The sequence below is a fragment of the Quadrisphaera sp. KR29 genome, from assembly GCF_052644995.1.
Window position 1 is genome coordinate 113376 of sequence record NZ_JBQXXG010000004.1, and the last position, 115343, is coordinate 228718.

Sequence of the window (115343 nt, forward strand, 5' to 3'; positions counted from 1 at the left end):
GCAGATCCCCGTGACGGCGGCCGCGAACGGGGACATCTCCGTCTTCGTCTTCATGACCGACGCGACGGGCCGCCTCATCGGCGAGGAGGTCGAGCAGCGCGTCCGCGTGCGCGCCGAGTGGCAGGGACGCGGCATCGCGATCGCCGCGGGCGTGGCGGGCCTGGTCTTCGTCGGCGGCATCGTCAGGACCGTCCTGCGCGTGCGCCGCCGTCCTGCTCCCCCCGTGGTGCGCTCCGCCGAGGAGGCGGACGCCGACGCTCCCCCCGCCCGACGTCCCGAGGAGTCCACCCGTGGCTGAAGCCCCCTCCGACCGCCGGTCCCTCGGTGGAGCGGCGCTGGGACGGGCCAGCGCGGTGATGGCGGCCGGGACGGCGGTCTCCCGGGTCCTCGGCTTCGTGCGCACCGCGGTGCTGATGGCCGTGCTCGGCGGGGTGGTCACCGCGGGCGCCGACGCGTTCCAGGTGGCCAACACGGTGCCCAACAACCTGTACCTGCTCATCGCGGGAGGGGTGCTCAACGCCGTCCTGGTCCCCCAGGTCGTGCGCGCCCTCGCGCGGCCGGACGGCGGAGCGGAGTACCTGGACCGGCTGGTGACCGCCGCCGTGCTGCTCATGGCCGCGGTGACCGCGGTGCTCGCCGTGGCGGCACCGGTGGTGATCCGGGTCTACGCCAACGACTACTCCGGCGCGCAGCGCGACCTCGCCACCGCCTTCGCGTACTGGTGCCTGCCCCAGGTCTTCTTCTACTCCCTGTACACGCTGCTCGGACAGGTGCTCAACGCCAAGGGCCGCTTCGGCGCGTACATGTGGGCGCCCGTGGTGAACAACGTCGTGGCCCTCGCCGGCCTGGCGGCCTTCGTGGCCGCCTTCGGGCGGGTGGCCCGGGACACCGGCCCCCAGGAGTGGACCGGTGCGCAGATCGCCGTGCTGGCCGGCACGTCGACCCTCGGCGTGGTGGCCCAGGCCCTCGTGCTCGCGGTGCCCCTGCGCCGGGCGGGGGTCCGCCTGCGCCCCCGGTGGGGGCTGCGCGGCATGGGGCTCCGCAGCGCCGGGACGGTGGCGGGGTGGACCCTCGGCGCCCTGCTGCTCAGCCAGGGGACCGCGCTGGTCATCTCCAACGTGGGCGCCTCGGCGACGGAGGAGGGCGGCCCGGGCAACGCTGCCTGGGGCCAGGCCTTCCTGCTCTTCATGCTCCCCCACTCCCTGGTCACCGTCTCGCTCGTCACGGCCCTGTTCACGCGCATGAGCACGGCCGCGGCGCGGGGAGACCTCGGCTCCCTGCGCGCTGACGTCTCCGCCGGCCTGCGCACCACGGGCGTGGCCATGGTCCTCGCGACGGCGGGGCTCGTGGTGACCGCCGGCGCCGCCGGTGTCCTGCTCGGCGGTGGCACGGCCGAGCAGGGCGCCGCGCTGGCCAGGGTGGTCGTGGTGGCCGCCCTCGGCCTGGTGCCCTTCAGCGCCACCTACCTCGTCCAGCGCGGGTTCTACGCGCTGGAGGACGCCAGGACGCCCTTCTTCGTCCAGTGCCTCGTGACCGGCCTGTGGACCACCGGCTCCGTGGCGTCCCTGCTGCTGCCGGCGGACGACCGGCTCCTGGGCGTCGCGGGGTCGCTGGCGGTGTCCCAGTGGGCCGGAGCCGTCGCCGGGCTGGTGGCGCTGGGCCGGCGCCTGGGCGGGGTGGACGCGGCGCGCGTGGTGCGCACCTACGCGCGCCTGGTGCTCGTCGGGGCGGTCTCGGCGGGGGCCGGCCTGCTGGTCGTCTCCCCCCTGTCCGGGCTCTTGCGGGAGGGGTTCCCCGGTGCGGCCGTGCTGGCCGCGGTGGGCGGCGCCGTCGTCGTCCTCGTCTACGCCGCCGGGCTGCGCGTGGCCCGCGTGGAGGAGGTGCGGCCGCTGCTGCGCCGCCTGCCCGGGCCGCTGGGCCGCCGCTGACCGCTCCCGCCCCACGGCCCCGGGGGCCCGGCCGCGCCCGCGGTCGGGCCCCCGGCGCGTCCGGCGCGCCGACGGGCAGAACGGACGAAGCGTGCCGAACCCGTGCGACACGCCCTGGCGACGCTCCGAGCAGCGACGACGCGCCCGCGGGAGGTGCGCCGGTACGGGCGGGGGGCACCGCCGCCGCGTACGATCCACGGGTCGAACGACTGCGCCCCGGGCACCACCGGCGCGCCCGCGAGCGCCGACGGGAGGAGCCGACGTGGCCGACGAGACCGCACCGCGCCCCACCCACCCGTCCGGGGCCGGGCAGCTGCTCTCCACCGCGACCGGTGAGCACCCGTCGGCGCCGCGGCCGGCCCCGCGGGGCCGGGGAGCGGGGTCGGTGGGGGTGCTCCTCGACGGCAGGTACCGCCTGCTGCAGCGGCGCACGAAGGACGGCGCCTGGGCCACCTGGGACGGCGAGGACGACCAGCTGCTGCGCCCCGTGGTGGTCGCGGTGGTGTCCGGCCCGACCGCGGCCGAGGCCGTCGACGCGGCCCGGCGCACCGCCGCGCTGGAGGACGAGCGGCTCCCCCACCTGCTCGACGTCGGACTCGAGCGCGCCGTCGACGGCACCGCCCTGGGCTGGGTGGTCACCGAGCGCTCCCCGGGGCGCACCCTGGCCGACCTCCTCCGCGAGGCGCCCCTGCCTCCGGCGAGGGCCCGAGCGCTCGTGGGTGAGGCGGCCGCAGTCCTGGCCCGCGCCAGCCGCTCCGGCCTGCACCACCGCCGCCTCGAGCCCAGCGCCGTGGCGCTCACGGCCGACGGCGCGGTGAGCGTGCTGGGCCTGGAGGTCGCCGGCGCTGCCGCGGGCCTGCCGACACGGTCACCCGCCGAGGCGGAGCGCGAGGACGCCGAGGGGCTGGTGCGCGTCCTGTACGCGGCGCTGACGGGCCTGTGGCCCGCGGGCCGCTGCGGCGCGCTGGGCGCCGCACCCACGGGTCGAGGCGGCAGCCCCGTGACGCCCGGTGAGCTGGCAGCCGGGGTGCCCCACGACCTCGACGCCCTGTGCGCGGCGGTCCTGGGTCCCTACCGCGAGGGACCCGCCACCCCGGCCGACGTGGCCGCCGCCCTGGCCCCTTGGGGCAGCTCCACGGGCCCGGTGACGCGCACAGGGCTGGGGATGCCCGCGACGCCACCCCCGGCCGCACCCGGCGCGACGGCGGCGGCTGGTACCGCCGCTGCGTCCGCCGCCGGGTGGGCGTCCTCGCCCGCGCGCTCGCGGCTGGGGGGCGGCCCCGGCCTGCACCACGCCGGCGTCCCCTCCAGCACCGGGGCCGCGGACGGCGCCGAGCCGGTGGCCCACCCCACGCGGGCCGCCCGCCGAGCCGCGCAGCGCCGCGCTGAGCGCGAGGCCGAGCGGGCGGCCGGGGGTGACGCCTTCGAGGCCCTGCTGGGCCCCGTGACCGGCCCGCGCCCTCAGCTGGCGCAGGACCCTCAGCACGGCTGGGGAGCCGCTCCGGGCCGCGAGCCGGAGCACGGACCGTCAGCCCCGGCCCCCGCCCCTGCCGTGACGGCTCCCCTGACCGAGGACGCCGAGGACGCCGTGGGCGCTGACGCGGCGGCCAGCTGGCGCCCCACCCCCACCGACGACGGCCTCCAGCACCGTCCCCACGCCGCCGGCAGCGCCCCCGCCGCCCGTGCCGCCCGCAGCGCGCCGCCGGCACCCACCGCGGCCGTGCGACGTCCGCGCGCCCCCGTCGCGACGGCGCCCTTCTCCGACACCGACACCACCGACTGGGTCAGCCAGGGGTGGGGCCACGCCCCCGCGGGCGCCGCCCCCGCGGCCGGCGCGCGCCGCGCCGGCCGCGACAGCGACGACGGCGCCCAGGCGCGCCGGGGCCGCCGCGGACCCGTGGTGGCCGTGCTGGTGGTGCTCGTGCTGGCGCTGGTCGTCGCGGTGCTGCTGCTCTGGCCGCGCGTGCCGCAGCTCGCCGGGGCGCTGGGCATCGCCCCCTCCGACACCGCCGCTCCCGGGCCCTCGGGGCCCGGTGCCGCCGGGCTCGCCAGCCCCGCCGCCCAGGAGCCCGCCGCGCCCGCCGACGCCGAGGTCCCCGCCGACGCCGCGGGCGGCGCCGCCGAGGTCACCGCCGCCCGTGCGGAGGACCCCTTCGGCGACAGCACGGAGAACGACGCCGCCGCCTCGCGCGCCGTCGACGGCGACCCGACGACGGCCTGGCGCTCGAGCACCTACAGCAACGCCGCCCTCGGCAACCTCAAGCGCGGCGTCGGCCTGTCCCTGCAGCTGGGTGACGGCCGTGGCGACGCCGCCGTCACGGCGCTGGTGCTGCGCACCGAGGGCAGCGGAGGGCGGCTGGAGGTGCGCACGAGCCCCGACGGCGGCTACGAGGGCAGCACGGTGGTGGCCACCACCGCCGCCGGCACGGACGGGCGCACCGTCGAGGTGCCGCTGGAGCCCGGGACCAGCGCCAGCCACCTGCTGCTGTGGTTCACCGAGCTCCCGCAGACCCCCACCGGCTACACCGCCGCCGTGGCGGAGGCCTCCGCGCGCTGAGCCGCCGTGGGCACGTCCCGAGGCACGTCCGCGGCACGTCCGGGAACACCGCGCACCTACGATCGGTTGAACGACTCGCGCCCCGTGACCAGCAGCGGGACCAGGCGCAACCGCCTTCGAGGGGAGACCCACGTGCCCGACGACGTCCGCGACCTGGTGATCGTGGGATCGGGACCCGCGGGCTGGACGGCAGCCATCTACGCCGCCCGCGCCGACCTGCACCCGGTGGTGGTGGCGGGGTCCGTCACGGTCGGCGGTGCGCTGATGAACACCACCGAGGTGGAGAACTTCCCGGGCTTCCCCGACGGCCTCATGGGCCCGGAGCTCATGGAGCGCATGCAGGCGCAGGCCGAGCGCTTCGGCGCCGAGGTCGTCTACGACGACGCCGTCGAGCTCGACCTCACCGGTGACGTCAAGGTCGTGCGCACCGGCCTGGGCGAGACCTACCGCTCGCGCGTGGTCGTCCTGGCCACCGGCTCGGCCTACCGCGAGCTGGGCCTGCCCAACGAGAAGCGCCTCTCCGGCCACGGCGTCTCCTGGTGCGCCACCTGCGACGGCTTCTTCTTCAAGGGCAAGGACGTCGCAGTGGTCGGCGGTGGCGACTCCGCGCTGGAGGAGGCGACGTTCCTCACGCGCTTCGCCGACTCCGTGACGCTGGTGCACCGCCGTGACGAGCTGCGCGCCTCCAAGATCATGCAGCGCCGGGCCCAGAACGACCCGAAGATCCGCTACGCCTGGAACAGCGCCGTCGAGGACGTCGTGGGGCAGGACAAGGTGGCGGGCCTGCGCCTGCGCGACACCACCACCGGGGAGCTGTCCGAGCTGCCCGTGGCCGGCGTCTTCGTGGCCATCGGCCACGAGCCCCGCGTCGACCTCTTCCGCGGCCAGGTCGACCTGGACGACAAGGGCTACGTCGCCGTGGAGGGGCGCTCCTCGCGCACCAACCTGCCGGGGGTCTTCGCGTGCGGTGACGTGGTCGACCACGAGTACCGCCAAGCCATCACCGCCGCCGCCTCCGGGACGGTGGCCGCCCTGGACGCCGAGCGCTACCTCGCGGCGCTCGCCGACACCGACTCCCCGCGCGTCGCCGCCGTGGAGGCCGAGGAGGTGGCCGAGGCCACCGCCGTCGGCTGACCGCCGGCGACCACACCCCAGACCAGCACCGTCCCAGCACCGAGACCGAGAGGACCAGCCATGACCGCTCGCGCCGTCACCGACTCCACCTTCGACACCGAGGTCCTGCAGAACGACAAGCCCGTGCTCGTCGACTTCTGGGCCCCCTGGTGCGGCCCGTGCCGCCAGGTCTCCCCGATCATCGAGGAGATCGCCAGCGAGCACTCCGAGGCCCTCGACGTGGTCAAGGTGAACACCGACGAGAACCCGCGCACCTCTGCGGCGTACGGCATCACCTCCATCCCCACCTTGAACGTCTACAAGGGCGGTGAGCTGGTGAAGCAGATCATCGGCGCCCGTCCCAAGCCCGTGCTCGAGCGCGAGCTGGCCGAGTTCATCGGCTGACACCGCTGACGACGACGGAGGCCCCCGACCCTGGAAGGTCGGGGGCCTCCGTCGTCGACCGCGCAGGGGCTGTGCGCTCCGCTGGTGGCCGGGCAGCGCGGGGTCAGACCCCGGACAGGACGGGCACGCGGGCGCGGCCCAGGATGCGCTCCAGGGCCGCCTCGACGTCCTCGCGCCACGACAGCGCCGTGCGCAGCTCCAGGCGCAGCCGCGGGTAGCGGTGGTGGGGCCGGACGACGGTGAAGCCGACCGCCTCGTAGAAGGCCGCGGGCACGATGCACTCCGCGGTCAGCCCCGCCCGGCGCTCCTGCAGCTCGGCCCCCGCCGCCCCGAAGGCCTCCACCGCCCTGACGCCGCGCTGGGTGAGGTCCTTGGCGGCGCTCTGCACGAGCATGCGGGCGATGCCGCCGCCCCGGTGCGCCGGCTCGACCCAGCCGCTCATGAGCAGCACCGCGTCACCGCTGACCGGTGAGGTGGGGAAGGCGCGCGAGCGGGGGACGTGCACCGGGGGGGCGTAGGTGACGAACCCCGCCAGGGCGTCGTCGACGTAGGCCAGCCGGCCCGCCGACCCCCACTGCAGCAGCACCTCCGACAGCCACGCCTCCTTCTCGAAGGCGGTGCCTCCCGCGGCGACCGCCCGGCCCGCGGAGACCGGGTCGAGCTCCCAGGCGACGCAGCCGCGGCAGCGGGTCGGAAGGTCGGCCAGGGCCTCCAGGGTCAGCGGTGCGACGCGGCGGGACACGCCACGACCTCCTCAGCGCCGGACGGCCTCAGAGGGCGCCGGAGGGCTCTGCCGGGCCCTCCGCGCCGTCCGCGCCGTCCGCAGCGGGGGCCTGCGAGACGCCGGCCTCCTCGGGCGCCAGCGAGCCCAGGATGCGGTCGAGGTCCTCCAGCGTCGCGAACTCCACGGTGAGGCGGCCCTTCTTGGCGCCCATCGCCACGCTGACGCGGGTGTCGAAGCGGTCCGACAGGCGGGCGGCGAGGTCGTCCAGCACCGGGGCGGCGGCGCGGACCTGCGGCCGGCTGGGCCGCGCCTGGCCCACGCCGCCGAGGGCGACCAGCTCCTCGGTGGTGCGCACCGACAGCCCCTCCGCCACGATCCGGGCGGCGAGCCGCTCCATCGCGTCGGGGGTGGGGAGGCCGAGCAGGGCGCGGGCGTGGCCGGCGGAGAGCACGCCGGCAGCGACGCGGCGGGCCACCGACGGCGGCAGCCGCAGCAGGCGGATGGTGTTGGAGATCTGCGGCCGGGACCGGCCCAGGCGCTGGGCCAGCGAGTCGTGCGTGCACCCGAAGTCGTCCAGCAGCTGCTGGTAGGCGGCCGCCTCCTCCAGGGGGTTGAGGTCGGCGCGGTGCAGGTTCTCCAGCAGCGCGTCGCGCAGGAGGTCCTCGTCGGTCGTGTCGCGCACGATCGCGGGCACCGTGGCCAGGCCGGCGCTCTCGGCGGCGCGCCAGCGCCGCTCGCCCATGACCAGCTCGAAGGACATCTGCTCCCCGGGCGGGGGCGTGCTGCCGTCGACGCGGCGCAGCGGCCTGACGACCACCGGCTGCAGGACGCCGATCTCCTTGACGCTGTGGACGAGCTCGGCGTGCGCGTCCTCGTCGAAGACCTGGCGCGGCTGGCGCGGGTTGGGGCTGACCGACCCGACCGGGACCTCGGCGAACCAGGTCCCGGGGATGGGCAGGAGGTCCTCGTCGCGCTGGGGGGTGCGCGCCCCGGGACGCCGGGGCGCCTGCCAGCTCGGCGGGACGGGCGCGGGGTCGCGCAGGTCGATGACGCGGCCGCCGCCGTCCTCCCGCTCGTGCGGCCCGGGCTCCTCGGTGCCGCGCCCGGCGCGGTCGGGGGCCGGCGCCGGGCGCTCCGGCGCCGCGACGGCGCGCAGCTGGCCGGTGACCTCCGGGGAGACGGCGTCCGGGATCAGGGCGCCCAGGCCCCGCCCGAGCCCGCGCTTGCGCTCGCTCATGCGCGGCGCTCCGCGGCGCGGCGGCGGGAGGCGGTGCTGCGGTCCGGCGTCCACGACCCCCGCAGGTCCAGCGGACCGGTGCGCAGGTCGACGACGGCGGCGGGCGCCTCGGGCTGCACGGGCTCCTCCTCGGGGGCAGCGGCGGGCGGCTCGTCACGGTGCTCCGCGACCCGGCCGGCGGCGGCGTCCGCCACGCCCTGGTCGTCCAACTGGTCATCCACCTGGTCGTCGTCCTGGTCGTCCGCCCGGTCGTCCGCCCGGTCGTCGGCGCTGACGGCGGCCGCAGCGAGCCGGGCGTGGTGGGACTCCACCAGCTCGCGCGCCGCCTGCAGGTAGGAGAGCGCACCGGAGTTGCCCGGGTCGTACGTCATGACCGTCTCGCCGTGGCTGGGGGCCTCGGAGATGCGCACCGAGCGCGGGATGGTCGTGTCGAGCACCCTGCTGGGGAAGGCGCGGCGCACCTCCTCGGCCACCTCGCGCGCCAGGCGGGTGCGCGCGTCGTACATCGTCAGCAAGATCGTGCTGATCTCCAGCTGCGGGTTCAGCGAGCGCTGCACGAGGCCGATGTTGTTGCGCAGCTGCGTCAGCCCCTCCAGCGCGTAGTACTCGCACTGGATGGGGATCAGCACCTCGCGGGCGGCCACGAGGGCGTTCAGGGTGATCAGGCCCAGGCTGGGCGGGCAGTCGAGCAGGACGTAGTCGAGCCGGGGCAGGCCCCGCTGCTCGCGGTCGGCGACGTGGTCGGCCAGGGCGCGGCCCAGCAGGGACACGCGCGCGACCATGTCGGGCTCGGTGGCCAGCTCCATCTCGGCGCCGGCGAGGTCGATGCTGGCGGGGCAGACCTCCAGGCCGCGCACGTCGGGGCACTGGCGCACCGCCTCGGACAGCGGCAGCCCCTCCACGAGGACCTCGTAGGTGCCGGGCGTGCGGTCCTCGTGGGCCACGCCCAGTGCGGTGGAGGCGTTGCCCTGCGGGTCGACGTCGAGGACGAGCACCTGCAGCCCGCACTGGGCGAGCGCCGCCGCGAGGTTGACGGCGCTGGTGGTCTTGCCCACGCCGCCCTTCTGGTTGGCGACCGTCAGGACGCGGGTCCGGGGCGGCTTGGGCAGCGTGCGCCCGCGCAGGCGGATGCGGCGGCGGGCGTCCTCGGCGGCCTGGCGCGCCAGCGGCGTGTCCTCCCCGGCATCGGGGATGGCCTGGGCCAGCAGCGCCCTGCGCGCGACCTCCTCATCCTCCGGCGCGCCGGTGGACGGCTCAGCCACGTGGCTTCCGCGCGCGCTCCCGCGCCGCTCGTGATCGACCACCGACGTCCTCTCCGCCTCGCGCACCCCCGACCGGGTGAGGGGCGGCACCCACAGTAACGCTCACCACGGTCGTGGGGACCGGGACGAGCCCGGTGCCCACCTGCACGACCTCCGGGTCGCGGCCGCCGAGGCGCTCCAGCGCCGCCCTGGCGGCCAGCAGCTCCTCGGCGGCGGTGCGGCCCTTCAGCGCCAGCAGCACCCCGCCGCGCCGCGCCAGGGGCAGGCACCAGCCGGCGAGCCGCTCCAGGGGCGCCACGGCCCGCGCGGTGACGACGTCGGCGGCGGGCAGCGCGCCGGGGCGCCCGGGCGCGACCTCCTCGGCCCGTGCCCGGACCACCCGGACCCTGCGCACCAGGCCGAGGTCCTCGACCACCTCCGACAGCCAGGTGGCGCGCCGCTCCAGGGGCTCGACGAGGACGACGGTGGCGTCCGGGCGCGCCAGCGCCAGGCAGAGGCCGGGCAGGCCCGCACCGCTGCCGACGTCGACCACCAGGGCCGCCGGCGGCAGCAGCTCGCCGACGACCGCGCAGTTCAGCACGTGCCGCTCCCACAGCCGGGGCACCTCCCGGGGACCCACGAGGCCGCGCTCGACGGCCGTGGTCGCCAGGTGGCCCGCGTAGCGCCGGGCGAGGTCGACCCCGCCCTCGCCGTCGTCACCGCCGCCGAAGACGGCGCGCGCGGCAGCGGCGAGCTCGGGCGGCTCGGCGAGCCTGCCTGCCTCCGGCGCGGCAGGAGGGATGACCGGGGTGGCCCGCTCGGCCTCGTCCGGCACGTCAGGCGGCGGGGGAGACCACGACGCGGCGGTGGGGCTCCTCGCCCTCGGAGTCGCTCACCAGGCCCGCGGCCGCGACGGCGTCGTGGACGACCTTGCGCTCGAAGGGGTTCATCGGGTCGAGGGCCACGGGGGCGCCCTCGCGCTGCACCTGCTGGACCGCCTCGGCGGCCAGGCGCTGGAGCTCCTCGCGGCGGCGGGCGCGGTGCCCGGCCACGTCGAGCATGAGGCGGCTGCGCTCCCCGGTGCGGGCCTGGACGGCGAGCCGGGTCAGGTCCTGCAGGGCCTCCAGCACCTCGCCCCGGCTGCCCGCGAGGCGGCGCAGAGCCACGGCGTCGCTGCCCTCGGCGACCACCGAGACGGCGGCGCGCCCGTCCTCGACGTCGATGTCGATGTCGCCGTCGAGGTCGGCGATGTCGAGGAGCTCCTCGAGGTAGTCAGCGGCCACCTCCCCCTCCTCCTCCAGGCGGGCGAGGCGGCTGCGGCGCTCGCCGGCGTCGGCGCCCTGCGCCTCGGCGGGCTCGTGGCCCACCGCGGCGTCGTCGGTGTCGGGGGTGTCGACCTCGTGCGTGGCCTGCTCGGTGCTCACCACGGCCTCCTCGTCGTCTGGTGGGCGGGTCAGTTCTGGGAGCGTCGCGTCGTCTCCGCCGGGCCGCGGTTGCGGTCCTTGCGCTTGGGCTGCACGCGCTGGCCGCTGCGCTGCGGGGCCTCGGAGGCGACCACCTCGCCGGGGACCACGTCGGTGGAGGCGCCCGCGCCGCCGCGGCGCAGGGCACGGCGGGCGCGGCGCTCGCGCAGGGCCTCCTCGGCCTTCGAGCCGGGGGCGGGCATGCGGCGGATGACGTAGGCCTGCTGGCCACCGGTCCACAGGTTGGTGGTGAACCAGTAGATCAGGACGCCGATGGGGAAGTTGACGCCGGAGACGGCGAAGATGATCGGGAACAGGTACATGATCAGCTTCTGCTGCTGGGCGAAGGGGTTGTCCAGCGCCGACGCGGGCATGTTCTTGATCATCAGCTGCCGCTGGGTGGTGAACGTCGTCAGGCTCATCGCCACGATGAGGATCGCGGTGAGGACCTTGACGTTGAGGTCGTCGCTGCCCAGGAAGGTGTCCGTCAGCCGCGCGCCGAAGATCGACGACTCGGCCGCCTGGCGCGCCAGCTCGCTGGTCAGCGGGCCCACGCCCTCCTCGTTGCGGATGCCGTAGTTGAGCACCCGGAAGAGCGCGAAGAAGATCGGCGCCTGCAGGAGGATCGGCAGGCAGGAGGAGAAGGGGTTGGTGCCGCTGGAGCGGTAGAGCTCCATCGTCTCCCGGCTCATGGCCTCGCGGCTGGCCGGGTCGGTCTTGCCCTTGTACTTCTGCTGGATCTTGCGCATCTCCGGCTGGAGCAGCGCCATGCCGCGGCTCGCCTTGATCTGCTTGACGAAGAGAGGGATGAGCACGATGCGGATGATCACCACGAGCGCGACGATGGAGAGCGCCCAGGTCCAGCCGCCGCTGCCGGGCATGCCCAGGGCGGTGAGGCCGGCGTGCGCCTGCACCATGATCCAGGCCACCACCCACTCCAGCGGGTAGATCAGGCTCTCGAAGAAGTTCATCTCGTCCTCGCGGGCAGGGGACGGGAGGCCCCGTGGTCGTGGTGGTCCGGCTCGTCGTGCTGGCGGTAGCGCCGGGAGCGCTGCCGCTGGTGCTCGCCGCGTCCCTGGTCGGGCGTGCGACCCCCACCAGTGTGCGGCCTGCCGGCCCCCGCCCCGTCACCGCCGCCGGGCACGGGGTCCCAGCCCCCGGCGGCCCAGGGGTGGCAGCGCAGCAGGCGGCGCGCGGTGAGCCACGTCCCGCGCACGGCCCCGTGGCGGCGCAGGGCCGTGGCCCCGTAGGAGGAGCAGGAGGGGGCGTAGCGGCAGACCGGCCCCAGGAGGGGGGACAGGAGCAGCTGGTAGGCGCGCACCAGCACCAGGAGCACGACGGCGAGGCCGCGGTCCAGGGCCCGCAGGAGCCTCACCGCTGGCCCCCGGCCGCGCCGGGCGCGCTGGGGAGCAGCCGGCGGACGGCGGAGGCCAGGTCGCGCGCCAGGACCTCGCTGGTGGCCGAGGCGGCGGGCGGGTTGGCCCTCACCACGGCACGGGCCCCGGCCGGCAGCAGCGGCAGCTGCTCGCGCACGAGGTGGCGCAGCCGGCGCTCGACGCGGTTGCGGACCACCGAGCCGCCCACGGCCCGGGAGACCACGAAGCCGACGCGCACCGGCACCGCCTCCTCCTGCGGGCCCGACGGCTCGAGGAGGTGCAGCACCAGGTGGCGCCGGCCGGCGCGCCGACCGCGCCGGACGACCGCCGAGAAGTCGGCGGAGCGGCGGAGGCGGTGCGGCGCGGGGAGCACGAGGCAGCGGGCCCGGGGGCCGCTGGTCTCAGGCGGACAGCTGGGCGCGGCCCTTGGAGCGCCGCGCGGCGAGGATGGCGCGGCCGGCGCGGGTGCGCATGCGCAGCCGGAAGCCGTGCACCTTGGCCCGGCGCCGGTTGTTCGGCTGGAAGGTCCGCTTGCTCACGCCCGTCACTCCATCACGTCGCTGGTCAGCTCGCTGTCGCGGGCGGCTGGCGCTCGGGGAGCGCGGCCGCACCGTGCGGCGGGGACGAGCTCCCGCGGGCTCCTGACCGGTGCTCGGTGAGGGCTCCTCCGGGCGCACGAGCGCCTGCCGCAACCGCTCCACGGTAGGGGCGCGGGGCCGCGGGGGTCAAACCTGGCGCGCTCGCGCAGACCCCTGCCCGCCGTGACCGGGGCCCGCGCCGGGAGGCGGGCGCGCTCTGGCGTGCCGCCTTGTGCCCGGCGAAGGGGTGCCGCTAGCGTCGTGCGCTCCCGCTCCGGGGCCGGCACCGCCGCCTCCCGACCGGTCGACGTCCCCACCTCCGTCCACAGCCTGTGGACAACCCTGTGGACGACGTGCGCGACCCCTCGTGCGGGCGTGGGAGGGTGGGGCGGTGGCCGATCAGCAGGACCTCCCGTCCGCCTGGCCGGCCGTCATCGCCGCGCTGGGTGCGGACGCACGCATCTCCCGCCAGCAGCTGGCGTTCCTGCGCCTGACCCGACCCCTCGGCCTGCTCAACGACATGGTGCTGCTCTCGGTGCCCAACGAGCTCACCAAGGAGATGATCGAGCAGCGCCTGCGCGAGCCGGTGGCGGCCGCGCTGTCGGAGCGCCTGGGCCGCGAGGTCCGCGTGGCGGTGGCGGTCGACAGCTCCCTCACGGACGCACCGCCCCAGGACGCCGGGCACCCCGCTCCCACCCACGACGGCCAGGTGCCGGCACCCCGTGGTGGCGCGGAGGCCGCCCCCGGCGACGTCCCGCAGGACGGCGCGGGGGACCAGGACCGCCGGACCGACGACGACGAGGACGGGGCCGAGCTGCTGGCCACGGGGGAGGACGGCGCCCTGTTCGGGGTGAGCCGGCCGCCGCAGGTCCCGCGCAGCCGCCGCGGCGAGCAGTCGCGCCGGGACGCCGAGCCGGCGCGCCTGAACCCCAAGTACACCTTCGACACCTTCGTCATCGGCTCGTCGAACCGCTTCGCGCACGCCGCGGCCGTGGCGGTGGCCGAGGCGCCCGCGAAGGCGTACAACCCGCTGTTCGTCTACGGGCCCTCGGGGCTGGGCAAGACCCACCTGCTGCACGCCATCGGCCACTACGCCCAGCACCTGTACCAGGGCGTGAAGGTGCGCTACGTGAACTCCGAGGAGTTCACCAACGACTTCATCAACTCGATCCGCGACGACCAGAAGAACTCGTTCCTGCGCCGCTACCGCGACGTCGACTTCCTCCTGGTGGACGACATCCAGTTCCTGTCCAACAAGGTGCAGACGCAGGAGGAGTTCTTCCACACCTTCAACGTGCTGCACAACGCCAACAAGCAGGTGATCATCACCTCCGACCAGCCGCCCAAGAACCTGTTCGGGTTCGAGGAGCGGATGAGGTCCCGCTTCGAGTGGGGCCTGACCACCGACGTGCAGCCGCCGGACCTGGAGACGCGCATCGCGATCCTGTCCAAGAAGGCCATCACGGACCGCATCTCGGTGCCCTACGAGGTGCTGGAGTTCATCGGCTCGCAGATCTCCACCAACATCCGCGAGCTCGAGGGCGCCCTCATCCGCGTCACGGCCTTCGCCAACCTCAACCGCGCCGACGTCGACCTCGCGCTCGCCGAGGTGGTCCTCAAGGACCTGCTGACCGGTGAGACGGCGCAGATCTCCCTGGCCACGGTCATGGCCCAGACGGCGGACTACTACAAGGTGACCATCGAGGACCTGTGCGGGCCAGCGCGGTCGCGCGCGGTGGTGAACGCGCGCCAGGTCGCGATGTACCTGTGCCGCGAGCTCACCGAGCTCAGCCTGCCCAAGATCGGACAGGCGTTCGGGGGCCGCGACCACACCACCGTGATGCACGCCAACCGCAAGGTGCGCGAGCAGCTGGCCGAGCGCCGGCAGACCTACAACGAGGTCACCGAGCTCACCAACCGCATCAAGATGCAGCACCGGGCCTGAGGGCCGCGACGCTCCCACCTGCGACGACGTGAGTTGTCCACAGGCTCTGTCCCCAGGTGAGGACGATCCACAGGCGTCCACAGCCCCTGTGGACAGAACTGTCCACAGCCCCTGTGGAGAACCGCCGTCCTCCTGTGGACGACGTGTGGACAACGGGGGGTCCACCTGTGGACGGAATGTGGACAGTTTCTGGCCGTCCACAGGGACCCGTAGTTTTTCCCCACGTCATCCACAGCGCTGTCCACAGGTGTGCACAACCTCCCACCTGCGAGGACGGGGGTTTTCCACAGTATCCACAGGCCCTATGACTACTACGGAACCAGTCCTCTAGCGGATTCGATCGCGCAGCCTCCATCTGCTCCGGACCGCCCGCGCCTCCCGACGGGGGGCCTGTGGGTGGCCGCGGAGCAGGGGACCCGCTCCCCGCTACCCTCGCGGCTCGGGGCCCTCCCAGGGCGCACAGGCACGCAGCAGCACGCATGGAGGTGGACCCGTGAGGTTCGGGGTCGAGCGCGACGTCCTGGCCGACGCCGTCGGGTGGACGGCGCGGACGCTTCCGGCCCGGCCCCCGGTGCCGGTGCTCTCCGGGGTCCTCCTGGAGGCCGCCGAGCCGGGCGTGCTCAAGCTGTCCAGCTTCGACTACGAGGTCTCCGCCCACGTGGAGGTGCCCGCCGAGGTCCACGAGCCCGGGCGGGTCCTGGTCTCCGGCCGGCTGCTGGCCGACATCGCCAGGTCCCTGCCGGCGCAGCCCGTGCAGGTGTCGCTGCAGGGGCCCCGCGTCGTGGTCACCTGCGGCTCGAGCCGCTTCACCCTGCTCACCATGCCCGTGGAGGACTACCCGGCCCTGCCGGCCATGCCCGACGTCCTCGGCAGCGTGGCGGGCGACGTCTTCGCGGCCGCGGTCTCCCAGGTGGTGGTGGCCGCCAGCCGCGACGAGACGCTGCCGGTGCTCACCGGTGTCCGGGTGGAGATCGAGGGCGACGAGCTGACCCTGCTGGCCACCGACCGCTACCGGCTGGCGGTGCGCACGCTGCCGTGGAGCGCCGGGGAGGGCGGGACGTCGTCGGCGGCCCTCGTGCGCGCGAGGACGCTCTCGGAGGTCGCCCGGGCGATGGGCAGCGGCGAGGTGGTGCTCGCGCTGTCCTCGGAGGCCTCCGGCGACCCCGGCCGCGGCCGCGGCGCCTCGGGCCTGGTCGGCTTCGAGGCCGGCGGGCGGCGCACCACGTCGCTGCTCGTGGACGGCGACTACCCCAAGGTGCGCTCCCTGTTCCCCGCCGAGTCGCCGATCTCGGCCGTCGTGCCGGTGCCCGCGCTGGTGGAGGCGGTCCGGCGCGTGGCGCTGGTGGCCGAGCGCAGCCGCCCCGTCCGGCTGTCCTTCACCCAGGGCCAGGTGGTGCTGGAGGCCGGCGACGGCGAGGACGCCCAGGCCTCCGAGGCCATCCCCGCCCAGCTGCACGGGGACGACGTCTCCATCGCCTTCAACCCGCAGTTCCTCCTGGACGGGCTGGGCGCCCTCAACATGCCGTTCGTGCGGCTGTCCTTCACGCTTCCCACGAAGCCCGCCGTCCTCACCGGCCAGTCCGACGAGGACGGGGAGCCCAGCGACCACTACCGCTACCTGCTCATGCCCGTGCGCATGGCCGGCTGACGCCCGCCCGCGGCGAGCGACCCACACCCACGACGCACCACCGGAGGTCTGCTGTGCACATCGGTCTGGTCGGACTCGGCAAGATGGGCGGCAACATGCGCACGCGGCTCCGCCGCGGCGGCGTGGAGGTCACCGGCTTCGACAACAACCCCGACCTGACCGACGTCGAGAGCCTCGAGGCCCTCGTCGAGGCCCTCCCGGCGCCCCGGGCGGTGTGGGTGATGGTGCCCGCGGGCCCGGTCACCCACAGCGTCATCGACCAGCTCAAGGGGCTGCTGTCCGAGGGCGACGTCGTCATCGACGGCGGGAACTCCAAGTACACCGAGGACGCCGCGCACGCGGCCTCCCTGGCCGAGCGCGGCATCGGCTTCGTCGACTGCGGCGTCTCCGGCGGCATCTGGGGCCTGGACAACGGCTACGGGCTCATGTGCGGCGGCGACGCGGAGCTGGTCGAGCGGCTGCTGCCCGTCTTCGACGCGCTGCGCCCGGAGGGCCCGCGCGAGGAGGGCTTCGTCCACGCCGGGGCCGTGGGCGCCGGCCACTACGCCAAGATGGTGCACAACGGCATCGAGTACGGCCTCATGCAGGCCTACGCCGAGGGCTTCGAGCTGCTCACCGCCAAGGACATCGTCACCGACGTCACCGGGTCCTTCAAGGCCTGGACGCGCGGCACCGTGGTGCGGTCGTGGCTGCTGGACCTGCTGGTGCGCGCCCTGGAGGCGGAGGGCACGAGCCTGGGCAGCATCCGCGGCTACGTCAACGACTCCGGCGAGGGCCGCTGGACGGTCGAGGAGGCCATCAACGAGTCGGTGCCCATGCCGGCCATCACGGCCGCGCTGTTCGCGCGCTTCGCCTCCCGCCAGGACGACTCCCCGGCGATGAAGATGGTCGCCGCGCTGCGCAACCAGTTCGGCGGGCACGCGGTGGAGTCCCTCGGCGGGGACGACGCCAGCGCCGACGAGCGCAGCGGCGGGCAGCCCGAGACCGGCGCCCAGGAGGCCCGCGCCGACGAGGCGGGCCCGAGCTCCGGCTCCGGCTCCACCTCCCGCTGAGCGGCGGGACGGGTGCACGTCACGCACCTGTCCCTGGTCGACTTCCGCAACTACGAGGCCGCGGAGGTCGAGCTCGGCCCGGGCCCGACCGCCCTGGTCGGGCCCAACGGGCAGGGCAAGACCAACCTGGTCGAGGCCGTCGGCTACGTGGCGACCCTGGGCAGCCACCGCGCCGCGACCGACGCCCCGCTGGTGCGCGCCGGCGCCGAGCGGGCCGTGGTCCGCGCCGCCGTGGACAGGGCGGGCCGCTCGACCCTCGTGGAGGTCGAGATCTCCCCGGGGCGCGCCAACCGCGCCCGGCTGAACCGCGCCCCGCTGCAGCGCCCCCGCGAGGTGCTGGGGTCGCTGCGCACGGTCCTGTTCGCCCCCGAGGACCTCGCCCTGGTCAAGGGCGACCCGGAGGGCCGGCGGCGGTTCATGGACGAGGCGCTGGTGGCGCTCGCGCCCCGCCTGGCCGGGGTCCGCTCGGACCTGGACAGGGTGCTCAAGCAGCGGAGCGCCCTGCTGCGCCAGGCCGCCGCCTCCCGCCGCGGCGGTCGCCTGGGCGGGTCCTCCCGGGCGCGCGAGCGGGCCGCGCTGGCCGCGCGCGAGTCCGGCTGGGAGGACGCGGCCGCCGCGGAGGCGGCCACCCTGGACGTCTGGGACACCCACCTGGCGACCGCAGGCGCCGAGCTGCTCGCCGCCCGGCTGCTCCTGGTGCGCCGGCTGCACCCGCACGTCGCCCGCGCCTACGCCTCGGTCAGCGGGACGGGCGGCGACGGGGCGGGACCCGTCCGGCTGTCCTACCGCAGCACGCTGCCGCTGCTGGCCGACCTCGACCTGGCCGGAGACGCGGAGCTGCCGCCGCGCGCCGACCTGGCGCAGGCGCTGCTGGAGCAGATGGCGCAGCTGCGCACCGAGGAGCTCGAGCGGGGGACCTCGCTGGTGGGGCCGCAGCGCGACGACCTGCTGCTGGAGCTGTCGGGCCTGCCGGCGCGCGGGTACGCCAGCCACGGGGAGTCCTGGTCCTACGCGCTGGCGCTGCGGCTCGGCCTGTACGAGCTCCTGTGCGGCGACGGCCCCAGGGACCCCGCCAGCGAGCCGGTGCTCGTCCTGGACGACGTCTTCGCCGAGCTCGACGCGGGCCGGCGCCAGCGGCTGGCCTCCCTGGTGGCCCCGGCCGAGCAGGTGCTCGTGACCGCCGCCGTCGCCGAGGACGTGCCCGGCGAGCTCGCGGGCCGGCGCCTGCAGGTGCGGGCCGGGACCGTGGAGGGCTGACGTGCCGGGCCCGCCCCCCGGCCCGGCCGACGGGCCCCCCGCCGGCCGGCCCGTCGACCCCGACGCCCCGCCCGCCCCCGAGGAGCTGCCCGACGCCGCCGCGACCGCCCTGCACCGGGCGCGCGCCGCGGCGCGCGCCCGCGGTGCGCGCCCCGGCAGGCCGGGCTCGCTGCCGCCCCCCGGCCGCAGCGGGGCGGGGGGTGCCGCCGGTCCTGGCGGCGGCGCGGGCGGGGTCCGGCGCGGGACGGGCGGGGGCAGCGGCGCGCGGCCCGACGCCAGGGACCCGCAGACCGTCAGCGCGAGCATCGGGCGCCTGGTGAGCGAGCGCGGCTGGAGGACGCCGGTGGCCGTGGGCGGGGTGATGGGCCGCTGGTCCGACGTCGTGGGCGCCGAGGTCGCCGCCCACTGCCAGCCGGAGGCCTTCGCCGAGGGGGAGCTGGTGGTGCGGGCCGACTCCACGGCCTGGGCCACGCAGGTGCGCCTGCTCACGGCCACCGTGCTGCGGCGCCTGGGCGAGGAGCTCGGGGAGGGCGTGGTGACCCGGCTCGTGGTGCGCGGGCCCGCCGGTCCCTCGTGGCGCGCGGGCAGCCGCTCCGCGGGCGGCCGCGGCCCGCGCGACACCTACGGCTGAGGCGCCCGCCGCCGCCGCGGCCCGCTCGCCGGCGGGGCGCCCCGGGACCGGAGCGGCGCATCGGCGCGCAGCGGCCCTCGCAGGACCGGGGCGGACCCGGGGGACCACCGGTGGTGCGTTCGGGGCGCAGCGGGGCGTCCACGGGCCTCGCTGGGGGTCCTGCGGTCGGCGGCGAGCGCGTCCCGCGACGCGGTGTCGGACCCTCCCCGTAGGATGGAGCTCCACGCGCGCCCCTGGGCGCGCGACTGCACGAGGAGGACCGTGGCCGACGCCCACAACGACGACGTTCCCGTGCCCGAGGCTCTCCAGCAGCCCCTGGCCGAGCAGCCGGAGGAGCACCACCGCAGCAGCGGCCCGGCACCGTCGTCCCCCACGTACGACGCCAGCAACATCCAGGTCCTCGAGGGCCTGGAGGCGGTCCGCAAGCGGCCCGGCATGTACATCGGCTCCACCGGCGAGCGCGGCCTGCACCACCTCGTGTGGGAGGTTGTCGACAACTCCGTCGACGAGGCCCTCGCGGGGCACGCCACCGCCATCGACGTGACGCTCCTGGCCGACGGCGGCGTCCGCGTCGCCGACGACGGCCGCGGCATCCCCGTCGACGTCATGCCGTCGGAGGGCAAGCCCGCCGTCGAGGTGGTGCTCACCGTGCTGCACGCCGGCGGCAAGTTCGGCGGCGGCGGGTACGCGGTCTCCGGCGGCCTGCACGGGGTGGGCATCTCGGTCGTCAACGCCCTGTCCCGCCGCGTCGAGGTCGAGGTGCGCCAGAAGGGCCACGTCTGGCGGCAGGCCTACCGCCACGGCGTGCCCGAGGCCCCCCTGGCGAAGGGCGAGGAGGCCACCACCACCGGCACCACGGTGACCTTCTGGCCCAGCGAGGAGACCTTCGAGACGGTCGTCTTCGACTACGAGACGCTCCGGGCCCGCCTGCAGCAGTACGCCTTCCTCAACCGGGGCCTGGAGCTGCGGCTCACCGACGAGCGGCCCACCACGACCGAGGAGGGCGAGGACTACGACGAGTCCGTCAAGGCCCGCTCGGTCACGTACCGCTACGACGGCGGGCTCATCGACTACGTCAGGCACCTCAACGCCCAGAAGCGCTCCGAGGCCGTCCACGACTCGGTCATCGCCTTCGACGCCGAGGACGCCGACCGCGGCATGTCGCTCGAGATCGCGATGCAGTGGACGACGGCCTACTCCGAGTCCGTCCACACCTACGCCAACGTCATCAACACCCACGAGGGCGGCACGCACGAGGAGGGCTTCCGCGCCGCGCTGACCGCGCTGGTCAACCGCTACGCGCGCGCCAACGGCCTGCTCAAGGAGAAGGACGACAACCTCACCGGCGACGACGTGCGCGAGGGCCTCACCGCCGTCGTGTCGGTCAAGCTCGGCGAGCCGCAGTTCGAGGGCCAGACCAAGACCAAGCTCGGCAACACCGAGGTCAAGGGCTTCGTCCAGAACCGCATGACCGAGAACCTCTCCGACTGGCTCGAGAGGAACCCCAACGAGGCGCGCGCGGTGGTCCGCAAGGCCATCAGCGCCTCCCAGGCGCGCCTGGCGGCCCGCAAGGCCCGCGAGGCCACGCGCCGCAAGGGCCTCATGGACGGCGTCGGCCTGCCCGGCAAGCTCAAGGACTGCCAGTCCAACGACCCGACCCGCTGCGAGGTCTTCATCGTCGAGGGCGACTCCGCCGGCGGCTCCGCCGTGCGCGGCCGCGACCCCGAGACGCAGGCGATCCTGCCCATCCGCGGCAAGATCCTCAACGTCGAGAAGGCCCGCCTCGACAAGGCGCTGGGCAACCAGGAGGTCCAGGCGCTCATCACGGCCTTCGGCACCGGCATCGGGGAGGAGTTCGACCTCTCCAAGCTGAGGTACCACAAGATCGTGCTCATGGCCGACGCCGACGTCGACGGCCAGCACATCACCACGCTGCTGCTGACGCTGCTGTTCCGCTACATGCGGCCGCTGGTCGAGGCGGGGCACGTGTACCTGGCGCAGCCGCCGCTGTACCGGGTGAAGTGGTCCAACCGCGAGCACGACTTCGTCTTCTCCGACCGCGAGCGCGACGCGGTGGTCGCCGACGGCACGGCGAACGGGGGCCGCCTGCCCAAGGAGGGCGCCGTCCAGCGCTACAAGGGCCTGGGCGAGATGAACTGGGACGAGCTGGCCCTGACCACGATGGACCGCGCCCACCGCACCCTGCGCCAGGTCACCCTCGACGACGCCGCCGCCGCCGACGCCATCTTCGCGGTGCTCATGGGGGAGGACGTCGACTCGCGGCGCTCCTTCATCCAGCGCAACGCCCACGACGTGAGGTTCCTCGATGTCTGAGCCGCCCACCGGCACCGTGCCCGCCGCCGCCTCGTCCGGGGGCGACCGCATCGAGCAGGTCGACCTGCAGCTGGAGATGCAGCGGTCCTACCTCGACTACGCGATGAGCGTCATCGTGAGCCGGGCCCTGCCCGACGTGCGCGACGGCCTCAAGCCCGTGCACCGGCGCGTGCTGTACGCGATGTGGGACGGCGGCTACCGCCCCGACCGCCCGTACTCCAAGTGCGCCCGCGTGGTCGGTGACGTCATGGGGAACTACCACCCCCACGGCGACACGGCCATCTACGACGCCCTGGTGCGCCTGGCGCAGGACTGGTCGCTGCGCTACCCGCTGGTCGCGGGCCAGGGGAACTTCGGCTCCCCGGGCAACGACCCCGCGGCCGCGCCGCGGTACACCGAGTGCCGCATGGCCCCGCTGGCGCTGGAGATGGTGCGGGACATCGACGAGGAGACCGTCGACTTCTCGCCCAACTACGACGGGCGCGAGCTCGAGCCCGACGTCCTGCCCTCGCGCTTCCCCAACCTCCTGGTCAACGGGTCCGCGGGCATCGCCGTGGGCATGGCCACCAACATCCCGCCGCACAACCTGCGCGAGGTGGCCGACGGCGTGCAGTGGGCGCTGGAGCACCCCGACGCCGACGAGGAGGAGCTGCTGGCCGCGCTGATGGCGCGCATCCAGGGGCCGGACTTCCCGACGGCCGCCACCGTGCTGGGCCGCGCGGGCATCGAGGACATGTACCGCACGGGGCGCGGCAGCGTGCCCATGCGCGCGGTGGTGGCGGTGGAGGAGATCCAGAACCGCCAGTGCCTGGTCGTCACCGAGCTGCCCTACCAGGTGAACCCCGACAACCTCGCGACGAAGATCGCGGAGCTGGCCAACACCGGCCGGATCGCCGGCATCGCCGACGTGCGCGACGAGACGTCGGGCAAGACCGGGCAGCGCCTCGTGGTGGTGCTCAAGCGCGACGCCGTGGCGAAGGTGGTGCTGAACAACCTCTACAAGCACACGCCGCTGCAGGAGAACTTCAGCGCGAACATGCTCGCGCTGGTCGACGGGGTGCCCCGCACGCTGCCGCTCCACGCGTTCGTCTCGCACTGGATCACCCACCAGCTCGAGGTCGTCGTCCGGCGCACGCAGTTCCGCCTGCGCCGCGCGCAGCAGCGGGCGCACATCCTCATCGGCCAGCTCAAGGCCCTGGACGCCCTCGACGCGGTCATCGCCCTCATCCGGGCCTCGGCCACCACCGAGGACGCCCGCACCGGCCTCATGGGGCTGCTGGACATCGACGAGGTCCAGGCCAACGCCATCCTCGAGATGCAGCTGCGCCGCCTGGCGGCCCTGGAGCGCCAGCGCATCACCGACGAGCACGACGCCCTCGTCGCGCTGATCACCGACTACGAGGACATCCTCGCCCGCCCGGCCCGCCAGCGGACCATCGTCGGGGAGGAGCTGGGGGAGATCGTCGCCAAGTACGGCGACGACCGCCGCACGCGCATCGTGCCCTTCGAGGGCGACATGAGCGTGGAGGACCTCATCCCCGAGGAGGACGTGGTCGTCACGATCACGGCCGGGGGCTACGCCAAGCGCACCCGCGTGGACGCCTACCGCGCCCAGCGGCGCGGCGGCAAGGGCGTGCGCGGTGCCGCCCTGCGCGCGGACGACCTGGTCAGCACCTTCTTCACCACCACCACGCACCACTGGCTGCTGTTCTTCACCAACTTCGGGCGGGTCTACCGGGCCAAGGCGCACGAGCTGCCCGAGGGCGGGCGCGACGCGCGCGGCCAGCACGTCGCCAACCTGCTCGCCTTCCAGCCGGGGGAGACCATCGCCCAGGTGCTGGACCTGCGCGACTACGCCCAGGCGCCGTTCCTGGTGCTGGCCACGCGCAGCGGCCTGGTCAAGAAGACCCGCCTGGTCGAGTACGACTCGCCCCGCTCCGGCGGCGTGGTGGCGATCAACCTGCGCGACGGCGACGAGCTCGTCTCGGCGCGCCTCGTGGGTGACGAGGACGACCTGCTCCTGGTCTCCCGCCAGGGCCAGTCGGTGCGCTTCACCGCCTCCGACGACGCGCTGCGCCCGATGGGGCGGGCCACCTCGGGCGTGACCGGCATGCGCTTCCGCGACGGCGACGAGCTCCTCGCCATGGACGCGGTGCGCGACGACACCACCGCCGACGTCTTCGTGGTCTTCGCCTCCGGCACGGCCAAGCGGACCGCGGTGGACCAGTACCGCGTGCAGGGCCGCGGCGGCTTCGGGGTCAGGGTGGCCAAGCCCTCCGAGCGCGGCGGGGACCTCGCGGGCGCCCTGCTCGTGCGCGACGACGACGAGGTGCTCGTGGTCATGGCCAGCGGCAAGGTCGTTCGCAGCCGCGCCGCCGAGGTCCGGGCCACCGGGCGGGACACGATGGGTGTGAGCTTCGCCCGGGTCGACGCCGGGGACCAGATCCTCCTGGTGGCGCGCAACGCCGAGCGCGCCGCTGAGGAGGAGGTCGGCGAGGAGCCGGCTCCGGGCGCGGCTCCCGGCGGGGACGGCCCGGATGCCGTACCGTCGGGCGGGCCTGAGCCTGAGCCCGGAGGTGGGGCGTGAGCCCGTCGGAGAAGACTGACGCCCGAGACTCCGCGGGCAGCCCCGGACGGCCCGCGTCCGCGGCGCCGTCCGGCCCAGCGCCGGGCGCGTCCGCGGCGGGGCAGCGCCCCGCGGGCCAGCGCCCGGCCGCCGCCCGGCCCGCCGCGGCCGCGTCAGCGGGGACCGGGGCGGGGGGCACGCTCGGCAACGGCCCGCGCCCCGGTCAGCCCGGCCGCCCGGGGCCATCGCCCTCGGGTGCGGCTGGCCCTGCCACGACCCCGACCAGCGCAGCACCGGCCAGCACGACCCCGACCGGTGCGGCGCCGACCAGGACGCCGTCCCCGTCCAGCGGCCAGAGCGGGACTCCGCGGCCGGGCGCGTCCCGGCCGGGACCCGCTCCCGCAGTCGCCGCGCCGGGGTCGTCCGGCTCCGCGGCGGGGCAGGCCGCGGCGGTGCAGCGGGGCACCGCCAGGCCGTCGTCGGCGGCGACGGCACCGCTGCCGGGGTCCTCCCGCACCCCGGCGGCCGGGTCGACCGGGTCAGCAGGCAGCGCGGCGCCCGCGGCGGCGCGCCCGGCCGGACAGGCGAGCGCGGCTCGGGCGGCCGAGCACCCGGAGGCGGGGCACGCGGCCCCGGCGCCCGCAGCCGACGCCCCGCGCCGGGTCCGGCTGAGCCTGTCCCGCGTCAGCCTCTGGTCCGTCGCCCGCCTGGCCTTCCTGCTGTCCGTGGCGCTGGGCATCATCGCCGTCGTCGCCGTCACCGTGCTGTGGTCGGTCCTCAACGGCATGGGGGTCTTCTCCCAGCTCGACAGCGTCATCAGCGACGTGGTCGGCAGCGAGAGCGAGTTCCGGCTCGCCGACCTGCTGAGCCTCTCGCGCGTGCTGTCGGTGACCGTCTTCCTCGCCGTGGTCGACGTGGTGCTGCTGACCCTCATCAGCACCCTGGGGGCCCTGCTGTACAACCTGGCCAGCGGCCTGGTCGGCGGTGTCCGGCTGACCCTCAGCGACGACTGAGCCGCGGGCGTGCGGTAACCTCGTTCCACCCGGGTGCGCGTGCGCCCCGGTCCGGGCCTATAGCTCAGTTGGTCAGAGCGCTTCCCTGATAAGGAAGAGGTCACAGGTTCAAGTCCTGTTAGGCCCACCCGACGTGCCCCCGGGGGCGTGGCGCAACTGGTAGCGCACCTGCTTTGCATGCAGGGGGTTAGGGGTTCGAGTCCCCTCGCCTCCACTCGGAGACACACACGGCGAGGGCCGGCCACCCAGCGGGTGGCCGGCCCTCGCCGTCCTGCTGCCTCAGGAGCCGGAGCCGCCCGGCTTGGGCCTGCCCTGCGGCTTGGGCGTCGTGGACGACGTCGAGGCCGGGCCCTCGGGGGTGTCGGCGCTCTTCGTCGCGTCGCCGAGGACCGCGTCGGAGGTCCCGGCGGTGGTGGCGCTGGTGGTGAGCGTCGGCGGCTGGGTCTCGGCCTTCGAGGACGCGGAGTCCTTCGAGCCACCGCCGTCGGACCCGCCCGACGCCTTCCCGACGACCTCCTGGGCCTTCCCGGCCGCCTTCTCAGCGGCCTCCCGCACCTTCGAGGCCGCGCCCTGGCCCGAGGAGGCGCCGTCGGCGGGCGGGGTGTCGACGTCGGAGGACGTGCTGGCAGCACCGCCGGCGCCCAGGGAGCTCCCGGCGGACCCGGAGGAGCCGGGGGTCGCCGAGGACAGGCGGCTGTGGTCGGCCGGACCGGTCTGGACCCCCGTGCCCGGTGCCGTGGCGGGCACCCACGGGTCCACCACGGCCTGCTGGCGGGACTTCCACACGGCCCAGCCGGCCGCGCCGGCGGCACTGGCGATGGTGGTGAAGACCAGGAAGCGGCGCGTGCGACGGCGCCGAGCGGCCCGGCGAGCCGCCTTCGCGCTGATGAGGGGGCTCCCGCTGACCCGCTTCAGACCGCTGGTGGTGCTCGTGGCGGCGGCGTCGGTGGCCTCGCCCGCCTTGGCGGCAGCGGCCGCGGCGGCGGCGCTCACGGCGGCGACGGCGCGGGGCAGCCAGTCCTCGACGATGGTGTCGCGGGCGCTGTCGACCCGCGGGACCAGCGACTCCGCGGCGTGCTCGACGCGCGGGGCTGCGGCGCGGATGCTGCGCTCCTTGGCGTCGAGCACCACCGGCACGGCCCGCTGGTAGGCACCCTCCACGCGGGGCTGGGCCCATCCCCGGGCCTGGCCGGCGTACGCGGCGGCGGCCTCGCGGGCCTGCGCGGCGGCCGGCCCGGCCTGCTTCCTCCACTCCTCGGCGCTCTTGGCGATGCGCGAGGCGCTGCCCAGCGCACCCGCCTGCAGCGCAGCGCCCGAGGCCGCCACCGTGTGGCCGGCGCCCTTGGCGGCGCTGCCCGCCGCGGCGAGCTGGCCGGCGACCGCCGCGGCGTGCTTCTCGGCCTTGCCGGCGAGCGTCGCCCCGGCCGCCTCGGTGGCGTGGCTGACCGCCGCGGCGGTCCGCTCCGCTCGGTTCTTGCTCCCGAACACGCGTTCCTCCTCCCGGGCCCGGCTCCCGGACCGTCGGCGCCCATCCTGCCGGGAGGGGCTCCCGCTCGCCCAGCGAGGGGGCGAGATCGCACCGGTGCGAGGATGGGGGCATGGAGGCGACCCTGCACACCAACCACGGCGACGTCCGCGTGGTGCTCTTCCCCGACCACGCGCCCAAGACGGTGGCCAACTTCACCGGCCTGGCCACGGGCGAGAAGGAGTGGACCGACCCGCAGACCGGCGCCACGCGCACCGACAGGTTCTTCGACGGGCTCACCTTCCACCGCGTGATCCCCGGCTTCATGGTCCAGGGCGGTGACCCGGTGGGCAACGGCACCGGCGGCCCCGGGTACACCTTCGACGACGAGATCCACCCCGAGCTGACCTTCACCAAGCCCTACCTGCTGGCCATGGCCAACGCCGGCAAGCGCGGCGGCTCGGGCACCAACGGCTCGCAGTTCTTCATCACCGTGGCGCCGACCACCTGGCTGCAGGGCAAGCACACGATCTTCGGCGAGGTCGCCGACGAGGAGAGCCGCAAGGTGGTCGACGCCATCGCCGCTGTGCGCACCGGCGCCATGGACCGCCCCGTCGAGCCCGTGGTGCTCGAGTCGGTCGAGATCACCGCCTGACCCCGGGGTGACCCGCCCGTGACCGAGCCTGCCTGGGGGCCCCAGGCCCCCGGGCAGGACCCGGTCTGCCCCCGCCACCCCGACCGGGTCTCCTACGTCCGCTGCCAGCGCTGCGAGAGGCCGGCCTGCCCCGAGTGCCAGCGCCCCGCAGCGGTGGGGGTCCAGTGCGTCGACTGCGTCCGCGAGGGCGCCCGCGGCACCCGGCAGGCCAGGACGGCCTTCGGCGCGACGCTGCGCCGCGGCCGGCCGGTGGTGACCCTGACGATCATCGCGGTCTGCGCGGCCGTGTACCTGCTGCAGACCACCGTGGCGCCGGCCACCACCTACCGGTACGGCTTCGCGCCCGCGGCGGCCGCCGCACAGCCCTGGCGCTTCCTGACCGCCGCCTTCCTGCACGGCGGGATCGTCCACATCGGCTTCAACATGTACGCGCTGTGGCTGTTCGGCACCTACCTCGAGCAGCAGTTCGGCAGGGCGCGCTTCGCGGCGCTCTACCTGCTCTCCGCCCTCGGCGGCTCGGTCGGGACCCTGCTGCTCGTCGGCCCCTCCAGCAGCGGGTGGAACACCCTGTCGGTCGGTGCCTCCGGCGCCGTGTTCGGGCTCTTCGGCGCCCTGGTGCTGGTCCAGCGGCGCCTCAACCAGCGCTTCGGCCAGATCGTCGTGCTGATCGCCATCAACGGGGCGATCGGCTTCGTGCTGCCCAACATCGCCTGGCAGGCCCACCTCGGCGGGCTCGTGACGGGGCTGGCGCTGGGGGCGGCCTTCGCCTACGCCCCCCGGCGCGCCCGGACGCCCGTCCAGGTGGCCGGGGCCGCGGCGGTGGCGCTGGTGCTGCTCGTGGCCGCCGTCGCGCGGATGGCGGCCACCGGGCTGCTGTGAGCCCGTCCCGGGCGGGCCGGGCCCGCGCTCAGCGCCAGCGCGTGGTCATGGCGAAGCCCACCAGCACCACCCCGAAGCCGACCCCGAGGTTCCACGGGCCGAGCTGCGGGACGGGGTAGGTGGCCCCGCTGAGGTAGTACACGACGATCCAGACCAGGCCGAGCAGCATCAGGCCGAGCATCACCGGCACCCACCAGCGCGGGCTCGGGCGGGGGCCGGCGCTCTTCTCGCGCGGCGCCGTCCACGCGCGGCGGCGACGTATCCTCGACTCGGGCACCGGTCCTCCTCCAGCAGGGCTGTCAGCGCCCGAGGGTAGTCGCCCGCAGTGGGCGGGGAGGGCGAGCCGTGACGCAGGCACCGCTGGGCGCGACGCCGGACCCGCCTCCTGGCCCGCCCGGGCCCCCGCTGCACGCGGGCCGGACCCCGGCGGACCGGCCGGGCGCCACCCCCGCCGGGCGGCGCTGGCGGCGCCTGGGTGCGGGCAGCACCGCCGTCGTCGTCGTCCTCGTGCTCGCCGGCGCCCTGTTCGCGACCAGCGCCCGCACCGCCGACGGCACCGACCTGCGGGCCAGCACGAGCGACCTGCGCAGCCAGGTCGTGGCCCAGGAGCGCGACGTCGCCCGCGCCGACCGCCGCCTGGCGGTGCTGCAGGATGAGGTGGCCCAGCTGGGGCGCGAGGTCGACGACCCCGTCGCCCAGCGCCTGCAGGCCCAGGCCGGCTCCCTCGCCGGCTCGGCGGGGCTCGAACCCGTCGAGGGGCCGGGCCTGGTCATCACACTGGACGACGCCCCGCGCGCCGCCGACACCGCCGCCGCCGCGGGGGCCAGCGGCGTGGCCGCGGACGTCCTCATCGTCCACCAGCAGGACCTGCAGGCCGTGGTGAACGCCCTGTGGGCGGGCGGGGCCACGGCGGTGGGGCTGCAGGACCAGCGGATCATCTCCACCTCCGCGGTCCGCTGCGTCGGCAACGTCCTGCGGCTGCAGGGGCGCCTGTACGCCCCGCCGTACACCGTGAGGGCCGTCGGGGACCCCCAGGCGCTGCAGGCCGCTGTCGACTCCTCCCCGGCCGTGCGCGCCTACCTGGCCGACGCCGCGCGCGTCGGGCTCGGCTGGCAGCTGCGCCAGGAGGAGGTCAGCGTGCCCGGCTGGGACGGCTCGCTGCAGCTCGCGCACGCTACGGTTCCCCGATGAGCTCCACCGGAGGCCGCGTGCTCGTCGTCGACAACTACGACAGCTTCGTGTGGACCATCGTGGGCTACCTGGAGCAGCTCGGCGCCGACTGCCGCGTCCTGCGCAACGACGACCCCGCGCTGGCGCGCGAGGACGCGCTCGAGGGCGCCGACGGGGTGCTGCTCTCCCCGGGGCCGGGCGCTCCGAAGGAGGCCGGCGCCAGCCCCGACCTCGTGCGCCGCTGCGCGGACACCGGCACGCCGATGCTGGGCGTCTGCCTGGGGCACCAGGCCCTGGGCGAGGTCTACGGCGCCACCGTCACCCACGCCGAGGAGCTGCTGCACGGCAAGACCAGCGAGGTCGTCCACGACGGCCGGGGCGTGCTGCACGGCCTGCCCGAGCCGTTCACGGCCACCCGCTACCACTCCCTGGCGGTGGTCGCCGACACCGTCCCCGACGAGCTCGTGGTGACCGGCCGCACCGCGGGGGGCGTGGTCATGGCGCTGCAGCACCGCGAGCTGCCCCTGCACGGCGTGCAGTTCCACCCCGAGTCGGTGCTCACCCAGGGCGGCCACCGGCTGCTGGCCAACTGGCTGGAGGTCTGCGGGGACGACGGCGCGGTGGAGCGCTCGGCGGGGATGGCCCCGCTCGTGCGCTCCAGCGCGCCCCGCTGACGCCCGTCCGCTACTCGTCGTCCTCGGCGGGCCCCTGCCGGGAGCCCTGCCGCGGACCGGTCGACGGGTCCTGGCCGGGCTCCTGGGGCGCCAGGGTGGTGCCCTGCGTCGGGGTGCCGCTCGGCGAGCCTGTCGGGGTGGGGGTCGGGGTGGGCGAGGGCTCGGCGCCGCCGCCGTCGGCGGGCTCCTCGGTCGGCGCCGCGGTGGGCGGCTCGGTGGGCGAGGGGCTGGCGGTGGGCCCGCCGGAGACGACCAGCTGCACGATGCTGCCGACCGCGACGCTCCCGCTGGCCGGGCTCTGCCGGATGACCTGCCCCGCGGGCGCGTCGGAGGGCTCCACCGTGTAGGACGGGCTCAGGCCCAGCTCGGTCAGGGCCGCCTGGGCGGCCTCCTGGCTCCTGCCGCTCTGGTCGGTCAGGGCCACGCGGCCCGAGGCGATGACCAGGTCGACGGCCGTGCCCGGCTGCACCGGGGTCCCGGCAGGCGGGTCGCTCGACATCACCGTGCCCTGCGGGAGCGGGGAGTCCTGCGGGGAGACCGTGCCCTCCCGGAGGCCCTCGGCCTCCAGGTCCTGCTTGGCCTGGCTCTCGGTGCGCCCCGTGACGTCGGGCACGGAGACCGCGGCGGGCCCGCTGGAGACCACCAGCGCCACCGAGGACTTCGCGTCCACGCGCTCCCCCGCCGGCGGGTCGGAGTCGATGACCGTGCCGGCCGCGGCGGCGTCCTCCCGCTCGGTGACCTCACCGGCGCTCAGGCCGAGCGCCTGCAGGCGCGCCTGCGCGGACTGCTGGGTCTCCCCGACCAGCGTCGGCACGGTGACCATGCTGGACTCCTGGTAGGCGCGCCAGGTCAGCCAGCCGACGAGGCCGAGGACCACCAGCAGCAGCAGCACCAGCGCGGTCATGAGGGCGCGGCTGCCCCGCCGGGGCGGTGGCTGCGCGGCGAACTGGCCGGTGGCCGGGGCGTCCACCGCTGCGGCGCGGCCGGTGGGGTCCGTGCGCGTGCGGCGGCTCACGAAGCCGCCGGCGGCCACGGCCCGGGTCGCCTCGGTGGTGGTGGGCAGGTGCTGGGTCGCCGCGGCGTGGGCCACGGCGACGGTCGGGGCCATCACCGGGTGCCCCGCCTCGGCGGCGAGCAGGTCCTCGCGGAACTCCTCGGCGTCGGCGTAGCGGTCGTCGCGCTGCTTGGCGAGGGCCTTGAGCACCACCCGGTCGAGCTCGTCGTCGACGGCGCGGTTGTGCTGGCTGGGCGGGGTCGGCAGCTCCCCGACGTGCTGGTAGGCCACGGCCACGGGGGAGTCGCCGATGAAGGGCGGGCGGCCGGTCAGCAGCTCGTAGAGCAGGCACCCGGTGGAGTACAGGTCGGTGCGGGCGTCGACCACCTCACCGCGGGCCTGCTCGGGGGAGAGGTACTGCGCGGTGCCGATGACGGCGCTGGTCTGGGTCATGGTCGCCGAGGAGTCGGCCACGGCGCGGGCGATGCCGAAGTCCATCACCTTGATGCCGCCCGAGGGCGTCACCATGACGTTGGCGGGCTTGACGTCGCGGTGGACGATCCCGGCGTCGTGGGCGGCCTGCAGCGCCGTCAGCACCCCCGCGGTGATCTCCACCGCGCGCTGGGTGCCGAGGCCCGCGCCGCCGGCCTCGTCGAGCAGGTCGCGCACGGTGCGGCCCTCGACGTACTCCATGACGATGTACGGGGTGCGGACCTGGGCGCCCCCGGACTCGGTGGAGACGTCCTCGCCGGTGTCGTAGACCGCCACGATCGCGGGGTGGTTGAGCCCCGCCGTCGACTGCGCCTCGCGGCGGAACCGGGCCTGGAAGACCGGGTCGCGGGCCATGTCCGAGCGCAGCAGCTTGATGGCCACGCGGCGGCCCAGCCGCTGGTCGCGCCCGGCGTGGACCTCGGCCATGCCGCCGCGCCCGAGCAGCTCGGAGACCTCGTAGCGGTCTCCGAGCACCCGGGGGGCCGCGCTCACGCCCCGTCCGCCTGCTGCACGGTGCCGCCCGCGGGGGCGCCGCCGGCGGTGCCGGTGGCGCTCGGCGTGGCGGGCGCGCCGGTGGTGGGAGCGGGCTGCGAGGGCGACGGGGCCGGCTCGGAGGTGCTGGGTGCGGCGGGCTCGGAGGCGCTCGGGGCCTCGGACTCCGTCGGCGCCTGCGTGGCCTCGGTGGGCTCGGTCTCCGAGGGGGCCGCGCTGGTCTGGGAGGGACCCTGCGTCTCGGTGACCGTGGTCACCTCCGGGGTCGGGCTGGACGCCGGTGTGGTCGTGCTCAGGGGCAGCGGGGTGTTCTGCGGGTCGGCCTCCGAGCCGCCCTGCTGGGTGAGGTAGACCAGCGCGGCCAGGACGACGACGAGCACGGCGAGCAGCCCCAGCAGCGGCACCGTCATGCGGCCCCGCCCCGAGCGCTGCCCGGTGGGCTCGGGGGCCCCGTGCTGGCCGGTGGTCATCCCGGTGGCGGGCGCGCCACCGGCCGCCGCGCCCGCGGCGGCGGCGGCGCCCGCGGCGTAGGCGGCCTGCGCGGAGCGGCGGGTGGCGGGGGCCGCCGGCTCCGGCCACGGCACCGTCTCGTCACCGCTGGACGGCGGCATCGCCCGCGTGGCGTCGGCCGTCGGGGGCAGCGCCACCGTGGAGGCACCCGTCAGACCGGCCGCACCGGCCGTGCCCAGCCCGGCCCGCAGCACGCGCTGGGCGCGCCCGTCGTCGCCGTCGGCCGCCAGGGAGGCGACCTGGGCGACCACGCTGGCGTCGCGCGGGCGGTCCCGGGGGTCCTTGGCCAGGCAGGCGTCGACCAGCGCGCGGGCACCGGCCGGCACGGAGGCCGGCAGCGGGGGCGGGGCGTCGTTGACCTGCGCCAGGGCGATCGCGACCTGGGAGTCGCCCGTGAACGGGCGCTGCCCCGCGAGCATCTCGTGGGCCACCACCCCCAGGGCGTAGACGTCGACGGCCGGGGTCAGGTCCCGCCGGCCCGTCGCCTGCTCGGGGGAGAGGTAGGCGGCGGTGCCCATCACCTGGCCGGTGGCGGTCAGCGGCGCCTCGGCGGCCGCGCGGGCGATCCCGAAGTCGGTGACCTTGACCCCGCCGGTGGGCGTGACGAGCAGGTTGCCCGGCTTGACGTCGCGGTGGACGATCCCGGCCTCGTGCGCGGCGGCCAGCCCGGAGGCGGCCGAGGCGATGATGCGCATGGCCCGGCGGGGCTCGACCGAGTGCTGGGTGGCCAGCAGGTCGCTCAGCGGCTCCCCGGGCACCAGCTCCATGACCAGCCAGGCGCTGCCGTCGGACTCGCCGTAGTCGTAGGTCGCGGCGATGGCGGGGTGCGCCAGGCGCGCGCTGTTGCGGGCCTCGGTGCGGAAGCGGGCCAGGAAGCCGGGGTCGCTGGCGAGCTCGCTGCGCAGCACCTTGACCGCCACGGTGCGCCCCAGCAGCTCGTCGCGGGCCTCCCAGACCTCGCCCATGCCGCCGGAGGCGATGGGCGTGGTGAGCAGGTAGCGGTTGCCCAGCACGGTGCCCGCGTCGACGCGCATCAGCCGGCGCTCCCCGCGTCCGGGGCCGCCAGCGCGGCCTGGATGACCGACCTGGCGATCGGTGCGGCGACGCTGCCGCCGGAGGCCTCCTGCGCGGCGCTGCCGCCGGACTCCACGAACACCGCCACGGCCACCTGCGGGTCGTCCGCGGGCGCGAAGGCGGTGAACCACGCGTGCGGCGCGGCCCCCGCGCGGTTCTGCGCGGTGCCGGTCTTCCCGGCGACGCTGACGCCGGGGATCTGCGCCCTGCGACCGGTCCCGGACTGCACCACGCCCTCCATCATGGCGGTCAGGGTGCTCGCGGTCTGCTCGGACACGGCGCGCCCGCGCTCGGTGGGGCCCGGCGCGTCCAGGACCTCCAGGTCCCGGCCCCTCACCGTGCGCACCAGGTTCGGCTGCATCACCACTCCACCGTTCGCGATCGCCGCGGCGACCATGGCCATCTGCATCGGGGTGGCCGCCACGTCGAACTGGCCGATGCTCGACTGGGCGAGCTGCGGCGGGTTGAGGTCGGCCGGGAAGCGGCTGGCCGCCACCCGCGTCGGGACGTCCAGGGCGGCGTCGAAGCCGAAGGCCTGCGCCTGCTCGCGCAGCGCGTCCTGGCCCAGGGCCAGGCCCAGGTTGGCGTAGGCGGTGTTGCACGAGACGCGCAGCGCGTCGGCCAGGGTCGTGCGCCCGTCGGTGCCGCACGGCCTGCCGTCGTCGTTGGACAGGGTCGAGGAGGTCTGCGGCAGCTCGAGCTCGGCGGGGCCGTCCAGGAGGCTGTCCGCGCCGTACTGGCCGCTCTCCAGGGCCGCCGCCGTCGTGATGATCTTGAAGGTCGACCCCGGCGGGTAGGTCTGCGCGGTCGCCTTGCTCACCAGCGGGTTCCCGGTGGCGTCGGTCAGCGAGGCGCGCGCCTGCGCGGCGGCCGCGGTGTCGTGGTCGGCGAGCTGGCCGGGGTCCCACCCGGGGGAGGAGTACAGCGCCAGCACCTCGCCGGTGCGCGGGTCGAGGGCCACCACCGCGCCCTGCTGGTCGCCCAGCCCGTCGGCGGCGGCCTGCTGGACCGCGTCGCGCAGGGTGGTCTCCACCACGGCCCCCCCGGGCTCCGCGCCCGTGAGCAGGTCGGAGATGCGGCGGTAGAACAGCTTGTCGGAGGTGCCCGAGAGGTAGTCGTCCTCGGCGCGCTCGAGGCCGCTGGGGCCCGTCGTCACCGAGTAGGTGCCGGTCACCGCCGAGTACAGCGCGCCCTGCGGGTACTCGCGCTGAAAGCGGTACCGGTCGTCCACGGGCACCGACCGGGCGATCACGGTGCCGTCGGCCGTGGTGATCGGCCCGCGCTCGCGGCCCAGCTGGTCGTACAGCGTGCGGGAGTTGCGCGCGTCGGCGCGCAGCTGGCCGGCGTCGACGTACTGCACCCACGTCGCGGCGACCATGAGCGCGGTGAACATGGCCGTGACGACCACGGCCAGGCGGCGCAGCGGGGCGTTCACAGGCGCACCACCTGGGTGGCGGCCGAGCCGGCCTCGTCGGGCACCACGGGGGCGCCCTCGGGCTCGGGGACGGCGGGGGCGGGCCGGCGCGCGGCGTCGGAGACCCGCAGCAGCAGCCCGACGATCATCCAGTTGGCCACCAGGCTGGAGCCGCCGTAGGCCAGGAACGGCATGGTCAGGCCGGTCAGGGGGATGACGCGCAGCACGCCGCCGGCCACCACGAAGCACTGCAGACCGATGGCGAAGGCCAGGCCGCCGGCGAGGAGCTTGCCGAAGCCGTCGCGCACGGTGACGGCGACGCGCAGGCCCCGCTCGACGAGCACGAGGTAGAGCACCAGCACGGCGAGCACGCCGGTCAGGCCCAGCTCCTCGCCCAGGGTGGCCAGGATGAAGTCGCTCTCGGCCTCCGGGACGATCTGGGGGCGCCCCTGGCCGATGCCGGTGCCGACCAGGCCGCCGTGGGCGAAGCCGAACAGTCCCTGCACCAGCTGGTAGCTGCCGCCGAACTCCTTGCCGTAGACGGCGGGGTCGAACGGGTCGAGCCAGGCGCTCACGCGGGCCTGCACGTGGGAGAAGATGCTCCACGCGAAGACGGCGCCGCCGGCGAAGAGCACCAGGCCGATGGCGATCCAGCTGACGCGCTGGGTGGCCACGTAGAGCATCGCCACGAACAGCCCGAAGAAGAGCAGCGACGTCCCGAGGTCCCGCTCGAGCACGAGCACGCCCAGGCTGGCGAGCCAGGCCACCACGAGGGGCCCGAGGTCGCGCAGGCGCGGCAGCTGCAGGCCCAGGACCCGGGGCCCGACCAGCGACAGCGTGTCGCGCGCGGTGACGAGGTAGCCGGCGAAGAAGACCGTGAGCACGATCTTGGCCAGCTCTCCGGGCTGGAAGCCGACCGGGCCGACGCGGACCCAGATCTGGGCGCCGTTGATGTTGCGGCCCAGGCCGGGGACCAGGGGCATGACCAGCAGCACCAGGCCGACCACCATGGCCGTGAAGGTGTACCGGCGCAGCCAGCGGTGGTCCTTGAGCAGCACGACGACGGCGGTGGCCAGCAGCAGCCCGACCCCGGACCACGCGAGCTGGCGCTCGGCGAAGGCGGCGTCCTCGGCCACGTCGAGCCGGTGGATCAGCGCCAGCCCCAGGCCGTTGAGCACCATGGCGACGGGCACCAGCAGCGGGTCGGCGTGCGGAGCGCGCCAGCGCACCGCCAGGTGCAGCACCAGGGCCAGCGCGCCCAGGCCGCCGCCGTAGCCGAGCAGGTCCGCGGGCCACGCGCCGGCGGTGGCCACGCCGACCAGGCCGTAGGCGGCCATCGCCAGGCCGACCGCCACCGCGGTCAGGCCCAGCTCGACCCAGCGCGCCCTCACGGGGCCACCGCCGACGTCGGCGGCGGGCTGGCCGTCGCGGCCGGCTGGTCGCCCGGCAGCGCGCTGGTCAGGTCGGTCGGGGTGGCGCCAGGGGTGGCGCCCTGGGTGGCCGAGGGGCCGGTGCTGGTGGCGCCGCCGGTGCGGGAGACCTCCCGCAGCCGGGAGACGATCTGCTCGGCCGCGGGGAGGCTGTCAGCGCTCATGCCGGAGGTGACCTGGTCCCGGTAGATGGCCGGCAGGTCGGCGACGCGGACGTCGGTGACGTCGACGACCCGCGACAGGTGCACGGGGCCGACGTCCTGGGACAGGCCGCGGTAGACGGCCACGGCGCCGTCCTCGTCGGCGACGAAGTACTGGCGCCCCAGCCACGCCGACCCGGCCAGGGCGCCGCCCCCGAGGACGAGGGCCACGAGGAGGAGCACCCCGACCCGCAGCCCCCAGCGCACCCTCGCCGGGCGCGGTGGCGGCTCGTCGGGACGCTCCGCCACCGCCCCGGGCGGCCCCGAGCCGGAGCCGTCCGGGGCGCCGTGGGCGAGGTCGGCCCGGTCGGCGAGGTCGGTGCCGCTGCCGGCGGCGAGGGCCGTGACCGGCCCCGCGCCGCCGCGGGCGCCGCGACCGAGCACGGCGGCCCGCATCGCCGGGCTGGTGGGGATCCGCACGTCGCGCTCGGCGGGGTCGGGCCGCTCACCGGCGGCGCCCACCACCTGGCGGGCGGTGACCGGCGGCTGGCCCTGGTCGACCTCGACGACGTCGGCGACCACGCAGGTGACGTTGTCCGGCGCGCCGGCGCGCAGCGCCAGCTCCACCAGGGCCTCGGCGCACCGGCCCACGTCCGGCACCCCGGTGAGCGTGCGCCCGATCGTCTCGTCGGAGACCACGCGCGGCAGGCCGTCGGAGCACAGCAGCCAGCGGTCCCCGACGCGGGCCTCCTGCACCGACAGGTCCGGCTCGGGGGAGGACTGCACGTCCCCCAGGACGCGCAGGATGACGTTGCGCTGCGGGTGGTGCTCGGCCTCCTCGGCGGTGATGCGGCCCTCGTCGACCAGGCGCTGCACGAAGGTGTGGTCGCGCGTCACCTGCACCAGCTCACCGCCGCGCAGGAGGTACCCGCGCGAGTCGCCCAGGTGCGCGAGCACCAGGCGCTCCCCGGCGCGCAGCAGGGCGGTGACCGTGGTGCCCATGCCGGCCAGCGCCGGCTCGGCGGCCACCCTGCGCAGCAGCGCGGCCTGGGCGCGGGCCACGCCGTCGGCCAGGCGCTGCGGCGCCTCCGCGCCGTGCGCCTCGTCGTCCAGTCCCATGAGCTCGGCCACGGCGGTGGCGGAGGCCACGTCGCCGCCGGCGTGGCCCCCCATCCCGTCGGCGACGACGACGAAGCGGGTGCCGGCGAAGCCGGAGTCCTGGTTGCTCGAGCGCACCAGGCCGACGTCGGAGCGGGCTGCCGCCCGCAGGGCGAGGCTCATGCGCGCAGCTCCAGGGTGGTGCGTCCGATGCGCACCGCGCTGCCGGCGCCGACCGGCACCGCGCCGCGCACGGGGGTGGTGGCCGAGCCCCGGCCCGCGCTGGTGCCGTTGGTGGAGCCCAGGTCCTCGACGACCCAGCCCCCCGGTGCGGTGCTCGAGGGGGTGAGCCGGGCGTGGTGGCCGGAGGCGTAGTCGTCACCCAGGACCAGGGTGCAGTCCTCGGCCCGGCCCAGCAGCACCGGCGAGGAGCCCAGCTCCAGGCGCGTGCCGGCGCGCGGTCCCTCCACCACGACCAGCAGGCGGGCGCGCTGGGCCGCCGGGGCCGGGGCCGGGGCCGGGGCCGGGGCCGGGGCAGGCGGCCGGGGAGCCGCAGGGGCGCCGGCGCTCGGCTCGGGGCGGGCGGGCACGACGGCGTCGCCACCGCCGGGGCGGGCGGCGGCCGGCGCGGGAGCCCCCTGGCGCGCGGCGCGCGGCCCGTGCAGGTCGCGGCGCAGCACGGCGACCACGCCGAGCACGAACAGCCAGAGCAGCACCAGCAGGCCCAGCTGCAGGACGGTGACGGTGAGCTGGCTCACGGCCTCACCACTCCCCGTCCTCGGCGTCCTCGGGGCTCGCCCCGGAGCGGAAGACGACCGTGGTGCGCCCCAGCTGGATCCGGCTGCCCTCGTGCAGCACCGCGGTGCGCCCGCCGGCGTCGTCCAGGCGGCGACCGTCGACCACGGTGCCGTTGGTGGAGCCGAGGTCGTGCACGGTGGTGCGCCCGCCGCTGCGCACCACCTCCAGGTGGCGCCGCGAGGTGCCGGGGTCGTCGACGACGACGTCGCACTCGCTGCCGCGGCCGATGACGGTGCGCTCGGCCACCATCTGGTAGCTGCGCCCGTCGACCTCCAGCACCGGGTGGGCGGGGGTGGCCACCGCCGAGGTGGCGGGCGCGATGCCGCCGCGGACGCGCGCGCTGCGGACCCGGAAGACGCCGGTGGCCAGCTCCCCGTCGCGCTGCAGGCGCACGGACACCGGGCCGGAGAAGGAGTAGCGCTGGGCGCGGGCGTGCTCGGTGACCGCGGTGGCCAGCTCGGTGGCCAGCGCGTCCTCCCACGAGGACAGGCGCTCGTGGTCGGCCGGGCCGAGGTCGATGGTGAAGGCGTTGGGCACCAGCGTGCGGCCGGGACCGACGACGGCCGAGGTGGTGTCGACCTCGCGCCGCAGCGCGCTGGCCAGCTCCACGGGCTGCACCTCGCTCTTGAAGGCCTTCGCGAAGACGCCGTTCACCACGCGCTCGACGCTGCGCTCGAAGCGGTCGAGCACTCCCACGGCCCCTCCCCTCACGTGCGGCAGCCGGTCAGCGGATCGTATCCGCGGCGCCGTCCTGCTGCGCCGTCCTGGCGCTCCCGCGCGCCGCGGGCCGCCGGGGCGGGGGCCGCTGCGCGGAGCGCCCGCACGGGCGTGCTAGTTTTCCTGCTGCTCGCGCGAGTGGCGGAATAGGCAGACGCGCACGGTTCAGGTCCGTGTGCCCGGAAGGGCGTGGGGGTTCAACTCCCCCCTCGCGCACCGCGAGCAGGGCCCGGTCGCAGTGCGCGACCGGGCCCTCGTGCGTCCGGCGCCGCAGGCGGCACTGGCCCGGGACCGTTAGCCTCAGGGGTCCTGAGCCCTGGAACGAGGTGTGCGTGAACGGCAACACGAGCTGGCGGGCGGCCAACACGGCCCTGCTGTCCATCAACGCCATCGAGGCGCCGGTGGTCGTCACCTCCGACGACCTCGACGAGCGCCTCGCCGGCACGATGGAGCGGCTCAAGATCCGCCCGGGCCTGCTCGAGCGCGTCACCGGCATCCGCGAGCGGCGCCTCTACCCCGACGACGTCAGCTGCGGCGAGGCCGCGGCGACCGCGGGGTCCAAGGCGCTCTCGGAGGCGGGTGTGGACGCCTCCGAGGTCGGCCTCGTGATCAACACCTCGGTGACGCGCTACCACCTCGAGCCCGCCGTCTCCGCCGTCGTGCACGAGGCCATGGGGCTGCCGAGCTCGGCCATGAACTTCGACATCACCAACGCCTGCCTGGGCTTCGTCAACGGCATGCAGACGGCGGCGGCGATGATCGACGCCGGCCAGGTGCGCTACGCGGTGGTCGTGGGCGCGGAGGACATCAAGCCGATGTTCGACAGGACCCTGCAGCGCCTGGCCACCGAGCCGGTGACGCGCCAGGAGTACCTGGACGAGTTCGCCTCCCTCACGCTCGGCTCGGGTGCGGTGGCCGCGGTGCTCGGCCGCGCCGACGAGCACCCCGAGGGCCACCGCGTCAGGGGTGGCGTGGCGCGGTCGGGCAGCTCCCACCACGGGCTGTGCGTGGCCAGCGCCGAGCAGATGGTGGCCGACGGCCGCGGCCTGCTCGAGCACGGCGTCGCCCTGGTCGGCGAGGCGTTCGACGCCGCTGACGAGGAGTGGGGCTGGAGCAGCGGCGTGGCCCGCTACGTCTTCCACCAGGTCTCCAAGATCCACATGGCGGCGCTCGTGGAGCGCACCGGCGTCCCGTGGTCGAAGGTCCCCGAGAGCTACCCCGTGCTGGGCAACGTGGGGCCGGCCTCCCTGCCGATGACGCTCGCTCGCGAGGCGGACTCCCTGGAGCCGGGTGACCGGGTGCTGTGCCTGGGCGTGGGCTCGGGCCTGAACTCGGCCTTCTGCGAGATCGTCTGGTGACCCGCGCCCCCGCGGCGCTCCCCCCGGCCGGCCTGCCCGGCCTGGACCCGGCCTGGTCGCGCCTGGTCTCGTTCAGCGACGCCGACGGCGTGCAGCGGACCGTCCACCTGCTCGACGGGGCCGACGAGGTGCGCAGCGCGACCGGCGCCGAGCCCGTCGGGGTGCTGCTGGCCGTGCACGGCAACCCGACGTGGTCCTACCTGTGGCGCGCGCTGCTGCCCCGGGCGGCGGCCGCCGGCTGGCGCGTCGTGGCCCCCGACCAGCTCGACATGGGCTTCTCCGAGCGCACCGGCACCCGCCGCCGCCTCGAGCGGCGCGTGGACGACCTGGGTCGCCTCACCGACGCCCTCGGCCTGACCGGCGGCTCCACCGGCGGGGGGAGCTCCCGCGTGGTCACCGTCGGCCACGACTGGGGCGGAGTCGTCTCGGCGGGCTGGGCCGGGCGCCACCGCGACGTCCTGGCCGGCGTCGTGCTGCTCAACACCGCGGTGCACCAGCCCGAGGACGCTGCCCTGCCCCCGGTGCTGGTGCCCTTCACCGCCTCCGGCCTGCACCTGGTGGGCACGACCACCACCCGCGCCTTCCTGCGCGCCACCCTGGCCACCGCGCGGCGGCCCCTGTCACCGGGCGTGGCGGCGGCCTACCTGGCGCCCTACCGCGGCGCCGCGCGGCGGGTCGGCGTCGGCGCGTTCGTGGCGGACATCCCCGTGACCCCGGACCACCCCAGCGCCCCCGCCCTGGACGAGGTGGCCGCGGGGCTGTCGGCGATCGGCGCCGACCGGGTGCCCTCCCTGCTGGTGTGGGGCCCCGCGGACCCGGTGTTCCGCCAGCGCTACCTGGCCGACCTGCGCGCGCGGCTGCCCCACGCCGACGTGCAGCGCTTCGAGGGCACCGGGCACCTCCTGCTCGAGGACCTGGACGCCGACCGCGGCGCCCCCGGCGCCGTGGTGCGCTGGCTGGAGGGGCTCGACGCGCGCACCGCCCGGTCCGCACCCCCCGCCGGCGCCGCCGGTGGTCCCGGGGGCTCCGAGGCGGACCGGCAGCGGGCGCCGCTGTGGTCGGCGCTGCGCGAGAGGTCGCAGGACGACGCCGTCGCCGTGGCCCAGCTGCGCCCCGGCGGGACGGCCGAGACGCTGACGTGGCGCCAGCTGGCGGCCCGCGTGGAGGACCTCGCCGAGGGCCTGGCGGCCAGCGGCGTGCGCCGCGGTGACCGCGTCGCGCTGCTGGTGCCGCCCGGCCCGGACCTGTCAGCGCTGTTCAGCGCCTGCCTGCGCCTGGGTGCGGTGGTGGTCGTCGCCGACGCGGGCCTGGGCGTCAAGGGCCTCACCCGGGCCGTCGCCAGCGCCGGCCCCGCCGTGGTCATCGGCATCGAGAGGGCGCTGCTGGCCGCGCGGGTGCTCGGCTGGCCGGGCCGCCGGGTCCTCGCAGGGCCCAGCGCCGGCGCCCGCCGGCGCGCGCTGGGGGAGGTCGAGCACCTGGACGACCTCGAGGCGCGAGGCCGCTCGCGGCGCGGCGCCCCCGGCCACGCGCCGCTGCCCGAGCCGTCGCCGTCCGACCAGGGCGCCGTGCTGTTCACCTCCGGGTCCACCGGCCCGGCCAAGGGCGTCGTGCACACCCACGCGACCCTCCAGGCCCTGCGCGACGCCGCCGGCCAGACGTGCGGGCTCGGCCGGGGCAGCACGCTGGTCGCGGCCTTCGCGCCGTTCGCGATCCTCGCCCCGCTCCTGGGGGCCACCGCCGCGGTCCCGGAGACCGACGTCACCAAGCCCGACACCCTCACCGCCGCCGCCCTGGCCCGCGCCGTCGCGGCCGTGGCCCCCGACGACGACGCCGTCGCGCCCGTGGTCTTCGCCTCCCCCGCCGCGCTGCGCCGGGTGGTGGCCACCGCCGGCGAGCTCGACGACGCCGGCCGGGCGGCGCTGGCGCGCCCCCGGCTGCTGCTCTCCGCCGGGGCACCGGTGGGCACCGAGCTGCTCGCCGCCGCCGGTGACGTGCTGCCCGGCGCGGAGTGCCGCACGCCCTACGGCATGACCGAGGGCCTGCTCGTGGCGCAGACGAACCTCACCGAGCTGCAGGCCGCCGGCCCGGGCGAGGGCGTGCTGGTCGGCTCCCCGCTGCCCGGCACGCGCGTGGCCACCTCCGCCCTGGACGCCCTGGGCCGCGCCGTCGGGCCGCTGGTCGAGGGGGCCGACGCTCCCACGGGGGAGCTGGTGGTCCGCTCCCCGCTCATGAAGGACCACTACGACCAGCTGTGGGACGTCCAGCGCGAGAGCGTCCGGGGCACCCCGGGGGCCGCCGGGGAGCCCGGGTGGCACCGCACCGGGGACGTCGGTCACCTGGACGCCGCGGGCCGGGTCTGGGTGGAGGGCCGCCTGGCCCACGTGGTGACCACGGCGGCCGGGCCGCTGACGCCCGTGGGTGCCGAGCAGCGCGTGCAGCAGCTGCCGGGGGTGGCGCGCGCCGCCCTCGTGGGCGTCGGCCCGGCCGGCACGCAGCAGCCCGTCGTCGTCGTGGAGACGACCGGGGAGCCGGGCGCGCCGGAGCCGGGCGCCGCGCCGGTGGAGCTGGTCGACGCCGTGCGCCGCACCGCGGGCACCCCGGTGCCCGTGGCGGCGGTGCTCGTGGTGGCCGAGCTGCCCACCGACGTGCGGCACCGCTCCAAGGTCGACAGGACCCGGGTCGCGGCCTGGGCCGACGGGGTGCTCGCCGGGCGCACGAAGGCCGACAGCCCCGTGGAGGTGCGCTCGTGAAGGTGCTCGTGACCGGCGCCAGCGGCCTGCTCGGAGGCACCACCGCGGCGGCGCTCGTGGCGCGCGGCCACGAGGTCACCACCTTCCAGCGCCGCCCCAGCGGGGTCGACGGCGCGCGCGACGTGCGCGGCGACATGTCCGACCCCGCTGCGGTGCGGCGCGCCTGCGAGGGCGTCGACGCCGTGGTGCACCTCGCCGCCAAGGTCGCGCTGACCGGTCCCGAGGAGGAGTACCGGGCTGTCAACGTCGAGGGCACCCGGGCGCTGCTCGCCGGCGCCCGCGAGGCGGGCGCCACCCGCTTCGTGCAGGTCTCCTCCCCCTCGGTGGCCCACGTGGGCACCTCCCTGGTCGGTGAGGGGGCCGGTACCGCCGACCCCACCCGCGCCCGCGGTCCCTACGCCCGCACCAAGGCCGCCGCCGAGCTGCTGGCCCTGGCCGCTGACGCGCCCGGCTTCGCCGTGGTCGCCGTGCGCCCGCACGTGGTGTGGGGCCCGGGGGACACCCAGCTGGTCGGCCGCGTGGTCGAGCGGGCGCGCGTGGGCCGCATGGTCGTCATCGGCGACGGCACCGCCCTCATCGACACGACGTACATGGACGACGCCGCGGACGCGCTCGTCGCGGCGCTGGACCACGCCGCCGCCGACGACGCGCACGGCCGGGCCTTCGTCGTCTCCAGCGCCCAGCCCCGCACGGTGGGGGAGCTGCTGGCCAAGATGGCCGTCGCCGGAGGGGCGCCGGTGCCGACGCGGCGGATCCCCACGCGGGCGGCCAGCGCCGCCGGCCACGCCGTCGAGGCGGTCTGGCGCGGCCTCAGGCTCGCCCGGCACCCGCTCGGCGCCGAGGAGCCGCCGCTGACCTCCTTCCTCGCCGAGCAGCTGGGCACCGCCCACTGGTTCGACCAGCGCGAGACCCAGCGGGTGCTCCGGTGGTCGCCGCAGGTCGACCTCGACGAGGGCTTCCGCCGGGTGGCCGCCTGGTACGCCGAGCACGACCCCCGCTGATCCACAGGTTCCCGGGCGGCTCCGGGGGTACGGGTGGTGCATGAAGGCACTCGTCTACCACGGCCCCCGCGACGTCCAGGTGTCGGACGTCCCCGACGCCCGGATCGAGGCGCCCACCGACGTCGTCGTCAGGATCACCTCCACGAACATCTGCGGGTCCGACCTGCACATGTACGAGGGGCGCACCGACGTGGAGCAGGGCAAGACCCTCGGCCACGAGAACATGGGGATCGTCGAGGAGGTCGGCTCCGGCGTCACCCGCCTCAAGGAGGGCGACAGGGTCTCCCTGCCCTTCAACATCGCCTGCGGCCACTGCCGCAACTGCAACCGCGGCAAGACCGCCTTCTGCCTCGAGGTGAACCCCGGGATGGCGGGCGGGGCCTTCGGGTACGCCGACATGGGTCCCTACCAGGGCGGGCAGGCCGAGCACCTGCGGGTGCCGTTCGCCGACTTCAACGCGCTGCGCCTGCCGGGTGGCACCGAGCACGAGCTCGACTACGCGATGCTGTCCGACATCTTCCCCACCGGCTGGCACGGGACCCGGCTGTCGGGCCTGGAGCCGGGGGAGTCGGTGACGATCATGGGTGCCGGGCCGGTGGGCATCATGGCCGCCCTCTCGGCGCGCCTCCAGGGCGCGGACCAGGTGTACGTCGTCGACCAGCACCCCGACCGCCTCGCGCTGGCCGAGCAGGCCGGCGCGACCCCGGTCGACTTCAGCAAGGGCGACCCGGTCGAGCAGGTCATGGAGGCCACCGGCGGCGTCGGCACCGACCGCGGCGTGGAGGCCGTCGGCTGGCAGGCGCACGACCACTCCGGCGAGGAGCACCCCGCCGGCACGCTCGACACCCTCGTCCAGGTGGTGCGCGCCACCGGCGGCATCGGCGTGGTGGGGGTCTTCCCGCCGCAGGACCCGAACGGCCCGGACCCGCTCATGCAGGAGGGGCGCATGGCGTTCCCCTTCGGCGCCTTCTTCACCAAGGGCCTGACGATGGGCACCGGCCAGGCGGACGTGAAGCGGTACAACCGCCAGCTGCGCGACCTCATCACCCAGGGCAAGGCCTCCCCGGGCTTCATCGTCAGCCACGAGATGGACCTGGCGCAGGCCGCGGAGGGCTACCGGCACTTCGACGCCCGCGAGGACGGCTGGACCAAGGTCGTGCTGCACCCCTGACACCTGCTGGGCCGGTGACCGCGGTCCCCGCTTGCGGGGCCGCGGTCACCGGGAGGGTGGCTCCTCGCCGGAGGGCTCCCTGCGGGCGCGCTCCGCGTCGGCGCGCTCCAGCTCGACGACGCGCAGGTCGTCCTGCACGAGCTGCCCGCGCGGCACCACCCCGGAGCGGTGCCCCGCGCGGGCGATGAGGTGGCTGGCCACCGGCGCGGTGACCAGCTGGAAGAGCCCGACGAAGAGCAGCGCCACCACGGCGCTGGCGTCCGGGACCAGCTGCACCTCGACGCCCGCGAGCACGAGCAGCAGCCCGAGCACCTGCGGCTTGGTGCCGGCGTGCATCCGCATCCACAGGTCGGGGAAGCGCAGCATGCCGATCCCGGCCGCGAGGGCCAGCAGCGACCCCGACAGCAGCAGCACCGCCGAGAGCCAGTCCCAGGCGCTCACGGGGCGCTCCCGAGGTGGCCCGGGCCGTCAGCCGGGCCCTCACCAGGGCTGTCCGTCGGGCCGTCGGCCGGGGCCGCGGTCCCCCCGGGCGGGTCCTCGCGGCCGAGGAAGCGCACCACCGCCACCGAGCTGGCGAAGCCCAGCAGCGACAGCGCCAGCAGCACCGGCACGAAGACCGTCGACCCGCGCCGGGCCACGAGCACGGCCACGCCGCACAGCAGGACCGCCACGAAGACGTCCACCGCGGCGGCCCGGTCCAGCGTGGTGGGCCCGCGCACGAGCCGCACCACCACGAGCAGGGCGGCGACCAGGAGGATGCCCAGGGACAGGCCGGTGACCACGCCCATCAGCGCCGCGCCTCCCTGACGTCGTCGGCCACCTGCACCCCGCCGGCGAGCGAGCCCGGCGCCAGCGCGGCCAGCACCCTCTCCTCCAGGCGGAGGGCGTGCTCGCGCACGTCCTGGCCCACGCGCGCGGGGTCGCCGGTCACCAGGGCGTGCAGGTACAGGGTGCCGCTGGGGACGTCGACGTCGACGACGAGCGTGCCCGGCACCAGGCTCAGCAGCTCCGCGGTCGCGGCGATCATGGCGTCGGAGCGCGAGCGCAGCGGCGCCGCGACGATGGCGCTGGGCGGCACCGGTCCCGGCCTGACCGCGAACCACGCCACCTGCAGGCTCGAGCGGACCAGGTCGACCAGCACGAAGCCCACCAGGCGCGCCGACCCGACCAGGGAGGGGCGTGGCGCGGGCGGCAGCGTCGGCATGGGGAACACCGCCACCAGGGCGAGCGCCACGACCACCCCGCCGACCACGACCAGGGGGCTCACCGACCCCCACAGACCGCACCAGAACACGACCATCCACGCCAGGAGCGGCAGCTGGCGCCGGTGGGGCAGCCGCCCCCGCAGGCCCGGGCGCGCCGGCTCCGGCTCGTGAGCGCTCACGGCGCCTTCTCCCCGCTGTCGGTGCCCCCGGAGCCGTCGGCGGTGCCGGCGTCCAGGCCCCCCACCACCGCGGTGTAGCGGGAGACGTCGAGGGTGTCGGCGGCCGCGCCGTCGGCGAGGGAGAGCAGCGGCCCGGCGACCGCGGTCAGCGCCGTCACCAGGACGACGACGCCCCCGGCCGCGGCGACCATGGCGGGGGGCACGCGGTGGGCGCGCGCGGCGGCCGCCTCCGGGCTCACCTCCGGGTCCAGCCGGGTGGCGCGACCGGACCAGAACGTCGCCGCCCAGGCGCGGGAGATGGCGTACAGGGTGAGCAGGCTCGTGACGACGCCGGCCACCACGAGCACCCACGCCGAGGCGCCCCCGTCAGCGGCACCGGCGCGCAGCAGCGCCAGCTTGCCCACGAAGCCGGAGAACGGCGGGATGCCGGCGAGGTTGAGGGCCGGCAGCAGGAAGAGCAGGGCGATGCCGGGCGCCGCGCCGCCCAGGCCCCCCAGGCGGCGCAGCGAGGTGGTGCCCGCCGCGCGCTCCACCAGCCCCACCACGAGGAAGAGGGCGGTCTGCACGAGGATGTGGTGGACGGCGTAGAAGACGGCCGCGCCCAGGGCGGCCTCGCTGCCCAGGGCCACCCCGAAGAGCATGTAGCCGATGTGGCTGACCAGCGTGAAGGACATCAGGCGCTTGAGGTCGTTCTGGGCGATGGCGCCCAGGATCCCCACGAGCATGGTGGCGACGGCCACGACCACCAGGCCGGTGGTCACCGCGGCCGTGGGCACCTGGCCGAAGAGCACCGTCTGCGTCCGGAAGATGGCGTACACGCCGATCTTGGTCAGCAGGCCCGCGAAGACCGCCGCCACGGGCGCGGCCGCGGTCGGGTAGCTGTCGGGCAGCCACCCCGACAGCGGGAACGCCGCCGCCTTGAGGCCGAACGCGAGCAGCAGCACCAGCTGCAGCCCCACCGCGACCGCCACCGGCAGGCCCGACAGGCGCCCGGGCAGGTCGGCCATCGAGACGGTGCCCGTGGCGGCGTACACCAGGCCCAGGGCGGTCAGGAAGACCAGCGAGGAGACGATCGAGACGACGACGTACGTCATGCCGGCGCGCACGCGCGCCGCGGTGCCGCCCAGCGTGAGCAGCACGTAGCTGGAGACCAGCAGCACCTCGAAGCCGACGTAGAGGTTGAACAGGTCCCCGGCCAGGAAGGCGATGGACACCCCGGCGGACAGGGTGAGGAAGGTCGGGTGGTAGATCGACACCGGCGTCCGCTCGGCGTCGCCGGTGCTGCCCTGCCCGACGGAGAAGAGCATCACCGACAGCGTCACCAGCGACGACGTCAGCAGCATGAGCGCCGAGAGCCTGTCGGCCACCAGGGAGATGCCCACGCCCGCCGGCCACGCCCCCAGCACCACCGACTGCGGCCCGTCGGCTGCAGCACCGGCCAGCAGCGCTGCGGCGGTCGCGGTGACGCCGGTCAGCACGGTCACGCTCACCCAGCGCTGGGCCACGGGGTGGCTGCCGAGCACCAGCGTCAGGGCGGCCCCGAGCACGGGCAGCAGCACGGCGAGGGGGAGCAGCACGCGCATCAGGGCCGCCCCCCGCTGCGCTCGTCCTGCCGGTCCCGCTCGTCCTGCCGGTCCCGCTCGTCGTCCGAGCCGCGGGTGGCGGGCCGGTTGCCCGCGCCCAGCACGGGGCCGCCCGCGCCGCCGGGGGCGCCGGCGCCGGCGCCCCCGGCGGCCCCGTCGGTGCTGTCGGCGCTCTCCGCGGCCTCTCCCGGGGGCGCCGCCTCGCCGCGCGAGCGGCCCTGGGGGCTGGTGTCGCGCACGACGTCGTCCCCGCGGGTGCCCTCGATCCGGCTGGTCCGGTAGGCCATGGCCAGCAGGAAGGCGGTCACCGCGAAGGTGATGACGATCGCCGTGAGCACCAGCGCCTGGGGCAGCGGGTCACTGGCCTCGGCGGCCGTCTCCAGGGTGATCTCCCCGTCGGGGTCGAGCACGGGGGCGCGGCCCGCCCTGCCGGCGGCCGCGATGAGGAGCAGGTTGACGCCGTTGCCGGCCACCAGGACGCCCAGGACCACGCGGGTGAGGTGCCGGGAGGTCAGCAGGTAGACGCCGGTGGCGACCAGCCCCCCGACGGCCAGGGTGAGGACGACCGTGGGACTCACCGCGCACCCACCTCGCTGCCCGCCCCGTCGCTGCCCTCCACGTCACCGGGGCGGGTCTCCTCGGCGTCCTCGGCGTCGGCCGTGGCGAGGTCGGCGGGCGCGGCGCCGTCCGCCTCGGTGCCGGGCCCGGGCAGCTGGTCGGGGCCCGGTTCGCCGTCGTCGTCGCCGTCCTCCTGCTCCCGCGCGGCGGAGGGGTGGGCCTCGAGCTCCTCCTGCTGGGCGTCGATGCCCGCCCCCAGGCTGCGCAGGACGTCCAGCACGGTGCCCACCACCACGAGGTAGACCCCGACGTCGAAGGCCAGGGAGCTCACCAGGTGCACCTCGCCCAGCAGGGGCACCTGGAGGTAGGTGTCGGCGGTCTGCGTGGCCTGGCCGCCCACCAGCAGCGGGACCCCCGCCGAGGCGGCGGCGAGGAGCAGGCCCGAGCCCAGCAGCACGCCGACGTCCACCCGGGCGGCCTCGCCCAGCTCGTACCGGCCGCCGGCGAGGTAGCGCAGGAACAGCGCCAGCCCCGTCACCAGGCCCGCCGCGAAGCCCCCGCCCGGCAGGTCGTGACCCGCGAAGAGCAGGTAGACCGACAGCACCAGCACGGTGCCGAAGACGAGCCGGACCACGATCTCCAGCAGCAGGCTGCGCCGCCCCGGCGCCAGCGTGCGCACCGCCGGCAGCCACCGGGTCGAGGGCGCCGCGTCGGGTCCGGGGGCGAACTCTTGCGAGCTGCGCCAGGTCGAGGCCACGGTGGTGGCGCCGGTGGCGGCGCCGCCGCGGCGGGAGGCGTCCAGGCGGGGCGCGCGCCCGGTGCGGTGGCGCAGGAAGACGAGGCTCGCCACCCCGGTGGCCGCCACCGTGAGCACGGTGATCTCCCCGAAGGTGTCCCACGCGCGCAGGTCGACCAGGGTCACGTTGACCACGTTCTCGCCGTAGCCGAACTCGTAGGCGAGGCGGGCGAAGTCGGCCGAGACGGGCGTGGCCGTGCGGGCGCTGAGGGCGACGGCGGCCAGCAGGGAGGTCACGGCACCGGCGCCGACGGAGACGACCACCCGCAGCCACGGCCGCGGGCCGTTGAGCAGGCTGTCGGGGGAGGGCTCGAAGGTGGGCGGCAGACCGCGCAGCACGAGCACGGCCGCAGCGAGGGTCACGCTCTCGACCAGGGCCTGGGTGAGCGCCACGTCAGGGGCGCCGGCCACCACGAACAGCCCCGCCACCGCGTACCCCGAGGCGCCGGCCATGACGAAGGCGGCGCGGCGGTTGCGGCTCGCAGCGGCGGCCACGGCGGTGACCAGGGCGATGAGCACGAGCGCCGCCTGCAGCGGCTCGTCCCACCAGCGCCACACCGCCGGCCAGGCCCCGGTGGCCGAGGCCACGACGAGGGCGGTGCCCGGGCCCAGCACGAGCACCGCCGCGGCGGTGAGCACGTACTGGGGCAGGGAACCGCGCTGGTAGACCAGCGTGGTGGCGGCCGCCACCGCGTCGGTCCAGCCGCGGGCGCGGTCCTGCAGGCGCCCCCCCGTCAGGGGGGCCAGTGCCGGCACGTCGAGCCGGTGCTGCAGCGCCTCCACCCGCGCCCGGGCGGCGAAGAGCACCGCCCCGAGCCCGAGCGCAGCGGCGGACAGCGCCAGTGACGGGGTCAGGCCGTGCCACAGCGCCAGGTGGTACTCCTCCTCCCCGGCGGGGAACCCCGCGGCGGCCGCGGAGACCACGCCGTCGACGGGGCCGGGCACGAGCCCGGTGACCAGACCGCCGCCGGCGGCGACGAGCAGGGGGACCAGCAACGAGCGGCCGGGGGCGTGGAAGGCGTCGGGGTCGGGTGCGCCCTCGGGCAGCTGGCGGGTGGCGAAGGCGCCCCAGACGAACCGGGCGCTGTACGCGGCGGTCAGCACGGACCCGACCAGGAGCACGGCCAGCACGGCCAGGTCGGCCCCCGCCGAGGCGCCCGGCGGCCAGCCGCCGCCGGCCACGAAGCCCTCGAAGGCGGCCTCGTGCGTGATGAACCCCAGCAGGGGCGGCACCCCGGCCATCGAGCCCGCGGCCAGCGCCGAGGCCACGAGCAGGGCGGGGGCGCGCCGGGCCAGCCCGGACAGCTTGCGCAGGTCGCGGGTGCGCGAGCCGTGGTCGATGGCGCCGACCACCATGAACAGGCACGACTTGAACATCGCGTGGGCCAGCAGCAGCCCCGTGCCGGCGATGGCGCCGGTGCGGCCGCCGGCACCCACGAGCAGGGCGATGAACCCCAGCTCGCTCACGGTGCCGTGGGCCAGGAGCAGCTTGAGGTCGTGCTGGCGCAGCGCCCGCCAGGCGCCCACCACCATCGTGGCGCCGCCGAGGACGACCACGGTCCAGCGCCAGGCGGGCACCTCGGCGAAGACGGGCCCGAAGCGCGCGATGAGGTAGACCCCCGCCTTGACCATCGCCGCGGCGTGGAGGTACGCGCTGACCGGGGTGGGGGCCACCATGGCGCCGGGCAGCCACGCCGTGGTGGGCAGCAGCGCCGACTTGGTCACCGCACCGGCCAGCAGCAGCAGGGCCGCGGTGGTCGTGGTGGCGCCCGCCGGCGGCGGGTCGGCCAGCAGGCCGCTGATCGAGGTGGTGCCGGTGCTCACCGAGAGCAGCACGATGCCGACGAGCATGGCCAGCCCGCCGGCGGTGGTGACCACGAGCGCCTGGCTGGCCGCGTACCGGGCGGCCCGGGACCTGCCGTCCCCGCCGATGAGCAGCCACGACAGCACCGTGGTGAGCTCCCAGGCGACGTAGAGCAGCACGAGGTCGTCGGCGAGGACGAGCACGAGCATGACCGCGCAGAAGGACACCAGCAGCGGCACGGTCCGCTGACGGGTGCGCCGCTGGGACTCCTCCGCGAAGTAGCCCGCCGAGTACGCCAGCACGAGGGCGCCGACGCCCGCGACGACCAGCACCATGATCGAGGACAGGGGGTCCAGGCGGAGGGCCAGCTCCACGCCCAGGTCGGGGACCCACGGCACGGCCTCGCGCACCGAGGAGCCCTCGGAGCCCGCCACCCCCGAGGCCCACTGCACGACGAGCCAGGCGACCACGGCCAGGGGCGCCAGGGCCGTCAGCAGGACCCCCCGAGGGCCCCAGCGGCGCACCACGGGCACGGCCAGGGCAGCGGCGGCGCAGTGCGCCGTCAGCAGGAGGAGCATGTCCGGCCGAGCCTACGGGGAGACCGCTGCGCCAGCCCGCCGGTGCCTGACCTCCCGGGCCACGGCCACGGCCAGGCCCGCTGCCGCGAGGGGTCCCGCGAACCAGGCCAGCGCGGTCCCCAGGGTGCCCGCGGCCGCGTGGTCGTCGGCCGAGAGCAGCAGGTAGGTGAGGTAGCCGGCGAAGGCGACCACGAGCAGCGCCCCCTCGGTGCGGGCGACGCGCGCCCCCGTCCAGGCGAGCGGCACCAGCACCGCCGTGGCCACGAGCATCACCGGGACGTCGAAGCGCACCGCCTGCGGGTCGACGGGCAGGCCCTGCGCACCGACCACGGCGGCGGAGCCGACCACCGCGCCGATGTTGACGGTGCAGCTGCCGACCACGGCGCCCAGCGCCATCTCGCGCTCCCCGCGCAGGCCGGCGACCACCACCGTGACGATCTCCGGGGTGGCCGTGCCGACGGCCACGACCGTGAGACCGATGACCAGGTCGGACAGGCCGAGCGCCCGGGCCAGGCCGGTGCCGCCGCCCACGAGCAGGTCCGCCCCCAGCACGAGGGCGCCCACCCCGACGAGCACGAGCAGCACGGCCGCGGCAGCCGCCCGCCCGCGGGGGCGCCCCCCGCGGCCCTCCTCGTGCCCGCCCTCGCCGCCGGAGCGCTTCTCGCGCCAGACGCACCACGCGAAGTAGACGACCAGGCCCGCCAGCAGGCCGCTGCCCTCCAGCCGGCTGACCACCCCGTCCAGGCAGGCCAGCAGGAGCAGCACCGAGGCCGCGAGGAGCACCGGCAGGTCGGCGCGCAGCACCGAGCGCCCGACCGCGATCGGCGCGAGCAGCGCGCCCAGGCCGAGGACGAGCAGGACGTTGACGGTGTTGCTGCCCACCGCGTTGCCGAGCGCGAGGTCCGGCACCCCCCGCAGCACGGCGTCGAGGGAGACGGCGACCTCCGGTGCCCCCGTGCACAGGGAGACCACCGTCAGCCCGACCACCGCCGAGGACAGGCCCGCTGCCCGCCCGAGCCGCGAGGCCCCGCGCACCAGGGCCTCACCGCCGGCCGCCAGCAGCACGAGTCCGAGCAGCACCGCGCCGACGTCGAGGACCACCACCCGATCTTGGCCGCGGCTGGCCTACCGTGCGCGCCGTGAGCAGCGCGCCCGCGACGACACCCGCACCACCCGCGCCGGTCCCGCCGCCGCACACGCCGCTGGAGGACGCCGCGGCCCTGGCGGTGGGGTCCTTCCTGCTGGGGTGGGCGCTGCTGCTGCTGCAGGAGGCCGGTGCGGTCTCCGGCGGGCTGGCGGGGGTCGCCTTCCTGGTCGCGGGCCTGACGCCCGTGCCGCTCGGCGTCGCCTTCTTCCTCATCAACCTGCCCTTCTACGGGCTGGCAGTGCGGCGGCTCGGCTGGGCCTTCGCGATCAAGACGCTCGTCTGCGTGGCGCTGACGTCCGTGCTCGCCGAGGTGCTCGCCGAGGTCGTGCAGGTGCGCATGCCGCTGCTGCTGGCCACCGGCTTCGCCGGCCTGAGCCTGGGACTGGGCTTCCTGGTGCTCTTCCGGCACCGGGCCAGCGCCGGCGGGTTCGGGATCCTCGCCTTCCACCTGCAGGAGCGCTTCGGCTGGCGGGCCGGGTACGTGCAGCTGGCCTTCGACGCGGCGGTGATGCTGGCGGCGCTGCTCGTGGTCGGCTGGCGCCTGGTGCTGGCCTCGCTGCTGGGGGTGGTGGTCCTCAACCTCGTCGTGGCCATGAACCACCGCCCGGGCCGCTACGTCGTGCGCTGAGGCGGGGGCTGGGCCGGACGGGGGATCCCGCGGTGTCGGTGCCGTCTGCCACGGTGGGGCCATGACAGCGGTGGACGGGCGCCTCGACGTCGTCGACGGGGCGGACCTGCAGCTCGAGGGCTTCCGCGGGGAGCTGACCGGGTACTGCTACCGGATGCTGGGGTCGCTGGCCGACGCCGAGGACGCCGTGCAGGACGCCATGGTGCGCGCCTGGCGGCACGCCGGCTCGCTGCGCGACCCCTCGGCGCAGCGCGGGTGGCTGTACCGGATCGCCACCCGCGTGTGCTTCGACCACCTCGAGGGCCGCAGGCGCCGCGCGCTGCCGGTGGACATGTCACCGGCCCCGTCCGCGCCCGTGGTGGCCTCCCTCGGCGCGCCGCTGGAGGCCGCAGCGTGGGTGGAGCCCGCCCCGGACGCGCGGGTGCTGGGCACCGCGCCGGCCGCCGACCCCGCCGCGGTGGCCGAGGAGCGCGAGTCCGTGCGCCTGGCCCTGGTCGCGGCGCTGCAGCTGCTGCCGCCGCGCCAGCGCGCCGTGCTGGTGCTGCGGGAGGTGCTGCACTGGCACGCCGACGAGGTCGCCCGGCTCCTGGACACCTCCGTGGCGTCGGTGAACAGCCTCCTGCAGCGCGCCCGGGCCACCATCGCCGCGCACGACGCCCAGCACGCCTCGCTCCAGCCGCTCAGCGACGAGCACGCCGCGCTGCTGGAGCGCTACGCCGACGCCTTCGAGCGCTACGACGTCGAGGCGCTGGTGGCCCTGCTGCACGCTGAGGCGACGATGTCGATGCCGCCGTACGCGCTGTGGCTGCGCGGCCCGCGCGACGTCGCCGCCTGGCTGGTGGGACCGGGCGCCGGCTGCCGCGGCTCGCGGGTGCTGCGCACGCGGCTGAACGGCCAGCTGGCGCTCGCCCAGTACCGGCCCGACCACGCCTCCGCCGGGCCCGACGGGCAGCCGACCCGGTGGACCCCGTGGGCGCTGGTGGTCCTCGCGGTGCGCAGCGGTGACGGCGGCGAGCCGCGCATCGGCGACCTGGTGTTCTTCCTCGACGCCCAGCGCGGCCTGTTCGAGGGCTGCGGGCTGCCGCTCAGCCTCGGCGCCGGGGCCCCGCCGGCGCCGGAGCAGCGGGCGGGGGCCCGCTGACGCCGCCCGCCAGCTCCTCCATGCCCGCCGGCAACGGCGCGCTGGAGACCACGAGCAGGCGCTGGGTGGGCCGGGTCAGCGCCACGTAGAGGTCGCCGGCGCCCCGCGGGGAGGCCTCCAGCACGGCCCGCGGCTCGCAGAGCACCACCGCGTCGAACTCCAGCCCCTTGACGCCGGTGACGTCGGAGACGGTGACGGCGGCGTCGGAGGGGTCGTCCACGCCGCGCACGTCGCCGTCGGGCAGCGCGGCGCCCAGGGCCGCCCGCAGCCCGGCCACCAGCGGCTGGGGCGCCACCACGGCCAGGCGCCCGGCGCCGAGCACGTCGACCTGGCCGCGCACGGCGGCCACCACGGCCCCGGTCCACGCGGTCGACCCGGCCGGGGCGGGCGCGCCCACCGCCGCCGGCAGCTCCTCGGCGTCGCGGATCGAGCTCGGCGCCTCCTCCGGCGACCCGTGCGCCGCCAGCACGCGGCTGGCCAGGTCCATGACCTGCCGCGGGGTGCGGTAGTTGACCGTCAGGCGCGAGAGCGTGAAGGTGCGCGAGAGGTCCACCCCGCTGCGGGTGCGGGTCCCCGTGCCCAGCACGGGGGCCAGGGCCCGGCCCCAGTCGCGGGCGCCCGCGGCGCTGGAGGTCTGGGCGAGGTCGCCCACCACGGTCATCGACCGCGACGGGCAGCGGCGCGCCAGCACCCGCCACGCCATCGCCGACAGCTCCTGCGCCTCGTCGACCACGACGTGCCCGTACGCCCAGGTCCGGTCGGCCTCGGCGCGCTCGGCCACGCTGCCGCGCGGCCCGTCGAAGGCCCAGCGCTCGGCCAGCCCCTCCGCGCTCAGCGCCCCGCCGCCGCTGGGGTCGACCATCCCGGACTCGAGCACGCCGCGGGCCTGGGCCACGAGGTCGGCGCGCTCGCGGGCGGCGCGCGCCGCCTCCGCCGCCCCGGAGGAGGGGTCGTCACCGAGCAGCTCGGCCAGCTCGTCCAGCAGCGGCACGTCCGCCACCGTCAGGGGCGCCTCGCGGGGGCGCGCCAGCAGCGCCAGCTCCTCGCGGCGCCACCGCTCCCCGCTCCTGGCGGCCTCGGCAGCGGCGCCCGCCAGGTGGTCGGGCTTGGCCCACAGCGCGCGCAGCACACCGGCGGGCGTCAGCGGCATCCAGCACAGGTTGACCTCGCGCCGGACGTCGGGGGACTCCCGCAGCTCGGCCTCCAGCGACTGGCGCGTGTCGGCGTCGAGCTCGTCCCCGCGGGTGCCGTGCGCGGTGGCCAGCTGGCGCACGAGGTCGTTCATGACGCGGCGCACGAAGGCGGTGCGCGCGCTGTTGTGCGGCTGCCGCGCGTCGCGCGCGGAGTCGCGCGCGGCGCGCACGGTCCGGGGCCTGAGCACCACCGCGTGCGCGCCCACCGACAGGCGCAGCGGCCGCTCGGGCACCCGCTGGCGCTGGCGGACCGCGGCGGCCAGCAGCTCGACCATGCGCGGGTCGCCCTTGAGCGCGGCCACCGCGTCGTCGTCGGCGGCGGTGGCCCGCACCCCGGGGAAGAGCTCGCCCAGACTCGCCATCACCACCCCGGTCTCGCCCAGGGCGGGCAGCACCTGGTCGATGTAGCGCAGGAAGGCGCGGTTGGGGCCCACCACGAGCACCCCGGACCTGGCGATGCGCTCGCGGTGGGCGTACAGCAGGTAGGCCGCGCGGTGCAGCGCCACGGCCGTCTTGCCCGTGCCCGGTCCGCCCTGCACGACCAGCACCCCGGGCAGCGGGGCCCTGACGACGGCGTCCTGCTCGGCCTGCAGGGTGGCGACCACGTCGCGCATCCGCCCCGTGCGCGCAGCGGTGACCGCGGCCATGAGCGCGCCGCCGCCGGCCACCACCATGCCCTCGGGCAGCGCGGCGCCGTCGGCCACCACGTCGTCCTCCAGGGCCGTGACCGTGCGGCCGGTCAGCGTGAGGTGGCGCCGCCGCACCACGCCGAGGGGGTCGGCGGCGGTGGCGCGGTAGAACGGCTCGGCGGCCGGGGCGCGCCAGTCGGTGAGCAGCTGCTCCTGGCTCTCGTCGGACAGGCCGATGCGGCCCACGTAGCGCACGTCGCCGCCCTCGAGGTCGAGGCGGCCGAAGACCAGCCGGTCCTCCACGGCGCGCAGCTGGGCCAGGCGGTCCTCGTACAGCGTGGCGAACGCGTCGCGCTCCATCCGGGCCGCGGGCGTGCCGCTGGAGCCTGCCGCGCGGACGTCGCGCAGGCGCCCCTCGGTGGAGGAGCGCAGCAGGTCCAGGCGGGCGTACCGCTCGTCGACGCGGGCCTGCTCGCCCGCCGTCTCGCGCGCCAGACCGCTCGCGCTGCCGCTCACCGCCGCCTCCGTCCCGGCTCGCCCGCCGCCACCGCCCGCCCGGCCGGACCGGCCGTGGGGCCTGACAGCCTGCCAGGAGCACCCACCGCGCTCGGCAGGCGGTCCGGCGCGCCAGCGGCTACGGTCCCAAGCGATGATCATGGGGGTGGCGCTCGCGCTGCTCGCGCTCCTGGCCGCGAGCGCGCCCCTGCTCGCGCGCCCGCTGGGGCGCCAGGTCTGCTACGTGCTGTCCGCCGGCTTCCTGCTGTCCGCGGGGCTGCTGGTCAGCGCGGCCCCGGCGGTGCTGGGCGGACGGCCACTGGAGGCCTCCGTGCCGTGGATCCCCAGCCTCGGGGTCAGCGCGGCGCTGCGGATGGACGCCCTGTCGCTGGTCTTCGCGCTCGTCGCGCTGGTGGTCGGCGCCCTGGTGATGGCCTACTGCGCGCGCTACCTGGACGACGGGGGCGCGCGCGGCCCGGTGCCCCCGCTGCTCGCGGTCTTCGCGGCGGCCATGGTGGGGCTGGTCCTGGCCGACGACCTCGTGCTGCTCTACCTGTTCTGGGAGCTCACCACGCTGTGCTCGTTCGCGCTGCTGTCCACGGCCGGGCAGAAGGCCGTCGGGCCCGGGCGCCGGGCGCTGGTCGTCACCGTCGCCGGTGGCCTGGCGCTGCTGGTCGCCGTCGTCCTGCTGGCCCTGGCCGGGGGGACCACGCGCATCTCGGTGCTCCTGGCCGAGCCCGACGTCGTGCTGTCCTCGCCCTACGCCTGGCCGGTGGCGCTGTGCGTGCTGTTCGCGGCGATGACCAAGTCGGCGCAGCTGCCCGTGCAGTTCTGGCTGCCCGGGGCGATGGTCGCCATGACGCCGGTCAGCGCCTACCTGCACGCGGCGACGATGGTGAAGGCCGGCATCTACCTGCTGGTGCGCGCCTCCACCCTGTACGCCGAGGTCACGCCCTGGCAGGTGGCGCTGGTGGGCGTGGGCATGGCGACGGCGCTGGTGGGCGCGGTGATGGCCCTGCGCGAGCACGACCTGAAGGCGATCCTGGCGCACTCCACCGTCAGCCAGCTGGGGCTGCTCGTGGCGGCCATCGGCGTGGGCACGCCGCTGGCGCTGGGCGCCGCGCTGCTGCACACCATGGCGCACGCGCTGTTCAAGGCGACCCTGTTCATGCTCGTCGGGATCATCGACAAGGAGACGGGAAGCCGCGACATCCGCGACCTGTCGGGCCTGCGCCGGGCGATGCCGTGGACGGCGGCGGCCACGGCGCTGGCGGCGCTGTCGATGGCCGGGGTCCCGCCGGCGCTGGGCTTCGTCAGCAAGGAGTACCTCTACCAGGGCTTCGTGGCCGCTCCCGGGCCGGTGTGGGTGGCGCCGCTGGCGGCCGGGTGCGCCGTGACCGCCTCGGCGCTGACCTTCGCCTACTCGATGCGCATCGTGTGGGGCGCCTTCGGCGGCCCCGACCACCCGGACCTGTACGAGCCGGCGAAGAGCTTCCTGGCCCCCGCCGCCGTGGCCGCGGGCGCCGGCCTGCTGCTCGGCCCGGCGGTCTCGCTGTTCGACCCGCTGGTCGTCGCCGCCACCAGCGCCGCCCTGCCCGGTGGGGAGCCGCCGCGGATCTACTTCTGGCACGGCCTGAGCACCGAGGTGGTGCTCTCGCTGGTGACCATCGCCGTGGGGTCGGTGCTGTTCTGGCAGCGCGAGCGCGTCGACGCGGTGCTGCTGCGGCTGCGGCTGCCCGACGCGGGCGCCCTCTTCGACGCCGGCCACGCGCGGCTCATCTCCCTCGGCGGGCGGGTCGGGGCCGAGACCCGCTCCGCGGTGCTGGCCACCCACCTGGCCAGGCCGCTGGCGGTCGTCGCCGTGGTCGGGGTGGTCGGTGCCGTCGCCCTGGGCGGGGCGCTGCCGGAGCGGACCGCCACGGCGGTGCCCGGGGAGCTGCTGGTCGCCGCCGTGCTGGTGGTCGTGCTGGCCGGGGCGCTGGTGACGTCCTCGGCGATCGTCCTGGTGGCCCTGGTCGGCCTGGTCGGGCTGGTCGTGGCCGTGAGGATCGTGCTGGTCGGCGCGGCCGACGTCTCCCTCACGCTGCTGCTCGTCGAGGCGCTCACCGCGGTCGTGGTGGTGCTCGCGCTGCGCGAGGGGAGCCTGCGCCTGCCCCCTGCGGGCGGACGGGGAGCGGTCGGCGCCGCGGTGCTGGCGGTGGGCACCGGCGTGGCGGCCGGCCTGGGCACGTGGGCGCTGACGGGGCGCCGGGAGCTGTCGGACCTCGGGGCCTACGTGCTGGAGAACTCCGAGGAGCTCACCGGCGGCACCAACGTGGTCAACACCGTCCTGGTCGACTTCCGCGGGCTGGACACGCTGCTGGAGTCCGTCCTCGTGGGGGTGGTGGCCGTCGGGCTGGGCGTGCTGGCCGAGCGGGCGCGCCCGGCGGCGACCCTGCCGGTCGACGTGGTGCTGCGCGTCGCGGCGCGCGCCCTGGCCCCCGTGATGGTGGTGGTCTCGGTCGTGCTGCTGTGGCGCGGGCACGACGAGCCCGGCGGCGGCTTCATCGGGGGGCTGGTGGCCGGCGCGGCGGTGGTCCTGGTGCACCTGGGGACGACGGCGTCGGGGAGGAGCCGGTGGACGCGGCTGACCTCGTCCCGGGTGCTGGCCGCCGGGGGGGCGCTGCTGGCCACGGGCACCGGGCTGGTGCCCCTGCTGTGGGGCGGGGCGCTGCTGCAGCCGTTCACCGTGCCGGGCCTGTACTCCCTCGGCATCGGGTCGGCCCTGCTGTTCGACCTCGGCGTCTACGCCCTGGTGATCTCGCTGGTGGTGGCGTGCGTGCGCGACCTCGGGGCCGCCCCCGCGCCGCTCGCCGGCCGCGTGCCGGAGGAGGTGCGCGCCCGGTGACCACGGCGCTCGTGGTGGCGCTCCTCGTGGGCGGCGGCACGTGGCTGGTGCTGCGCCGCGGGCTGCTGCGGGTGGTCGTCGGCTTCGTCCTGCTCGGCCACGGCGCCAACCTCGTGGTGCTCAGCGCCGGCGGCACCGACCGCCGCGGCTTCCCGCTGCCGGGCCAGCAGGGCCAGGGCCCGCTGGCGGACCCCGTGCCGCAGGCCTTCGTGCTCACGGCCATCGTCATCGCCTTCGCCGTGACGGTGCACCTGCTGGGGCTGCTGCGCGCCGGCAGGGACGAGCGCGGTGACGCGGCGCCGGAGGGTGCTGCCGACCCGGTGGACGCCGACCCGGTGGACGCCGACCCGGTGGACGACGCCAGGGGGCCGGCGTGAGCGGCGTGCTCGTGCTCGTCCCGGTGGTGCTGCCGGTGGTCGTGGGCGCCGTCCTGCTGCTGCGGGGCCGCCCCGCCGGCGCCAGCGCCGCCGACCGCACCGCCGCGCTGGCCGCCACGGCGGTCGTGGTGCTCGCCGCGGCGGCGCTGCTGGCCGGAGCCCTGCAGGGACGGGTGGCCGCGGCGGCTGCCGGCGGCTGGCCCGCCGGGGTCTCCATCGTGCTGGCCGCCGACGCGGCGGCAGCCCTGGGCGTCCTGCTGACCAGCGCGCTGGTGCTCGTCAGCCTGGTGCTGCTGGCGGGCACCCGCGAGGACCACGACCCGCGGCTGCTGCCCCTGGTGCTGCTGCTGTCGGCGGGGGTCTACGGCGCGCTGCTGACCACCGACCTGTTCAACCTCTTCGTCTTCGTCGAGCTGATGCTCGTCCCCAGCTACGTGCTCGTCGCCCTGGGGCGGCGGGGCGCCGGCGGTGGTCGCCTGTACGTCACGGTCAACCTCCTGGCCTCCACGGTCTTCCTCGTCGGCGTCGGCCTGGTCTACGGCACCACCGGCACCGTCTCGCTGGAGCAGCTGCGCGGCGCGGCGGCGGACGACCCCGCGGTGGCCGCTGCGGCCGGTGTCGTGCTCGTGGCGCTGCTGGTGAAGTCCGCGGCGGTGCCGCTGCACTCCTGGCTGCCGGGCTCCTACAGCGCGGTGGGTCCCGGGGTCGCCGTCCTGTTCTCCGGGCTGCTCACCAAGGTGGGCGTCCTGGCGCTGCTGCGGGTGTGGGCCGTGGTCTTCGAGGGCCGCCCGGCGCTGGCCTGGGTCCTGCTCGCGGTGGCCGTCGCCACGATGGTGGTCGGGGTGCTGGCGGCCGTGGGGTCCACCACGGTGCGCACCGTGCTCACCAACCACATGGTCAGCCAGATCGGGTACCTCCTGGCGGGCGTGGGCCTGGCCAGCGCGGCCGGCTACGCCGCCGCCCTGTTCTTCCTCGTGCAGTACGCGGTGGTCAAGGCCGCGCTGCTCGGGGTGTCCGCCGCGGTGGAGGTGCGGGCCGGCACCGACGAGCTCGCCGGGCTCGGCGGGCTCGCCCGCCGGGAGCCGGTGCTCGCCGTCGGCTTCGCGGTGGCGGCGCTCGGGCTCGTCGGCGTGCCCCCGACCAGCGGCTTCGTGGCCAAGCTCCAGCTGGCCTCCGCCGCCGCCGCCGGAGGGAGCTGGTGGGTGCTGGCTGCGGTCGTGGCCGTCAGCCTCGTCACGCTGGTGTCCATGCTCAAGCTGTGGAACGGGGTCTTCGTGGGTGAGGGCCCCGACCTGGGCGACGAGCGCCGCCTGCCCGCCGCGGTCCTCGCGCCGGTGCTCGTGCTGGCCGCGGGGGCGCTGGTGCTCGGGGTGTGGGCCGACCCGCTGCTGGAGGCCAGCCGGGTCGCCGCGGAGCAGCTCGTCCAGGGAGGGGCGCCGTGAGCCGCGTCGGCCGCCTGGGGGCGCGGGTGCGCCTGGGAGCCGTCTTCGCGGTCACCTACGCCGCCGAGTTCCTCGTCGCCAACGCTCAGGTGGTGCGCGAGGTGCTCACCCCCGGCAGCGGCGTCGAGCCCGCCCTCCTGCGCCAGGAGCTGGCGGGGCGCACGCCGCTGGAGGTCGCGAGCATCGCGGCGCTCGTCGGCCTGACGCCGGGGACCGTGGTCGTCGACGTCGACGACCCGCGCGAGGTGGAGCGGCCGTGCATGACCGTGCACGTGATGTTCGCGCACGACCTGGCCGAGCAGCACCGCGCGCTCGCCGCGCTCGAGCGCCGGCTGCTGGCGGCCCTGAGGGGGGTCCGGTGATCGTCGACGCCGTGCTGGTGGTGCTCGCGGCCGCCGTGGTGGTGGCCACCGTGCGGGCCGTGCGCGGGCCCACCGACGCCGACAGGGTCCTCGCCGTGGACTTCGGCTTCGCCGTCGCGCTGGCCGCCCTGGCGCTGCTCGCGGTGCGCCTGGGCGCGCCCTCCCTGCTCGACCTCGTGCTGGCGGGCACGCTCGTGGGCTTCCTCGCCACCGTGGCGCTGGCCCGGCTCGTGGGGAGGGGACAGCGGTGAGCGCGGTGCTCGAGGTGGTGGGCCAGCTCTTCGTGGCGCTCGGCGGGCTGCTCATCGCGGTGGGCGCCGTGGGCATGGTCCGCCTGCCGGACGTCTACCTGCGCGCCAACGCGGTCACCAAGGCCGCGGCGCTCGGCCTGGTGCTGGTGCTGCTCGGCGCCGCCGTGCTCGTGCCCGGGGTGCGGGCCACGGTCGTCCTCCTCGTCGCCGCGGCCCTGCAGCTGTTCACCGTCCCGGTCGCGGGGTACGCGGTGGGGGCGGCGGCGCTGCGCTCGCACGCCGCGCTCGACGCCCGCAGTCAGTGCGAGGCCGGCACGCTCGACGTCGACGACGCACCGCGCTGAGGCTGCTCGGGCTCGCCGGGCCCGCTGAGCGGCCGCTCCAGGACGAGCACGGCGAGGTCGTCGCGCAGGCGCCCGCGCGACCAGCGCGCGGCCCCCCTGACCACGCCGTCCAGCCCGTCCGCGAGGGAGCCGGAGGCGAGCTCGGCGGCCAGCAGCGCCTCGGCGTCCAGGAAGGGACCGGTCGGCCGGCGGGACAGCGGGCGGGGGCGCCGGGCCTCCAGGAGCCCGTCGGTCACCAGGACCATCCGCTGGCCGCGCTCGAGCCGGCACCGCAGCACCGGTGGCGCGCCGGACAGCTCCAGCAGGCCCAGCGGCGGCCCGGGCTCGACGTCGAGCGGCACCGCCCGCGCGGTGCCGGGGGAGAGCACGTACGGGGCCGGGTGCCCGCACGAGACCGCCTCGAACGCCCCGGTGGCGCCGTCGACCTGCACCAGCGCCGCGGTGACGAAGACGCCCTGCCCCAGGGAGGCGCGCTGGACCGTGGAGTCGAGGGCGGCGGCGAGCTGGTCCAGGGAGAGGTCGTCGTGGGCGCGCTCGCGGAAGCTGCCGAGCACGTAGCCGGCCAGGCGGACGGCGTCCAGGCCCTTGCCCTGCACGTCCCCCACCAGCGCCCTGACGCCCTGCCGGGTCTCCACGACGGCCACGAGGTCCCCGCCGATGCGGGCCAGCTGCGTCGCGGACCTGTAGGTGCTCGCGCACCGCAGCCCGCCGATCCGGCGCGGGGGCGGCTCGAGGATGGCCAGCTGCGCGGCGTCGGCGACGGCCGCCACCTGGCTGGCGCTGCGCTCCTGGCTGGAGCGGTGCCAGGCCGCGACGACGGCGATGACCGTCACCACGGCGATGATCGCCAGCCGCGTCACCGCGGCCCTGCCGAGGGGCTCGAAGTCCGGTGTGCGGACGGCCTCGAGCACGGTCAGCCCGTGCGCGAGCACCAGCGCGACGACGCCGGCCCCCGCCGTGGTGAAGGGCCCCCCGAGGGCTGCGGCGAGCAGCGGCACCGCGACGAGCGTGCCGGGGTACTGCACCCCCGGGCCGCCCTGGTACCAGTCCAGCAGGACGAAGACCAGGCCCAGCAGCACCGGCGCCGCCCACCGCACAGGGCGTGAGGCCCTGGCGGCGGGGGAGCCCATCCGAGGAGTCTCCCAGGCGGGGGGCTCAGCTGGCCAGTGCCCTGCTCACGACGTCCCTGGCCTCCTCCTGCACCCGGGCCAGGTGGTCGGCGCCGAGGAAGGACTCCGCGTAGATCTTGTAGACGTCCTCGGTGCCCGACGGGCGCGCGGCGAACCACGCGTTCTCGGTGACGACCTTGAGACCCCCGACGGCCTCGCCGTTGCCCGGCGCCTCCGTCAGCACCCCGGTGATCGCCTCCCCGGCGAGGGTGTCCGCGGTGACGTCCGAGGGTGACAGCGCCGCCAGGCGGGCCTTCTCCTCGCGGGAGGCGGGGGCGTCGACGCGGGCGTAGGCGGGGTCGCCGTGGGCGGAGACCAGCTCGGCGTACAGCTCGCTGGGGCTGCGCCCGGTCACGGCCTGCACCTCGCTGGCCAGCAGCGCCAGGAGGATGCCGTCCTTGTCGGTGGTCCACGTGGTCCCGTCGTGGCGCAGGAAGGAGGCGCCCGCGGACTCCTCGCCGCCGAACCCCACGGACCCGTCGAGCAGGCCCGGCACGAAGTGCTTGAACCCGACCGGCACCTCCAGCAGCCGCCGGCCGAGCGAGGCCACCACCCTGTCGATCATCGAGGACGAGACCAGCGTCTTGCCGACCGCCGTCCCGGCGGCCCAGCCCGGGCGGTGGGCGAAGAGGTAGGAGATGGCCACCGCGAGGTAGTGGTTGGGGTTCATCAGCCCGCCGTCGGGCGTGACGATCCCGTGCCGGTCGGCGTCGGCGTCGTTGCCGGTGGCGACGTCGTAGGGCGCCCGTCCGCCGTCGCCGGTCGCCATGACCTCCCGCAGCGAGGCCATGGCCGACGGCGAGGAGCAGTCCATGCGGATCTTGCCGTCGCTGTCGAGGGTCATGAACGCCCAGCGCGGGTCGACCTCGGGGTTGACCACGGTGAGGTCGAGGCCGTGCCGGGAGCCGATCTCGCCCCAGTACCCGACCGAGGCGCCGCCCAGGGGGTCCGCGCCGATGCGCACCCCGGCCCTGCGGACCGCCTCCAGGTCGAGCACGGAGGGCAGGTCGTCGACGTAGTGCGCCAGGAAGTCGTAGGAGCCCGCGCGCCCGCGCGCCTCCTCGAAGGGAACGCGCTGGACGCCGTCGAGGTCGCGCTCGAGCAGCTCGTTGGCCCGCGCGGCGATCTTCTTCGTGGCGTCGGAGCCGGCGGGGCCGCCCGTGGGCGGGTTGTACTTGAAGCCGCCGTCGCGCGGCGGGTTGTGGGACGGCGTGACGACGATCCCGTCGGCGCCGCCCTCCACGCCCTGGCCGTTGAGCCGCAGGATCGCGTGGGAGACGGCCGGGGTGGGGGTGTAGCCGTCGCGGCTGTCGACCAGGACGTCGACCCCGTTGGCCACGAGCACCTCCAGGGCGCTGCGCCACGCCGGCTCGGACAGCGCGTGGGTGTCGCGGCCGACCAGCAGCGGCCCGCTCACGCCCTGCTCGGCGCGGTGCTCCACGATCGCCTGGGTGGTGGCCAGGATGTGCGCCTCGTTGAAGGCGCTGTCCAGGCTCGAGCCGCGGTGGCCGGAGGTGCCGAAGACCACCCGCTGGCCCGGGTCGGAGGGGTCGGGCCGGCGCTCCGTGTACGCGGTGAGCAGGGCGTCGAGGTCGACGAGGTCCTCGGGGCGGGCCTTCTGGCCGGCGCGGGGGTGCATGCCCGCCATCCCACCCCCGCCACCGGGGGCGGCGCAACGGCGGGCCGCCCGCGCGCCTCAGCGCTCCTTGGGGATGACCACCCACAGGACGACGTAGGCGATGACCTGCGGGCCCGGCAGCAGGCAGGAGAGCAGCGCGAGCAGGCGCACGAGGGTGGGGCTCATGCCCCAGCGCTGCGCCAGGGCGGCGCACACGCCGGCGATGACCTTCCCGCGACGGGGGCGGACCAGACCTCCGGGAGCTGCCATGCGATCACTGTGGCGCAGCGCCGGCCCGCGCGCGCGGCAGGGCCAGCGCCGCCAGCAGGGCCCCGGCGGCCACCAGCGCCGCGCACACGAGCATCCCGGTGCGGTAGGCGGGGGTGAGCAGCGCGGGGTCGGCGTACCCGCTGCCCGACAGGCCCACCACGGCCGGCAGCGCCGCCACCGCCAGCAGGCCGGCGGTGCGGGCGACGGCGTTGTTGACCCCCGAGGCCGCCCCGGCCAGCTCGCCGGGGGCGGCCGCGAGGACCCCGGCGGTCAGGGGGGCCACGAACGCCGCGAAGCCCAGCCCCATCACGAGCACGCCGGGCAGCACGGAGGTGGCGTAGGCGTCACCGGGGGAGGCGCCCGACAGCAGCACCAGCCCGGCGGCCGCCGTCACGGCACCGGCGGTGAGCATGGTGCGCACCCCCAGCCGCTGCCCCAGCGCCCCGGCGCGCCCGGACAGGAACCCCAGCAGCAGCGAGGACGGCAGGGTGGCCAGGCCCGTCTGCAGCGCCGACCACCCCAGGGACACCTGCAGCTGCAGCACCACCAGCAGCTGCATCCCCGACAGCGCCGCGTACACCAGCAGGGTGAAGCCGTTGGCCGCGGTGAAGGTGCGGTCGGCGAACAGCGACGGCGGCACCACGGGGAAGGCGGTGCGCCGCTCGCGGACCACGAAGCCCACCGCGAGCGCCGCCGCCGCCGCGACGGCGCCGAGCACCGCCGCGTCGGCACCGGACTCCCCCGCCCGGGTCAGGGCCCACGTCAGCGCTGCGAGCGCTGCGGCGCCCAGCGCGGCGCCGGCCAGGTCCAGGCGGTGGCCGCGGGCCGCCTCGTCGCGGGTGTCGGGGACGCGGCGCTGGGCCAGGGCGACGGCCAGGGCCGCCACGGGCAGGTTGAGGGCGAACACCAGGCGCCAGTCGAGCGCGACGAGCGCACCGCCGACCACCGGGGCGGCCACGGTGGCCAGGGTCGTGGCACCCGACCACAGGCCGATGGCGCGGGCCCGGTCCTCGCGGCGCAGCACGGTCTGCAGCAGCGCCAGCGCCATCGGGGTCAGCAGCGCCGCGCCCACCCCCTGCAGGGCGCGGGCCGCGACCAGCACCTCCGCGGTGGGCGCCAGCGCGCACGCCGCCGAGGTCACCGCGAACCACGCCACACCGCCCACGAAGACCCGGCGCCGGCCCCACCGGTCCCCGAGCGCGCCGCCCAGGAGCACCAGCGCCGCCAGCGCGAGGGTGTAGGCGTTGACGGTCCACTGCAGCACGCCCAGGTCGGCGTCGAGGTCGCGCCCGATGCTGGGCAGGGCCACGGACACCACCTGGGCGTCCAGGAAGGCCACCGCCGAGCCCGCCGTGCTCGCCACGAGCACCGCCCGGCCCGTGGGGGAGGACAGCGCCACCCCCTCCCCGTCCTCACCGCCCGCCGGCCCGGAGGGCCCGCGCTGGCCGCGCAGGGGGTCTGGCTGGTCCGGCACGGTGATGATGCTGCCCGCTCGGCCCACGGGGCGCGTGCCAGCGCCCCCCGCCTGCCACGCTGGCCGGGTGCCCGAGCTGCCCGAGGTCGAGGCCCTGGCCGGCTTCCTGCGCCAGCGCCTCGTGGAGCGCCCCGCCGCCGAGGGCGGCGCGGCCGTCGTCGCCGCCGTCGACGTCGGCGCGATCAACGTCCTGAAGACCTTCGACCCGCCGCCCAGCGCGCTGGCGGGGCTGCCGGTGACGGGGGTGGCCCGGCACGGCAAGTGGCTCGACCTCGACTGCGACGGCCTGCACCTCGTGGTCCACCTGGCGCGGGCCGGGTGGCTGCGGTGGTCCGAGCAGCTGCCCACCACGCCGGTGAGGCCGGGCAAGAGCCCGCTGGCGCTGCGCGTGCGCTTCGCCGTCGACACCGAGGGCACCGACGGCGGTGAGGAGCCGCGCCCGGGCTTCGACCTCACCGAGCAGGGCACCCAGAAGCGGCTGGCCGTCCACGTGGTGCGCGACCCCGCCCAGGTGGCGGCCATCGCCTCCCTCGGGCCGGACCCCCTGGACGACGCCTTCGACCTCGCGGCGCTGCAGGCGCTGCTCGCGGGCTCCCGCCAGCAGGTCAAGGGGCTCCTGCGCGAGCAGTCGGTGCTCGCCGGAGTGGGGAACGCCTACTCCGACGAGGTGCTGCACGCCGCGCGCCTGTCCCCCTTCGCCGTCTCCGGCAAGCTCGACGAGGACCAGGTCTCCCGGCTGTTCGCCGCGCTCAAGGAGGTGCTCGGCTCCGCGGTCGCGGGGGCGGCCGGCAAGCCGGCCTCCCAGCTCAAGGACGCCAAGCGCGCCGGGATGCGGGTGCACGGCCGCACCGGGCAGGCCTGCCCCGTCTGCGGCGACGTCGTGCGCGAGGTCTCCTTCGCCGACAGGTCGCTGCAGTACTGCGCCACCTGCCAGACCGGCGGCCAGGTGCTCGCCGACCGGCGCACCTCCAAGTTCCTGCGCTGACGCCGGGAGGATGACGGCCGGCGGGTCTTGACCACTTCTTTGCCCCAGACTTGAGGGCGTGGAACCCGGCTTGCTCCTGAACGTGACCGTCGTCGTCGTCCTGGTGCTGGTCGGGGGGTTCTTCGCCTGCTCGGAGCTGGCGGTGGTCTCCCTGCGCGAGAGCCAGGTGCGCGCCATGGCCGCCAAGGGCGGGCGCGGGGCGGCGGTGGAGCGCCTCACGGGGGACACCAACCGGTTCCTGTCCGCCGTGCAGATCGGCGTCACGCTGTCGGGCTTCCTGGCCTCGGCGTTCGGCGGCAGCCAGATCGCCGTCGTCATCTCCCCCTGGCTCGTCGACCTCGGGCTGTCGCAGGGGGTCGCCGACGTCGTGGCGCTGGTGGTCGTCACCGCGCTGGTCACGTACATCTCGCTCGTGCTCGGCGAGCTGGTGCCCAAGCGCCTGGCGCTGCAGCGCTCCGAGGGCGTCTCGCTGTTCGTGGCGCCCATCCTCGACAGGATCGCCGCGGTCACCACCCCCGTGGTGTGGCTGCTCGGGCGCTCCACCGACCTCGTCGGCCGCCTCATCGGGCTGGACCCCAAGGCCTCCCGCGAGGAGGTCACCGAGGAGGAGCTGCGCGACATGGTCTCCACCCACGAGCAGCTCGACGAGGCCGAGCGCCGCATCGTCACCGACGTCTTCGACGCCGCCGACCGCCGCCTGTCCGAGGTGATGGTCCCGCGCACCGAGGTCGACTTCCTGCCCGCCGAGCTGGACCTGGAGGAGGCCGCCGGCGTGGTGGAGGACCAGCCGCACTCCCGCTACCCGGTGACCGGGGAGTCCTCCGACGACGTCCTCGGCTTCGTGCACGTGCGCGACCTGCTCACCGCCGCCCACCGCGGCCGGGAGGGGACCGTGCGCGACCTCGTGCGCCCCGTCGCCCTGCTGCCCGGCAGCAAGACGCTGCTGCCCTCGCTGACCGAGATGCGCCGCAGCGGGCGCCACCTGGCCGTGGTCGTCGACGAGTACGGCGGCACCGACGGCATCGTCACCCTGGAGGACCTCGTCGAGGAGCTCGTCGGGGAGATCGAGGACGAGTACGACCCCCACACCGGCCAGCCCCGCTGGTCCAGCGCCGCCGCCGGGCCCGTCGAGCTCGACGGGCTCCTGCACCGCGACGAGGTGCAGGAGGCCACCGGCGTGGAGCTGCCCGAGGGCCCCTACGAGACCCTCGCGGGCTTCGTCATGACGTCCCTGGGCCGCCTGCCGGGCTTGGGCGACGAGGTCCGCGACCTCGGCCACCGGTTCACGGTGGCCGAGCTGGACGGCCGCCGCCCCTCCCGCATCAGGGTCGAGCAGGTGGCGCAGGATGGAGGCGACGACGACGCCTCCGGCAGCTCCGCGGACGCCACCGGCGGCGTCCTGCCCGGCCGCGCCGGACGCGGCCCCGGCAGCGCCGAGGACGAGCAGCCCGAGCCGACGAGGAGCCCCGCATGAGTGAGCCCGCCCCCGTGGTCAGCGCCGCGCAGGTGCCCGACGGCGCCGCGCTGCTGGACGTCCGCGAGCAGGACGAGTGGGACGCCGGCCACGCGCCCGGCGCCCTGCACGTGCCCCTGGGCGAGCTGCCCTCCCGCCTGGGCGAGCTGCCCGAGGACGCCGAGCTGCAGGTCCTGTGCCGCGCCGGTGGGCGCGCGGCGCGCGCGGCGGCGTGGCTGCAGGAGAACGGCTACGACGCCGTGGTCGTCGAGGGCGGCATGGGCGCCTGGCAGGACGCCGGGCGGCCCGTCGTCGCCGAGGACGGCGGGGAGCCCCGCGTCCTCTGAGCGCCCGCGGGCGCCCGCCTCGACCCCGGCGGTCCCGGAGGTCGGCGGTGCCGCACCTCGCGAAGCGCCCGGGTGGCCGCGCCGGCGGATCTACGCTAAGGGCGTGGAGCACACGGGGGTGGCGGGCTCGAGCCGACGGACCTTCCTGCTGGCGGTCGCCGGGGGGGTCGCCGGCGCCGGCGGGCTGCTCGCCGGGTGCGGGCCCTCCTCCGACGGGGCCGCCGGGCCGGCTGCCTCCCCGACGCCGACGGCAGCGCCGCAGGCGCAGGTGTCCCTGGCCGCTGACGGGGTCGGCGCTGACGGGGTGACCTCCCCGGTGCCGGTGCTGCGGGCCACCGTGACCGGCGGGGAGCTGCAGGACGTGGTCCTGACCGCCGCCGACGGCTCCGCGGTGCCCGGCGCGGGCGCCGGTGACGGGTCCTGGTCCCCCGCGGAGCCGCTGGAGCTGGGCGGGGCCTACACCGCCACCGCGACCGCGGTGAACGCCGACGGCCAGCCCGCCTCGGCGTCGCTGGCGCTCACCGTGACCGGTGAGGAGGACGCGGTGAGGGCCAAGATGATGCCGCTGGACGGGGAGGTCGTCGGCGTCGGCATGCCCGTGGTGGTCATCTTCACCCGGCAGGTGCCGGAGGCGGAGCGGGCCGGGTTGGTGGAGGCGATGACGCTGACCACCTCCGCCCCCGACGGCTCGGCGGTGGAGGGTGCGTGGCGCTGGATCGGGGCCGACCGGGTGCACTGGCGCCCCCGGGAGTACTGGCCCGCGGGCACGCGGGTGCAGGTGCGGGTGCCCATGACCCGGGTGCGGGTCGACGGGGCGTGGGGGGCCGCGGACCGGGACGTCAGCTTCACCGTCGGGGACTCCCACATCGCCACCGCTGACACCGACACCCACCAGATGACGGTGCGGGTCAACGGGCAGGTGGCCAGGGTGATCCCGATCTCGGCGGGCCGGGAGGACGGCGACCCGGCCTTCGTGACGCGCTCGGGGGTGCACCTGGTGCTGGAGAAGCACGCGGACTACCTCATGGACGGGCGCACGGTCGGGCAGGACTACGCCACGCAGGTCAAGTGGGCCACGCGGATCGCGAACTCCGGGGAGTTCGTGCACGGGGCGCCGTGGTCGGTGGCCTCCCAGGGGGTCCGCAACGTCTCCCACGGGTGCCTGAACGTCTCGGACGCGGACGCGAAGTGGTTCTACGACCTGGCCCAGCGCGGTGACGTGGTGGACGTCACCGGCACGGACCGGGCGATGGAGCTGACCAACGGGCTGGGGGACTGGGTGCTGGACTGGGAGGAGTGGACCGCTCCCCAGGCCTGACCCGGCCCCTGCCCGGCGCGGACCCCGGGAGCGCCGGCCTCAGGGAGCCGGCCGCGCCCCGGGCCTGGCGTCCAGGGCCTCGCCGCGCCCGGCCCGGCGCGCGCAGTCGGCGCACTCCACGAACCGCACCGCGGGGGTGGCCCGGGTGTCGACGTGGCGCAGGTGGCGCTGGCCCGCGGGGACGGGCAGCTTGCAGCGGGCGCACGTCAGCGGCACCACGCTGACGCGCACCTGCGAGTGGATGCCACCGGTCACCGCCCCATCATCGGCCATCGCCGGTGCGCACCCCGGTGCGACGCGGCCGGCTCCCGCCGTGCGCACCGGCCGCGGGTGCGCAGGATGGGCCCGTGCGTGCCGTCGTCTACGAGCGGGCCGGTGGCCCCGAGGTGCTCCAGCTGGTCGAGCGCGAGGTGCCCGAGCCCGGACCCGGTGAGGCCAGGGTTCGGGTCGCGTTCTCCGGCGTGAACCCCACCGACTGGAAGGGCCGCGCCACCACCGCCCCGCCGGCCGGCTGGCAGGTCCCGGGCCAGGACGGAGCGGGCGTGGTCGACGCCGTCGGCCCCGGCGTCGACGCCGCGCTGGTCGGCCGCCGGGTGTGGGTGTGGGAGGCCGCGTGGCGCCGCCCCTGGGGCACCGCCGCCGAGCAGGTCCTCGTCCCCGCCTCCCACGTGGTGCCGCTGCCCGACCACGCCCCCTTCGAGCTCGGCGCCGCCCTCGGCATCCCCTTCCTCACCGCGCACCGCTGCCTGACCCTGGGGGAGTCCGCGCCCTCCCGCGTGGCCCCGGGGACCTTCGAGGGGCGCACCGTGCTCGTGCAGGGCGGGGCCGGTGCCGTCGGCAACGCCGCCGCGCAGCTCGCCTCGTGGGCCGGCGCCCGCGTGGTGGCCACGGTCTCCGGGCCGCAGAAGGCGCAGCTCGCCGCCGCGGCAGGGGCGCACGACGTCGTCGACTACCGCCGCGAGGACGTCGTCGCGCGCGTGCGCGAGGTCGCCCCGCACGGCGTCGACGTCGTCGTGGAGGTCTCCGGGGCCAACGCGGGCACCGACGCCGCCGTGCTCGCCGAGCACGGCACCGTCGCGCTGTACGCCGGGTCGCCGGGCGAGCAGCTCACCGTCCCCCTGCGCGAGCAGATGGCGCTGAACGCCCAGTGGCACTTCGTGCTGGTCTACACCGCCCCGGGGGCGGCCAAGGCGGCCGCCGTCGAGGACGTCGCGGAGGCGGTCCGGGCCGGCGCGGTGCGCGCCGGCCGGGAGGCCGGCCTGCCCCTGACCGTCCTGCCGCTGGCCGAGGCCGCCCGGGCCCACGCCGCGGTGGAGGGCGGCGCGGTCGGCAAGGTCCTGCTCGACGCCACCGCCTGAGGCCGCACGGATGGTCACGAGCTGGTCACCGTCCCCCGGTCGGAGGGCCCGCGCGGTTTCACCGCGCGGTCAGCGGGTACTCCACCGAGGGTCGACGTCGAGACGAGGCCGAGACGAGGAGCGGATCAGCGTGCCGGTCAGCATCGAAGTCCCCGCCAGCACCGTGCGGTGCGTGCGGGTGCGCCACGAGCCGCAGGAGGTCTCCTCCGTGCGCCGGGTGCTCCACGACGAGCTCGTGCACGACCCGCGCACCTCCTCGGCCGCCGACGACGTGGCCGTGGTCACCAGCGAGCTGGTCGGCAACGCCGTGCGCCACGGCACCCCGCTTGACGGCGGGCTGCTGGTCCGCTGGCGCATCACCGGTGACGAGGTGGCGGTCGAGGTGGTCGACGGCGGCGGTGACGACCCGCCCCGTGAGCTCGCCGCCCGCGACGCGGACCCGCTGGCGACCTGCGGGCGCGGCCTGCGCATCGTGGAGGAGATCGCCCGCCGGTGGGGGACGTCGCTGGACGCCGAGGGCCGCCGCACCGTGTGGGCCCTGGTGCCGGTGGGCCCCCCGGTGGCCCACCCGCTCGGCGCCTGATCCCGGGCCGCCCGGAGCGCCCCGGTCGGTAGCGTGCGGGCGTGACCGCCCCCGCCCCCTCCGAGGCGCCCGCACCCGCGCGCGCACCGCGCCTGGTGTACCTGGGTCCCCCCGGCACCTTCACCGAGGTCGCCGCGGGGCGGGCCCCCGGCGCCGAGGGCGCCGAGCGCACCCCCGTGGCCAGCGTCGACGCCGCGCTGGCGGCCGTGCGCGAGGGGGAGGCCGACCTCGCCGTCGTCCCCATCGAGAACTCCGTCGAGGGCGGGGTCACCTCCACCCTGGACGCCCTGGGGGCCGGGCGGCCCCTGTCCATCCGCGCCGAGGTGCTCGTGCCGGTGTCGTTCGTGCTGGCGGTGCGACCCGGCACCGCGCTGGCCGACGTCCGCCGGGTCGGCAGCCACCCCCACGCCCTCGCGCAGTGCCGCGGCTGGGTGGCCCGGCACCTGCCGCGGGCGGTGGTGGTGCCCGCCCTGTCCACCGCCGCCGCCGCGCAGGTCCTCGCCGGCGCCGGTGCCGGCGGGGCCCCCTACGACGCCGCCCTGTGCGCCGCTCCCGCCGCGGCCGCCGCCGGCCTGGAGGTGCTCGCCGACGACGTCGCCGACAACGCCGGCGCCGTGACCCGCTTCGTGGTGGTGAGCCGTCCGGCCGCCCCCCCGCCGCCCACCGGCTCGGACAAGACCACGGTGGCCGCGTCGCTGGCCGAGGACCGGTCGGGTGCGCTGCTGGAGCTGCTGGAGCAGTTCGCCACCCGCGGCATCAACCTCACCCGGATCGAGTCCCGCCCGCAGGGCACCGAGCTGGGGCGCTACACCTTCTCGATCGACTGCGAGGGCCACGTCGCCGACCCGCGCGTCTCCGAGGCCCTCATGGGCCTGCACCGGGTGTGCCCCCGGGTGCGCTACCTCGGCTCCTACCCGCGCGCCGACGGGCTGGCGCCGGTGCCGCCGGCGGGCACCGCGGACCGCGACTTCACCGCGGCCCGGCGGTGGCTGACCGAGCTGCTGGAGCACGGGGAGCCCTCCGAGTAGGCCGTCGGCGCGCCCGGCGGTGCGGTCAGCGGCGCGCGGAGCGGCGCAGGCGGGCCCTGGCGGCCGACGCCCGGCGGGGCGCCCGGCTGGAGACGCGCACGACGAGCGCCTCCTCGTCCACGCGGATCCTCATCGCCTGGACCTCCCCGATCGGGTCGCCGTCGATCTGTGCCTCCTGGGGCTGCTCGGCCTCCAGGTCGATCCGCTGGCCCCGCCAGTGCGCGAGGCGCTGGTCGCCCCACGTGCGGCGGGTGATGACCCGCCCGGCGACGTCGAGCCACCCGACCACCCCGCGCGGGCCGATGGCCAGGACGTCGAGGTAGCCGTCGTCGACCTCGGCGTCGGGCATGAGCGCCAGCCCGCCCTGGACCCGGCCGACGTTGCCGACCACGGCGGTGCGCACCCGGCGCCGGTGGGGCACGCCGTCCACGGTGATGTCCATGCGGACCCTGTCGCCGTTGAAGCGCTGCAGCCCCGAGACGAAGTAGGCGGCCGGACCCACCTTGGCCTTGAGGGCCTCCGGGGCGTTCGCCATGATCTCGGCGTCGAAGCCCATCCCCGCCATCACCAGGAAGCACTCCTCGGCCTCGGCCCGCTCGGCGCCGGGCCGCTCCAGCGAGATCCACCCGACGTCGATGCGGCGGTCGGTGCCGGAGAGCACCACGCGCATGGCCGCCTCGACGTCGTCCGGCGCGATCTCCGCGGCGCGCGAGGTCACCACGTCGAGGTTGCGGGCCAGCAGGTTGCCCGTGCCCGCGGGCACCAGGCCCAGCGGCGTGCCGGTTCCCGCGAGCACCGAGGCCACCCGGCGCACGGTGCCGTCACCGCCGAAGGCCACGACCACGTCGGCCCCGGCGGCCAGCGCCCGCCGGGCCTGGCTGGTGCCCGGGTCCTCCGCGGTGGTCTCCAGCCACAGCGGCTCGCGCCACTCCAGGTCGCGGCAGGCCCGGTCGAGGGCGGTCCGCACCGCGCCGGGGTCACCGACCTTGGTGGGGTTGACGACGACGGCGGCCAGCGGGCGCCGGTCGGGGGCCGTGCGCTCCAGCGCCGCGGCGCGCTGGGCGATCCGCTCGGCGATGCTGCGGCGCAGCTGCACCGCGACCGTCGTCGCGACGAGCGCCAGCACCAGCGCCAGGAGGGCGACGACCAGGGAGATCAGCTCGGTCGTCGTCACGAGGCGCACGGTATCGGCGCCGGACGCGCTCGGCAGGCGGGAGCGGCGCGCGACTAGTCTTCACGGGGTGATCGACGTGCGCCTCCTGCGCGATGACCCCGAGGCGGTGCGCGCCAGCCAGCGCGCCCGCGGAGCCGACGAGGGCGTCGTCGACGCCGTGCTGGCGGCCGACGCGTCGCGCCGGACGGCCATGACGGCCTCCGAGGGGCTGCGCGCCGAGCAGAAGGCCCTCGGCAAGCAGGTCGCGCAGGCGGCCGGCGAGGAGAAGGCCGCGCTGCTGGCCCGCGCCAAGCAGCTCGCCGAGCAGGCGAAGGCGGCTGCCGCCGAGGCCGACGCGCAGGGCGCGGAGTTCGACAGGCTCCTGCGCACCCTGGCCAACGTCGTGCAGGGCGCGCCCGCCGGTGGCGAGGACGACTACGTGGTGCTGCGCGAGGTCGGCACCCCGCCGGCGCTGGAGGCGCCCCGGGACCACCTGGAGCTGGGCGAGCTGCTGGGCGCCATCGACGTCGAGCGCGGCGCCAAGGTCTCGGGCTCGCGCTTCTACTTCCTCACGGGCGTGGGCGCCCGCCTGGAGCTGGCGCTGCTCAACCTCGCCGTCGACCGCGCCGTGGCCAACGGCTTCAGCCCCATGATCACCCCCACGCTCGTCAAGCCCGAGGTCATGGCCGGCACCGGCTTCCTCGGCGAGCACGCCGACGAGGTCTACCGCCTCGCCGCGGACGACCTCTACCTCGTGGGCACCTCCGAGGTGGCGCTGGCCGGCTACCACGCCGACGAGATCCTCGACCTGTCAGCCGGGCCGCGCCGCTACGCCGGCTGGTCGGCCTGCTACCGGCGCGAGGCCGGCAGCCACGGGCGCGACACCCGCGGGATCATCCGCGTCCACCAGTTCCACAAGGTGGAGATGTTCAGCTTCTGCCGCCTGGAGGACGCCGCTGCCGAGCACGAGCGCCTGCTCGGCTGGGAGGAGGAGGTCCTGCAGGCCGTCGAGGTGCCCTACCGCGTCATCGACGTGGCCGCCGGGGACCTCGGGACGAGCGCCGCCCGCAAGTTCGACTGCGAGGGGTGGGTGCCCTCGCAGGGCCGCTACCGCGAGCTGACCTCGACGTCGAACTGCACCACCTTCCAGGCGCGGCGCCTGGCGGTGCGCGAGCGCAGCGAGGAGGGCACGCGGCCGGTGGCCACGCTGAACGGGACCCTGGCGACGACCCGGTGGCTGGTCGCCATCCTGGAGAACCACCAGCAGCCCGACGGCTCGGTCGTGGTGCCGGCGGCGCTGCGGCCGTTCATGGGGGGTCTGGAGGTCCTCGAGCCGGTCCGCTGAGGCGTCCTCCCCGGTCGCTTCCCCGCGCACCGGGAACCGGGCGCTGGTGGACCGGGAAGGCGCGGGCGCACCGTCGGGTTGCAGCCCCGCGCCGGCGGGGCCCGGCCCACGGAGGTCCCGATGACCGCTCGCCCGACCGCTCGTCCCGCTGACCGCTCACCCCAGCGCCCGCACGAGCGCCCGCTCGACCCCCCGGACGGCGCCGACCACCGGCTGGTGGTCGCGTCCGCGGCGCTCCTGCTCGGCGGGGCCGCGCTGTCCGACACCCACATGGCGCTGCTCGGCTCCGGTGCCTTCGACCCCCCGCAGTGGGTGGGGCTGACCACCGTCATGGCGTACTACACCCTGCTGCCGGCCGGCCTGGTGCTGCTGTGGGCGCCGCGGCGCCGCCAGCTCGGCCGCACCGGAGCGGTCGCGGCCGCGGTGGCGCTCGCCGTCGCCGGCGCCCACCTGCTGAGCGCGGCGACGGCCGTGGTCTGGGGGCCGCTGCTGGGGCGCGGTGAGCTGCCCGCCGCCCTGGCTCCCCTCCAGCTGGTCCTCTACGGCATCTACCTGGCGCCGGTGCTGCTGGGGGCTGCCGTCGTCCTGAACCGCCGCCGCCTGTCCCTGCACTGGACCTCGGGCGCGCTGCTCGCCCTGGGGATCGTGACGGCCGTCCTGGTGCCGGTGGGGGGCCTGAGCGCTGTCTACGGCGTCCTCGCCGTGCTCCTGGTCACCGGTGCCGTCCGGGCCTCCCGGGGACCTTCCGCGGCACGGGCCACCGCGGCAGGCTGAGGCGGCCGGCACCGCCGCCGGCCGGCGGGAGGGGGAGCGGTGCGCGTCACAGCCGTCGCAGCGGTCGCGTCCGGGGTGCTCGGGGTGCCGGCCGTCCTCCTGGCAGCGCTGCTGCCGGGGACGGCCGACCCCGGGGTGGTCGCCGGCGCCGCCGGGCAGGCGCTGGTCCTGGCCGCGCTGTCGAGCGCGGCCGCCCTGCTCGTCGCCCGTCCGGCCAGCCGGGTGGTCGGGAGCGTCCTGCTGGTCAGCGCGCTCACCCAGGCCTGCTCCTCGGCGGCCTGGCTCCTGGCCGACGCGACCGCCGGCCCCCTGCCGCCCGGGGCCTCGCCGGCGTCGGGGGCGGCGGGCCTGCTGCGGGTGGCCTCGCTGGCGTCCTGGCCCCTGCTCGTGCTCCCCCTGCTGCTGGTGCTGCCGCTCGTCTTCCCCGACGGGCGCCTGCCCTCCCGGCGGTGGCGCTGGGCGCTCCTGCCGGCCGCGGTGGCGGCGGCCTCGCTCACGGCGTCGGCGGTGCTGGCCCCGTCGCACCTGCTGTGGCCCGACAGCGAGCTCCTCGTGCCCTGGGCCGCCCCGGCGGCCTCCTCCTTGCTCGGGGCCGCCGGCCAGGCGTGCTGGGCGGTGGCCTCGGTGGTGGCGGTCGCGGGGGCCGTGCTGCGCTGGAGGCGCGGTGGGCCGCTGCACCGCCAGCAGACGGGCCTGGTGGGGCTGGTCCTGGTGGCGGCCGTGGCCGCCTACCTGGTCAGCGACTGGCTCACCCCGGCTGTCGCGGGGTTCCTCCTGAGCGCCTGGCCGGCGGGGCTCGTGGCGGCGGTGGCCGTCGCCGTGGTCCGCCACCGGCTGTGGGGGCTCTCGCTGCGGCGGGTCGCCCTGGCGGCCACCGCCGTCTCGGCGCTGACCCTGCTCTCGGCCGCGCTCGTCCTGGTCATGGGGGCGCTGCTGGCGCAGGCCCCGCCGGTGGTGGCGCCCGTCGTCGCCGCGACGGCCACCGCGCTGCTGCTCGAGCCCGGCCGCCGGGCAGCGCGCCGGCTCGTGCGCCGTCGCCTCCTGGGCGACCTCGACGACCCGGTGGCGGCGCTGACCTCGCTGCGGCGCGAGGTCGAGCAGGCCGTGGACGCCGGGTCCGCAGCGCAGCGCGCCGTGGCGGCGGTGGCGGGCGCGCTGCGCTCACCGCAGGTGCAGCTGCGCAGCGAGGTCCTGGGGGAGGGCACCCTGCTCGCGAGCACCGGAGACGGCTCGCACGACCCCTCGGCCCTGCACGTGCCGCTGGTCCACGGCGGCCAGCTCGTGGGCTCCCTGCTGGTGAGTCCCCGGTCGCCGGGCGAGCCGTGGTCCCCGGCGGACCGCCGCCTGCTGGACCTGCTCGCCGAGCAGGTCGCGCACACCCTCGGCGGCTTCCAGCGCGAGCGCGAGCTGGAGCGCGCCCGCGACCGCGCCGTGAGGGCGGCCGCGGAGGAGCGGGCCCGCATGGGCCGCGACCTGCACGACGTCGTCGGCCCGCTGCTGGCGGGGGCGCGGATGGCGGCGGCGGGGCTGCGCCTGGGGCCGGGTCCCTGCTCGGCGAGCGCGGCGGAGGAGGTCGAGAGCGCGCTGCTGCAGGCCACCGCCGAGGTGCGGCGGCTCATCGAGGGGCTGGGGCCGTCCGCCCTGGTCACCTCCGGCCTCGTCGCGGCCCTGCGCGAGCACGCCGCCGAGGTCGGGCGCGGTGCTCCGGCGGTGGTGGTGCGCGCCGGGGCGGGGCTGGAGGACGGCGGAGACGGCCTGCCGGCCGCGGTGGCCGAGGCCGCCTACCTCGTCGCCGTCGAGGCGGTGACCAACGCCCGGCGCCACGCGCGGGCCGCCCGGGTCGTCGTCGCCCTCGAGCGGTCGCGCCACGACCTGCACCTGCTGGTCGACGACGACGGCGCCGGGCGGCCGCCCTACGTGGGGGGCGTGGGCCTGCGGTCGATGAGGGAGCGGGCAGCAGCGCTCGGCGGGGCCTGCGAGGTGCTGTCTGCCGGGGAGCGGGGCACCCGGGTGGAGCTGGTGCTCCCGGTCACCGCCGGGGCCCCGGCGGTCGCGCCCCGCGGACGGCCGGTGGAGGTCGTCGAGGCGGTCGAGGCGGTAGAGCAGGACGGCGGGCGCGACGTCGAGCGGCCCGTCCGCCGGCCGGCCGCCGCGCGGGCGGGCTCGCCGTGACGCCCGTCACGGCCGAGGCGGGGGAGCCGCTGCGCGTGGTGGTCGCGGACGACCACCCGCTCGTGCGCCGCGGCCTGCGCGGCCTGCTCACCGGGGCCGGCGGCTTCGCGGTGGTCGCCGAGGCGGAGGACGCCGACGGCGCCGTCGCGGCGTGCCGGGCCCACCGGCCCGACGTGGCCGTCCTCGACCTGCGCATGCCCGGCGGCGGGGTCGCCGCCGCGCAGGAGGTGGTGCGGGCGGTGCCCGGCACCGCCGTGCTGGTGCTGACGATGCACCGCGACCCGGTGCTCCTGCGCGCCGCCCTTGCCGCGGGCGCTCGCGGGTACCTGCTCAAGGACGCGCCCGCCGAGGAGGTGCTGCGGGCCGTGAGCGCGGTGGCCGCGGGCCAGCTCATCTTCGACCCCGGCGTGGCGGGCTTCGTCGTGTCCGCCAGCGCCACAGCCCCGGCGCCGGAGGCGCTGCTGCCCGAGCTCACGCCCCGTCAGGTGCAGGTGCTCCGCCTCGCCGCCGGTGGGGCCTCCAACGCCGCCGTCGCGGCCCGGCTGGGACTGAGCCTCAAGACGGTCCAGAACCACGTCTCCGACCTCGTGGCGGCGCTGGGGGTGCAGGACAGGTCCGAGGCCGTGGCGCTGGCCCGCCAGCGGGGGGTCCGGGGGCCCTCCCGCTGAAGCGGCCTCCTTACCCTGCGGGCGTGGACCGCTCGCCGCTGGACGCCGACGCCTCGGACGCCGCCCTCCGGCGCCTGCCCGACTGGCGCGGGCGGCTCGGGGCGCTGCGCACGGCCTTCCGCGCTCCCTCGCCCGCGGTGGCGCTGCAGCTGGTGGCCGGCGTCGGGGCGCTCGCCGAGGAGCTGGACCACCACCCCAGCCTGGACTGGCGCTACGACCTCGTCTTCTGCAGCTGGACCACGCACAGCGCCGGCTGGCGCGTCACGGCCCTCGACGTCGCGGCGGCCGAGCGCACCTCCCGGCTCGCCGCCGACCTCGGCGCACGGGCCGAGCCGTCGCTGCCGCGCTCCCTGGAGCTGGCGCTGGACACCGCCGACCCCGACGCGGTCAGCGGCGTGTGGGCCACCGCGCTGGGCTACGTCCGGCGCGCGGGCGACCCCGACGCCCTGCACGACCCGCACGACCGCGGCCCCAGCGTCTGGTTCCAGCGCACCCCGACCCCGGCTCCCAGCCGGTGGCACCTCGACGTGAGCGTGGCCGCCGAGGCCGCGGACGACCTCGTGGCGGCCGTGGCGGCGGCCGGCGCCGCGGTCGACGCCTCAGCGGCACCGGCCTTCACGGTGCTCACCGACGCTTGCGGTGACCGGGTGTGCATCTGCACGCCGCGGGGACGGCCCGACCCCACGAGCTGACCGGCCCGTGCTGCGCCGGCGGCTCCGCAGCACCCCCGCGCCAGCAGCACCGCTCTGCCGCGACCCCCGTGCTTCCTGACGGCGGCGCAAGAACCGCCGAAGTTGACGCGTCCGGCCCTGCCGGCGGAGCACCTGCGTGCCCCATCCTCGCCAGGACGCTCACCGAGCCGGAGGAGAACCGCATGACGATCCTCGCCCCGCCCGCCACCACCAGCGCCCCCAGCGCCGCACCCACCCCCGCCGCCGCACCTCCCGCGGCCCAGCGCGACGTGCGCGCCTGGGAGGCCGAGGTCCGCCGGACCCTGCGCCCCGCGGCGGTGGAGCTGGTCGACGGCTCGGCCGCGCAGCGCCAGCGGCTGGTGGTGACGGGCCTGCGACGCGGCACCCTGCGGCTCCCGGCCGGTGCCGCCCCAGGCGGGGACCTGTCCGCCGTGCCGCTGCGCGAGATGCTCCGCCCGGAGCACCGCGCCCTGCTCGACGCCGCTGCCGACGACCGGCCGGCGGCCGGTGCACCGGCCGCCGAGGGCGCCCTGCGCGCGCGGGCGATGCGGCGCCTCACGGGGGCCGCACGCGGCCGCACCGCGTGGCTGGTGCCCCACTGCACGTCGGCCAGCGGTGGCGACGGTGCCACCGCTGGCGCCCTCGGCGTGCTGTTCACCGACTCCCTGGTGGCCGTCCTCGACCTCCTCGAGGGCGCCGGGACCGGCCTCGGGGCGCTGCGGCGCATCGAGGCCGGGGAGCCGTGGTCGGCCGCCGTGCACTCCATGGGGCTCCCGCTGGACGACGAGCACGGCCTCCCGCTGCGCGAGGACGTCCCGTGGCCCAGCGGGCCGCGCTTCACCGCCGCGGTGCGCGGCGGCACGGAGGTCTGGAGCTGCGGCTCACCCGTCGTCGGGGGCTGAGCAGCGGGCCGTCAGCGACCCGGACGCGGTCGGGGACCGCGCACCGGGACCGCTGACGGCCCGTGACCCGCCGCGACGGCGCCACCACGGGCGTCGTCACGACCGGCTGCTGTGATCAGGAACGGCTGCTCTGCACCGCGTCCTTCGCGGCGGCCGTGCGCTCCTGGGTGCTGCGCGCGGCGTCGGTGCCCTCGTCCTTGACGGTGGCCGCGGCGTCGGCCGCGGTCTCCTTGACGGACTGAGCGGCCTGGGCCGCGGGCTCCTTGAGGTTGCCCGCCACCTCCTGCGCGGCGTGGGCGAGCGGCTGGGTGACGGTGCTGGCGTGCTCCTTCACCGCCGAGGCCGCCTGGGCCTCCTTGGAGCTGGCCGGCAGCAGGGAGCCGATCAGCCAGCCCGCGCCCAGGGCGATGAGGCCCGCGGCCAGCGGGTTGCCCCGCGTGCCGCTCACCGCGGCACCGGGGGCGTCGTGCACGGCGCCCCCGACGCTGGACGCCGCGGACGAGACCGCGCTCCCGGCAGCCCCGGTCGTGTCGGAGGCCGTGCCCATGACGCGGTCGCGCACACCGCCGACGGCGCCGCTCACCTTGCCCTTGACCTTCTCGGCCTGGCGGTGGGCCACGTTGGAGGGGGCCGCGTAGTCGGTGAGGGCGTTGACGTCCTCGCTCATCCGGGCCCGGGTCGCGTCGATCTGCGCGCGCAGGACGGCGGGGTCGTCGGAGTCCACGACGCCCGTGGCGGGGTCGGTGTACGGGGTGCTCATCGGTGGTTCTCCTCCTCGTGGCCCTTCAGGGCGCTGGGCACCTGCTGCAGGGTGCTGGTGGTCTGGGGCAGGCCCCGCACGGCGCGGAGCTCGGAGCGGCCGCGCAGCGCGAGCACGGCGGCGATGACGGCCCACACGACCGCGACGACCAGCGCGGACCAGCCGCGCCCGATCGCGTTCCCCAGTCCCCACCACAGGGCGATGGACAGGAACAGCAGGACGAAGTGGCCCGAGACGCCAGCGCCGGCCAGCAGGCCCGCGCCCTTGCCAGCGCGGGTGGCCGACTGCGTGGCCTCGGCCTTGGCCAGGGCGATCTCCTGGCGGACCAGGGTGGACAGGTCCTCGGTGACCGAGGAGAAGAGCTGGCCGATGCTCGTGCGCTCGCCGGTGGCCTCGTAGGAGGACCGCTGCCCGGCGCCGGCAGTGGGTCCCAGGTCGGGGGCGTGGCTCATCGCAGGGGCTCGTCCCAGCCGGGCACCCCGCCCGTGGGGGCGCCGGTGCGCCCGCCGGCGGCAGGACCGCCGGTGAGGGGCTCCTCGGTGACGTCGAAGTCCTCGGTGGCCAGGGCGGGGGCGGGCCGGACCGGGGTCGCCGCGGGCACGGTGGAGGACCTCGTCGACGCGTACGTGGTGTCGGAGGCGTAGGTGCCCGGCGCCGTGCTCGCAGGGGCACTGCCTGCGCCGGTGCCCTGGTCCTGGGCCGCGGCGGCGAGCCCGCGGGTCAGGCGCCCGGCGACCAGGCCCACACCCGCGGCGATCGCCAGGAACGCCACCGGGCGGCGGCGGGCGAAGCCCTCGACCTCGCGCAGGACGTCGGAGGGCTCGCGCCGCTCCAGCCACGTCCCGACGGCCTCGACGCGCTGGGAGGCCTGGTGGACGAGGTCGGTGGCCACGCCGCTGCCGGCGCGCCCCTCGGCCAGCCCCCTGAGCTCCTCGGCGAGGGCGCCCAGGCCGGAGGCGGCCTGGCGCTGCCCGGTGGAGACCTGCCCGGCGAGCTGGCCGCGGGTCTGGTGGTAGAGGTCCTTGGCCTGGCGGCCGGCCTCGGAGGCGACCTGGGAGGCCTGGTCGGCCGCGGTCCCGGCGACCCGCTTGCCCTGGTCGGCGGCCTCGGAGGCCACGCCGGCGGCCTCCTGCTTGGCGGTGTCCTTCGTGCCGCTGCCAGAGCCGCTGGCCCCACCGGTCAGCCGGTGGTCTCCAGAGGGCGACCCGACGGCGGTCGCGCCCGTCGAGGTACCGGTGGTCAGGGGCTCGCTCAGCACGTCTGTGCGCGGGCGGTCAGCGGGGATGGACACGGGGACCTCCAGGTGGTCGGTGGTTGGGGACGAGGGGCGCACCCGCCCGGGCGCTGGGCCCGGACGGCGGGTGCTGGTGACGGCGGGTCAGTGGCACACCGCCCGAGGACGAGCAGTGGTGCCGGGGACCGTCAGCGGGAAGTGGGTGGGCCGTGGGGCGCAGGCCCGGGCAGCGGCCCGGCGCGGAGCGCGTGCGACACTGGGCCTCCCGGCGCGGCCGTCCTCCGGAGCACCTGCGCTCGAAACTGAACGCGGCCGGTGTGACAGCGGTCACGACGTTGCCACGCCCGGCTCGGGACCGCCACACGATCATGGAGCTCCGGCTGCGGAGCGCCTCCTCGAGGTGTCCACCACCTGCGGTGGGGCTGCGCGCCGGGCTGCCGCCCGGCGGAGCTCAGGCCGTGGGGGACGTGCGGCGCCGCCCGCGCACCCGCTGCACGCGGGAGACCGCCAGGCCGAGCGCGGCGGCGCACACCACCGCCACCGCCACGCCCAGCACGGGGTGGCCCGACAGGTGGCCGCCGACGGCGCCCAGCGCGACGTAGGTGGCGGCCCAGGCGCCGCACGCGAGGGCGTCGGCGGCCATGAAGCGGCCCACGGGGTACCTCGCGACACCGAGCGCGATGATCACTGGTGCGCGCCCGCCGGGCACCAGCCGTCCGGTGAGCACCGCCTGCGGGGCGTGGGAGGCGATGCCGGCGCGGGCGCGGCGCACCGCCGGTGCCAGGCGCCGGCTGCCCAGCCAGGCGCGCTGCGCGGGGGTGACCCGGCGCGAGAGCGTCCCGGCGCCCAGCAGCAGGGCGCTGTCACCGAGCACCGAGGCCACCAGGACCACGGCGAAGACGGCCACGAGGTCCGGCCACGAGCCGGACGCCAGGGTCGCCGCGGCGCTGACGACCTCGCCGGTGGGGACGAACGGGACCGCGGAGCCGATCAGGACGCCCAGCCCGAGCAGCGCTGTCCGGCCCGGTCCCACGCTGCGGCCAACGCCGCGGCGCCCCGGCTGCTTCCCCGCCCCCGCGGCACCGGCGGCCGGCCCCCCGGCGTCCAGGGCCCGCGGTCAGGCGCCCGGGACGTCGGGCCAGGTGATGCCCACCTTGCCGCCGGCCGCGGCGTCGGCCACCTCGTAGGCGCGGGCGGCGTCCTCGATGCCGAAGGTGTCGGTGACCAGACGCTCGGGGTGCAGGTCCCAGCGGGCCAGGTCGGTCAGCAGCTCGCTCATGCGCCCGGTGGAGGTCACCCACGAGCCGTGCACGGTCAGCTGGCGGTGGATGAGCACCTCCGAGACGTCCACGGCCAGCTGCCCGCCCTCCCCGACCAGGGCGGCGCGGCCCCAGCGGCGGGTGTGGCGCAGCGCGGTCAGCTGGCCGCGGCCGTTGCCGGAGCAGTCCACCGCGACCTCCGCGCCACCACCGGGGCCGTCGAGCAGCGCGTCGAGCTCGTCGTCGGCGCCGGCGACGGCCTCGTCCACGGCACCCAGCTGCAGCGCCAGCGCGCGCCGGGCGGGGCTCGGGTCGGTGCCCACCACCAGCGGCGACCCCAGCGCCTTCGCCAGGAGCCCGACGGCGCACCCCACGGGGCCGAGCCCGGTGACGAGCACCCGGTCCCGCCCGGAGACGCCCACCCGGCACAGCGCCTCGTAGGCGGTGCCGAAGCCGCACGCCACGACGGCGCCGTCGAGGAAGCTCAGCTGCTCGGGCAGGACGAGCAGGTCGCGCTCCTCGGCGAGCAGCAGGTCGGCGTGGCCGCCGTCGCGCTGCCACCCGTAGGCGGCCCTGCCCGCGCCGGTGCAGGAGATCTGGTAGCCGCGGCGGCACTCGTCGCACTGCCCGCAGCCGCTGATGTGGTAGACGACCACGCGGTCTCCGACGCCGATCCGGTGCACCCCGGTGCCCACGGCGACGACGCGTCCCGCGGGTTCGTGGCCGCCGACCACCCCCTGGTAGGCCTCCGGGCCCTCCCCGAGGTGCTCGCGGTAGATCGCCCGCAGGTCCGAGCCGCAGATGGTGGAGGCGCGCACCGCCAGCAGCACCTGGCCGTGCCCCGGGACGGGGTCGGGCACCTCCCTCAGCTCGACCCTGCTGCCTCCCGGCAGGAACGCTGCACGCACCTGTGCCCCCTCCGCTCGCGGCCTCGCGGCGCCCATGGGAGCACACCCGGCCGGGCCTCGACCAGGCGGGAGCCCGTGACCAGTTCGTTACCGAGGTCGCCGTTGACAACGTTTGCAGAACGGCGGCAGACTCCTGCGCACCACGACGACGACGTCGACGGGAGAGCCGGTGGGACGGCCCTCCCCAGACCCCCGCGGCGCGAGGTCACCACCCGGCACCCCCGGGGGTGGGCCGCGCCACCCGCGCCCGGCGCAGCTGCCGGCGCACCCCCGACCCGCTGGCCGACACACCCCGGCGCCGCCGGCGCCGGTGCCCTCCGAGGAAGAAGGTCTCCCCATGGCAGCACGACGACGTGTCCTCGCCTCCATCGCCGCTGCGGCGGGCCTGGCCGTGATGACGGCCGGGTGCGCCGGCGCGGGCGGAGGCTCGACGAGCAGCTCCGGTGAGAGCGGGGGCGGAGGCGACCGCTCCATCAACGTGATCATGGTGAACAACCCGCAGATGGAGGACCTGCAGAAGCTCACCGCCGACAACTTCACCGCCGAGACCGGCATCACCGTGAACTACACGGTGCTGCCCGAGAACGACGTCCGCGACAGCATCCAGACCGACTTCTCCAGCCAGGCCGGCCAGTACGACGTCGCGACCATCTCCAACTACGAGACCCCGTTCTTCTCGAAGAACGGGTGGATCGCCAACCTGGACGACTACGTCGCCGAGGACAGCGACTTCGACCAGGACGACATCCTCGGGCCGATCGCCGACGGCCTCAAGGGCGAGGACGGCTCCCAGTACGCCCAGCCCTTCTACGGCGAGAGCTCCTTCCTCATGTACCGCACCGACGTCTTCGAGCAGGCGGGCCTGACCATGCCCGAGAAGCCCACCTGGGACGAGGTCGCCCAGCTCGCCGCGCAGGTCGACGGCGCGCAGCCCGGCATGAAGGGCATCTGCCTGCGCGGGCAGTCCGGCTGGGGCCAGGTCTTCGCGCCGCTGACCACCGTGGTCAACACCTTCGGGGGCACCTGGTTCGACGAGGACTGGAACGCCCAGGTCAACGCCCCGCCGTTCGTCGAGGCCACGCAGTTCTACGTCGACCTGGTGCAGCAGCACGGCGAGCCCGACGCGGCCAACGCCGGCTTCACCGAGTGCCTCAACGCCATGACCCAGGGCGGCGTGGCCATGTGGTACGACGCGACCTCGGCCGCCGGCTCGCTGGAGGCCGACGGCTCCCCGGTCCAGGGCAAGGTCGGCTACGTCCCCGCCCCGGTCCGCGACACCGCCTCCTCGGGCTGGCTGTACAGCTGGGCCTTCGCGATCCAGGAAGCCTCGCAGAAGAAGGACGACGCGTGGGAGTTCATCTCCTGGGCCTCGAGCAAGGAGTACGAGGAGCTGGTCGGCGAGCAGATCGGCTGGTCCAGCGTCCCCGCCGGCAAGCGCTCCTCCACCTACGAGAACCCCGACTACCAGGCCTCCGCGCAGGCCTTCTACGAGGCCACGGAGAACGCGATCAGCTCGGCGGACCCGAACAACCCCGGCGTGCAGCCCCGTCCGGCGCCCGGCATCCAGTTCGTCGCCATCCCGGAGTTCGCGGGCATGGCCACGCAGGTCTCCCAGGGCGTGAGCGCTGCCATCGCCGGCCAGCAGACCGTCCAGCAGGCCCTCGACGCAGGCCAGCCCCTGGCGCAGGCAGCAGCCGACGCCAACAAGTGAGCCGCACCTCCTAGCGGTACCGCTCCCGCCCGCCCCGCGCCCCGAGGCCGGGGCGGGCGGGGGCCCCCGGAAGACCCCTCGAGTCTGCGACCGGCGGAAGAAGGACCCACGATGAGCACCGCTGCACCAGCTGCCCCCGGGCCGGCGTCGGAGCTGACCCCCGAGCAGAGGACGACCTACCAGGCCCCCCAGGGCCAGGCGGCCCGCGACCGGCGAGAGGCGAGGCGCCGCAGGATCCCGCTGCTGCCGGCCCTCGTCTTCACGATCGCCGCGACCCAGCTGCCCTTCCTCGCGACGATCGTCATCTCCTTCATGGACTACCGGGCGCTGCGGCCCGACCAGATCGGCTTCACCGGCTTCGACAACTACGCCCAGGTCTTCACCAACCCGGCGCTGCGCCAGGCGGTGCTCACCACGATCCTGCTGACGGCCACCGTCGTCCTGGTCAGCCTCGTGCTCGGCACCGCGATCGCGCTGCTGCTCGACCGGAAGTTCATCGGCCGCGGCGCGGTGCGCACGATGATGATCGCGCCGTTCCTCGTGGTGCCGGTGGCCGCCGCGCTGCTGTGGAAGCACGGCATCCTCAACTCCGGCTACGGCCTGCTCAACGGCGTGCTGACCTGGATCTGGGGGATCTTCGGGTCCGACAGCCCGCCGCAGCCGGCCTGGCTGAGCAACTACCCCCTGCTGTCCATCGAGCTGGCGCTCATCTGGCAGTGGACCCCGTTCATGATGCTCATCCTGCTGGCGGGCCTGCAGTCCAAGCCCGGCGACGTGGTCGAGGCGGCCCGCATGGACGGCGCCGGCTCCTGGCAGATCTTCCGCTACATCACGTTCCCGCACCTGCGCCGCTACCTCGAGCTGGGCGGCCTGCTGGGCTCCATCTACATCGTCCAGGCCTTCGACGCCGTCTTCATCATGACCGCCGGCGCCCTGGGCACCGCCAACCTGCCGTACACGATCTACGCGACCTTCTTCCAGCAGCAGAACTACGGGCTCGCCTCGGCGCAGGGCGTCGTCGTCGTCATCGGCACCCTCATCATCGCCACCTTCGCGCTGCGCACCGTGTCCAGCCTGTTCGACGAGGAGACCGGCCGATGAGCACCCACACCAACCCCGCCGTCGCCGCCACCTCCTTCAAGGGCCCGCGCCCGAAGAAGCGCCGCAGCGTGGAGTCCAGGGGCCACCCCGCCTGGGGCGTGGTCGCCTGGGCGGTCGGGCTGCTCTTCGCCGCGCCGGTGCTGTTCATGCTGCTGACGTCGTTCCACTCCGAGACCGACGCCGCCACCAACCCGCCGTCCGTCCTGGCGCCGCTGACGCTGGACGGCTACCGCGCCTTCTTCGGGGCCGACGGCGGGCGCACCCCGTGGCCGCCGCTCATCAACAGCCTCACCGCGTCGGTGCTGTCCACCCTGCTCGTCCTGGTGCTGGCCATCCCCGCGGCCTACGCGCTGAGCATCAAGCCGGTGAAGAAGTGGACCGACGTCCTGTTCTTCTTCCTGTCCACCAAGTTCCTGCCGATCGTGGCCGGCATCCTCCCGCTGTTCCTCTTCGCCAAGAACACCGGCCTGCTGGACAACATCAACCTGCTCGTCCTGCTCTACACCGCCATGAACCTGCCGATCGCGGTGTGGATGATGCGCAGCTTCCTGGCGGAGGTGCCGGTGGAGATGATGGAGGCGGCCCAGCTCGACGGCGCCGGGCTCATCACCATGCTGCGCTCGGTGGTGGCCCCGGTGGCGCTGCCGGGGATCGCGGCCACCTCGCTGATCTGCTTCATCTTCAGCTGGAACGAGCTGCTGCTCGCCCGCACGCTGACCGGCATCGTCGCCGGCACCTCCCCGGTGTTCCTCACCAGCTTCGCCACCAGCCAGGGCCTGTTCCTGGCGCAGGTGTGCGCGGCCGCCGTCGTCATCTCCCTGCCGGTGCTGGCCGCGGGCTTCGCCGCCCAGGACAAGCTGGTGCAGGGCCTCTCCCTCGGCGCCGTCAAGTAGCCCCCGGCGCCCGCCGCCCGGCAGGCGCTGGACGCCGACCAGCGCCTGCCGCGAGGCTGCGCCCGCAGACCACCGGGGCGCCGCCGCCCCCGACCCGCCCACCACCCTCCCCGGAGGCACCGATGCCCGACGACGTCACCGCGCTGAACGCCCACAACCTCGCCGAGGTGGCCTCGCGGGTGCCGGTGCCCGGCTACGACAGGTCGGCGGTGACGGCCGGCGTCGTCCACTTCGGGGTGGGCGGCTTCCACCGCGCCCACCAGGCGGCCTACCTCGACAGGCTGCTCACCGAGGACTTCGAGGCCGCCAGGGACTACGGGATCTGCGGGGTGGGGGTGCTGCCCGGGGACGCGCGCATGCGCGACACCATGGCCGCCCAGGACCGGCTGTACACCCTGGTGCTCAAGCACCCCGACGGCTCCCTGGAGCCGCGCGTCATCGGCTCGGTGGTGGAGTACCTCTTCGCCCCCGACGACCCCGAGGCGGTGGTGGAGAAGCTGGCGGCCCCCACCACGCGGATCGTCTCGCTGACGGTCACCGAGGGCGGCTACAACCTCGACGACATCACCGGGGACTTCCTCACCGACACGCCCGCGGTGGCCGCCGACGCCGCCGCCGGGTCCGACGCGGGGAAGCTCACCACGGTGTTCGGACTCGTCGTCGAGGCGCTCGTGCGCCGCCGGGACCGCGGCCTGGAGCCGTTCACGGTGATGAGCTGCGACAACCTGCAGGGCAACGGGCACCTCGCGAGGACGGCGTTCTCGGCGTTCGCCGACCTGCGCGAGGAGTCGCTGGGGACCTGGGTGCGCGAGCACGTGCGCTTCCCCAACTCCATGGTCGACAGGATCACCCCGGCGACCACCCCCGACGACGTCGCGCTGGTGGAGCGGGAGTTCGGCGTCGCCGACGCCTGGCCCGTGGTGTGCGAGCCGTTCACCCAGTGGGCCCTGGAGGACTCCTTCGGCGCCGGGCGCCCTCCGCTGGAGGAGGTCGGCGTGCAGGTGGTCCCCGACGTCGAGCCGTACGAGCTCATGAAGCTGCGGCTGCTCAACGCCAGCCACCAGGCGCTGGCCTACTTCGGCCGGCTGCTCGACCACGAGCTGGTCGACGGCGCCGCCACCGACGCGGACCTCAAGCCGTTCGTGCGCGCCTACATGGACGCCGAGGCCACCCCCACGCTCGCGCCCGTGCCGGGGGTGGACCTGGAGGAGTACAAGGACACCCTCGAGGAGCGCTTCGGCAACCCGCACGTGCGCGACACCACCGCCCGGCTGGCGGCGGAGAGCTCCGACCGCATCCCCAAGTGGCTCGTGCCGGTGGTGCGCGCCGACCTGGACGCCGGCCGCGACGTGCACCGGGCGGCGGCGGTCATCGCCAGCTGGGCCCGCTACGCCGAGGGCGTCGACGAGCACGGCGAGCCCATCACCGTGGTCGACCGGCGCAGGGAGCGGGTCATGGCCGCCGCGCAGCGCCAGCTGGGCGAGGACCCGCTCGCCTTCGTCAGGGACCGCGAGCTGTTCGGCGACCTGGCCGACGACGAGCGCTTCACCACCGCCTACCTCGCCGCCCTGGACGGCCTGCACGCCGACGGCGCCCGGGCCACCCTGCAGCGCCTCGGGCGGGGCTGACGCGCCCGCCGGTGTGAGCAGCGGGGCCCGGACGTGACGGCGCGGCGCCCGTCGGGGAAGGTGTCGGGCATGGCAGACCCGGCCGCCCCGGCCGCCGCGGCGGCCCAGGGCCTCGCGCGCCCCGCGGCGCGCCCGCCGGCGCGCGCCACCCGGGCCACGCTGGTCGACGTGGCCGCGGCGGCCGGCACCAGCGCCTCCACCGTCTCGCGGGTGCTGCACGGCGGGGCCGGCGTCACCGACGAGCTCTCCGAGCGCGTGCGCCGGGCCGCCCGCGAGCTGGGCTACTCCGTCAACCGCCAGGCGCGCACGCTGCGCCGCGGCAAGGACACGGCCATCGGGGTGGCCGTGGAGGACTTCACCATCCCCTTCTTCGGGCGCATCGTCGCCCGCGTCGAGCAGGCCGCGCACGAGCGCGGCTACGGGGTGGTCATCACCTGCGCGGGCTCCGGGCGCTCGGAGGAGGAGGCCGTCGAGCCGCTGCTGTCCCGCAGCGTCGCCGGGCTCGTGGTCGCCACCGGCACCGCCGGCGCGCCCGAGGGCTACCTCGCCGCGCTCGCCGAGGAGCTGCCGGTGGTGCAGGTGGACGCACCGGCCCCGAGCACGTACTCCGACACCGTCGGCATCGACAACGAGGCCGCCGGGCGGCTGCTCACCGAGCACCTGCTCGCCCGCGGTCACCGGCGCGTCCTCTTCGTCGGCTCCGGGCCCGCGGCGACCACCGTGCAGCTGCGGCGCCGCGGCTACGAGGCGGCCATGCGGCAGGCGGGCCTCGAGCCGCGCTCGACCTGGCTCGGCTACCTGCCCAGCGAGACCGCCGAGCGCGCCGTGGCCGTGCTGCGCGAGCTGACCGACCCGGCCGGCCCCTCCGGGCCGGACGGCGCCATCACGGCGGTCCTGTCCGGCGTCGCCCGCGTGACCATGGGCCTGGCCTCGGCGATGGCCCGCCTGGGCCTGCGCGACCTCGCCTACGCCGCCGTGGACGACCTGGCCGGCGCCGACGCCTTCAGCCCGCCCCTGACGGTCCTGGAGCAGGACGTCGAGGCGATCGGCACCCGCGCCGCGGAGCTGCTCTTCGCCCGCATCGACGGCGACCGGCGACCGCCGGTGCACGAGCAGGTGCCGCTGCGCCTCATCGAGCGGGGGTCGGGGGAGCTGCCCCCGCGTCCTGCCGCTGCCGCAGCCGCACCAGTCGCCGTACCCGTCGCCGAGGGCGGGGCAGCGGCCGCCTCGTAGGCTGGGACGGTGCTCGTGGCCCTCGACGTCGACGGGACGGTCGTCGACCACGACCTGGGCCTGTCCGACCGCGTCCGCGACGCCGTGCGGGCCGTGGCCGCCGCCGGCCACCACGTCGTCATCGCCACCGGCCGCTCGCTGACCTCGACCCGGCCCGTCCTCGAGGCGCTCGGGCTCGACACCGGCTACGTCGTCTGCAGCAACGGCGCCGTCACCGCCCGGCTGGACGCCTCGCTGCCCGGCGGCAGCGAGCTGGTCGACGTGGTGACCTTCGACCCGGCCGACGCGCTGCAGCTGCTGCACCGCGAGCTGCCCGGGGCCGCCTTCGCCGTGGAGGTCGCCGACGGCGGCGTCCTGGTGGCGGGCGCCTTCCCCGAGGGGGAGCTGGACGGCGCCCTGCGCGCCGTCGACTTCGCCCAGCTCGCGGGGCAGCGCGCCACGCGCGTGGTGGTCCGCAGCCCCGAGCACACGACCGCCGACTTCGTGGAGCTCGTGGGCCGCGTCGGCCTCCACGGGGTCAACTACGCCGTCGGGTGGACCGCCTGGCTCGACCTCGCCCCGCTGGGGGTCACCAAGGCCAGCGCCCTGGAGCCCGTCAGGGCGCGCCTGGGGGTGCCGCCCAGCGCCACCCTCGCCGTCGGGGACGGGCGCAACGACGTCGAGATGCTGCGCTGGGCGGCGCGCGGGGTCGCGATGGGCCAGGGACCCGCCGAGGTGCGCGAGGCGGCCGACGAGGTCACCGCGCCGGTGGAGGAGGACGGCCTCGCCGACGTGCTCGAGGGCCTGCTGGTGCGGGCGGCGTCGTGAGCGCTGCCAGCGGCGGGGACGCGGGTGCGCCGTGGGCGTGAGGCTGGTCGCCACCGACCTCGACGGCACCGTCGTGCGGGCCGACGGGAGCATCTCCGCGCGCACCCGCGCCGCGTTCGAGGCCTGCCGCCGGGCGGGCGTCCACGTCGTGGCCGTCACCGGCAGGCCGCCGCGCTGGGTGGTCGACCTCACCGACGCCTTCGGCCCCGTCGTCGTGGTCTGCGCCAACGGCGCCATCACCTTCGACCTCGCCTCGGGAGCCGTCATCGGCTCGCGCACGGTGCCCGCGGAGGCGGTGCTGCAGGCCGTGCCGGCCGTGCGCCGCGAGCTGCCCGGCGTCTCCGCCGCGCTGGAGACCCTCGCCGGCTTCCGGCACGAGCCCGCCTACGTGCCCCGCTACGACGCGCGCCGCAGCGCGGTCGTGGGGGAGCTGCCCGAGCTGCTCGCCGACGACCCCGGCGTGGTGAAGCTGCTGCTGCGCGAGGAGAGCACGCCGCCGGACCGGCTCCTCGACGTCGTCCAGCGCGCCGCCGGGCACCTCGTCGAGCCCACCCACTCCGGCATGGACGGCCTGGTGGAGGTCTCGGCGCGCGGCGTGAGCAAGGCCAGCGCGCTCGCCGAGCTCGCCGCCGGCCTCGGCGTGCCGGCCGCCGACGTCGCCGCCTTCGGCGACATGCCCAACGACCTGCCGATGCTGCGCTGGGCCGGGCACTCCTACGCCGTGGGCGGCGCCCACCCCGACGTGCTCGCCGCGGCCCGCGCCACCGCGCCCCCCTGCGAGGAGGACGGCGTGGCGCAGGTGCTCGAGCGGCTGCTCGAGCTCACGCCCTGAGCAGCGCCTCCACCTGCGCCTCCACCGGTCCTCCGACCCCGTGCGGCGGGCGACGACGGGCGGCACGGCCCGCTCACCCCCTGACGAGGGCCTCCACCTGCGCCACGGCGCGCTCGGCGGCTCCCGCCCCGGCGGGGTCGGCCAGCACGGAGGGGTCGGAGCGGGCGCGCACGCGCGCCATCGTCACCGCCTCCGCGGCCTGCGCCGCGAGCGTGGCCGCCCGCGACAGGCGGGCGTGGTGCTCCCCGGCGGCGCCCCCGGGCACCTCCAGGGAGGCGCTGGGGCTGGCCGCCTGCTCGGCCGCGCACGCGGCGCGCACCTCGTCCAGGCAGGCGGCCAGCCGGGCCCCGCAGAGCTCCAGGGCGTCGCGCAGCGCGCCGTCCGGGACCCCCTCGAGCAGCTGGTGGTACCTGTCGACGGCGCGGCGGAACCTGTCGTGCAGGCGGCGCCAGACCCCGCCCTCGCCCAGCTCGAGGTCGTCCGGGGAGCGGCGCGCGAGGACGTCGCGCCAGCGCCTGCGTCCCGGCACCGCCGGCCCGCTCGGCTAGAGGTACTGGCCGGTCGAGGTGGGCGGCTGGCCCGGGCCGCCGGGACCGCCCTGGCCGGGGGGCAGCGCGCGCCGCATCTGCTCCAGCTGGGAGCGGGCGGCCATCTGCTGGGCCACCAGCGCGGTCTGGATGCCGTGGAAGAGCCCCTCCAGCCAGCCGACCAGCTGCGCCTGGGCGATGCGCAGCTCGGCGTCGGAGGGGGTCTCGCCCTGCCCGAAGGGCAGGGAGATGCGCCGCAGCTCCTCCACCAGCTCCGGGCTGAGCCCGTCCTCCAGCTCGGCCAGGGACCGCTCGTGCACCTGCGCCAGGCGCGCCCGGCCCGCCTCGTCGAGCGGGGCCCCGCGGACCTCCTCCAGCAGCTGGCGCACCATGCTGCCGATCCGCATCACCTTGGCCGGCTGCTCAACGCTGCCCACGGCGCGCGCCGCATCGGAGTCCTCCCCGCCGGCGGAGGACAGCGCCGTGCCGGAGACCACCACCACGGGCTCCCCACCCCCCTGCTGACCGCCCTGACCGTCCCGGGCACCCGACTGCTCGCTCACCGCACGCTCCCCTCCCAGACCAGCAGGACCTTGCCGACGTGCGCACCCGCCTCCAGGTCGGCGTGCGCCCTCCTCACCGCGTCCACCGGCTCACCGGCCGACGGCGACCGCGGCACCACCACCCGCTCGGAGACCACGGGGCGCACCTCGCCCTCGGCCACCAGCGGCCAGACGTGCTCGACCACGCTCGCGCAGATCGCCGCCTTGCCGTCGGGCCCGTCCACCGGCCGGGCGCGCAGCGTGCTGCCCAGCATCGACAGCCGCCGGGAGGTGAGCAGGCCGAGGTCGACCTCGCCGCGCCGCCCGCCCTGCATCCCGAGGTGCACCAGCCGGCCGCCGAGGGCGAGCACGCGCAGGTTGCGCTCCAGGTAGGGGCCCCCGACGACGTCGAGGACGACGTCGGCCCCGCGCCCGCCGGTCGCCGCGCGGACCTCCTCGACGAAGTCGGAGCGGGTGTAGTCGACGAGCACCGTGGCGCCCAGCTCGGCGCAGGCGCGCAGCTTGCGCTCGCTGCCGGCGGTCACCGCGACCACGGCCCCGGCCTGGCGGGCCAGCTGCACCGCCATCGTGCCGACGCCGCTGCCGCCGCCGTGCACGAGCAGCACCTCACCGGGGCGCAGCCCGGCGCCCATGAACACCGTCGACCACACGGTGGCCGCCACCTCCGGCAGCGCGGCGGCGTCGACGAGGTCGACACCGGCGGGCACCGGCATCACCTGGCCCGCCGGAACCACCGCGCGCTCGGCGCAGCCCCCGCCGGCCAGCAGCGCGCACACCTCGTCGCCCACGCGCAGCTCGGAGGCGTCCTCGACGCCATCGCCCAGGGCCGCCACGACGCCGGAGACCTCCAGGCCGAGCACCTCGCTGGCTCCCGGCGGGGGCGGGTAGAGCCCCTGGCGCTGCATGAGGTCGGCGCGGTTCACGCCCGAGGCGACGACGTCGAGCAGCACCTCACCCGGACCGGGCTCCGGGTCCGGCACCTCGGCCAGCTCCAGCACCTCCGGGCCCCCGGGGGAGGCGACCAGCACCGCACGCACGCGTTCGACCCTACGCAGGGCCCGCCTCGCGCGCCCGGCCGAGCCGGGCCAGGTCGGCGGGCACGTCGACGTCGAGCAGCAGCGCCGGCGCGACCGCGACCTCCACGAGCTCGGCCGCGCCCGGCAGCAGGCGCGCCGCCGCCAGCCCCGCCAGGCCGGCGGGACCCGCCGCCCCGGCGGCGCGCGCGACGCGCTCGCGCAGCGGCCCGGCCCGGTGGGCGGCCACCAGCACCTGCCGCCGCCCCCCGCCGTCCACGGCCACCGCCGACGCAGCGCCCGGACTGGCCGCCAGCGCCTCCAGCAGGGCGCTGGCGGCCAGGCCGGCGCGCGGGGCGTCTCCGGGCAGGACGACGACGACGTCCAGCGGGCCGCCCTCGGCGCTGCCCGCGCCGCCGGCGCCGTCGCCGTCGTCAGCACCCTCGCCCGCGGCGAGCAGGGCCAGGGCGCCGGCCGCCAGCGCCGCGGCGGGCCCGCCGCCCGGCGGGTCCTCCCGGCACCACAGCAGCGGGCGCGCCACCCGCAGCCCCAGCCGGCGGGGCGGGCCCACCACGGCGGCGGGGACCCCCGCGGGCAGGCCGTCGAGCAGGTGCTCCAGCAGCGGGCGGCCCGCCAGGAGCAGCGCGGGCTTGTCAGCCCCTCCCATCCGGGACCCCCGGCCGCCCGCGGGCACCACCGCGCCCCAGCGCAGCTCCTGCGCGCCGCCGGAGGTGGGCACCGGGGCATCCTCTCCCCGCGCGCTCATGACCGGCCCGTCGACGCGAGCGCGAGCCTGGGGGAGTATGTCCCCCGAGTGGGCCGGTCGGGTGACCGCGGCACTCGTCGTGAGCTCGCTCCCCGGAAGGTGGACATGGTCCGCAACCTCAGCATCAGGTCCCGGATCCTGGCCGTGCTGGCCCTGCCGGTCCTGGTGCTCGTGGCCGCGGCCGCGGTGTTCGCCTGGGGCGGCCTGACCGCCGCCCGCGACGCCGCGGCGCTGCAGCGCGCCGTGGACGCCGCGCGCGACGCACCGGCCCTGGTGGCCGCCCTGGACGCCGAGCGGACGGCCTCCACCCGCGTGCTCGACGGCGACGCCGCCGCGGCCACCGAGCTCACCCAGGCGCGCGCCGACACCGACGCCCTGCTGGGCGGCGTCACCGGCTCCCTGCAGCAGGTCGACACCGAGCGCCTCAGCGAGGAGCCCTCCCGGGCGGTCGCCGCGGCGCTGGAGGTCCCCGGCCAGGTCCGCGACGTGCGCGCCCTGGTCGACCGCGGCCAGCAGAGCGCCACCCTGGTCTCGGCCACCTACGAGACCGCCATCGGCGCCCAGAGCCAGCTGCCCGGGGCGCTCGCGCAGGACGCCAGCCCCGCTGCCGCCGACGCGCTGCGCGCCGCCAGCGCCGTGCAGCAGCAGGTCGGGCTGCTCGCCGACGAGCGCGACGTCGGCTCGCGCGCCCTGGAGGGCAGCGACGGCATCACCCCCTCCGAGCGCACCAGCCTGCTCGGCATCTCCGCCCAGCTGGCCACCAACCGGGCCGAGGCCGTGCGCCTGGCGCGCAGCGCAGGGGTGCAGGTCCCCCAGCCCGGCGTCGCCTTCGTCCAGCAGCGCACCGCCCTGGAGGCGGACGCCAGCGACGGCTTCCCGCTGCCCCCGGTGGACGCGTGGCGCTCCACGGTGGACTCTGAGATCACCGCGCTGGAGCCCTCCGCGCAGGCGCTGTCGGCCGCCAGCGCCGACGCCGTCGCCCGCCAGGCCGCCAGCGCGCGCACCACGGCGCTCGCGGTCGGCGCCGGCGCGCTGGCCGCCGTCCTCATCCCGCTGGTCATCGCGCTGGTCATCGCGCGCGGCATCACCGAGCCGCTGCGCGCCCTGACCCGCGCCGCCGGCGAGGTGCGCGAGCGCCTGCCCCGCCTGGTCGAGGCCGCCCACTCCGGTGAAGGGTCGGGCGCGGGGGTGCAGGAGGCCGAGCTGGAGCCGATCCCGGTCCGCTCCCGCGACGAGGTCGGGCGCCTGGCGGCCGCCTTCAACGAGGTCAACGCGACCACGGTCCGGGTCGCGCGCGAGCAGGCCGCGCTGCGGTCGGCCATCGCCAGCACCTTCGTCACCGTCGCCCGCCGCGACCAGGCGCTGCTCAACCGCCAGCTCGCCTTCATCGACACCCTCGAGCGCGCCGAGGAGGACCCCGCCACGCTGGAGGACCTCTTCACCCTCGACCACCTCGCCACGCGGATGCGGCGCAACGCCGAGTCGCTGCTCGTGCTGGCCGGCATCGACAGCGGGCGGCGCCTGCGGGCCCCGATGCCGCTGTCCGACGTGGTGCGCACCGCCTCCAGCGAGATCGAGGACTACCGCCGGGTCGACCTCGCCCTGGGCGCCGACCCGGGCGTGCTGGGGCACCTGGCGCTGCCCACCGCCCACCTGGTGGCGGAGCTGCTCGAGAACGCCACCCGCTCCTCCGACCCCTCCACCCGGGTCCGCGTGGCCACGGCGCCGTCGGCCACCGGGGTGCTGCTCACCGTCACCGACGAGGGCATCGGCATGACCCCCGAGCAGCGCGCGGAGGTGGCCGCTCGTCTGGCCGACCCGTCGGCCAGCGCGGCGGTCGGGGCCTCCGAGCTGGGCTACTTCGTGGTGGGACGCATCGCCCGGCGCCTGGGCGCCTCGGTGGAGGTCCACGCCGGCGCCGTCCGCGGCACCGTGGTGGCGGTCTCCCTGCCGTCGGCGGTGTTCGCCGGGTCGGTGCAGGCGGCCGGCCCCGGTGCGGGCGCCCCGCAGCCGGCCCTGCCCGTGCGCAGCACCGCCACCGGCGCCCTCCCCGCCGTGCGCCTGCCGGAGACGGCGCCCGCCGCTGCTCCCGGTCCGCTGCCGGCCCGCGCACCCGAGCCGGTCGCCGCTCGCACCGCGGACGCGACGCCGGCAGGCACGACCACCGGCGGCCTGCCCCGCCGCGCCCCCCGCGCCGCGCAGGCGGCCCAGGCCGCGAAGGCCGCCCGCGCCGCGACGGGCAGGCTGCCTGCGGTGCCGCCCGCGGGCGGCACGGCACCCGCGCCGGCGAGCGCCGGGGAGGTGCGAGAGCCGCAGCGCGAGCAGGTGCCGGCCGAGGCCGCCGACCCCGCCGTCGCCCGGCGCAGCGCCGTCTTCCGGACCTTCACCGCGCGCCGCGGTGAGCTGGAGCCCGCGGCCGCGGTGGCCGACATCGACCTCACCGCGCTGCGCGCGCCCCTCGCCCCGGTGGCGCCGGCCCGCGGCGGCACCGCAGGACCGGGAGCCTCGAGCGGGGGCAGCGCCCTGCAGGACCTGGCCGACGCGGTCGAGCCGTACGCCCCGGCCGCCACGCTGACGGGTGGGACCCCGGCGCTGCCGGCCCGCGAGGGCGAGCGCGCCCGCGGCAGCCACGTCGCCCCCCGGCGCGGGCTGTTCTCGCGCCGGCCCTCCGCCGACGAGCCGGCCGAGGCACCCGGAGCGCCCGCGGTGTCCCCGGTGGCGGGACCCGCGCCGGCCGCCACGACGGCCGAGGGCCCCGCCGAGGCGACCGAGGTGAAGCCCATGACCCGGCGGGAGCTGCGCGCCCTGGAGGCGAGCGGCCGCCTGACCGCCGTCCGCGGACCCCGGACCGGGCAGCAGCGCAAGGTCGCCGCGAGGCCCGCACCAGCACCCGCGCCCTCTCCCACGCCGCTCCCGCTGCCGGAGCCGGCCGCCTCGCGCCCGGCGCCCGCCCCGGCCGCCCCTCCCCTGGCGCCCGAGCCCGTCGCCGCCCAGGCCCCGGTCGGCCTGCCGGCGGGCCTGGTGCTGCCGGCCGCCGACGTGCCGTTCGCGCCGGTGGCCGCCGCCTCCGGTGACTCCCCGGCCGCCCTCCCGCGCCGCGCCCCCTCCGGGCGGACCGGCGGGGCCGCCTCCGAGACGGCCTCCGAGACCGCCCCGGACCACGCCGCCGACCGCCCAGCCGACCGCTCCGCCGACCGCTCGGCCGGGTGGCTGGCCCAGCCGGGGGCCCCGCTGCGGCCGCTGCGGTCCATGCCGCCCGCCACGGGGGTCTCCCCGGCGCTGGCCTCCTTCGAGACCGGGCGCGTCCCGCGCGAGCCCTACCGGCCGGCCGCGCTCGCCTCCGGCGCGGCGCCGCTGGCCCGGCGGGCCCCGGCGCCGTCGTCGGCGCCCACGGCCCCGCGCGGCCCGGCCGCCCAGCACCCGCCCCGCCGCCGCGAGCCCTCCGAGGTCCGCAGCATGCTGTCCGGCTACACCAGCGGCGTGAGCCGAGCCCGCCGCACGCCCGCGGGCGTCCCGAGCGAGACCCACACCAAGGAGGAGCGGTGACAGCTCAGACCGGCCAGACCAGCCCCACGGCCACGGGGCAGGCGGGAGGGGAGACCACCGCCGCCGGCTTCAGCTGGCTGCTGGACGACTTCGTGCGCCGGGTGCCCGGCGCCCGCAACACCCTGGCCGTCTCCGCCGACGGGCTGCTCATGGCGATGTCCGCCGACCTCGACCGCACCGAGGGCGACCAGCTCTCGGCGATCGTCGCGGGCATGTCCAGCCTCACGCGCGGCGCGGCCCGCCAGCTCCGCGGGGGAGAGGTGCGGCAGGCCATCGTCGAGATGGACGAGCTGTTCCTGTTCACCATGAGCGTCTCGGACGGCTCGGTGCTCGCGGTCGTGGCCGACGCCACGTGCGACGTCGGCCTGGTCGGCTACGAGATGGCCATGCTCGTCTCGCGCGCCGACGCGGCGCTGACCCCGCAGCTCGTGGCCGAGATGCGCGCGGCCCTGCCGGTGGACGGACCCGCACGCACCTCCCGGGAGGGGTGAGCGGTGCCCACCGGACCGGGCCACGGGCACCCCGAGGAGGACGGCGAGGAGCTCCCCACCGTCCGCCCCTACGCCGTCACCGGCGGGCGGCGCGCCCCGAGCGCCACCGAGCTGCCGCTGGAGGCCCTCGTGCAGGCCCTCGGCACGCCGGCCACCGGCATGACCCGCGAGTGCCGCAGCATCCTGGAGCTCACGGCCACCGGCTGGCTGTCGGTGGCCGAGCTGTCAGCGCACGTGCGCCTGCCCGTCCCCGTGGTGCGGGTCGTCATCGGGGACCTGCAGCGCACCGGCGCCGTCCGCGTCCACGCGCCCGTCCTCCCCCCGCTCGGCGCGGGCGCCGCGTCGCGGTCCGGCGCGCCGGGCCGCACCGGCGACTGGGTGCCCACCTCCCCCCGCAGCGTCCTGGAGAGCGTCCTCGATGGCATCAGCAGCCTCTGACAGCACCGTCGAGAGCACCGCCGCGAGCGGGCCCGACGCCGCCCCCACCACCGTCAAGATCGTCATCGCCGGCGGGTTCGCGGTCGGCAAGACGACGTTCATCGGCTCCCTGTCCGACATCGAGCCGCTGAGCACCGAGGCCGCCATGACGGAGCACTCCGTGGGCGTCGACGACGCCGGCGGCGTCAGCGACCGCAAGACCACGACCACCGTGGCCATGGACTTCGGGCGCATCGCGCTGCCGGGCAACCTGTGGCTGTACCTGTTCGGCACCCCCGGCCAGGACCGCTTCCTGTTCATGTGGGACGACCTCGTCCGCGGCGCCATCGGCGCCGTCGTCCTGGTCGACACCGAGCGCCTGGAGCAGTGCTTCCCCGCCGTCGACTACTTCGAGCAGCGCGGCATCCCCTTCGTCGTGGCCGTCAACTGCTTCGACGGGGTCGCCCGCCACGAGCTGGACGACGTCCGCGAGGCGCTCGCCGTCCCCGACCACGTGCCCGTGCTGTACACCGACGCGCGCGCCCGGCCCGCCACCAAGCAGGCCCTGGTGACGCTCGTGCAGCTGGCGGTGCAGCAGCTGGCCGCCTGACGGGTGGCCGATCGCCCATGATCACGGTGATCATGGGCGGTAGGCCACCCGGTCGGTACTGCGGGTGGACCCGCGGAAGATCCGCGCGGGCGGGGGTGTTCGATGCGGACGTGCGCATCTACGACGACGTCACGCAGCTGGTCGGCCGCACCCCGCTGGTGCGCCTGAACCGCCTCGCCGAGGGCGCGGTGGCCGAGGTGGTCGCCAAGCTCGAGTTCTACAACCCGTCGGCGAGCGTCAAGGACCGCATCGCCGTCGCCATGCTCGACGCCGCGGAGGCGTCGGGGGAGCTGCAGCCGGGCGGGACCGTGGTGGAGGCCACCAGCGGCAACACCGGCATCGGCCTGGCCATGGCGGGCGCCGCCCGCGGGTACCGCGTCGTCCTCACCATGCCCGAGACCATGAGCCTGGAGCGCCGGGCGCTGCTCAAGGCCTACGGCGCCGAGGTGGTGCTCACCCCCGGCAGCGAGGGCATGAAGGGCGCGGTCGCCCGCGCCGTCGAGGTCGCAGGGGAGCGGGGCGCGGTGCAGGTGCGCCAGTTCGCCAACGCCGCCAACCCCGAGGTGCACCGGCGGACCACCGCGGAGGAGATCTGGGAGGACACCGACGGCCGCGTCGACGTCGTCGTCGCCGGCATCGGCACGGGCGGCACCATCACCGGCGTCGGGCAGGTGCTCAAGGCGCGCAAGCCCGGCCTGCGCGTGGTCGCCGTGGAGCCGGCGGAGTCGCCCGTCCTCAACGGCGGGCAGCCGGGCCCTCACAAGATCCAGGGCATCGGCCCCAACTTCGTGCCCGAGGTGCTCGACACGTCCGTGTACGACGAGGTGGTCGACGTCGACGTCGACACCTCCGTCGCCTGGGCCCGCCGCGCCGCCGCGGAGGAGGGGATCCTCGCGGGACTGTCCTCCGGCGCCGCGCTCAAGGCGGCCGTGGACGTCGCCAGCCGCTCGGACATGGAGGGGAAGCTCGTCGTCGTGGTCATCCCCAGCTTCGGAGAGCGGTACCTGTCCACGGTCCTCTACAGCGACCTCATGCAGTGACGCTGGCGACCCCCCGGTGACCCAGCAGCCCCAGCCGTCGTGGCGGGAGCGGGTGCGCGAGGACGTCGACGCGGTGCTGCTGCGCGACCCCGCCGCCCGCTCCCGCCTCGAGGTGGTGCTCACCGCCCCCGGGCTGCACGCCCTGTGGGCCCACCGCGCCGCGCACGCCCTGTGGCGGCGCGGCCCGGGGTGGTACCTGCCCGCGCGGCTGGTGTCCCACTGGGCGCGGCGGCGCACCGGGGTGGAGGTGCACCCCGCGGCGCGGCTGGGCCGGCGGATCGTCATCGACCACGGCATGGGCGTGGTGATCGGCGAGACCGCCGTCGTCGGCGACGACGTGCTCATGTACCACGGCACCACGCTCGGGGGCCGGGTCAGCGGGCTCCAGGGCGAGCAGCAGGGGCGCCGCCACCCCACCGTCGGCGACCGGGTGGTCCTCGGCGCCGGGGCCACGGTGCTCGGCGCCGTGCGCGTGGGCGACGACGCCCGCGTGGGCGCCGGCGCCGTCGTCCTGGTGGACGTGCCCGACGGCGCGACGGCCGTGGGCGTGCCCGCCCGGGTGGTGCCGGCGCGCCGGCCGGGGCCCGCCGGCGGTGCCGACGGTGCCGGCGAGCAGCCTCAGGAGCCGGCGGCCGGGCCGTCCTGACCCTCGGGGGCGCCGCCGCTGCCGTCGGAGCTGTCCACGGCGCGCAGGAAGGCCTCCAGCTGGGCGGCCAGCTCGTCGCCGTCGGCGACCTCGTCCTCGGGCAGGTGCGGGGAGACCAGCGACGGCCCGCTCAGGCCGCGCCCGGCGGCCACCGCGTCGTACTGGCGCTCCAGGGCCGTGACCGCCTCGCGGGTCTCGGCCGAGGCCGCCACCTGCTCGTCGACCTGGGCCAGCACCTCCACGCCCGTGGAGGCCAGCTCCGCCAGCGCCTGGTCCAGCTGCAGGCCGGTCGCCTGGGACAGCGCCTCCAGCAGCGCCACCGCCGACGGGGGGAAGGTGGTGGAGCCGAGGTAGTGCGGCACGTGCACCGAGAAGCCCATCGAGGGCAGCCCGGCGCGCGCCAGGGACAGCTCGACGAAGGCGCCGGCGTGGCCGGGGACGACGACGGCGTCGAACCACCGCGGACGGCCCGCGATGAGCGCGCGGTCGCTGGCGTGCGCGGTCAGCGCCGCGGGCCGGGTGTGCGGCGCGGCCCACGGGATGCCCTGCAGGGAGACCGCCAGGCGCGCGCCGGCGCGCTGCGCCAGCTGGTGCACCGCGGTGGCGAAGCGCTGCCAGTGCAGGTCCGGCTCGGAACCGGCCAGCAGCAGGAACGGGGTGCCCGCCTCGTCGCGCACCTCGTGAAGGACCAGCTCGGGGAGGTCGACGTCGTCGAACCTGTCGCCGCTGAAGGTCATCGGCGGGCGACGGCCGCGGTAGTCGTGCAGCAGGTCGACGTCGAAGCGCGCGAGGACCCGCGACTCCAGCCGCCCCAGCAGGTGGGTCGCGACCAGCTGCGAGGCCGCGCCGGCGTCGACGAAGCCGGTGAGCGCGTGCACGAGCACCGGTCCCTGCTGCGAGCCGCCCTGCGGCGCAGCGGTGGGCTCGTCGACCACCTCGTACAGGTCCTGCGGTGCCAGCACTGCTCCTCCGTCCTGCGCGCCGCGTCGGGCGCGCGGCGTCCGTCCACCCAGGGCAACGCCGGGAGCCCCCATCTCCATCCCGGCCGGTGGGGCCGGCGACGTCCACGACCCCGGGGGAAAAGGGGTTGGCGCCGGGCACGGCGCGGCTGCCAGGCTCGCCCGCGTGAGCTCCTCCGCGCCCCCCGGCGGCCCCGCCGAGCCCGTCCTGCGCCGCGCGACCGCCGAGGACCTGCCGGCCCTGCGGGTGCTCGACGGCCGCGCCTTCGGGGCGACCTGGGAGGACGCCGACTTCACCGCGATGAGCGGCGTCATCGAGCCGGGGCGCTTCGTGGTGGCCGTCGAGCCGGGCGCCGACGGACCGGACGCCCTGGTCGGCGGCGCCGGCAGCTACGCCTTCACGATGACCGTGCCCGGTGGCGCCCGGCTGGAGGTGCCCGGCGTCACGTGGGTGGCGGTCGCGCTGCACCAGCGCCGTCGCGGGCTGCTGCGCCGGATGCTCGCCGACCTGCACGCCGGCCTGGTCGAGCAGGGAGCGCCGCTGGCCCTGCTGACCGCCAGCGAGGCCACCATCTACGGCCGCTTCGGCTACGGCGCGGCCACCACCGACCGCTCCGTGCGCGTCGACCGGCGCCGGGCCCGCCTCACTCCGGCCGCCGAGGCGCTGGCCGGCCCGCACGCGGCGCGCCACGCGACGGTGCAGGCGGCCCGGGCGCACCTGGCGGAGGTGCACGAGCGCTGGTGCGGGCTGGTGCCCGGGGCCCTCTCGCGCAGCGGCGCGTGGTGGGACTGGCTGCTGGCCGACACCCCCGGCCACCGCTCCGGCGGCACGGAGCTGTTCGTGCTCGTCCACCCCGACGGGTACGCCACCTACCGGGCCTTCGACGACGGCAGCACCGCCCGCGTCGTGGACCTGTGCGCCACCACACCGGCGGCGCACGCCTCCCTGTGGCGCTCGCTGCTGGCCCTCGACCTGGTCGAGGACGTCGTCTCCACCCGCGCCGTCCCCCTCGACGACGCCCTGCCCCACCTGCTCACCGACCCCCGCGCCGTCACCACCACCGGCCTGGAGGACGGGGCGTGGGCGCGGCTGCTCGACGTCCCCGCGGCCCTGGCCGCCCGCCGCTACGCGGCGGAGGTCGACGTCGTCCTGGAGGTCGTCGACGACGGCGGCCTGGGCGGCGTGGACGCCTCCGCCCGGGTCCGCCTGCGCGGCGGGCCGGACGGCGCGCAGTGCACGCGCACCGGCGCGGCCGCCGACGCCACCCTCGGGGTCGCGGCCCTCTCGGCCGCCTACCTGGGCGGGACCCGGCTGGCGCCGCTGGCCCGCGCGGGCCTGGTGCGGGCCGACGACCCCGCCGTGCTGGCGCGCCTGTCCGCGGCGCTGCTGGGGCCGCGGGAGCCCCAGCACGGCACGTCCTTCTGAGGCCCGCGCGGTCGAGCACCCGGCAGGGCGGGCGTGGGGCAGGATGGGGCCCGTCGAGGAGGGCTGCCGGAGCGGCCGAACGGGGCAGTCTTGAAAACTGCTGACTGGTCCTGCCAGTCCGTGGGTTCGAATCCCACGCCCTCCGCTCAGGGGGTGGAGCGCTCGCCCGCCGCGGCGGCCGCCCCGGCCTCCGAGCGCGCCTGCGCGGCGCGCTTGGCGCGGTACATCGCGGTGTCGGCCGCGCGCAGCGCCGCCTCCACGTCGGGGTGGTCGTCCAGGTGCGCCAGGCCCACGCTGGCGCCCACCGGCAGCCCCGGGGGCGAGGCCTCCAGCACGGCCGCCGACAGGCGCTGCACCACGGCCCCGGCGTCGGCGGCCGACGTGCCGCGCAGGAGCAGGCCGAACTCGTCCCCGCCCAGGCGGCCCACCAGGTCACCGCTGCGCACGTCGCTGACCAGGTAGGCGGCGATGCGCTGCAGCAGGGCGTCGCCGGCGGCGTGCCCGAGGGTGTCGTTGACCGGCTTGAAGCCGTCGAGGTCGAGGAAGGCGACCAGCACGCCGGTCTCACCGCCGGCGCGCAGCCGCTCCGCGGACGTCGTGAAGGCGCGCCGGTCCAGCAGGCCGGTGAGGGGGTCGGTGTGGGCCAGGCGGCGCAGCTCGGCGTTGGCGCGCCCCAGCGCCCGCGAGCGGGCGGCGATGACCTCGCCGACCACCACGAACACCGGGACGGCGTACACCGCCGTCCACGCCGCGGCCGGGTGGCCCAGCAGCAGCAGCGGGACGGTGTAGGCGACCAGCGCCAGGGGCGCCGCGCTCAGCGAGGTCCACCGCGGGTGGTGGGCACCGAGCCACACGAACAGCAGCAGGAAGAAGACGCCGTAGCGGTAGGGGTCGTCGCCGCCGACGGTGTTGTGCACGGCGATGAGCGCCAGCCCCGGCGGCACCATGACCAGCGTGGCGCGCGCGGGGAGCCGGCCCCAGGCGGGCAGGAACATCGCCGCGGCCAGCAGGGCCGTGGTCAGGCAGACCCAGCGCACCCCGGTGCGGTCGGTGGCCAGCCCGGGGGCGAGGGTGGAGGCGAGCACGAACGCCGAGGAGAGCAGCCCGATCACACCGAGGCTGCGCGCCGCCGCGAGCGCCGGCGCCCGGCGCGTCCCCGGTGCGGCAGGGGGGTCGCCGCTCACCGCGGCTGCGGCCGGGGAGCGGGGACCACGGCCGCCGGGGCCTGAGCAGCGGCGGCGGCGGGGGCGCCGGCGCCCAGGGCGCGCACGCCGAGCAGCAGGTCCTGCGCGACGTCCTGGGGCACGGGGCGGGAGAGCAGGTAGCCCTGCGCCTTGTCGCAGCCCAGCTCACCGAGGATGCGCAGCTGCCCGGGGGTCTCGATCCCCTCGGCGATGGTGGTCAGGCCCAGGGCGGAGGCGATGTCGAGCACCGCGCGCACCATCGCCAGCGACGTCGCGTCGTCCTCGAGGCGGGAGATGAACGCCCGGTCCAGCTTCACCACGTCCACCGGCAGCTGGTGCAGGTAGGACAGGGAGGAGGAGCCGGTCCCGAAGTCGTCGATGGCGATGCCCACGCCGAGGTCGCGCAGCGCCTGCAGCCGGCGCGCGGCGCCGTCCAGGTCGAGCATCATCGCGGTCTCGGTCAGCTCCAGGGTGAGCAGGTGCGGCGCCAGGCCCGTGCTGGCCAGCACGTCGCGCACGCGGTGGACCAGGTCGACGTCGAGCAGCTGCTGCGGGGACAGGTTGACGCTGGTGGTCCAGCTGCGGGTCGGGTCGAGGGCGTGCCAGGCCGCCGAGCGCGCGGCGGCGTCCTGCAGCACCCGCAGGCCGATCGGCCGGATCAGCCCGACCTCCTCGGCCACCGGCACGAACTCCACCGGGGAGACCAGGCCGCGCTGGGGGTGGCTCCAGCGCACCAGGGCCTCGAAGCCGGCCACGCGCGAGGGGTCTCCCAGCAGGGCGTAGGGCTGGTAGTGCACGAGCAGGTCACCGGCGCTGGGCAGCCCGGCCAGGGAGGCCCGCAGCTCGTCGGCGGTGCGGGCGCGCTCCAGCACCTCCTCGCGCAGCCGCGGGGTGTACAGCGCGGTGCGGGAGGATGCGGCGGGCCCGGTGCCGCTGCGCTGGGCGGCGTGCAGCGCCAGCGCGACGTCCTGCAGGACGTCCTCGGCGCTGCGCTGGTCGCCGGGGCGGTGCAGCACGGCCCCGGCGCAGGCGCTGAGCACGATGGTGGCGCCGTCGACGTCGACGGGCTGGTCGACCGCCTCCAGCAGCCGCGCGGCGATGGCCGCGGCGTCGGCGTCGTCGGGGACGTCCTCCACCAGCACGGCGAAGACCGACGCGGAGGTGCGCACGACGCGCTCGTCGCCGCGGACCGCGGCCGACAGGCGCAGCGCGGTGGTGGCGACCACGAGCTCGGCGACGTCGTGGCCGAGGGTGGCGTCGAGGGTGGCGAGGTCGTCCAGCTCGACCTCCACCACGGCCAGGGGGGTGCTGCGCGGCTGGGCGAGCAGGTCGCCGAGCTGGCGCAGCAGCAGCTGGCGGTTGCCCAGGCCGGTGAGCTCGTCGTGGGTGGCGCGGTGCTCGAGCTCGTCGGTCAGGCCCCGCAGCCGCTGCTGCTCCTGCACCAGGGTGTCGAGCATCCTGTCGAACTGCCCGCCGACCACCATCAGCTCGTCGCGCGGGGGCCGGGCGGGGTCGGTGGTCAGCGGGCCGCCGCCCACGCGGGCGGTGAGGTCGCCCTCGGCGACGCGGCGGGCGACCTCGGCCAGCCGCTTGGTGCGCCGGCCGACGAAGGCGATGAACACCAGCCAGAGCACCACGAGCAGCAGCGCGGTGCCGTCGGTGGTGACCAGGGAGACCTGCTGGCTCAGCTCGGTGCACGCGGGGGCACCGTTGCAGGCCTTCGTGTCCAGGGCGCCCTCGAGGTAGAGGGCCATGCCCAGGGAGACGGCCAGCACCGGGCCGCCCACCTTGACGATGACGGGGGTCTGGGCGGAGGCGCGGTGCACCAGGCCGGCCGCGCCCGCCCGCAGCCGCCGGAGGGCTCCGGTGGTCGGCGCGGGGCCGGGCGCGGGCGGGGTGGTCGGCTGGCTCACGGCGGCCTCCTGCGGCTGGTGGCTCGGTCGGTCCGTCAGGAGCTCTGGCGGGTGCGGGTGGCCCACACGACGCCGAGGAGCACCGCGGCGGTGCCGAAGTGCAGGGCGTGGTCGGGGCTGTTCAGGGAGATCGGGTCCATGTGGCTGCCCATGAGCAGGGGGCCGACCAGGCCGAGCAGCAGGAAGACGAAGCCGACGAGGCGGTCGACGCTGCGCGCGGGCTCGGTGCCCAGCAGCGCGCCGACGAGCAGCGCCGCGCCCAGCCCGAGGTGGGCGACGTTGTGGATGGGGTTGACCTGGAACAGCACGATCGTGGCGCTGTTGTGCATCGACCAGGAGGTCACGCCGGTCAGGACGAAGCCGACGGCGCCGACGAGCAGGTACACGGAGCCCAGGCCGGCGCCGGCCAGGCGCACGGGCGTCCAGCGGCCCCGGGCCGGCTCGGCCGCCGCGGGGGTGCGGGCGCTGGTGGTGGGGAAGGTCATGACCCCTCATCGGCAGGTCCGCCCCCGTCGTTGAGCGGGCCCGCCCCCAGCGGCGTACACCGTCCGGCAGACGGCGCCCGCGCACCGCCGAGCGGGTCACCGCCAGCGGCGCGGGGAGCGACTCGCTCAGGTTGCGAGTGACATCCGCCGATGTGGTGCTCGTAAGCCGCTGCGAGGTCCCCGCCACGGCGGCGGGCGCACGCAGCGGCGCACGGACCCAGGAGGAGGAGGCCGCGTGGACGGCATGGACGAGATCATCGGCGAGTTCCTCGTCGAGAGCTACGAGAACCTCGACCAGCTCGACAGGGACCTGGTGGCCCTGGAGCAGGCCCCCGGCTCGCGCGAGCTCCTGGCGAGCGTGTTCCGCACCATCCACACCATCAAGGGCACCAGCGGGTTCCTCGCGCTGTCCAAGCTGGAGAGCGTCGCGCACGTCGGGGAGAACCTGCTCGCCAAGCTGCGCGACGGGGTCATGGTCATGGACCCGGCCACCGCCGACGCGCTGCTGGCGATGGTCGACACCATCCGCGCCCTGCTCGCGAGCCTGGAGGACAGCGGCTCCGAGGGCGACCTCGACGTCGACCCGACGGTGGCGCAGATCAAGGCGGTGCTGGACGGGACCGCTGCCGCGCCCGCAGCGCCGGCCCGCGCGAAGGCCGCCGCCACCGAGCCGGCCGCCGTCCCCGTCGCCGAGCCCGCTGCCGAGCCCGTCGCCGAGGTCGCCGCCGAGCCCGTCGCCGACGTCGCCAGCGAGCCGGAGCCCGAGCCGGAGCCGGTCGCCGCGCCCCCCGCCGCGCCGGCGCCCGCCGCCGGCCCCGAGGCCCCCGCGGCCCCCCCGGCAGCGCCGGCCGCCGCCGCCCACGACGGCGAGCACCGCCGCAGCGCCGCCGACTCCTCCATCCGCGTGGACGTCGACGTCCTCGACGACCTCATGCGCCTCACCGGTGAGCTGGTGCTGGCCCGCAACCAGATCCTGCGCCAGGTGGCCACCCTCGCCGACGACCTGGAGCTCACCCGCGCCGCCCAGCGCCTGAACCTCATCGCCGGTGAGCTGCAGGAGGGCGTCATGAAGACGCGCATGCAGCCCATCGACGCGCTGTGGGCCAAGCTGCCGCGCGTGGTGCGCGACCTCGGCGCCCAGTGCGGGCGCCAGGTCCGCCTGGACATGGTGGGCCGCGAGACCGAGCTGGACCGCACGCTGCTCGAGGCCGTCAAGGACCCGCTGACGCACCTGGTGCGCAACGCCGTCGACCACGGCATCGAGGCCCCGGCCGACCGCGTCGCGGCCGGCAAGCCGCGCGAGGGCGTCCTGCGCCTGGCCGCCCGCCACGAGAGCGGCCAGGTGGTCGTGGAGGTCTCCGACGACGGCAAGGGCATCGACCCCGCCGTCATCGGCGCCTCGGCGGTGCGCAAGGGCGTCATCACCCAGGACGTGCTGGACCGGATGGCGCCCGCCGACGTCCTCCAGCTGATCTTCGCGCCCGGCTTCTCCACCGCCGCGGCGGTCACCAACGTCTCGGGCCGCGGTGTGGGCATGGACGTGGTCAAGACCAACGTCGAGGCCATCGGCGGCACCATCGAGGTCGAGTCGGTCGCCGGCCGCGGCACCACCTGCCGCCTGCGCATCCCCCTGACGCTGGCGATCATGCCGGCGCTCACGGTGGTCTCCGGCGCCGAGCAGTACGCCATCCCGCGGGTGAACCTGCAGGAGCTGGTGGCCCTCGACGTCGAGTCCGACCCCGGCCTGCTCGAGGAGGTCGGCGGCGCGCCCGTCTACCGCCTGCGCGGGGAGCTGCTGCCCCTGGTCAACCTCGCCGACGTCCTGGGCGTCACGCCGAGCGTGCGCGCCGACGGCGGCGAGCGCATCACCATCGCCGTCCTGGCCTCCGAGGGGCGCCGCTTCGGCCTGGTGGTCGACAGGGTGCTCAACACCGAGGAGATCGTGGTCAAGGCGCTGGGCAACCAGCTCAAGGCCGTGGGCCTGTTCTCCGGGGCCACGATCCTGGGCGACGGCGCCGTCGCGCTGATCCTCGACGTGCAGTCCCTGGCCCGCCGCGCCCTGCGGGGCGTGACCGCCGAGCGCCTCGAGATGGCCCGCGACGACCGCGCCGCGACCACCGCGGGCACCGGCGAGCGGCTGCTCGTGGCGGGCATCGGCGGCGGGCGCCAGGTGGCCATCCCGCTCGACATGGTCACCCGCCTGGAGCGCATCGCCGCCTCCAGCGTGGAGACCGTCGGCTCGCGCGAGGTGGTCCAGTACCGCGGGGAGATCCTGCCCATCGTGCGCCTGGACCGCTACCTCGGCGCCTTCGCCGAGGCGGACCGCACCGACCTGGAGGTCGTCGTCTACGCCGACCCGCGCCAGGGCGGGCGCAGCGTGGCCATCGTCGTGGAGTCCATCCTCGACGTCGTCGACGGCTCCAGCGCCTCGGTGCTGTCCGACATCGACGACCACGGCCTGCTCGGCTCGGCCGTCATCGCCGACCGCGTCACGGAGATGCTCGACGTGCGCGCCGCGATCCTCACCGCCGACCCGGCGTTCTTCTCCCACACCGCCGCCCTGACCGAGACCGTGGAGGTCTGACGTGAGCACCAGGACCGCCGTCGCCACCGCCGCCCCGGTCGCGACCCGGATGCTGACCTTCGAGCTGGCCGGGGCCCTGTACGGCCTGGAGGTCGAGCAGGTGCAGGAGGTGCTGCGGGCCCAGAAGGTGACCCGCGTCCCGCTGCACAGCGAGGCCATCGCCGGGCTGATCAACCTGCGCGGCGAGGTCGTCACCGCCATCGACCTGCGGGCGCGGCTGTCCCTGCCGGCGCGCCCCGAGGGCCAGGAGGCGGTGAACATCGTCGTGCGGCTGCACGGGGAGTCCATCAGCCTGCTGGTCGACTCGATCGCCGACGTCGTCGAGCTCGACGACCGCAGCTTCGAGCCCGTCCCGGACACCCTGGACGGGGAGGTGCGCGACCTCATCCGCGGCGCCTACAAGACCGAGGGCCGGCTGCTGCTCGCCCTCGACGTGCAGCGCGCCGTCACCGGCTGAAACCACCCGGTGCCCGACACCACCCGTCCGGGTCACTGACGGAGCACACACCGCTGGTCCCCGCTCACCCTCCGCTGCGACGGACGGGTGAGCGGGGATCGCGTCGTCACGCAGAGCGAGGCACCCTGACCGTGTGCCGTACACCCTGACCAGCGCCGCCACCCTCGGTTACGACCTGGTCCGGCTGCCCGGTGGCCGCCAGGCCGCCGGGGTGGTCGTCGCGGCCCTGCGCAGCGGACCCGCCGAGCGGGCGCTGCTGGCCGCGCACCACCCGCTGCGCACCTCCGACCCCTCGGCGGACCCCCTGCACGCCGCCGAGGAGGGCGCCCGCGCCCGCGAGCTGGCCGCCGCCGGCCCGCGCCTGCAGGACACCGCCGGGGCCGCCGGCGCCGTCGCCGCCGGTGAGCAGGTCCGCCTGGCCGCCCTGGCCGAGCAGCTGCGCCGCTCGATGGTGGGCAGCGCCTCCGCCTTCGAGCACCTGGTGCGCACCGAGGCCATGGACCCCCTCGGCGGGCACGACGACCACCTCGGCGGCGACCCCGGGGACGGCGACGCCGCCCTCGACCGGGCCCTGGCCGCCGACGTGCTGGCCGACGCCGCCGTGGCCGCCTACGCCGCCCGCGAGCTGCCCCGGGCGCTGCGGCGCCACCTGTCCGAGCCGTACGAGCGCGCCGTCGCCGGCGCCGTGCCCGGCACGTTCGAGCTGGCGCCCGACCCGCGCACCCCGTGGGGCCCGGCGCTGGCCGAGGTGCTCGACGGGCTGCGCCACACCGACGCCCCGGGCCGCCTGCGCTGGCGCGCCGCCGTGGACGCCGCCCGGGCTCGCGGCGCCCGCGACGCGGCCCTGGCCCGCTCGTGGTCGGAGGCCATGCACGACGCGTGCTGGGCCGCCCACACCTCCGGGCGCACGGCAGCGGCCGCCGCGGCGCAGATGCTCGCCGTGCAGGCCTTCCTCGACGGCGGGTTCGGGGTGGACGACGGCGCCACCGGCGTCTGGAACGCCGTCTCCGGGTGCGTGCAGGGCGTCCTGGTGGCCGACCTGCTCGGCGAGGAGTCCCTCGCGCTGCTGGCCCAGCCGTGGGCCGCGGTGACCGGCGAGGCGCTCGCCGGCTGCTGAGCACGCCTGTGGGCTGAACGGGGCATCCGGCGTCACTCCCCGACGTCCCCCTCCGCTGCGGCTCAACCCGGCCCGCCCCACCGCCGATCCCCTCAGTACGCCTCGCACGAGCGAGCGCGCTGAGAACCAGGGAGGCCGTCGGTGCAGCCGATCAGGGTGCTCGTCGTCGACGACTCCGTCGTCGTCCGGAAGATCGTCACCGACTGCCTCTCCGGTGACCCCCAGGTCGAGGTCGTCGGCACCGCCTCCAACGGCCGGCTGGCCCTGGCCAAGATCGCGGCGCTGCGCCCCGACGCGGTGACGATGGACATCGAGATGCCGGAGATGGACGGCATCCAGGCGGTCCGCGAGATCCGCAAGACCGAGCGCCGCCTGCCGATCATCATGTTCAGCACGCTGACCGACCGGGGCGCGGCCGCCACCCTGGAGGCGCTCACCGCCGGCGCGTCGGACTACGTCACCAAGCCCGCGAACGTCGGCTCGGTGCAGGCCTCCATGGCGCAGGTGCGCGAGCAGCTGCTGCCCAAGCTGCTGGCGCTGACCGGGCGCACGCCCACACCCGCGCAGGCCGCTGCGGTGCCGCGCGCCACCGCCCTCACCGCGCTGCACGGCGCCGCCAGCGCCGCCCAGGCCGCGCCCGCGCCGCGCGCGGTGCCGCCGCGCCAGCCCGCCGTCCTGGTCGTCGGCTCCTCCACCGGGGGGCCCGAGGCGCTGGCCAGCGTGCTGCCGCGCCTGCCGCGCGACCTGCCGGTGCCGGTGCTCGTGGTCCAGCACATGCCGCCGCTGTTCACCGCGCAGTTCGCCGCCCGCCTGGACAAGCTGTGCGCCCTCGACGTCGTCGAGGCCACCGCCGGCACCCCGCTGCGCCCCGGCACCGTGCACCTGGCGCCGGGTGACTGGCACCTCACCGTGCGGGCCGCCGACCGCGAGAAGCGCACCGTGCTGACGCAGGACCCGCCGGAGAACTTCTGCCGC

The 115343-nt window shown here is 76.7% G+C and carries 105 protein-coding genes and 4 tRNA genes (2 of these 109 cut by a window edge); 64 read left to right on the top strand and 45 right to left on the bottom strand.

Annotated elements, in window-relative coordinates:
• The 5 genes from ACUN9U_RS05085 to trxA all read left to right on the top strand — a co-directional run.
• A protein-coding gene (locus ACUN9U_RS05085; RefSeq protein ID WP_445483840.1) for a DUF6049 family protein crosses the window boundary here: on the top strand, positions 1-298 show its final stretch. 2093 nt of this gene lie to the left of the window's left edge; only the last 298 of its 2391 coding nucleotides appear in the window; its start codon lies beyond the left edge, outside the window; the stop codon is at positions 296-298.
• Positions 291-1928, top strand: a complete 1638-nt coding sequence (murJ, locus tag ACUN9U_RS05090) for a murein biosynthesis integral membrane protein MurJ (protein WP_445483841.1) — start codon at positions 291-293, stop codon at positions 1926-1928. Before ACUN9U_RS05085 ends, murJ begins: the two co-directional genes overlap by 8 nt.
• Before the next feature lie 262 nt (positions 1929-2190).
• On the top strand, positions 2191-4485 hold the full coding sequence (locus tag ACUN9U_RS05095; protein ID WP_445483842.1) for a hypothetical protein: 2295 nt from the start codon (positions 2191-2193) through the stop codon (positions 4483-4485).
• Between the two features lie 132 nt (positions 4486-4617).
• Positions 4618-5619: a thioredoxin-disulfide reductase gene (trxB, locus tag ACUN9U_RS05100; RefSeq protein WP_445483844.1), complete on the top strand. Its 1002-nt coding sequence runs from the start codon at positions 4618-4620 to the stop codon at positions 5617-5619.
• Between the two features lie 60 nt (positions 5620-5679).
• Positions 5680-6003 carry a thioredoxin gene (gene trxA / locus ACUN9U_RS05105; protein ID WP_445483845.1) on the top strand — a complete coding sequence of 108 codons (324 nt, stop codon included), beginning with the start codon at positions 5680-5682 and terminating at the stop codon, positions 6001-6003.
• Between the two features lie 103 nt (positions 6004-6106).
• Here trxA and ACUN9U_RS05110 read toward each other — a convergent pair whose 3' ends face one another.
• The 9 genes from ACUN9U_RS05110 to rpmH all read right to left on the bottom strand — a co-directional run bounded on the left by ACUN9U_RS05110 (position 6107) and on the right by rpmH (position 12583).
• Positions 6107-6745 carry a GNAT family N-acetyltransferase gene (locus ACUN9U_RS05110; protein ID WP_445483846.1) on the bottom strand — a complete coding sequence of 213 codons (639 nt, stop codon included), beginning with the start codon at positions 6743-6745 and terminating at the stop codon, positions 6107-6109.
• Positions 6746-6773: 28 nt separating this feature from the next.
• Positions 6774-7964, bottom strand: a complete 1191-nt coding sequence (locus ACUN9U_RS05115; RefSeq protein WP_445483847.1) for a ParB/RepB/Spo0J family partition protein — start codon at positions 7962-7964, stop codon at positions 6774-6776.
• A complete protein-coding gene (locus ACUN9U_RS05120; protein WP_445483848.1) occupies positions 7961-9226 on the bottom strand; it encodes a ParA family protein in 1266 nt (421 codons plus the stop codon). Before ACUN9U_RS05120 ends, ACUN9U_RS05115 begins: the two co-directional genes overlap by 4 nt.
• Entirely contained in the window at positions 9219-10007 is a 789-nt protein-coding gene (rsmG, locus tag ACUN9U_RS05125; RefSeq protein WP_445483960.1) for a 16S rRNA (guanine(527)-N(7))-methyltransferase RsmG, read from the bottom strand. Before rsmG ends, ACUN9U_RS05120 begins: the two co-directional genes overlap by 8 nt.
• A gap of 34 nt (positions 10008-10041) precedes the next feature.
• Positions 10042-10572, bottom strand: a complete 531-nt coding sequence (locus tag ACUN9U_RS05130; protein ID WP_445483961.1) for a Jag family protein — start codon at positions 10570-10572, stop codon at positions 10042-10044.
• Between the two features lie 86 nt (positions 10573-10658).
• Positions 10659-11639 (bottom strand): membrane protein insertase YidC, encoded by a 981-nt coding sequence (yidC, locus tag ACUN9U_RS05135; protein ID WP_445483849.1) that lies wholly within the window; start codon positions 11637-11639, stop codon positions 10659-10661.
• Positions 11636-12043: a membrane protein insertion efficiency factor YidD gene (gene yidD, locus ACUN9U_RS05140; protein ID WP_445483850.1), complete on the bottom strand. Its 408-nt coding sequence runs from the start codon at positions 12041-12043 to the stop codon at positions 11636-11638. The genes yidC and yidD overlap by 4 nt, the downstream gene beginning before the upstream one ends.
• Positions 12040-12417 (bottom strand): ribonuclease P protein component, encoded by a 378-nt coding sequence (gene rnpA / locus ACUN9U_RS05145; protein WP_445483851.1) that lies wholly within the window; start codon positions 12415-12417, stop codon positions 12040-12042. The genes yidD and rnpA overlap by 4 nt, the downstream gene beginning before the upstream one ends.
• A gap of 28 nt (positions 12418-12445) precedes the next feature.
• Positions 12446-12583: a 50S ribosomal protein L34 gene (rpmH, locus tag ACUN9U_RS05150; protein ID WP_109772950.1), complete on the bottom strand. Its 138-nt coding sequence runs from the start codon at positions 12581-12583 to the stop codon at positions 12446-12448.
• A 430-nt stretch (positions 12584-13013) separates the two neighbouring features.
• Between rpmH and dnaA the strand changes: the two genes are divergently transcribed.
• The 10 genes from dnaA to ACUN9U_RS05200 all read left to right on the top strand — a co-directional run bounded on the left by dnaA (position 13014) and on the right by ACUN9U_RS05200 (position 25282).
• Positions 13014-14567 carry a chromosomal replication initiator protein DnaA gene (gene dnaA / locus ACUN9U_RS05155; protein ID WP_445483852.1) on the top strand — a complete coding sequence of 518 codons (1554 nt, stop codon included), beginning with the start codon at positions 13014-13016 and terminating at the stop codon, positions 14565-14567.
• A 493-nt stretch (positions 14568-15060) separates the two neighbouring features.
• Positions 15061-16215 carry a DNA polymerase III subunit beta gene (gene dnaN / locus ACUN9U_RS05160; RefSeq protein ID WP_445483853.1) on the top strand — a complete coding sequence of 385 codons (1155 nt, stop codon included), beginning with the start codon at positions 15061-15063 and terminating at the stop codon, positions 16213-16215.
• A 53-nt stretch (positions 16216-16268) separates the two neighbouring features.
• On the top strand, positions 16269-17267 hold the full coding sequence (gnd, locus tag ACUN9U_RS05165; protein ID WP_445483854.1) for a phosphogluconate dehydrogenase (NAD(+)-dependent, decarboxylating): 999 nt from the start codon (positions 16269-16271) through the stop codon (positions 17265-17267).
• A gap of 12 nt (positions 17268-17279) precedes the next feature.
• Positions 17280-18524: a DNA replication/repair protein RecF gene (gene recF / locus ACUN9U_RS05170; RefSeq protein ID WP_445483855.1), complete on the top strand. Its 1245-nt coding sequence runs from the start codon at positions 17280-17282 to the stop codon at positions 18522-18524.
• Position 18525: 1 nt separating this feature from the next.
• Positions 18526-19155, top strand: coding sequence for a DUF721 domain-containing protein (locus ACUN9U_RS05175; RefSeq protein WP_445483856.1), 630 nt, complete (start codon positions 18526-18528; stop codon positions 19153-19155).
• Positions 19156-19368: 213 nt separating this feature from the next.
• On the top strand, positions 19369-21489 hold the full coding sequence (gene gyrB, locus ACUN9U_RS05180) for a DNA topoisomerase (ATP-hydrolyzing) subunit B (protein WP_445483857.1): 2121 nt from the start codon (positions 19369-19371) through the stop codon (positions 21487-21489).
• Positions 21482-24076, top strand: coding sequence for a DNA gyrase subunit A (gene gyrA, locus ACUN9U_RS05185; RefSeq protein ID WP_445483858.1), 2595 nt, complete (start codon positions 21482-21484; stop codon positions 24074-24076). The genes gyrB and gyrA overlap by 8 nt, the downstream gene beginning before the upstream one ends.
• Positions 24077-24507: 431 nt before the next feature.
• Positions 24508-25068 carry a DUF3566 domain-containing protein gene (locus ACUN9U_RS05190; protein WP_445483859.1) on the top strand — a complete coding sequence of 187 codons (561 nt, stop codon included), beginning with the start codon at positions 24508-24510 and terminating at the stop codon, positions 25066-25068.
• A 53-nt stretch (positions 25069-25121) separates the two neighbouring features.
• Positions 25122-25195: transfer RNA gene (locus tag ACUN9U_RS05195), tRNA-Ile, on the top strand.
• 14 nt (positions 25196-25209) lie between these two features.
• A tRNA-Ala gene (locus ACUN9U_RS05200) sits at positions 25210-25282 on the top strand.
• Positions 25283-25347: 65 nt separating this feature from the next.
• Here ACUN9U_RS05200 and ACUN9U_RS05205 read toward each other — a convergent pair.
• Positions 25348-26556: a hypothetical protein gene (locus tag ACUN9U_RS05205; protein WP_445483860.1), complete on the bottom strand. Its 1209-nt coding sequence runs from the start codon at positions 26554-26556 to the stop codon at positions 25348-25350.
• 110 nt (positions 26557-26666) lie between these two features.
• Between ACUN9U_RS05205 and ACUN9U_RS05210 the strand changes: the two genes are divergently transcribed.
• Complete coding sequence (locus tag ACUN9U_RS05210; RefSeq protein ID WP_445483861.1) at positions 26667-27188, top strand: peptidylprolyl isomerase; 522 nt, start codon at positions 26667-26669, stop codon at positions 27186-27188.
• 18 nt (positions 27189-27206) lie between these two features.
• Positions 27207-28067, top strand: a complete 861-nt coding sequence (locus tag ACUN9U_RS05215; RefSeq protein WP_445483862.1) for a rhomboid family intramembrane serine protease — start codon at positions 27207-27209, stop codon at positions 28065-28067.
• Positions 28068-28095: 28 nt separating this feature from the next.
• On the opposite strand, the gene ACUN9U_RS05220 is transcribed toward ACUN9U_RS05215, so the two are convergent.
• Entirely contained in the window at positions 28096-28344 is a 249-nt protein-coding gene (locus tag ACUN9U_RS05220; protein ID WP_445483863.1) for a cell division protein CrgA, read from the bottom strand.
• Positions 28345-28412: 68 nt separating this feature from the next.
• On the opposite strand from ACUN9U_RS05220, the gene ACUN9U_RS05225 reads away from it, so the two are divergent.
• Positions 28413-29258, top strand: coding sequence for a DUF881 domain-containing protein (locus ACUN9U_RS05225; protein WP_445483864.1), 846 nt, complete (start codon positions 28413-28415; stop codon positions 29256-29258).
• Positions 29255-29911 (top strand): aminodeoxychorismate/anthranilate synthase component II, encoded by a 657-nt coding sequence (locus ACUN9U_RS05230; RefSeq protein WP_445483865.1) that lies wholly within the window; start codon positions 29255-29257, stop codon positions 29909-29911. The genes ACUN9U_RS05225 and ACUN9U_RS05230 overlap by 4 nt, the downstream gene beginning before the upstream one ends.
• A gap of 10 nt (positions 29912-29921) precedes the next feature.
• Here the strand turns inward: ACUN9U_RS05230 and pknB are convergent, their stop codons facing one another.
• The 7 genes from pknB to ACUN9U_RS05265 are packed head-to-tail and all read right to left on the bottom strand — an operon-like array spanning position 29922 to position 39049.
• Positions 29922-31889 carry a Stk1 family PASTA domain-containing Ser/Thr kinase gene (pknB, locus tag ACUN9U_RS05235; RefSeq protein WP_445483866.1) on the bottom strand — a complete coding sequence of 656 codons (1968 nt, stop codon included), beginning with the start codon at positions 31887-31889 and terminating at the stop codon, positions 29922-29924.
• Entirely contained in the window at positions 31886-33433 is a 1548-nt protein-coding gene (locus ACUN9U_RS05240; RefSeq protein ID WP_445483867.1) for a protein kinase domain-containing protein, read from the bottom strand. The genes pknB and ACUN9U_RS05240 overlap by 4 nt, the downstream gene beginning before the upstream one ends.
• The gene (locus tag ACUN9U_RS05245; protein WP_445483868.1) at positions 33433-34908 is read right to left on the bottom strand and encodes a peptidoglycan D,D-transpeptidase FtsI family protein; all 1476 of its coding nucleotides are present in this window, start codon (positions 34906-34908) and stop codon (positions 33433-33435) included. The genes ACUN9U_RS05240 and ACUN9U_RS05245 overlap by 1 nt, the downstream gene beginning before the upstream one ends.
• Complete coding sequence (locus ACUN9U_RS05250; RefSeq protein WP_445483962.1) at positions 34905-36224, bottom strand: FtsW/RodA/SpoVE family cell cycle protein; 1320 nt, start codon at positions 36222-36224, stop codon at positions 34905-34907. Before ACUN9U_RS05250 ends, ACUN9U_RS05245 begins: the two co-directional genes overlap by 4 nt.
• Positions 36225-36274: 50 nt before the next feature.
• Positions 36275-37738: a PP2C family protein-serine/threonine phosphatase gene (locus ACUN9U_RS05255; protein WP_445483869.1), complete on the bottom strand. Its 1464-nt coding sequence runs from the start codon at positions 37736-37738 to the stop codon at positions 36275-36277.
• Positions 37735-38313 (bottom strand): FHA domain-containing protein FhaB/FipA, encoded by a 579-nt coding sequence (locus tag ACUN9U_RS05260; RefSeq protein ID WP_445483870.1) that lies wholly within the window; start codon positions 38311-38313, stop codon positions 37735-37737. The genes ACUN9U_RS05255 and ACUN9U_RS05260 overlap by 4 nt, the downstream gene beginning before the upstream one ends.
• Positions 38314-38317: 4 nt before the next feature.
• A complete protein-coding gene (locus ACUN9U_RS05265; protein ID WP_445483871.1) occupies positions 38318-39049 on the bottom strand; it encodes an FhaA domain-containing protein in 732 nt (243 codons plus the stop codon).
• Positions 39050-39202: 153 nt separating this feature from the next.
• Here ACUN9U_RS05265 and ACUN9U_RS05270 point away from each other — a divergent pair.
• From ACUN9U_RS05270 to ACUN9U_RS05290, 5 genes are all read left to right on the top strand, one after another.
• Positions 39203-39286 (top strand) — tRNA-Leu (locus tag ACUN9U_RS05270).
• A gap of 116 nt (positions 39287-39402) precedes the next feature.
• Positions 39403-40428: a 3-oxoacyl-ACP synthase III gene (locus ACUN9U_RS05275; protein WP_445483872.1), complete on the top strand. Its 1026-nt coding sequence runs from the start codon at positions 39403-39405 to the stop codon at positions 40426-40428.
• The gene (locus ACUN9U_RS05280) at positions 40425-43178 is read left to right on the top strand and encodes an alpha/beta fold hydrolase (protein ID WP_445483873.1); all 2754 of its coding nucleotides are present in this window, start codon (positions 40425-40427) and stop codon (positions 43176-43178) included. Before ACUN9U_RS05275 ends, ACUN9U_RS05280 begins: the two co-directional genes overlap by 4 nt.
• On the top strand, positions 43175-44179 hold the full coding sequence (locus tag ACUN9U_RS05285) for an NAD-dependent epimerase/dehydratase family protein (RefSeq protein WP_445483874.1): 1005 nt from the start codon (positions 43175-43177) through the stop codon (positions 44177-44179). Before ACUN9U_RS05280 ends, ACUN9U_RS05285 begins: the two co-directional genes overlap by 4 nt.
• A gap of 40 nt (positions 44180-44219) precedes the next feature.
• Positions 44220-45350, top strand: a complete 1131-nt coding sequence (locus ACUN9U_RS05290; protein ID WP_445483875.1) for a glutathione-independent formaldehyde dehydrogenase — start codon at positions 44220-44222, stop codon at positions 45348-45350.
• Between the two features lie 45 nt (positions 45351-45395).
• Here the strand turns inward: ACUN9U_RS05290 and mnhG are convergent, their stop codons facing one another.
• Genes mnhG through ACUN9U_RS05325 form a run of 7 tightly spaced genes read right to left on the bottom strand, consistent with a single transcriptional unit; the run spans position 45396 to position 53154 of the window.
• A complete protein-coding gene (gene mnhG, locus ACUN9U_RS05295; protein WP_445483876.1) occupies positions 45396-45791 on the bottom strand; it encodes a monovalent cation/H(+) antiporter subunit G in 396 nt (131 codons plus the stop codon).
• Positions 45788-46138 carry a monovalent cation/H+ antiporter complex subunit F gene (locus ACUN9U_RS05300; RefSeq protein ID WP_445483877.1) on the bottom strand — a complete coding sequence of 117 codons (351 nt, stop codon included), beginning with the start codon at positions 46136-46138 and terminating at the stop codon, positions 45788-45790. Before ACUN9U_RS05300 ends, mnhG begins: the two co-directional genes overlap by 4 nt.
• Positions 46138-46734, bottom strand: a complete 597-nt coding sequence (locus tag ACUN9U_RS05305; protein ID WP_445483878.1) for a Na+/H+ antiporter subunit E — start codon at positions 46732-46734, stop codon at positions 46138-46140. Before ACUN9U_RS05305 ends, ACUN9U_RS05300 begins: the two co-directional genes overlap by 1 nt.
• Positions 46731-48317 carry a Na+/H+ antiporter subunit D gene (locus tag ACUN9U_RS05310; protein WP_445483879.1) on the bottom strand — a complete coding sequence of 529 codons (1587 nt, stop codon included), beginning with the start codon at positions 48315-48317 and terminating at the stop codon, positions 46731-46733. The genes ACUN9U_RS05305 and ACUN9U_RS05310 overlap by 4 nt, the downstream gene beginning before the upstream one ends.
• A complete protein-coding gene (locus ACUN9U_RS05315; RefSeq protein WP_445483880.1) occupies positions 48317-48895 on the bottom strand; it encodes a sodium:proton antiporter in 579 nt (192 codons plus the stop codon). The genes ACUN9U_RS05310 and ACUN9U_RS05315 overlap by 1 nt, the downstream gene beginning before the upstream one ends.
• Positions 48892-52053 (bottom strand): Na+/H+ antiporter subunit A, encoded by a 3162-nt coding sequence (locus ACUN9U_RS05320; RefSeq protein WP_445483881.1) that lies wholly within the window; start codon positions 52051-52053, stop codon positions 48892-48894. The genes ACUN9U_RS05315 and ACUN9U_RS05320 overlap by 4 nt, the downstream gene beginning before the upstream one ends.
• A 12-nt stretch (positions 52054-52065) precedes the next feature.
• Positions 52066-53154, bottom strand: a complete 1089-nt coding sequence (locus ACUN9U_RS05325; RefSeq protein WP_445483882.1) for a calcium/sodium antiporter — start codon at positions 53152-53154, stop codon at positions 52066-52068.
• A gap of 38 nt (positions 53155-53192) precedes the next feature.
• On the opposite strand from ACUN9U_RS05325, the gene ACUN9U_RS05330 reads away from it, so the two are divergent.
• Positions 53193-53828 carry a YitT family protein gene (locus ACUN9U_RS05330; protein ID WP_445483883.1) on the top strand — a complete coding sequence of 212 codons (636 nt, stop codon included), beginning with the start codon at positions 53193-53195 and terminating at the stop codon, positions 53826-53828.
• A gap of 61 nt (positions 53829-53889) precedes the next feature.
• Positions 53890-54969, top strand: coding sequence for an RNA polymerase subunit sigma-70 (locus ACUN9U_RS05335; protein WP_445483884.1), 1080 nt, complete (start codon positions 53890-53892; stop codon positions 54967-54969).
• On the opposite strand, the gene ACUN9U_RS05340 is transcribed toward ACUN9U_RS05335, so the two are convergent.
• On the bottom strand, positions 54914-57307 hold the full coding sequence (locus tag ACUN9U_RS05340; RefSeq protein WP_445483885.1) for a HelD family protein: 2394 nt from the start codon (positions 57305-57307) through the stop codon (positions 54914-54916). The two genes, ACUN9U_RS05335 and ACUN9U_RS05340, sit on opposite strands and share 56 nt — an antisense overlap.
• Positions 57308-57440: 133 nt before the next feature.
• Between ACUN9U_RS05340 and mbhE the strand changes: the two genes are divergently transcribed.
• From mbhE to ACUN9U_RS05370, 6 genes are read left to right on the top strand one after another with little or no spacing between them, the layout of a single operon-like run.
• Positions 57441-60173, top strand: coding sequence for a hydrogen gas-evolving membrane-bound hydrogenase subunit E (mbhE, locus tag ACUN9U_RS05345; RefSeq protein WP_445483886.1), 2733 nt, complete (start codon positions 57441-57443; stop codon positions 60171-60173).
• Positions 60170-60550, top strand: a complete 381-nt coding sequence (locus tag ACUN9U_RS05350) for a sodium:proton antiporter (protein ID WP_445483887.1) — start codon at positions 60170-60172, stop codon at positions 60548-60550. The genes mbhE and ACUN9U_RS05350 overlap by 4 nt, the downstream gene beginning before the upstream one ends.
• Positions 60547-61992 carry a proton-conducting transporter transmembrane domain-containing protein gene (locus ACUN9U_RS05355; protein WP_445483888.1) on the top strand — a complete coding sequence of 482 codons (1446 nt, stop codon included), beginning with the start codon at positions 60547-60549 and terminating at the stop codon, positions 61990-61992. Before ACUN9U_RS05350 ends, ACUN9U_RS05355 begins: the two co-directional genes overlap by 4 nt.
• Positions 61989-62354, top strand: coding sequence for a Na+/H+ antiporter subunit E (locus ACUN9U_RS05360; protein ID WP_445483889.1), 366 nt, complete (start codon positions 61989-61991; stop codon positions 62352-62354). The genes ACUN9U_RS05355 and ACUN9U_RS05360 overlap by 4 nt, the downstream gene beginning before the upstream one ends.
• Entirely contained in the window at positions 62351-62605 is a 255-nt protein-coding gene (locus ACUN9U_RS05365; protein ID WP_445483890.1) for a monovalent cation/H+ antiporter complex subunit F, read from the top strand. Before ACUN9U_RS05360 ends, ACUN9U_RS05365 begins: the two co-directional genes overlap by 4 nt.
• On the top strand, positions 62602-62949 hold the full coding sequence (locus tag ACUN9U_RS05370) for a cation:proton antiporter (protein ID WP_445483891.1): 348 nt from the start codon (positions 62602-62604) through the stop codon (positions 62947-62949). The genes ACUN9U_RS05365 and ACUN9U_RS05370 overlap by 4 nt, the downstream gene beginning before the upstream one ends.
• On the opposite strand, the gene ACUN9U_RS05375 is transcribed toward ACUN9U_RS05370, so the two are convergent.
• The 4 genes from ACUN9U_RS05375 to ACUN9U_RS05390 are packed head-to-tail and all read right to left on the bottom strand — an operon-like array spanning position 62904 to position 67480.
• Entirely contained in the window at positions 62904-64079 is a 1176-nt protein-coding gene (locus tag ACUN9U_RS05375; RefSeq protein WP_445483892.1) for a PP2C family protein-serine/threonine phosphatase, read from the bottom strand. The genes ACUN9U_RS05370 and ACUN9U_RS05375 overlap by 46 nt on opposite strands.
• A 25-nt stretch (positions 64080-64104) precedes the next feature.
• Positions 64105-65757 (bottom strand): phosphoglucomutase (alpha-D-glucose-1,6-bisphosphate-dependent), encoded by a 1653-nt coding sequence (gene pgm / locus ACUN9U_RS05380; RefSeq protein WP_445483893.1) that lies wholly within the window; start codon positions 65755-65757, stop codon positions 64105-64107.
• Between the two features lie 57 nt (positions 65758-65814).
• Positions 65815-66006 (bottom strand): PspC domain-containing protein, encoded by a 192-nt coding sequence (locus ACUN9U_RS05385; RefSeq protein WP_445483894.1) that lies wholly within the window; start codon positions 66004-66006, stop codon positions 65815-65817.
• Positions 66007-66010: 4 nt separating this feature from the next.
• Positions 66011-67480, bottom strand: a complete 1470-nt coding sequence (locus ACUN9U_RS05390) for an MFS transporter (protein ID WP_445483895.1) — start codon at positions 67478-67480, stop codon at positions 66011-66013.
• A gap of 67 nt (positions 67481-67547) precedes the next feature.
• Here ACUN9U_RS05390 and ACUN9U_RS05395 point away from each other — a divergent pair, with 67 nt between their 5' ends.
• The 4 genes from ACUN9U_RS05395 to ACUN9U_RS05410 all read left to right on the top strand — a co-directional run bounded on the left by ACUN9U_RS05395 (position 67548) and on the right by ACUN9U_RS05410 (position 71583).
• Positions 67548-68465: a DNA-formamidopyrimidine glycosylase family protein gene (locus tag ACUN9U_RS05395; protein WP_445483896.1), complete on the top strand. Its 918-nt coding sequence runs from the start codon at positions 67548-67550 to the stop codon at positions 68463-68465.
• Between the two features lie 58 nt (positions 68466-68523).
• The gene (locus tag ACUN9U_RS05400) at positions 68524-69939 is read left to right on the top strand and encodes a hemolysin family protein (RefSeq protein WP_445483897.1); all 1416 of its coding nucleotides are present in this window, start codon (positions 68524-68526) and stop codon (positions 69937-69939) included.
• Complete coding sequence (locus tag ACUN9U_RS05405; RefSeq protein WP_445483898.1) at positions 69936-70265, top strand: rhodanese-like domain-containing protein; 330 nt, start codon at positions 69936-69938, stop codon at positions 70263-70265. Before ACUN9U_RS05400 ends, ACUN9U_RS05405 begins: the two co-directional genes overlap by 4 nt.
• 103 nt (positions 70266-70368) lie before the next feature.
• A complete protein-coding gene (locus tag ACUN9U_RS05410; RefSeq protein ID WP_445483899.1) occupies positions 70369-71583 on the top strand; it encodes an Ig-like domain-containing protein in 1215 nt (404 codons plus the stop codon).
• A gap of 39 nt (positions 71584-71622) precedes the next feature.
• Here ACUN9U_RS05410 and ACUN9U_RS05415 read toward each other — a convergent pair whose 3' ends face one another.
• Positions 71623-71838, bottom strand: coding sequence for a hypothetical protein (locus tag ACUN9U_RS05415; protein WP_445483900.1), 216 nt, complete (start codon positions 71836-71838; stop codon positions 71623-71625).
• Positions 71839-71930: 92 nt separating this feature from the next.
• Between ACUN9U_RS05415 and ACUN9U_RS05420 the strand changes: the two genes are divergently transcribed.
• From ACUN9U_RS05420 to pheA, 3 genes are all read left to right on the top strand, one after another.
• Positions 71931-72941, top strand: coding sequence for an NADPH:quinone reductase (locus tag ACUN9U_RS05420; protein ID WP_445483901.1), 1011 nt, complete (start codon positions 71931-71933; stop codon positions 72939-72941).
• Positions 72942-73071: 130 nt separating this feature from the next.
• Positions 73072-73524 (top strand): ATP-binding protein, encoded by a 453-nt coding sequence (locus ACUN9U_RS05425; protein ID WP_445483902.1) that lies wholly within the window; start codon positions 73072-73074, stop codon positions 73522-73524.
• A 41-nt stretch (positions 73525-73565) separates the two neighbouring features.
• On the top strand, positions 73566-74552 hold the full coding sequence (pheA, locus tag ACUN9U_RS05430) for a prephenate dehydratase (protein WP_445483903.1): 987 nt from the start codon (positions 73566-73568) through the stop codon (positions 74550-74552).
• 25 nt (positions 74553-74577) lie between these two features.
• Here pheA and ACUN9U_RS05435 read toward each other — a convergent pair whose 3' ends face one another.
• Positions 74578-75726 (bottom strand): diacylglycerol/lipid kinase family protein, encoded by a 1149-nt coding sequence (locus tag ACUN9U_RS05435; protein ID WP_445483904.1) that lies wholly within the window; start codon positions 75724-75726, stop codon positions 74578-74580.
• A gap of 67 nt (positions 75727-75793) precedes the next feature.
• Between ACUN9U_RS05435 and serS the strand changes: the two genes are divergently transcribed.
• From serS to ACUN9U_RS05465, 6 genes are all read left to right on the top strand, one after another.
• Positions 75794-77050, top strand: a complete 1257-nt coding sequence (serS, locus tag ACUN9U_RS05440; protein ID WP_445483905.1) for a serine--tRNA ligase — start codon at positions 75794-75796, stop codon at positions 77048-77050.
• 120 nt (positions 77051-77170) lie between these two features.
• On the top strand, positions 77171-77824 hold the full coding sequence (locus ACUN9U_RS05445) for a hypothetical protein (RefSeq protein ID WP_445483906.1): 654 nt from the start codon (positions 77171-77173) through the stop codon (positions 77822-77824).
• 39 nt (positions 77825-77863) lie between these two features.
• Complete coding sequence (locus tag ACUN9U_RS05450; RefSeq protein ID WP_445483907.1) at positions 77864-79996, top strand: GAF domain-containing sensor histidine kinase; 2133 nt, start codon at positions 77864-77866, stop codon at positions 79994-79996.
• Entirely contained in the window at positions 79993-80664 is a 672-nt protein-coding gene (locus tag ACUN9U_RS05455; RefSeq protein ID WP_445483908.1) for a response regulator transcription factor, read from the top strand. Before ACUN9U_RS05450 ends, ACUN9U_RS05455 begins: the two co-directional genes overlap by 4 nt.
• A gap of 23 nt (positions 80665-80687) precedes the next feature.
• Positions 80688-81356, top strand: coding sequence for a 4a-hydroxytetrahydrobiopterin dehydratase (locus tag ACUN9U_RS05460; RefSeq protein WP_445483909.1), 669 nt, complete (start codon positions 80688-80690; stop codon positions 81354-81356).
• A gap of 182 nt (positions 81357-81538) precedes the next feature.
• Positions 81539-82258 carry a hypothetical protein gene (locus tag ACUN9U_RS05465; protein WP_445483910.1) on the top strand — a complete coding sequence of 240 codons (720 nt, stop codon included), beginning with the start codon at positions 81539-81541 and terminating at the stop codon, positions 82256-82258.
• Positions 82259-82373: 115 nt separating this feature from the next.
• Here the strand turns inward: ACUN9U_RS05465 and ACUN9U_RS05470 are convergent, their stop codons facing one another.
• The 5 genes from ACUN9U_RS05470 to ACUN9U_RS05490 all read right to left on the bottom strand — a co-directional run bounded on the left by ACUN9U_RS05470 (position 82374) and on the right by ACUN9U_RS05490 (position 86419).
• A complete protein-coding gene (locus ACUN9U_RS05470; protein WP_445483911.1) occupies positions 82374-83018 on the bottom strand; it encodes a DUF3618 domain-containing protein in 645 nt (214 codons plus the stop codon).
• Positions 83015-83470, bottom strand: coding sequence for a phage holin family protein (locus ACUN9U_RS05475; protein ID WP_445483912.1), 456 nt, complete (start codon positions 83468-83470; stop codon positions 83015-83017). The genes ACUN9U_RS05470 and ACUN9U_RS05475 overlap by 4 nt, the downstream gene beginning before the upstream one ends.
• Positions 83467-84309 carry a hypothetical protein gene (locus ACUN9U_RS05480; protein ID WP_445483913.1) on the bottom strand — a complete coding sequence of 281 codons (843 nt, stop codon included), beginning with the start codon at positions 84307-84309 and terminating at the stop codon, positions 83467-83469. Before ACUN9U_RS05480 ends, ACUN9U_RS05475 begins: the two co-directional genes overlap by 4 nt.
• A 394-nt stretch (positions 84310-84703) precedes the next feature.
• Entirely contained in the window at positions 84704-85285 is a 582-nt protein-coding gene (locus ACUN9U_RS05485) for a DedA family protein (protein WP_445483914.1), read from the bottom strand.
• 84 nt (positions 85286-85369) lie between these two features.
• Complete coding sequence (locus ACUN9U_RS05490; protein WP_445483915.1) at positions 85370-86419, bottom strand: zinc-dependent alcohol dehydrogenase family protein; 1050 nt, start codon at positions 86417-86419, stop codon at positions 85370-85372.
• 337 nt (positions 86420-86756) lie between these two features.
• Between ACUN9U_RS05490 and ACUN9U_RS05495 the strand changes: the two genes are divergently transcribed.
• The 7 genes from ACUN9U_RS05495 (at position 86757) to ACUN9U_RS05525 (ending at position 94624) form a co-directional block, all read left to right on the top strand.
• Complete coding sequence (locus tag ACUN9U_RS05495; protein WP_445483916.1) at positions 86757-88130, top strand: ABC transporter substrate-binding protein; 1374 nt, start codon at positions 86757-86759, stop codon at positions 88128-88130.
• 111 nt (positions 88131-88241) lie between these two features.
• Entirely contained in the window at positions 88242-89231 is a 990-nt protein-coding gene (locus ACUN9U_RS05500; protein ID WP_445483917.1) for a carbohydrate ABC transporter permease, read from the top strand.
• Entirely contained in the window at positions 89228-90124 is an 897-nt protein-coding gene (locus tag ACUN9U_RS05505; protein ID WP_445483918.1) for a carbohydrate ABC transporter permease, read from the top strand. The genes ACUN9U_RS05500 and ACUN9U_RS05505 overlap by 4 nt, the downstream gene beginning before the upstream one ends.
• Before the next feature lie 122 nt (positions 90125-90246).
• Positions 90247-91752, top strand: coding sequence for a mannitol dehydrogenase family protein (locus tag ACUN9U_RS05510; protein ID WP_445483919.1), 1506 nt, complete (start codon positions 90247-90249; stop codon positions 91750-91752).
• A 69-nt stretch (positions 91753-91821) separates the two neighbouring features.
• On the top strand, positions 91822-92985 hold the full coding sequence (locus ACUN9U_RS05515) for a LacI family DNA-binding transcriptional regulator (RefSeq protein ID WP_445483920.1): 1164 nt from the start codon (positions 91822-91824) through the stop codon (positions 92983-92985).
• A gap of 9 nt (positions 92986-92994) precedes the next feature.
• Positions 92995-93792 (top strand): HAD family hydrolase, encoded by a 798-nt coding sequence (locus ACUN9U_RS05520; protein WP_445483921.1) that lies wholly within the window; start codon positions 92995-92997, stop codon positions 93790-93792.
• A 31-nt stretch (positions 93793-93823) separates the two neighbouring features.
• Positions 93824-94624, top strand: a complete 801-nt coding sequence (locus tag ACUN9U_RS05525) for an HAD family hydrolase (RefSeq protein WP_445483922.1) — start codon at positions 93824-93826, stop codon at positions 94622-94624.
• Positions 94625-94697: 73 nt separating this feature from the next.
• Here the strand turns inward: ACUN9U_RS05525 and ACUN9U_RS05530 are convergent, their stop codons facing one another.
• The 4 genes from ACUN9U_RS05530 to ACUN9U_RS05545 are packed head-to-tail and all read right to left on the bottom strand — an operon-like array spanning position 94698 to position 97466.
• The gene (locus ACUN9U_RS05530) at positions 94698-95153 is read right to left on the bottom strand and encodes a hypothetical protein (protein ID WP_445483923.1); all 456 of its coding nucleotides are present in this window, start codon (positions 95151-95153) and stop codon (positions 94698-94700) included.
• A 15-nt stretch (positions 95154-95168) separates the two neighbouring features.
• Entirely contained in the window at positions 95169-95714 is a 546-nt protein-coding gene (locus ACUN9U_RS05535; RefSeq protein ID WP_445483924.1) for a bacterial proteasome activator family protein, read from the bottom strand.
• On the bottom strand, positions 95711-96751 hold the full coding sequence (locus tag ACUN9U_RS05540) for an NAD(P)H-quinone oxidoreductase (RefSeq protein WP_445483925.1): 1041 nt from the start codon (positions 96749-96751) through the stop codon (positions 95711-95713). Before ACUN9U_RS05540 ends, ACUN9U_RS05535 begins: the two co-directional genes overlap by 4 nt.
• A gap of 10 nt (positions 96752-96761) precedes the next feature.
• A complete protein-coding gene (locus tag ACUN9U_RS05545) occupies positions 96762-97466 on the bottom strand; it encodes an NTP transferase domain-containing protein (RefSeq protein WP_445483926.1) in 705 nt (234 codons plus the stop codon).
• Between the two features lie 132 nt (positions 97467-97598).
• Here ACUN9U_RS05545 and ACUN9U_RS05550 point away from each other — a divergent pair, with 132 nt between their 5' ends.
• The 6 genes from ACUN9U_RS05550 (at position 97599) to cysE (ending at position 104243) form a co-directional block, all read left to right on the top strand.
• Entirely contained in the window at positions 97599-101039 is a 3441-nt protein-coding gene (locus ACUN9U_RS05550) for an ATP-binding protein (RefSeq protein WP_445483927.1), read from the top strand.
• Positions 101036-101530 (top strand): roadblock/LC7 domain-containing protein, encoded by a 495-nt coding sequence (locus ACUN9U_RS05555; protein WP_445483928.1) that lies wholly within the window; start codon positions 101036-101038, stop codon positions 101528-101530. Before ACUN9U_RS05550 ends, ACUN9U_RS05555 begins: the two co-directional genes overlap by 4 nt.
• Positions 101531-101533: 3 nt before the next feature.
• Positions 101534-101968, top strand: a complete 435-nt coding sequence (locus tag ACUN9U_RS05560; RefSeq protein ID WP_445483929.1) for a DUF742 domain-containing protein — start codon at positions 101534-101536, stop codon at positions 101966-101968.
• Complete coding sequence (locus tag ACUN9U_RS05565; protein ID WP_445483930.1) at positions 101949-102557, top strand: GTP-binding protein; 609 nt, start codon at positions 101949-101951, stop codon at positions 102555-102557. Before ACUN9U_RS05560 ends, ACUN9U_RS05565 begins: the two co-directional genes overlap by 20 nt.
• A gap of 110 nt (positions 102558-102667) precedes the next feature.
• Positions 102668-103597: a cysteine synthase A gene (cysK, locus tag ACUN9U_RS05570; protein WP_445483931.1), complete on the top strand. Its 930-nt coding sequence runs from the start codon at positions 102668-102670 to the stop codon at positions 103595-103597.
• 16 nt (positions 103598-103613) lie between these two features.
• Entirely contained in the window at positions 103614-104243 is a 630-nt protein-coding gene (gene cysE / locus ACUN9U_RS05575; protein WP_445483932.1) for a serine O-acetyltransferase, read from the top strand.
• On the opposite strand, the gene ACUN9U_RS05580 is transcribed toward cysE, so the two are convergent.
• Positions 104216-105205, bottom strand: a complete 990-nt coding sequence (locus tag ACUN9U_RS05580; RefSeq protein WP_445483933.1) for a PAC2 family protein — start codon at positions 105203-105205, stop codon at positions 104216-104218. The genes cysE and ACUN9U_RS05580 overlap by 28 nt on opposite strands.
• Positions 105206-105368: 163 nt before the next feature.
• Between ACUN9U_RS05580 and ACUN9U_RS05585 the strand changes: the two genes are divergently transcribed.
• Together ACUN9U_RS05585 and ACUN9U_RS05590 are read left to right on the top strand one after the other, a co-directional pair.
• Positions 105369-106628: a GNAT family N-acetyltransferase gene (locus tag ACUN9U_RS05585; RefSeq protein WP_445483934.1), complete on the top strand. Its 1260-nt coding sequence runs from the start codon at positions 105369-105371 to the stop codon at positions 106626-106628.
• A gap of 57 nt (positions 106629-106685) precedes the next feature.
• Positions 106686-106773, top strand: a tRNA-Ser gene (locus ACUN9U_RS05590).
• Between the two features lies 1 nt (position 106774).
• On the opposite strand, the gene ACUN9U_RS05595 is transcribed toward ACUN9U_RS05590, so the two are convergent.
• From ACUN9U_RS05595 to ACUN9U_RS05605, 3 genes are all read right to left on the bottom strand, one after another.
• Positions 106775-107740, bottom strand: a complete 966-nt coding sequence (locus ACUN9U_RS05595) for a GGDEF domain-containing protein (RefSeq protein WP_445483935.1) — start codon at positions 107738-107740, stop codon at positions 106775-106777.
• Between the two features lie 68 nt (positions 107741-107808).
• A complete protein-coding gene (locus ACUN9U_RS05600) occupies positions 107809-109725 on the bottom strand; it encodes a putative bifunctional diguanylate cyclase/phosphodiesterase (protein ID WP_445483936.1) in 1917 nt (638 codons plus the stop codon).
• Positions 109726-109760: 35 nt separating this feature from the next.
• Positions 109761-110210, bottom strand: coding sequence for a DUF4383 domain-containing protein (locus tag ACUN9U_RS05605; protein ID WP_445483937.1), 450 nt, complete (start codon positions 110208-110210; stop codon positions 109761-109763).
• Between the two features lie 235 nt (positions 110211-110445).
• Between ACUN9U_RS05605 and ACUN9U_RS05610 the strand changes: the two genes are divergently transcribed.
• The 4 genes from ACUN9U_RS05610 to ACUN9U_RS05625 all read left to right on the top strand — a co-directional run.
• Positions 110446-112794: a chemotaxis protein CheA gene (locus ACUN9U_RS05610; protein WP_445483938.1), complete on the top strand. Its 2349-nt coding sequence runs from the start codon at positions 110446-110448 to the stop codon at positions 112792-112794.
• Between the two features lie 49 nt (positions 112795-112843).
• A complete protein-coding gene (locus ACUN9U_RS05615; RefSeq protein WP_445483963.1) occupies positions 112844-113251 on the top strand; it encodes a chemotaxis protein CheW in 408 nt (135 codons plus the stop codon).
• 133 nt (positions 113252-113384) lie between these two features.
• The gene (locus ACUN9U_RS05620; RefSeq protein ID WP_445483939.1) at positions 113385-114368 is read left to right on the top strand and encodes a hypothetical protein; all 984 of its coding nucleotides are present in this window, start codon (positions 113385-113387) and stop codon (positions 114366-114368) included.
• Between the two features lie 141 nt (positions 114369-114509).
• A protein-coding gene (locus ACUN9U_RS05625) for a protein-glutamate methylesterase/protein-glutamine glutaminase (protein WP_445483940.1) crosses the window boundary here: on the top strand, positions 114510-115343 show its 5' portion. 363 nt of this gene lie beyond the right edge of the window; the window shows 834 of its 1197 coding nt (coding positions 1-834); the start codon lies at positions 114510-114512; its stop codon lies off the right edge, out of view.

Bases quoted from the DNA above. Each gene is read 5' to 3' on its own strand.
- trxA (WP_445483845.1), top strand. From the start codon at position 5,680: ATGACCGCTCGCGCCGTCACCGACTCCACCTTCGACACCGAGGTCCTG.
- ACUN9U_RS05115 (WP_445483847.1), bottom strand. From the start codon at position 7,964: ATGAGCGAGCGCAAGCGCGGGCTCGGGCGGGGCCTGGGCGCCCTGATC.
- yidC (WP_445483849.1), bottom strand. From the start codon at position 11,639: ATGAACTTCTTCGAGAGCCTGATCTACCCGCTGGAGTGGGTGGTGGCC.
- gyrB (WP_445483857.1), top strand. From the start codon at position 19,369: ATGGAGCTCCACGCGCGCCCCTGGGCGCGCGACTGCACGAGGAGGACC.
- gyrA (WP_445483858.1), top strand. From the start codon at position 21,482: ATGTCTGAGCCGCCCACCGGCACCGTGCCCGCCGCCGCCTCGTCCGGG.
- ACUN9U_RS05210 (WP_445483861.1), top strand. From the start codon at position 26,667: ATGGAGGCGACCCTGCACACCAACCACGGCGACGTCCGCGTGGTGCTC.
- ACUN9U_RS05230 (WP_445483865.1), top strand. From the start codon at position 29,255: ATGAGCTCCACCGGAGGCCGCGTGCTCGTCGTCGACAACTACGACAGC.
- ACUN9U_RS05240 (WP_445483867.1), bottom strand. From the start codon at position 33,433: ATGCGCGTCGACGCGGGCACCGTGCTGGGCAACCGCTACCTGCTCACC.
- ACUN9U_RS05250 (WP_445483962.1), bottom strand. From the start codon at position 36,224: ATGGCCGCCTACGGCCTGGTCGGCGTGGCCACCGCCGGCGCGTGGCCC.
- ACUN9U_RS05255 (WP_445483869.1), bottom strand. From the start codon at position 37,738: ATGAGCCTCGCCCTGCGGGCGGCAGCCCGCTCCGACGTCGGCCTGGTG.
- ACUN9U_RS05290 (WP_445483875.1), top strand. From the start codon at position 44,220: ATGAAGGCACTCGTCTACCACGGCCCCCGCGACGTCCAGGTGTCGGAC.
- ACUN9U_RS05300 (WP_445483877.1), bottom strand. From the start codon at position 46,138: ATGGGCGTGGTCACCGGCCTGTCCCTGGGCATCCTCCTGGTCGCCGCC.
- ACUN9U_RS05310 (WP_445483879.1), bottom strand. From the start codon at position 48,317: ATGCGCGTGCTGCTCCCCCTCGCCGTGCTGCTGCCCGTGCTCGGGGCC.
- ACUN9U_RS05320 (WP_445483881.1), bottom strand. From the start codon at position 52,053: ATGCTCCTCCTGCTGACGGCGCACTGCGCCGCCGCTGCCCTGGCCGTG.
- ACUN9U_RS05335 (WP_445483884.1), top strand. From the start codon at position 53,890: ATGACAGCGGTGGACGGGCGCCTCGACGTCGTCGACGGGGCGGACCTG.
- mbhE (WP_445483886.1), top strand. From the start codon at position 57,441: ATGATCATGGGGGTGGCGCTCGCGCTGCTCGCGCTCCTGGCCGCGAGC.
- ACUN9U_RS05375 (WP_445483892.1), bottom strand. From the start codon at position 64,079: ATGGGCTCCCCCGCCGCCAGGGCCTCACGCCCTGTGCGGTGGGCGGCG.
- pgm (WP_445483893.1), bottom strand. From the start codon at position 65,757: ATGCACCCCCGCGCCGGCCAGAAGGCCCGCCCCGAGGACCTCGTCGAC.
- ACUN9U_RS05385 (WP_445483894.1), bottom strand. From the start codon at position 66,006: ATGGCAGCTCCCGGAGGTCTGGTCCGCCCCCGTCGCGGGAAGGTCATC.
- ACUN9U_RS05405 (WP_445483898.1), top strand. From the start codon at position 69,936: ATGAGTGAGCCCGCCCCCGTGGTCAGCGCCGCGCAGGTGCCCGACGGC.
- ACUN9U_RS05445 (WP_445483906.1), top strand. From the start codon at position 77,171: ATGACCGCTCGCCCGACCGCTCGTCCCGCTGACCGCTCACCCCAGCGC.
- ACUN9U_RS05465 (WP_445483910.1), top strand. From the start codon at position 81,539: ATGACGATCCTCGCCCCGCCCGCCACCACCAGCGCCCCCAGCGCCGCA.
- ACUN9U_RS05470 (WP_445483911.1), bottom strand. From the start codon at position 83,018: ATGAGCACCCCGTACACCGACCCCGCCACGGGCGTCGTGGACTCCGAC.
- ACUN9U_RS05475 (WP_445483912.1), bottom strand. From the start codon at position 83,470: ATGAGCCACGCCCCCGACCTGGGACCCACTGCCGGCGCCGGGCAGCGG.
- ACUN9U_RS05495 (WP_445483916.1), top strand. From the start codon at position 86,757: ATGGCAGCACGACGACGTGTCCTCGCCTCCATCGCCGCTGCGGCGGGC.
- ACUN9U_RS05500 (WP_445483917.1), top strand. From the start codon at position 88,242: ATGAGCACCGCTGCACCAGCTGCCCCCGGGCCGGCGTCGGAGCTGACC.
- ACUN9U_RS05505 (WP_445483918.1), top strand. From the start codon at position 89,228: ATGAGCACCCACACCAACCCCGCCGTCGCCGCCACCTCCTTCAAGGGC.
- ACUN9U_RS05510 (WP_445483919.1), top strand. From the start codon at position 90,247: ATGCCCGACGACGTCACCGCGCTGAACGCCCACAACCTCGCCGAGGTG.
- ACUN9U_RS05515 (WP_445483920.1), top strand. From the start codon at position 91,822: ATGGCAGACCCGGCCGCCCCGGCCGCCGCGGCGGCCCAGGGCCTCGCG.
- ACUN9U_RS05550 (WP_445483927.1), top strand. From the start codon at position 97,599: ATGGTCCGCAACCTCAGCATCAGGTCCCGGATCCTGGCCGTGCTGGCC.
- ACUN9U_RS05565 (WP_445483930.1), top strand. From the start codon at position 101,949: ATGGCATCAGCAGCCTCTGACAGCACCGTCGAGAGCACCGCCGCGAGC.
- ACUN9U_RS05605 (WP_445483937.1), bottom strand. From the start codon at position 110,210: ATGACCTTCCCCACCACCAGCGCCCGCACCCCCGCGGCGGCCGAGCCG.
- ACUN9U_RS05615 (WP_445483963.1), top strand. From the start codon at position 112,844: ATGCTGACCTTCGAGCTGGCCGGGGCCCTGTACGGCCTGGAGGTCGAG.